This is a genomic window from Mesorhizobium sp. M1169 (assembly GCF_040318345.1).
Classification (GTDB): Bacteria; Pseudomonadota; Alphaproteobacteria; order Rhizobiales; family Rhizobiaceae; genus Mesorhizobium.
Window position 1 is genome coordinate 286660 of sequence record NZ_JAMYME010000001.1, and the last position, 115343, is coordinate 402002.

Below are 115343 nucleotides of genomic sequence, written 5' to 3' on the forward strand. Positions count from 1 at the left end.
CAGCGTGCGGGCCGGGGCCTCGCGCATGTCGTCGGTATTGGGTTTGAAGGCCAAGCCCCACAGCGCAAATGTCTTGCCTTTGAGATTGCCCTTGAAATAGCGGTCCACCTTCTCGAACAGGACCGACTTCTGCTGGTTGTTGCGCTCCTCGACGGCACGCAGCAGCTTGGCGTCGAACTTGACGGCCTCGGCGGTCTTGATCAGGGCACGCACATCCTTCGGGAAACACGAGCCGCCATAGCCGAGGCCCGGATAGATGAAGTGGTAGCCGATCCGCGGGTCGCTGCCGATGCCCTTGCGGACTTCCTCGATGTCGGCGCCCAGTTGCTCGGCCAGGTTGGCCATTTCATTCATGAAGCTGATCTTGGTCGCCAGCATGCAATTGGCCGCGTATTTGGTGAACTCGGCACTGCGCACATCCATGACGATCATCTTTTCGTGGTTGCGGTTGAACGGCGCGTAGAGCTCGCGCATCACCGCCTCGGTGTCCTCGTTGCTGGTGCCGACGATGATGCGGTCGGGCTTCATACAGTCGCTCACAGCGGACCCTTCCTTGAGGAATTCCGGATTGGAGGCGACGTCGAAAGCCAGATCCTCGCGCCCGCGCGCCTTCAGCGTTGCGGCGATCCTGGCCTTTATCCTTTCGCAGGTGCCGACGGGCACGGTCGACTTGCCGACGACGATCTTGGGCTCGTCCATCTCACGACCGATGGCCTCGGCGACGGCCAGCACATATTTGAGGTCGGCCGAACCATCCTCGCCCGGCGGCGTGCCGACGGCGATCATCTGGATCTGGCCATGCTTGATCGCCGCGGCGGCGTCGGTGGTGAACTTGATGCGGCCGGCGGCATGGTTCTCCTTGACGATGTTTTCGAGCCCAGGCTCGAAGATCGGGACATGACCCTGGTTGAGCCGCTCGACCTTTTTTGCATCGATGTCGACGCAGACCACCTGATGGCCGACTTCGGCAAGCACCGCCGCCTGTACAAGACCGACATAGCCGATTCCAAAGACAGTCAAATTCATTCGGTTTCATCCCTGTTCAAGGCTTCGGGCCTGTTCGAGCTTCGGTTTTCCGACCACCTTCGGCCCGGCCGGTTCAGATGCGCTTCTAGTTTGTGTTGCATGCCAGCGATTCGGGGAATTGGCAGGGCTGGCCAAGTGCGGTGAATGCAACACGATCCACCTGCATGGTGAGCTTGCGGCCCGGATCCGAGAACGGCCCCATCCACCCCTTCATCGTATCGCTGCCCCACAGGCTGAAATAGATCCTTTGCGAATGGGTGGGCAGCTTCGCCGGATCGGTGATCTCGTGGACAAGCTTGCCGTTGACGTACCAGCGCAGCCGGTCCTTTTCCCAGACGAAGGCGTAGTCGTTGAAGGCCTTGTCGGTGCCGCCGGCGACGTCGACCAGTTTCTCGTTCTTGCCTTTGCCGGCTATGTAGGCATTGACCTGGACCTTGGACGTGTCCTTGGTCAGCACCTCGAAGTCGATTTCATCATGCGGCTGCTTGTCGGCATCGCCGACGAAGCTGAAGAATGCCGCGTTGACGCCAGAGCCCGTGTCGGTCTTCATCCGCGCCTCGTAGGTGCCGTAGCCGAAGCGCTGCTTGGTCTGGATCTCGGCGCAGGCGAATTCGCGATCCTTCAGCTTGCGCTTCTCGAAACCGAGCGTCAGCATGCCGTCGGAAAGCCCGATCAGGCTTTTGGACCAGGTGCAGTTCTGATGCTTGCCGTTCGTCCAGCCGTCGGAAATGTACCAGCGCGCGCGACTGAGGCTGGTGAAATCATCGACAAAGGACGGCGCGGTTGGGAGATCCTGCGCGCCGGCGGGCACCAGGCCCGCAACCAGACTGCCGAGAACGACCAGCAGAAACGCACCGTCTGAACGGAGCCGCCGCAGCTTGCCTGGGATCGGGCGCGTGAACGGGGTGCCTCCGGTTGCCGGGGCGGGCGTGCTTTTAAGACCTGCGTTCATATCAAACTCACCTTGTGCTGTGCGCCCCCAAAGCGATCGTTCGAACCGTGACGAAACAACCTGATCTTGACCTCTGTCGCTCCCAAGCTCCGTGTTGTGCCTAAAACCATTGCGCCGACCCGGGTGTTCGCTCAGCCTGTGCCGGAATCGGCGGGCTTCACAAAATCGGTCCTTATGTCGGGACCGTTCTGCCGCTTCTCTTCGAAGATTTCATCCAGCGAATGACGGAGATCCTTCATCTTCTGCATCTGGCGCGACAGCGCTGCGATGCGCCGCTCGCAATTCAGGATCGACCTGGTCAGTTCGCCGACTTCGGAAGACCTGCGAGAGGAGACCGTTCCGTTCTCCATCGCCTCAACCAGAAAGGCGGCATTGGTAGCCGTTGTCCTGTAGCGGTTCTCAAGGCCGCTCTTCTCCGCCTCGACTTCGGCCGAGATCTGGTCCAGCAGCTTTGCCAACCGATCAAGGCGCGAGGTGTCGGTCTGCGTGTCGCGCGCCGGATCTCTCGACCGGAAGCGAAAGATCGAGGCCATGCAGTCAGCGCCCCATCATCGTCGAGCTGGTGAACGGCCTTAGTGCCCGTCCACATTCAAAAGACATTTCTTGCATCGTCCAGCTCCTCCGACAGGGTATGTCTCGGGCCAGTTCGGTTGGCCGTCCAAAATTGCTGCACCGCAACATAGATTGCCATTCCCTGCGCGCATAGGCAACCACCTAGATCGTAAACTCATGAATCTCGTTGAAATGGTGCGAGCCGACCGAAGGGTAAGGGAGTGGCTACCGCCATCGCACGTTGACGTGCCTAGCTTTCGTTGGCCGTGCTGGTTCCGGCCATGAGGAAGCGCAGCGGCGGCACATGCTGACGCTTCGCGGCGAGGCCGGCGCGGCGAAACAGCGCATCCAGCTTATCGGAGGCGACGCCGCGGACGACGGCTGTGAGGTTGGACGAGCCGGCCAAGGCGTAGGCCGCGGCCGGTGCCAACCCGCGCTCAGCCTTCACGTCTAAAAACTTCCGCAACCGGTATTTGTCGCGGATGTGCCGCTCGTGCCTTCTCAGCGCAGCCTTCGATGCCTCCGGCAAACTGTCGATCGCAAGCAGTGCCAGGTCGGCATCGGCCAGATGCTTCAAGTCCTGGGTCTTGTGCCGTCCGCTCAGCGAATCGGCGCGCACGATCGCGCCGTAGCCACAGGATTTGATGACCTTGAAGCGCGCGCCAAGGGCAACCGCGCGCGCATAGAGTTCATAGTCTTCACCCAGGCGCAGCTTCTCGTCGTAGCGCAGCCCATGCCGATCGAGGAAGGCGCGGCTGATCACGGGTTTGAGGAACCCCAGTTCCCCTCGTTGCACACGGCGCCTGGAGATGTTGGCGTCGATGAAACCCTCGAAATCGAGGAATTCCGGCTCGGGCGAGAACGGTGGAGCCACGATTTTCGAAACGTCGGTTGCCGCGTCATCCCTGACAAGCATGATGTTGTCTGCGGCGAAATCCCAATCGGTGCTGGCGAACAGTCTGTGAAACCTGCCTTCGAAAAAGAAATCATCAGCGTCCAGAATGCTGATGAACGGCGACCTGGAACCGGCTATCGCGGCGTTGCGTGCAAACGATGGGCCGCGATTGACGTCGAAGCGGATGACGGAAAGGCGGCCCGTGCCGTCGCCGGCCGCGTGGGCGACTTTCGCGGTATCGTCGGTAGACGCGTCGTCGACGACGACAACTTCCGCAACCTCAGGCTCGCGTAATGCCGATCCAATGGCAGCCGGGATTGTCCGCGCCGCATTGCGGGCGGCGATGATCACGCAGACCTGGAATGATGTCATGAACATGCCTCTCGATTGCAGAAGTCGTTGCGGATTTCCTCGCCCCGTCCGCTCAATGCCCCACCGCCCATTCTGAAATGCATCGGCCCAAACGCCTATGCTGCAAGTGCGAAGCAAGCATCGCCAAAATCATCGGCGCCGTCCAGTTTTTCATTTTGCTGGGTGTCATGGCCCGGTTGGGCAGGCGGCGAGCCTCAATCGGGATGGCTCCAGAAATGCGCCGCTTGGCAGAGCCGTTCCTACACGCTCCATCAGAGCGCTCAACTGGCAGAAACCAGTTGCTGATCCTCGCCGACCGGACGGCGGCGGGGCGGAGCGAGCGCGTCGAGGCCCGCAGTGTCAAGGAATTGAAAGAGCAGGAATGCCGACTGCCGGTGTCGTTGAGGCGAGCAATTCGTCAGGGGACCGGCGAGCTTAACCACAGGTCACATGGACATCGCAGACCGCGGCCAGGCCCGAAATCAGTGAAGGCCTCTCCTGGCGCTGAGTTTCTCGGCTTCGGCCGCTTCGTTCGAACTCAGCTTTCGTTCAGCGTCGCGGATTTTGTCGGCCGGGGTCGGGGCATTTCTGGCAACCATGGCAAAGACCAGCAGAAAATAACCCAGTTGGATGACTATAGCGCAGCCGATGACACGAAACAGCGTCGTACCGAGCGAGGCGCCGCCTAAATAGGACCAGACGATCACGATCGCCAGCGCAAAACACATTCCGATAATGAACTTTGGCAGTGACATACCCGATAGCCCATCAACCGGCTCGGGAAAAAATGTCGACAAGCCCACCCCGAGCACCTCCCTTAAACTCTGCGAGCTTATTTAGGTTGCCCGCTTCTGGCCGGTTGCTTCCGGCCTAGCCCAATCTGTCCATAGTCCGACAGAAACAATTTGCAACTCTATTGAGCCGCGCAATAGGCGGCAAGGGCAGCTGCGGAATAAATTTTAAACGAATCCTCGGGATCGACTCCGCCATGGTGCAACGCACACGTCGGCATCACCACTGATTGCCGGATATCGACTCGCTCCAGTATGATTCATAATATTGAATAGTATTTTATCATAACATCAGTCATTATCTTGAAATTCTAAATGACGGCAAAGCTCCACAGGAGGGTATAAAGAGCGATTCGCCTAAAATCAGCCCAAAAATTGGACTAGCTTTTCCAAAATTGCCCATAATCTGTCTCTTTTGCGACATAAATGGGAAATTTTGTGCAGGACGAGTTTATTATTTAGTCAGTTCATGACGCGACTATTACAGCCGTCTGAGAAATTGTGTGTTGCGCTGCAACATTTTTTTGGTATCGTGCGGTAAACCATCCGTTCAACGTATGGAGTTTACGCATGAGGGACGTAGCCAAGCCGGCCGATGCGGATTTTTCGCAGGCCGGCGTCGATTTTCCGCCACCGATTGGCGGCCTGCTCAAACGCAGCTTCGATATTGTCGGTTCGCTGATCGGCCTGGTCGCTCTCAGCCCGCTGTTCGTAATGATAGCGCTGCTTGTCAGGTTTTCCGATGGCGGGCCGATTTTCTATGGTCACAGCCGAATCGGCCGCGGAGGACGGATTTTTCCGTGCCTCAAGTTCCGCACCATGGTTGCAGACGGCGAGCGGGTGCTTGCTGCCTATCTCGCCGCGAATCCGGAGGCCAACGCCGAATGGATAGCGACCCGCAAGTTGAAGAACGACCCGCGGATCACGCGCGTCGGAGCGGTGCTGAGGAAGCTCAGCCTCGATGAGTTGCCGCAGATCATCAACATCCTGCAGGGGGATATGAGCCTGGTCGGGCCTCGTCCCGTGGTGCGCGATGAGCTGGAGATATATGGCAATTCGGCCGTCTATTACCTGAAATCGCGCCCCGGCCTCACCGGGCTCTGGCAGGTCAGCGGACGCAACGATGTTTCGTATGACAGCCGCGTCGCATTCGACAGGCACTATGTCGAGAACTGGTCGATGTTCGAAGACATTCGCATCATCATCAAGACCGTACCTGCGGTCTGGATGTCGCGAGGCTGCTACTGACGGCCGCTTGCTGGCCGTGCATCGAGGAGCGGCTGTCCAGAATTCGGGCCCGGAACTCAGGCCCCTAACTCAGGCATCGGCAGCTCATCGGGCGGGGCAAACCAGATCGGAAACGCTCAGTTGAAAGCAGATATAATCGATATCTTTTGCACCGGCATTCTCTCCAGACGCATGCGGCGAGTACGGCTTTTGACGACTTGCCTTACAATGGCGACCGGCCTGACCCTGTCGCTAGCCTTGCCACAGTTTGCCTTCGCCGACGACTATCGGCTTGGAGCACAGGACAAGCTGACCATCCGCGTGGCGGAATGGCAGACCGTCGAAGGCACGTTTCGTGACTGGTCGGCCATCAATGGAGAATACACGGTCGGCCCCGCTGGAACCTTGTCGGTTCCCTTCGTCGGCGAGATGCCCGCATCCGGCAAGACGACTTCGGAGATCGCCGCATCGCTCGGCGAGGCGCTGCAGCGCAAGCTCGCTCTGGCCGACAAGCCGGAGGCTTCCGTCGAAATGGCGCAGTACCGGCCATTCTACATCTCCGGCGAGGTGCAATCGCCCGGCCAGTATCCTTGTGTGCCTGGGTTGTCCGTGCTGAAAGCGATGAGCATTGCCGGCGGAGCCCGGCGGAACCCGGAGAGCGGACAGCGCTACGACCGCGACCTGATCAATGCCAAGGGCAATTTCGACGTACTACAAGACCAATTGGTCAGGCTGACCGTCAAGCGCGCCCGCATCGAAGCGGAACTGGCGGACAAGCCGACATTCGCGGTGCCGAAAGAGGTGGCCGACGATCCGAAGCTGCCCAGCATCGTTGCCGATGAGACGGCGATCCTGGCGGCCGACCAGAAGAAACTCAAGCTGCGCTTGCAGGCGCTCGACGATTTGAAGGCGCTGCTGCAGAGCGAGATCGATTCGCTGCAGAAAAAGATCGTCAACCAGCAGAAGCAGGTTGATCTGGCGAAGGAGCAGCTCAACGGCATCGGCTCGCTGGCGCAAAAGGGCCTGGTCGTCAACACGCGGGTTTTGAACTCGCAGCAAACCATCGCCGACCTCGAGGGCCAGATCCTGGATTACGAAACGGCGATTCTCACGGCCAAGCAGTCGATCAGCAAGGCCACCCAGGACGCCATCGATCTCGAGAACACCCAGAACTCCAGCCTCGCGACCGACCGGCAACAGACGGAAGCCGATCTCAACGAGGCGACGCTGAAGCTGAATATGGAAAAGGCCTTGATGTCCGAAGCCTTGTCGGGCAGCCCCATGCCGCAATTCTACGGCAACAACGAACCAGCGGCCTTGTCATTTTCCCTGGTGCGGGTGGTCGACGGCAAGACCAGCGAAATCACCGCCGATGAAGACACGCCGGTGCTGCCAGGGGACGTGATCAAGGTCAAACCGGCGCCCATGGCCATCCAGTAGCTTCTTTCCACCGGAGCAAAGCACCAACCCCGCAGGCAGCGGTCTGCGGGGTTTTTGCGTTTGGGATCTTATGGATCAGAAAACAAGGCGGCCTTCGGGCAACGAACCGCCTGGATCCGCCCGCTCTAGCCTCGCACGGCGTCCGGTTCCTCGAGATGGTTCACGGCGCTCCACCGGGAAGGAGCGACGGCCGGCACCCTCACCAGCTTGAAGTAGCTGTAGTACAGCAGGAACGATCCCATGATGTAGGGATTGAGGGTCTCGACCTCGACGAAGGATCGGATGAACAGAAGCACCATGACGCCGGCAAGAATCACGGAGTCGGCTTGCCATGTCCTGAATATCAGCGCCGAGACGTGACCCCAGAGCGTGCGCAGGATGATCAGCGAAAGCAGTGTCGCGCCGACGAAGCCGAGTTCCACCAAGGTCTCGATGTAGGTGTTGTGGAAGTGGAAGCCGCTTCGCGCGGCGATATAGAATTCGTTCCACAGCCGCTCGGCCTCGGAGAAGCCCTGCACCCAATAAGCCGCGTAGCCGACGCCGAGGATGGGCGATTGCTGCGCGGCATTCCAGCCCTGTTGCCAGAGGTAGGTTCGTCCGGTGAGCGTCGAATCCTTGCCGAAAAGGCCAAGGACAAAGTCCATCAGCCCGAGATTCAGCGCAATCACGGTGCAGGCGACCAGCCCGCCCGCACCGATTATGAAAATTACCCGGCGATGGCGGAGCGAAAGCAGCTTGCCGATGGAAAGCAGGGCGACCAGAGCGAGAACCGCGGGGGTAGATGCCATCGAAGTGGCGGAATGCGACACCACCAGCAGATAGCCCGATAGAAGGACAATCGGTACGATCAACAAACAGCTTATCCGGCCGCGCCTGAGAAAGGCCAGGTAGACAACGCAGAAATAGATGCCAAGCGATGCGACAAAGCCGATCTGGTTCTTGGAGCTGAACGCGCCGACGAAATTATACGTCCCATCGAGAACGTCGTAGGAATAGCTCGCGACCTTGAGCGAGTAGAGCAGGACGACGAAAATCCCGATCAGGGCGCCTATGGTCAAGGTCCGGACGCTGACGGTGCGCGCGGCAATGTAGGCGCAGGCGATATGGGAGCAATATTGGACGGCCGTTCTTGCCGTGGTGCCGGGAGCCGCCGACCAGAACACCGAGAAGCAGACATAGGTTGCAAAGGCCAGCGGAAGCCAGGCGCTGGAAGCGTGCCTTAATATCTTGCGGTAGTCGACCAGGATGAGCGGTAGCCAGACTGCATAGTAGGCCAGGATCATGGCCTGGCCGAAAATGGTCGAGTAGGAAAACGCCCAGATCGAGACGGCAACGGCAAAGCTGCCATAGACCGTGTTCTTGTCCGGATCGATCAACAGAGATTTTGGAATCTTCATCTCGATAGCGGTTTTCCGTCCTTGCAGCTCAATGCCGATTTCATGGGCCGCTCGTGGGCCGATTCGTCGGATCGATGGGAGCCTCGCCTGCAGGCGCTCGCATTGTGCAGTGCAATATAACCCATCCGGCGCCGCCTGTCACCCGGATGCCAACCGGGCGCGTCGTTCCAGCCGTTCTCTCCATACCGGGCGAGACGATTTGGCCAGAAGGCAGTGCCGTACAATTGACCGGTGCTGGCCCATCATAAGCTGTTCTGAGGTTGCAAGTCCGCGCTTGAACTTGTCCGCCGTTGACTTCACATTCGCCGCCAATTGGGAGGAAGACCACATGCCGATGAGTTTCGCGGGACGATTTGCCGGACGATCTGCTGTTATCACCGGCGGCGCCTCAGGCATCGGCCTGGCCGTCGCGCAAAGGATCACTGGCGAAGGCGGGCGTGTTTCGGTCTGGGATCGCGATGCCGCCCAGATCGAGCAGGCCAAGGCCATTGTTCCAGGCCTGCACAGCGTCACCTTAGACGTCGCCGACCCCATAGCGGTCGAAGCCGCCGCCGGAGAGACGATCGAAGCGCTTGGCGCGGTCGATGTCCTTGTCACCAGTGCTGCCATCACCGGGCCGAACATGACGACCTGGGAGTATTCGGTGGAGGATTGGCGCCGGGTCACCGACATCAACATCAACGGCGTCTTCTTCTGCAACAAGGCGCTGGTCCCGCATATGCTCGAACGCAATTACGGCAGGATCATCAACATCGCCTCGATTGCCGGCAAGGAAGGTAACCCGAACGCCTCGGCCTACAGCACCTCCAAGGCGGCGGTGATCGGCATGACCAAATCGCTCGGCAAGGAACTGGCCAAGACCAAAGTAACGGTGAACTGCGTCACGCCGGCGGCCGTGCGCACCGCGATCTTCCAGCAGATGAGCCAGCAACACATCGACTTCATGCTGTCCAAAATACCGATGGCGCGGTTCGGCGAGGTCGAGGAGGTGGCGGCGCTGATCTGCTGGATCGCGTCCGAGGAATGCTCGTTCACAACGGCGGCCGTCTTCGACGTCTCCGGCGGCCGGGCGACCTACTGAGGCGGGGCCGGACGCAAACCGCCCGACCGGATCGCGGCGCCTCAGTCGTGAAGCTCCCGCGAGATCGGCGGGCCGATCGAAAAGTCGCTGAATGTCACTTCGAAGCCCTCGCGCTGCGGCGAACAGCACATCATGCCGACATCGACCGTTTTCGACGGGGGGAAATAGGCAAGCCGCACCGGTTTCCAGTGCTTGTCAGATGGGTCGCGATACTGGACGCGGATCGTCTCGGCATGGCGGGTCATGCGGATCCTGACCCCGTCCGGATCGGCCGGAATGCTGGCCAGCGACCAGTCGGAGGCATCGTTGGTGACGACGACGGAAAAATACATCAGCCCGTCGGTGTATTCGATGCCGGCCTTGATCCAGTGCGTCTCGCTCAGGCGGACCATAAGCCCGGCCTGATCGTAAAGCACCTCATAGTGCCCCTTGACGGTGACTTCGGCGCTGAAATCGCCCTCGACCTCACGATAGAGGAAATGGCCATTGTCGCGCCAGAAGCCGTAGAACGTCTCGCGCCAGAAGTCGGTCTCCTCACCGGTCCGTACATGCACCGTATTGTTGCCGAAGGCGTGGTGCGGCGGCGGATTGAGCCAGGTCAGGTCCGTATTCTCAGATGCCATCGACTTGCTCGCTGCCTGGCTGGTCTGCCGCCTTTTCTTAGCCGGCAAACGTGTAAGCGGTCTTCACCGTGGTGTAGAACTCTGCGGCATAGCGGCCCTGCTCGCGCGGGCCGTAGCTCGATCCCTTGCGCCCGCCGAAAGGCACGTGGAAGTCGACGCCGGCCGTCGGCAGATTGACCATGACCATGCCGGCTTCCGAATTGCGCTTGAAGTGCGTGGCATGCTTGAGGCTCGAGGTGCAGATGCCGGACGTCAGCCCGAACGGCGTGTCGTTGGCCACCGCCAGCGCCTCGTCATAATCCTTGACGCGGATGACGTTGGCGACCGGGCCGAAAATCTCCTCGCGCGAGATGCGCATGGCGTTGGTGGTTTCGGTGAACAGCGCAGGCTGCAAATAGAAGCCGCGGGTTTCGCGATCGAGCCGCTCGCCGCCGAAGGCGAGATCGGCACCTTCCTGACGTCCGATGGCGATATAGTCCTCGTCCTGTTTGAGCTGGCTCTGGTCGACAACCGGCCCGATCTGCGTCTTGGCATCGAGAGCGTCGCCGACGACCAACTTGGCCATGCGGTCCTTGAGCGCCTCGACGAAGCGGTCGTGGATGCCGTCCGTCACCACCAGGCGGGACGACGCCGTGCAGCGCTGGCCGGTCGAGAAGTAGGCACCGTTGATGGCGCAGTCGACGGCGACGGCAAGGTCGGCATCGTCGAGCACCACAAGCGGGTTCTTGCCGCCCATTTCGAGCTGGAACTTGCGCATGTGCTCGACGCTGGCGGCGGCGACGCGCTTGCCGGTGCCGACCGAGCCGGTGAAGGTGATGGCGTTGAGGTCAGGACTGTCGAGCATCGCCTGGCCGACCACCGAACCTTTGCCCATCACCAGGTTGAGCACACCCTTGGGCAGCCCGGCGCGGTGCAGGATGTCGACAATGGTCCAGGCGCTCTCCGGAACGAGTTCCGCCGGCTTGAAGACGATGGTGTTGCCGTAGGCCAGCGCCGGAGCGATTTTCCAAGCCGGAATGGCGATCGGAAAATTCCACGGCGTGATGATGCCGACGACGCCGACCGCTTCACGGGTGATCTCGACGCCGACGCCGGGCCGCACGCTCGGCACCAGCTCGCCCGACAGGCGCAGCGTCTCGCCGGCGAAGAAGTCGAATATCTGGGCGGCGCGGACAGTCTCGCCGATGCCCTCGACCAGCGTCTTGCCTTCCTCGCGCGCCAACGCCCGGCCGATTTCATCTTTCCGCGCGGTGATCTCGTCCGACGCCTTCCTCAGCACCGCATGGCGGGCCAGCAGGCCCGATCGGGACCACGCCGGAAATGCCGCCTTCGCCGCCGCGATGGCCTGCCGGGCGTGCTCGGCGCCTCCCGATGCATATTCGCCGACCACGTCGTCGAGATTGGACGGGTTGATGTTACGGGAGCCGGCATCGCCTACCCACTCTCCATCGATGAGGTTCTTTCGAAACGGGATCATGTCGCTGTCTTCCTTGTCGTCCTTCGATCGCCGTCTATCTGGACCACCGACCGCCGCACCGCAAGGCCGAAGCCAGGCAAACTTCTCCTCCTCGACAGGCATGTGATAGGTGTCGGGGCGGGAAAGACGATTCCAGTGTGGTGCGACGCGGATCGCACGGGAGGAAAGCATCATGTCCAACAGCGCCTTGCCGCTGGTGATCAGCGCACCCGAACCGCGCACGCTCGACCTGATCTTCACGCCGGCTGCGCTGGCGAAATTTCGATCGAAATACCGCATCGTCGAAATATCGCCCGAAGCGGTGGCGGCGCTGCCGGCCGATATCCTTGCCGAGGCGCGCTATATCGTCGGCCAGCCACCTATCACGCCGGAGACGCTGGAAAGAATGAAGGCGCTGCGCTGCATCTTCAATGTCGAGAGCAACCTCATCAACAACATGCCCTACGAGACGCTGTTTTCGCGCGGCATCCATGTCGTCACCACCGGGCTGGTGTTTGCCGAACCGGTGGCCGAGCTCGGCCTTGCCATGGCGCTCAACCTCGCCCGCGGCATCGTCGACGCCGATCTCGCCTTTCGTCAGGGCAAGGAGCTGTGGGGCGGCGACGGCAACCGGACGGCACGGCTTCTTTCCGGCGCGGATGTCGGCATTATCGGCTTCGGCGATCTTGGCCGTGCGCTCAACCGGCTGCTGTCAGGCTTTCGCACGCGGACAAAAGTCTTCGACCCGTGGCTGCCGCCGTCGATCCTGATCGAAAACGGCGTCGAGCCCGCCTCTCTCGACGACGTTCTGTCGAACAGCGATTTCGTCTTCGTCGTCGCTTCCGTGACTAGCGAAAACCAGGGCTTCCTCGGCGCCGAGGCGTTTGCCAGGATGCGCAAGGGAGCCGCTTTCATCCTGCTCAGCCGAGCCGGCGTGGTCGATTTCCCGGCGCTGATGGACATCGTCCGCAGCGGCCATATCGTCGCCGCCAGCGATGTTTTTCCTGAGGAGCCGCTTGGCCAGGATCACCCGGTCCGCACATTGCCGGGGTTCCTGCGCTCCGCCCACCGGGCCGGTGCGCTCGACATCGCTTTCAAGCGGATGGGCGACATGGTGCTGGAAGACATGGACCTGGTCGACCGCGGCCTGCCGCCGATGCGTTCGAAGCGGGCCGAGCGTGAGACCGTTTCGCGAATGCGTTCGAAGCCGGTCGACAAGAATTAGGCCGTCTGCCCGACGGGTCGCACATGCTCAGATGGTGAAGGACCAAAACAGGCAGGCCAGTGTCGCTGCGGCGAAGACGACGAAGAACAGGCTTCGCAACAGGATGTTCCGGCGCAGCTCGTTGATGAAGAGATGGCATCCGACGACGGCTGCGACAAACAGGAACCGCCAGTTCAGCAGTGCCGGGAGCACATCGCGCTGACCGAAAGCAAATCTCGCGGCGAGACATCCAACGATGACCGCAAACAACAAGATGACCGTCCAGAAGATCGCATCGGCGGCATGTGTCAGGACGATGCCAGCGAGCCTGATCGGCAGAACCATCATCAGCAGTGCGCTAAAAAAATACATCGCCGCGAGCGGAATGAACGTCCCCGCATCGGCGATGTCGCTCAAGCGCTTGGCGCCGATCGCGCCATAGGGATAGCCATGCCTGGCCACCATCAGGCAGAGCGCCATCAGCAAGGCCGCCAGCGCGGCGGCAAGCGCGAATGAGGTCAGGGCTTTGCTCATGAGGCTCCCGTTCCGAGCGAATCGAAGTCAGAACGTTGGTAGCCCATGGTTTGTAAATTGCTAGTAAGCATCATGCAGCGGCACGGCAGAGTTTCTCGGTGCATTCACTCCGCAGCTTGCAGACGCCGCCCGTCGATAATGGTCTTGATCTCGGCGCGGCAAGAGCCGCAATTGGTGCCGGCGTGAAGGGCGGCGCCGATTGCCGCGACGCTGGTACAGCCGCCGCGTACCGCTTCCGCGATCTGGTTGGCACCAACCCCGAAACAGGCGCAGACGATGGCACCGCGGTCGACGCTGTTGCCGCCCGGCCGCCCGGCGACAATCGCCAGCCGCGCCTGCCGATTGGCATGGTCAGCGCCAAGTTGTTCGACTGCCCAGCCGCGCGACACCGCCACCGGGGTTGGCGCAAGATAGAGCGCGCCGACCAGCCTATTGCCTGCGAAACGGGCGAAGCGATGGTGCCCGCCGGCGATGTCGTGATAGGCGAGCGTCTCGCCTTCCATGCCTAATAGCGCGGCGGCAAACCCGGTCCAGTCGCGGCTGTCCTGCAGCGCAATTTCAAGCCGCCAGCCGGCGGGGCCGCGGGCGAGGCTCCAGTAATCGGCGTCGATCGATGCGGGCCGTTCGGCAAGCACGGCGAAGCCGAAGGCTGTGGCGGCGAACCGCTCGATGCGGGCGGCAACATTCTTCGAGGCCGGTTGGCCTGAAATCGCATCGGTCGTCGGCGCGACCAGTGCATCGACGCGCGCGCGGCCGGAGAACTGATCGGTCCAGTGCATCGGAACGAATACAGAGCCTTGGCGTTGGCGCACCGTCACCAGGGCGCGGACCAGCACCTCGCCATGGGCAGTCGAGACGCGGACGATCTCGGCATCGCCGATGCCGAAGTGCTGCGCATCCGACGGGTGGATTTCGACGAACGGTTCGGCCATGTGCTGCGACAAGCGCGGGCTCTTGCCGGTCCGCGTCATGGTGTGCCAATGGTCGCGCACGCGCCCGGTGTTGAGCACCAGCGGGAAGTCCGGGCTGGTGCGGGTTTGTGCGGCTGGGCGAATGGCAATGAAGCGTGCCTTGCCGTCGGGTGTGTAGAAATTGCCGTTGGCGAAGAAGCGGGTGCTTTTGTCCTCCGGCTGGCGCCGCGCGCGCCCCTCTGGCCTGGCGGCCACCTCCCCCTCAAGGGGGGAGATTGGCAGTTTTGCCGGCTGCGCCCACTCATCAACCTGGGAGACTGGCGATAGCCGAGCAGCAGGCTGATCTCCCCCCTTGAGGGGGAGATGGCCGGCAGGCCAGAGGGGGTCATCTGCGACGGCCTCCACCTCGGTGGGGCGACCCGGAGAGGTCGAGACTTCACCACCGACCCCACCCCGTCCCGCTTGTTTCGCTTTGCTCAACGCGCGTGCCGACCCTCCCCTCAAGGGGGAGGGTGAGGCCGGCGCTGGCCATTGGAACGGCAGAAGATCCTCATAGGCCTCTGCACCGATATCGCCATACGCGCCTATATCAAAATCGCGCGCGCCGTCATTCTCGAAGCCCGACAGCGCGGCATGCTCGGCGAAGATGTCGGCCGGCGACACATGCGAAAAAGCCTCGCCGAAGCCCATCCGCTTGGCGACTTCAGCGATGATCCACCAATCTGGCCTTGCCTCACCGGGCGTGGCCAAAAAGGCTCGCTGGCGCGAGATGCGGCGCTCCGAATTGGTGACGGTGCCATCCTTTTCGCCCCATGCGGTGGCCGGCAGCCGGACATGGGCGTGGCGGACCGTGTCGGTCTTGGCCAGCACGTCCGACACCACAACAAACGGGCAGGCCTTGATCGCCGCCTCGACGGCATCGGCGTCCGGCATCGAATCGACGGGGTTGGTGGCCATGATCCACAGCGCCTTGATGCGTCCGTCGGCCACCGCTTGGAACATCTCGACCGCTTTCAGGCCGGGTTTTTCGGCGGCGGTTGGGGCATTCCAGAAGCGCTGCACGCGTTCGCGGTGCTCGGGGTTTTCGATCTCCATGTGGGCGGCCAGCATGTTGGCCATGCCGCCGACCTCACGGCCGCCCATGGCGTTGGGCTGGCCGGTCACCGAGAACGGCCCGGCGCCGGGCTTGCCTATGCGGCCGGTGGCCAGATGGCAGTTGATGATGGCGTTGACCTTGTCGGTGCCCGCAGACGACTGGTTCACGCCTTGGCTGTAGACGGTCACCGTCTTCGCCGTCGCGGCAAACAGGCTGTAGAAGCGGGCCAGTTCGTCCTCACTGAGACCCGTGGCAGCCGCGATGCCGGCAAGATCGAGCGCCGAGGCGGCGAAAAGCGCTTGCCCGAAGCCGGTCGTGTGCGACGTGATATAGGTGCGGTCCAGCGCGTTGTGCTGGCCGAGATAGGCGAGCAGCCCGGTGAACAAAGCGACGTCGCCATCGGGCGCGATCGCCAGATGCATGTCGGCGATATCTGAGGTCATGGTGCGGCGAGGGTCGATCAGCACCACCTTCATCTCGGGCCGCTTTTCCCGGGCGGCGGCTATGCGCTGGTAGAGTACCGGATGGCACCAGGCGAGATTGGAGCCGACCAGCACGATCAGGTCGGCAAGTTCCAGATCCTCGTAATTTCCCGGAACGGTGTCCGAGCCAAAGGCGCGGCGGTGGCCGGCGACCGACGAGGCCATGCACAGGCGCGAATTGGTGTCGATATTGGCCGAGCCGATAAAGCCTTTCATCAGCTTGTTGGCGACGTAATAGTCCTCGGTCAGCAACTGGCCGGAAACATAAAAGGCGACCGAACCAGGGCCGTGTTCGGCAATGGTTTGCGAGAAGGTCGAAGCGACAAGGTCGAGCGCTTCGTCCCAGTCGGTGCGGCGACCGTGGATCTCCGGGTATAGCAACCTGCCGTCGAGATCGATGGTCTCAGCCAGCGCCGAGCCTTTGGAGCAGAGCCGGCCGAAATTCGCCGGGTGGTCCGGGTCGCCGCGAACGGTTATTTCACCGTCCGCGGCGACCTTCGCCAGCACGCCGCAACCCACCCCGCAATAGGGGCAGGTGGTCCTCACCTCGCGCGCTTCATCAATCTGCATGGTTCACGCCGCGCGGCTGGCCAGCGCTTCCAGCGCAATGAACAGCCGCTCGCCGTCGATCCGCACCGCAATGGTGCGCACCGCGCCCTCGTCCGCGCCGAGCGCCTTGCCTGTCTCCAGCGAGATCACCCAATTGTGCAAGGGACAGGTCACCGCCGTGCCATGGACGATGCCCTGGCTGAGCGGCCCACCTTTGTGCGGGCAATGGTCGTCGATGGCAAAGACCTGATCGTCGGCCGTGCGAAAGACGGCGATCTTTCCTTCCGGCGTGGCGACGCAGCGCGCGCCGCGACGCGGAATGTCCGAGAGCGTGCCGATCGATACCCAATTCATCTGGCCATTCCTCTTTTGCGCGTGTTCTTGTCCGAAAACCGCATTCCACTTTTCGGGAACACGCGCCTACTCCGCCGCCTGGGCAAAGCCGACCGAAGCCATCGGCCGGAATTCATGCTTGTCCTTGCCGGAAGCACGTTCCGACCATGGGTCGACCTGGGCGAATTTCTGCGAAAAGACGAAGCGGTCGAAATAGGCTTTGCGCTTCTCGCCATCGTCCATGATCTGACGCTTGATCTCAGCTATGCCGACGCGCTTGGCCCATTTGTAGATACGCTCAAGATAGCGACCCTGCTCGCGATACATCTGCGTCAACGCCACGATATGCTCCAGCGCCTCGTCCTCGGTCTTGACCAGGCCGAGCACTTCGGTGCCCTTGATGTCGAGACCGGCGGCGCCGGCGAAATGGATCTCGTAGCCGCTATCGACGCAGATCACGCCGACATCCTTGCAGGTCGCCTCGGCACAGTTTCGCGGACAGCCCGACACCGCCATCTTGACCTTGGCCGGGGTCCACGAGCCCCACATGAATTTTTCGATACGGATGCCCAAGCCGGTCGAATCCTGCGTGCCGAAGCGGCACCAGTCCGAGCCGACACAGGTCTTCACCGTGCGCAGTCCTTTGGCATAGGCGTGGCCGGAGACGAAGCCGGCCTGACCGAGATCGGCCCATACCGCCGGCAGGTCTTCCTTGCGGATGCCGAGCATGTCAATGCGCTGGCCGCCGGTGACCTTGACCATCGGGATCTCGAACTTGTCGACGACGTCGGCGATGGCGCGCAATTCGGCGGCGTTGGTGACGCCGCCCCACATGCGCGGCACTACCGAATAGGTGCCGTCCTTTTGGATGTTGGCGTGGACGCGCTCGTTGATGAAGCGCGACTGGTAATCGTCGGCGTATTCGTCGGGCCAGTCGCAGACGAGATAATAGTTGAGCGCCGGCCGGCATTTGGCGCAGCCGCAGGAGGTCTTCCACTCCAGTTCCTGCATGACGGCGGGAATGGTCTTCAGGCCCTTGGCCTTGATCAGCCGGCGGACCTCGTCATGGCCAAGCGCGGTGCAGCTGCACATCGGCTGGACCGCCGCGGGGTTGTATTTGTCGCCGATGGTCAGCACCATCAGCTTTTCGACCAGCCCGGTGCAGGAGCCGCAGGAGGCCGACGCCTTGGTGTGGGCGCGCACATCGTCGAGCGAGGTCAAGCCCCTGGCCGTGATCGCGCCGGTGATCTTTCCCTTGCATACGCCGTTGCAACCGCAGATTTCCGCATCATCCGGCAAGGCTGCAACGGCCGCCATAGGGTCCAGGGGGGCGCCTCCCTGGTAGGACTGGCCGAAGATGAGCGTATCGCGCATCTCGGATATGTCGGTCTGCTTCTTCTTGAGGTCGTTGAACCAGGCGCCGTCCGCCGTCTCGCCATAGAGCACAGTGCCGATGATGCGGTCGTCCTTGAGTACGAGGCGCTTGTAGACGCCGGCCGCGGCATCGCGCAGCACGATCTCCTGACGGTCATCGCCCTCGGCGAAGTCGCCGAGAGAGAACAGCTCGATGCCGGTGACCTTGAGCTTAGTCGGCGTGTCCATGTGGACGAAAGCCGCCGCCTCATTGCCGGCCAGATGGCTGGCGGCGACGCGCGCCATCTCGTAGAGCGGCGCGACCAGCCCGTAGACCTGGCCGTTGACCTCGGCGCATTCGCCGATTGCGTAGATATCGGGATCGTTGCTGCGCATGCCGGCGTCGACGACGATGCCGCGATTGACCGCAATGCCGGCTTCCTTCGCCAGCGCCGCATTCGGCCTGATGCCCACCGCCATGACGACGAGCGTTGCGGGGATGACTGTGCCGTCGGCAAGCTCCACCCGCTCGACCTTGCCGTTGCCGGTGATCGCCTGGGTGTTGGCCTTGGTGATGACCTTGATGCCGCGCTGCTCGACGGCGCGCTGCAGGAGATATCCGGCGGCCGGATCGAGCTGACGCTCCATCAGCGTCGGCATGACGTGCAGCACGGTGACGTCCATGCCCTGCGCGTTCAGACCCGCAGCCGCTTCCAGGCCGAGCAGGCCGCCGCCGATGACGACAGCCTTGGCCCGCGACTGGGCGGCAAGCATCATCGCCCGGACGTCGTCGAGATCGCGATAGGTGAGCACGCCCGGCAGGTCATGGCCTGGCACCGGAATGATAAACGGCACCGAGCCGGTGGCGATGACGAGCTTGTCGTAGGGCTCGGTCACGCCATGATCGGAGGTGACGGTCTTTGCCTGCCGGTCGATGGCGACGATCTTGTGGCCCTTGTAGAGGGTGATGCCGTGCTTGATGTACCAACCGTCGCCATGGATGATGATCTCCTCATAGGCCTTTTCTCCCGACAGAACCGGCGACAGCATGATGCGGTCGTAGTTCACGCGCGGCTCGGCGTTGAAGATGGTGACCTGGTAGCGCCCAGGCGCCTTTTCCAGGAGATGCTCCAGCATGCGCCCGGGGGCCATGCCGTTGCCGATGATGACGAGTTTCTCGGTCATGTCCTGATCCACTCCGCTCTCACTCAGCCGCGTAGGAAAGGCCTGAAGCTTCGTCAGACGCCGTGCGCTCCATCCGCCGGATGGAAAAATGCATCCAGGCAAAGCAGGTGGCGACAATGACGAAGAGCAGCATGAAGCAGCTCGACCAGACGCCGGTGAGGTCGTTGAGCACGCCGAAGGCGATTGGCAGGATAAAGCCGCCGAGCCCGCCAATCATGCCGACAACGCCGCCGACCGCGCCGACACTCTGCGGATAGTAAGCCGGGATGTGCTTGTAGACGGCGGCCTTGCCAAGGCTCATGAAGAAGCCGAGCACACAGGCAACGGCTATGAAGGCAAGCGGGCCGATCTCGAAATGGAAGGCGATCGGCCCGCTGATACCGCGCACGACGTAGTCTGCCGAGGGGAGAGACAGAACGAGAGTCGCGACGGCACTGACAGCGAAGGTGCAGTAGAGCACGGTGCGGGCGCCGATCCGGTCGGAAAGCACGCCGCCATAGGCGCGGAAAATACTTGCCGGAATTGAATAGGCCGCGCCAATCATGCCGGCGGTCGCAAGCCCGAAGCCGTAGACGCCGATCAGGTAGCGGGGCAGCCACAGCGAGAGCGCCACGAATGCACCGAAGGCGAAGAAATAATAGAAGGCGAAGCGCCAGACCTGCAGGTTCTTGAGCGGCGCGAATTCCTGCAAGAAGCTTCTCTTGGGCGCTGCCTTGCCGGCGCGGCGCTCGCGGATGACCGGATCGTCGCCAGTCGTGAACCAGAAGACGGCGGCCATGACGACTAGTGCTGCCGCCCAGATCAGCGCGACCGACTGCCAGCCCCAGGAAAGAAGCACGAACGGTGCCAGGAACTTGGTGACCGCGGCGCCGACATTGCCGACACCGAAAATGCCAAGCGCCGTACCCTGCTTGCCGGCCGGGAAGAAGCGCGAGACATAGGCGACACCGACGGCGAAGGAACCGCCGGCGAGCCCAACGCCTAATGCGGCGACCAGCATCTGCCCGTAGGTGTGCGCAAAAGCGAGCAGAAAGGTCGCGACCGCCGCCGCAAGCATGGTCGCGGTGTATACCAGCCGTCCGCCAAAACGGTCGGTCCAGACACCGAGCACCATACGCACGAGCGAGCCGGTGAGGATCGGCGTGCCGACGAGCAGGCCGAACTCCGTCTCGTTCAGCCCCAACTCCTGCTTTATGCGCACGCCGATGATTGAAAAGATCGTCCACACCGCGAAGCAGACGGTGAAGGCGATGGTGGACATGGCAAGCGCCTGCCGGGGAGCGCTGTCCTGGCTGGGCGCGGCTGGGAGATTTGCGGTCATTTTCTGGCTCCGGTTTGCGGCGTGGGAGGCACCGCCCTTGTCTGTTCGTTCGCGACTGTCAGCGGCGCAGCATCGGCGAACTGGTTGAAACCGACCTTTGCGCGGTCACTTCAAGACCCTTGTCGTCAGTCTTGGCGCCGGCGGGAAAGAGGAGGAGCGCGGCGGTGAACAGCGCCGCCGTCAGCGCGCTGGCGGCCAGAAAATCGCGGCGCGTGAAGTCCGCGAGGGACGCGCCAGTTCCGATCCGTTTCGTCATCGTCGTCTCCGGTTGGCGCCGCTTGGGACCAGCGTGTCGATTGCGTCAAAACAAAAAAGCCGCCGGCCAGGTCTTCGCGTCCGGGATTTCGGGAGCGCGTGTGGACCTGAGCGGCAGCTTTGCCTGTGGCGCCCGCCATTGGACGCCGTGTCACTTGGCCCTTGCGGACCCTACATTTTGGAAAGCAGGAAGCGTGCCAATTCGACAGCGCTCTTAATTATAGAATGAAATCAATATGAACCGCAGCCGCGCGACTTTGACCAAGCTCGGCAGCGGATCAAAGATTAGTCAAAATGCCTTGCACAGCAGCATAATATTTGTGCAATGCGGTAGATTGCCCATTGCCGATGCAGATTTGCCAATGATGATGACGAGTTTCCAATTATGGCCTTACTCCGCGGCTTCGACGAAGCGGTGGCGTTCGTAGAGGAATTTCAGCACCGCCTCGCGGCAGCGCAGGAAGGTGCGGTCGGAGGAAAGCTCAATGCGCCGACGCGGCCGGGCCAGCGGCACGGGAAGAACCTCGCCGATGGTGGCCGCCGGCCCGTTGGTCATCATCACGATGCGGTCGGACAGCAGCACCGCCTCGTCGACATCGTGAGTGATCATGATCGTCGTCGAGCCGAGCCTCGAATGGATATCCATCACCGCGTCCTGAAGATGCGCGCGGGTCAGCGCGTCGAGTGCGCCGAAGGGCTCGTCGAGCAGCAGGATCTTCGGCTCCATGGCCAGCGCCCGGGCGATGCCGACGCGCTGCTTCATGCCGCCCGAAATCTCGGCCGGACGTTTGTCCTTGGCATGCCCCATCTGCACGAGATCGAGATTGCGCATGATCCATTCATGCCGCTCGGCCCGGCTCTTTTTGCCGCCGAAGACCTTGGATACCGCGAGGCTGATGTTTTCGTAGACGGTGAGCCATGGCAGCAGGCTGTGGTTCTGGAACACCACGGCGCGTTCCGGGCCGGGGCTGTCGACCTCCTTGTCTTCGAGCAGGACGGCGCCGGCCGAGACCTTGGTCAGGCCGGCGATCAGGTTGAGCAAGGTCGACTTGCCGCAGCCGGAATGGCCGATGATCGAGACGAATTCGCCCTTGTCGATGGTCAGCCGGATGTCCTTCAGCACGTCGCTGACCTGGCTGCCGCGGGCGAAGGATTTGTCGATGTGGTCGAGTTTCAGATAGGCCGTCATCGTCCCTCTCCTCACTTTGCCGTTGTGCCGCGGGTGACGAAGACGCCGACCGCCGCGACCAGGCGGTCGAGGCAAAAGCCGGTGACGCCGATATAGGCGAGCGCGACAATGATGTCGGGCAGGCGCGACGAGTTCCACGCGTCCCAGATGAAGAAGCCGATGCCGACGCCGCCGGTCAGCATTTCGGCGGCGACGATGGCGAGCCAGGACAGGCCGATGCCGATCCGCAAGCCGGTGAAGATATAGGGCGCGGCCGCCGGCACCATGATCTTCACAAAGAACTCGAACTGGTTGAGCCGGAGGATACGGGCGACGTTGCGGTAGTCCTCGGGGATGTTGCGGACACCGACCGCGGTGTTGATGATGATGGGCCAGATCGAGGTGATGAAGATGACGAAGATCGCCGACGGGCTGGAATCGCGGAACGCCGCCAGCGACAGCGGCAGCCACGCGAGCGGCGGCACCGTGCGCAGGATCTGGAAGACCGGATCGAGACCGCGCATCGCCCAGATCGACTGGCCGACGAGCGCGCCGAGCGCGACGCCGACGATTGCTGCCAGGCCGAAGCCCATGGCGACGCGCTGCAGCGACATCAGCACCCGCCAGGCGAGTCCGATGTCCTGCGGGCCATTGTCGAAGAACGGGTGGGCGATCAGGTCATAGGCCTCGTTCCACACCTGGCTCGGCGGTGGCAGGCTGGCCGTGGGCGACGAACAGGCGACCTGCCAGACGACGAGCATAATGGTGATGACGATGACCGGCGGCACCAGCGTGCTGGCCAGCTTGGCGGCGACCGCGGCCGGGTCGAAGCGGCGCCGCGCCCTGGCGGTCAAGGCGATGACCTCGGCGGGCTTGGCCGGTGCGGGGAACGGCTTCACCTTGCGGTCCTCGATGGCTTGGATAGACATTTCTCGAAAAACTCCTTGGCGGCAGATGCAAGGCAGGCGGCGGTGCCACCGCCTGCCTTGCACCTATGTCAGGCTCAGGCCGACACCTTGATTCTCAGGCTGTCGAGATAGGCCGACGGGTTCTCCGGATCGAAGATCTTGCCGTCGAAGAAGGTTTCGGCGCCGCGCGACGTAGACGCCGGAATATCGGCCGCGGCGACACCAAGATCCTTGGCCGCCTCGCGCCACAGATCCTCACGGTTTACTTGGCCGACCAGTGCTTTGATGTCGGTGGTCGGCGCGAACTTGCCCCAGCGGATATTTTCGGCGAGGAACCAGCTGTCGTGGCTCTTGAAGGGATAGGACACGCCGCCCTTCCAGAACTTCATATAGAGGTCGGTGCCGTTGGCGACGCGGCCATTGCCGTAGTTGATGTCGCCCTTGAGGCGGCCGATGATGTCGGCAGTCGGCACGTTCATCCACTGCCGCTTGCCGATGATGGCGGCCATCTCGTCCTTGTTTTCTTTTGCCTCGCACCATTGCTGGGCTTCCATGACGGCCATCAGGATCGCCTTGGTGGCGTTCGGGTACTTGTCGATAAAGGCGGCGCGCAGGCCGAGCGCCTTTTCCGGATGGCCCTTCCACAGTTCGCCGGTGGCGGCGGCGGTGAAGCCGACGCCCTGGTGGACGAGTTGCTCGTTCCACGGCTCGCCGACACAGAACACGTCCATGTTGCCGACCTTCATGTTGGCGACCATCTGCGGCGGCGGCACGACGATGGTCGAGACGTCCTTGTCGGGATCGATGCCGCCGGCAGCCAGCCAGTAGCGCAGCCAAAGATCGTGCGTGCCGCCCGGGAAGGTCATGGCGGCCTTCACCTCCTTGCCTGCGGCCTTTTTCGCAGCGAAGGCGTCCTTCAGCTTGGAGGCGTCGAGGCCGACGCCGGTGCCGGCATATTCCTGGGCGACGGAAATGCCCTGGCAGTCGTAGTTGAGCCGCGCCACGATCGCCATCGGCAGTGGCTGCTTGTTTTGCGTCACCTTGCCGGTGTGCATCAGATAAGGCATCGGCGTCAGGATATGGGCGCCGTCAATGCCGTTGGCTTCGCCGCCGAGCACCAGATTATCGCGCGTCGCCCCCCAGGAGGCCTGCTTGAGCACCTCGACATCGGGCATGCCGAATTTCTCGAACAGGCCTTTCTCCTTGGCGATCATCAACGGTGCTGCATCAGTCAATGCGATGAAGCCGAGCTTGGCGCCGGTGACTTCCGGCGCGGCGGGCGCCGCATAGGCGCCGGAGGGCAGCAGCGCACGCGCCGCGGCCAGCGTTGCCGCGGTGGCCGCGCTGATCCTCAGGAAATCCCGGCGGCTGATCGCCGTTTGGGCGGAATGGCTATTGGTGCTTTTCGTCATCGTCATCTCCGGTTGGGCGCGGCTTGGGATCGGCGCCGTCGATTGCGTGTTCGACCAAAACAAAAAAGCCGCCGGCCAGGCCGCGCGCGTCCGTCCATCCGGGATCGCGTGTCGACCTGAGCGGCAGCTTTGCCTGTAGCGCCCGCCATTGGACGCCTATTCCGTGACCCGAGAAGAGTCTGCCTATTACAAAGCAGGAACCGTGCCAGTTTCGGAATGGATGACAAACATCAATGAGATCAACGACATGCCACAATCTTCGGCGCGCCGGCCCGCTGGGCGAGCAAGCCAAGGATTGTTCATTAGCGCAGTCGCACGCACATTTTTTGTGCAGCGCACAAGAATGCCGGGGAAATGATCAGGCTTCAGCGCGCGCCAATTTCTGGCCGGCAATGTAGGCGTCGATCTCGTCGGGATCGAATATCTGGCCATCGAAGAAGCCATCGGGACCGAGCACCAGGCTTGCCCCCGCCGAACCGACCGGAGTCGCGGCCTTCAGCGCGCCCTCGACCTTGGCATTGGCACCGGGAAGCGCCACGCCAAGCGGCTTCAACGCCGAGCGGTAGAGATCGGGGCGGTAGCAGTCGCGGGCAATAGCGAGGTTTTCCGGCGTGTGCGGGACATGCCCCCAGCGCACCATCTGCGTGTAGAACCACAGCGCATGGCTCTTCCACGGGAAGTTCGCCGCCTTGTTGAAGGGCAGAAAGAAGTCACCGACGGTGAGTTCGGCGCCGCCGCCGAGCGCCAGATGCCCGCTGAGAATCGGCATCTGCAGCGCCGGCGCAAGCCCGAGGAAGGCCGGCTGCGCCATCAGGGCCGCGAGTTCGTCACGGTTTGCCGGATCCTGGCACCAGCGCGCCGCGTGATGAAGCGCACGCAGCAGGGCTGAAAGCGCGTCCGGCTCTCTTTCCGCCCATGCCTTGCGCACGCCAACGACTTTCTCCGGGCTGGTCTTCCAGATGGCCGCCTTGACCGTGGCGATGCGGCCGGTGCCGGCGACGACCGCGACACTGTTCCAAGGTTCGCCGACGCAGTAGCCGTCGATCCTGCCGGCGGCGAGCGCGTCGGCCATGAAGGGGGGCGGCACGATGACGATCTCGATTTCACGCGACGGGTCGATGCCGCAGGCGGCGAGCCAGTAGCGCAATTCGTAATTGTGCCCGGAATGCGGATGGACGACGGCGAAGCGCAGCGGATCGCCGCCGCCATTCGCCCGTTCGCGAATCAGCGCTCGCAATGCCTTGCCGGCCCGCGCCGGATCGAGATCGGGTTGGGCGCCGTGCGCGGCCATGCCGGCCCAGACCGCGTTCGAAACCGTCACGCAATTGCCGCCGAGGCCGAGCGAGAACGGCACGACGGTATCGGAGGCGAGCGGCGTCAGCCCAAGATTGCAGGCGATCGGCATCGGCCCCAGCATGTGCGCCAGATCGAAGTGGCCGATGGCGATGCGGTCGCGGATGTTGGCCCAGGACGTTTCCCGGTTGAGGGTGAGGTCGATGCCTTCGCGCAAAGCAAAGCCGATTTCCTTCGCCGCGACAAGGATGGCGCTGTCGAAGAGCGGCATGAAGCCAGCATTGATCCGGTGCTCGGCCGCCATTCTCAACTCTCCTCGGGATCCAGAAGCCCTGCCGCCGTCACCAGGCTCTGCGCGATTTCGGCGATCTTGCGGTTCTGGTTCATGGCTGTCTTGCGCAGCAGCGTGTAGGCCGCGTCCTCCGACAGGCCGCGCGATTTCATCAGGATGCCCTTGGCGCGATCGATCACCTTGCGGCTCTCCAACTCGCTGCGGGCTTCTTCCAGTTCGCGCGCCATGCGCGAGAAGGCGTTGAAGCGGCTGATCGCCATGTCGAGGATCGGCTTGACCCGCTCCTGGCGCAGGCCGTCGACGACATAGGCCGATACCCCCGCTTCCACCGCAGCTTCGATCGAAGCCTGATCCGAGCGGTCGACGAACATGGCGATCGGCCGCTTCACCACGCGCGAAAGCTGGAACATGTTTTCGAGCATGTCGCGGTTGGGATTTTCGAGATCGATGACGATCACGTCGGGTTCGATCTCGGCGATCCGCCGCGCGATGCCGGCGACGTCGTGGATGACCGTGACCTGCTGATGCCCGGCCTCCCGCAATCCCGCTTCGATTATCGAAGCGCGGATGTGGTTTTCATCGATCACCAGAACAGTGAGGGATTTGCGGATCATGCCGCATTTTGCGCAGGCGAGACGATTGTGCAATGCGGCATGGCGAGATTCACGGAAACAAAGCCGGCGTCCAGGCGCCGCCTGAGGAATTGGACGACGGCCGGCGCGACGAACTTGACGCCGCGGGCGCCGGCACCCGCCTGATCAGTTGCCTGCAGGTCTGTCGGCGCACGGTGATCGCGTCGGGCGGAAGCGGACATCGCAAGCGAGGACTCCGGAGGTCGCGGTTGCGCCCTCAAGCCCCGCCTGGTCGACCAGATAGAAGATCGCATTGGCCTGGCCGCCCGGCATCGTCTCGCTGAACTGGATGCGGCTGTCAGGCTGGATCAGACCGAGCAGGGTCTCCGCGGCACCTCGACGCCGAGGTTGCGCAGATCGTAGCCGTTGCCGCGCCGCGCCGATTTTCTGGAGTGATAACCGCGCTCGACGCGGCGAATTCGTAACCCTACTCGGCGGCCGTCTCCGATGGCGCCTCTGCCGGCCCCGAAGGTTCGGCCTCGGCACGGGGCTTGCGCCGTGAAAACAGCGACCTGAGCGTGACGTAGAACACCGGCGTCAGGAACAGGCCGACGAAGGTGACGCCGAGCATGCCGGAGAATACCGCGGTGCCGAGCGACTGGCGCATTTCTGCGCCCGGTCCCGTTGCGATCATCAGCGGCACGACGCCGAGGATGAACGAGAAGGCGGTCATCAGGATCGGCCGCAGCCTGAGCCGGCAGGCTTCGACGGCAGCCTCGGCGGCCGACAGCCCGCGTTCCTGCGCCTGCCGCGCGAATTCGACGATCAGGATCGCGTTCTTCGCGGCAAGCCCGATCAGCACGATGAGGCCGATCTGCACGAGGATGTTGTTGTCCAGCCCTCGGAAAGACACGCCGAGCAACGCCGCGAGCACGCCGAGCGGCACCACCAGCACAATGGCGAACGGCAGCACCCAGCTTTCATATTGCGCCGCCAGCGCCAGGAACACGAACAGCACCGACAGTCCGAAGATATAGACAGCGGCATTGCCGGTGTTGCGCTCCTGATAGGCGAGCTCGGTCCATTCATAGGAGGTACCGGCCGGCAGCGTCTTTGCCGTGATCCCTTCCATCAATGCCAGCGCGTCGCCCGTGGAAACGCCGGGCGCGGCGTTGCCCTGCAGCGGCACTGAGACGTACATGTTGTAGCGCTGGACCAGCGCCGGGCCGGTGACGTCGCGGATCTCGATCAACGTGCCGAGCGGAACCAGCGCGCCGGTCGCCGAGCGCACCTTCAGTTTCAAGATGTCGGCGCGATCGAGGCGGAACGCCTGGTCGGCCTGCGCCCGCACCTGGTAGACGCGCCCGAACGCGTTGAAGTCGTTGACGTAGGCGGTGCCCAAATTGATCGACAGCGTCTCGAAGATGTTGGGGATCGGCACGTTCAGGATGCGCGCCTTGTCGCGATCGATCGCCAGGAAGAATTGCGGGCTCGACGCGGAGAAGGTGGTGAACACGCCCGTCAGCCCCGGCGTCTTGTTGGCCTTGCCGGCGATTTCGTAGGCAAGCGCCAGGATCTGCCGCATGTCGGCGCTGTTGCGCTCCTGGATCTGCAGCTTGAAGCCGCCGGCATTGCCGACGCCGCGGATCGGCGGCGGTGGCAGTGCGATAATGAAGGCTTCCTTGATGCTTTGCAGGCTGCCGAACAGATTGCCGATGACCTGGGTCGCCGACTGGCCGGCTTTCAGTCGCTCGTCAAACGGCTTGAACCTGGCGAAGATCACGCCCGCGTTGCTGGCGTTGGTGAAGGTCGCGCCGGAGAAGCCGGCGAAGGCGACAGCGTAATCGACGCCTGGCGTTTTCTGGATGATCTGCGACGCCTGCTGGATGACCGAATCGGTCCTCGACAGCGAAGCGCCGTCCGGCAACTGGACGACGACGATCGCATAGCCCTGGTCAAGCGACGGAATGAAACCGCGCGGCACCGCCTGCACCATGTAGACCGTGGCGTAGATGAGGGCCGCGAAAACGGCCAGCATGGCGGCCATCGTTATCCACGAGCCGACCAGCACGCGGATAATGCTCGAATACCAATGGGCGACCCTGTCGAAGCCGCGATTGAAGCCGTCGGCGAGCGCCCGTCCGAACCGCGCCAGGAAAAAGCGCGGCGGCGCCGCCGCGGCGTGATGCGGCTTGAACAGCAGTGCGGCCAGCGCCGGCGAAAGCGTCAGCGAATTGAATGCCGAGATCGCCGTCGACACCGCGATGGTGATAGCAAACTGCAGATAGAACTGCCCAGAAATGCCGGGGATGAAGGCTGTCGGCACGAACACGGCTATCAGCACCAGCGAGATCGCGATGACGGCCGTTCCGACTTCGTCCATGGTCAGGTGCGACGCCGGACTGGGCGCCAGCCCTCTGGCGATATTGCGCTCGACGTTTTCGACCACGACGATCGCATCGTCGACGACGATGCCGATCGCCAGAACGAGGCCGAACAGCGTCAGCATGTTGAGCGAGAAGCCGGCGGCGTAAAGTACCGCCAGCGTGCCGATCAGCGACACGGGAATCGCCACGATCGGCACGATCGCCATGCGCCACGATTGCAGGAAGACGATGATGACGATGATGACCAGCAGCATCGCCTCGAGGATCGTCTTGTAGACCTCCTGGATCGACTCGGCGACGAACTCGGTCGGATTGTAGACGATGTCGTAGCTCAACCCCTTCGGGAAGTCGCGGGAAAGCTCCTTCATCTTGTCCTGGATCTCCGCGGCTGCGGCGAGCGCATTGGTGCCCGGCCGCTGGAAGATGGCGAGCGCCACCGCCGGTTTGCCGTTGAGATAGGAGTTGGTGACGTAATCCTTGGCGCCGAGCTCGATGCGCGCCACGTCCTGGAGCGAGATCAGGCGGCCGTCGTCGGTCGATTTGACGATCACGTATCGGAAGTCGCGTGCGTCGTTGAAGCGGCCTTGCGTTGTGACCGTGTACTGGAACGCCGTGCCGGTGCTGGTCGGCGGCGCGCCGATCGAGCCGCCCGACACCTGGACATTCTGGTCGCGCAGCGCCTGCACCACATCGCCCGAGGTCATCCCCAGGGCGGACAGTTTTTCCGGATCGAGCCAGATGCGCAGCGAATATTCGCGTTCGCCGAAGATGATGAGGTCGCCGACGCCGTCTAGTCTGAGCAGTATGTCGCGCACCCGCGAGCGGGCGTAGTTCGAGACGTAGAGTTGGTCGTAGGTATTGTCGGGCGACAGCATGTGCACGACCATCATCAGGTCGGGCGAGGTCTTGGTGGTCGTGATGCCGAGGCGGCGGACTTCTTCGGGCAGGCGCGGCTCGGCGACTGACACGCGGTTCTGCACCAGCACCTGCGCCTGGTCGAGATCGGTGCCCAGCTTGAAGGTGATGGTCAGCGCCATCGCCCCGTCGCCCGACGAATAGGACGACATGTAGAGCATGCCCTCGACGCCGTTGATCTCCTGCTCGATCGGCGTTGCCACCGTCGCTGCGACCGTCTCGGCGTCTGCGCCCGGATACTGGGCGCGAACGACGATGGTCGGCGGCGCGATCTCGGGATATTGCGCGACCGGCAGCTGGGTATAAGCAATCCCGCCGAGGATCAGCAGGACGATCGAAACGACCGATGCGAAGATCGGACGGTCGACGAAGAAATGTGCGAACCTCATTGCTGCAACTCGGCGGTCTCGGCCCTGGGCGGCAACGTCACCATCTCGACCTTGACCTTGGTGCCGGGCCTGGCGTGCATCAGCCCGTTGACGATGATCGTCTCATCGCCGGTCAGGCCCTGGCGGATCACCCGGTAGCCGTCGAGAAGCGGGCCGGTGCGCACGGGCTTCGCCAACACCATCCCGGACTCATCCACCAGGAACACGATGCGGCGATCCTGATCGGCGCCGATCGCCTCGTCGGGCACCAGCACGCCGCTATGCGGCAGCGACCCCGGCACGTTGATGCGTCCGAACATGCCTGGCTGGAGAATGCCGTCGGCGTTGGGAAACCTTGCACGCACCCGCATGGTGCCGGTCGCGTTGTCGATCCGGTTCTCGGCAAAATCGAGCTTGCCTTTGAATACTGCCTCCGCGCGGTCGGCGACGCGAACCACCACCTCGAGCCCGCCGGCGCCTTCCTGCATGCTGCCGCCGCGCTCCTTCGCGTCGCGGGCGTAGCTGAAATACAGGCGCTCATCGACGTCGAAATAGAAGTCGATCGGATCGCGCGTAACGATGGTCGTCAGCAAGGTGGAATCCGGCTGCACGAGGTTGCCGACCGACACCAGCCGGCGGTCGATGCGGCCGGACAAGGGTGCCTTGATCTCGGTGAATTCCATGTTCAGTTTGGCCGTCGTCAGCGCAGCCGTCGCGCCCTGCATCTGCGCCTGCGCCGAAAGGTATTCCCGCCGGCGGTCGTCGACCGTCGCGGTTGAGATATTGCCGGTCTTGGCGAGTTCGTCGGCGCGATCCAGCTGCATCTTGGAGAATTCGAGCAGACTCTTGGCGACGTCCACTTGCGACTTGGCGGCATCATAAGCCGCCTGGTACGGACGCTGATCGATGGTGAAGAGCAGGTCGCCCTTGTTGACCAGTGCGCCGTCCTGGAAGCTGACCTTGTCCAGATAGCCGCTGACGCGCGAACGGATGGCGACCTGGTCGAGGGCTTCGAAGCGCCCGACGAACTCGTCGTCTTCGACGATTTCACGGACCACCGGCTTGGCCGCCGTCACCACGGGTAACTGTTGGTCCTGCGCAAACGCAGTGCTGCTGAAAGCCATGCCGAGCAGGAATGCCGCCAACACGGCGGCGCGGGTAAGCCAGCCGGCCGATCGACAGGGTCGCCCGCCCGCGTCGCGATGCAATTGCCCATTCTCTTGGGTGTCCATTTGCGTCCTCGCTCGCTGGACCCGGAGGTCGGTTGATCCGCTTCTACGCTCAGGCTTTTCGTCGAAATCAGAGCACTACAGTGTGTGCATGGCAACATGATCATTTTCGATGTGGGCTGAAATGTCCACCCTGTGGCTGCCCCGCCACCCGCCACTTGCGATGCAGATCCACCGGGCGGTCCGGGGATGCCATTGAGAGGGGCGGCTAGACCTGGGAACAGACCTTGGTCCCGTCGGGCTGAACGTCCGCAATCCTTCTTCAAACGTTAAAGCCGCCATTTCGCTATCGGAACCGCATCAGCCCTTACACCGCCAAACTCCCCTGCTCCGCGTCCTCTGCATTGGGATCGCCCGGCGCGGTCGCCCAGGCGAGCTCCACCAGCGTCACCGTCCGCCTTCCAACCCCGTCGAGCTGGCAGACGATCAGCCCCTGCTCCTCGATATATATCAGCAGGCGCCGGGCGCGGCGTAGCGAGTGCGAGCCGTAGGCGCGGGCGATCGCCGCGTCGCTCGGGCAGGGCCAGCCTTCCTTGGCGGCGCGGGCGATCATCATGAACACGCCTTGCATGTCCTCGGGGAGCAGCGAGGCGCGCGCCGAGACGTCCTGCCAAGCGTCATCGCCTGCCATGTCGGAGCCGAGGCCGGCGCGGGCGCGGGTCAGCATGCGGCGGAACTCCGGCAGGTCCGGCACGACCGAGGCGAGGCCCTCGATGCGGCAGCGGACCACGAACTCCTGATAAAGCACGCCGATGACCCGGAAGCCGGCATCGGGTTGCGCCAGCACGGCGCGCAGCACCCGGTCGACGCGCTCGCGGCGCTCCGCCAAATCCTCGGCGCTGATCGGCGGCTTCACCGCTTGGGGGCGGATTTCCAGCGCCGCCGATTTCGCCGCCATCAGCTGGTCGAGCAGGTCCGGCGACGACCGGCGCTGCGGCCGGACGGTTTCGGGCGGCGGGGCCGCCAGGATGATCGCGCGCGCGTCCTCCAACGCCGATTCCGGCAGCGGCATCAGGCGCGGGGTCGCGTTGCGCGGACTTGTATCGGTCGGGCCGATCCGCAAGCCCAGCGGACGGTGCGACAGCGCCGGGCCGAGCGCCATGAATTGCCCGCGCTCGAGGTCGCGAAAAGCCTCCGCCTGGCGCCGCTCCATGCCGAGCAGGTCGGCGGCGCGCGCCATGTCGATATCGAGAAAGGTCCGGCCCATGAGGAAATTGGAAGCCTCGGCGGCGACGTTCTTGGCAAGCTTGGCCAGCCGCTGGGTGGCGATGATGCCGGCCAGCCCGCGTTTGCGGCCGCGGCACATCAAATTGGTCATGGCGCCGAGCGAGAGCTTGCGCGCCTCGTCGGAAACCTCGCCGGCGACAGCCGGCGCGAACAGCTGCGCTTCGTCAACCACCACCAGCATCGGGTACCAGTGGTCGCGGGCGACCTCGAAAAGCCCGCCGAGAAAGGCGGCGGCGCGCCGCATCTGGTTCTCGGCGTCGAGCCCCTCGAGATTGAGCACCGTGGAGACGCGGTGGATGCGCGCCCGCTCGCCGGCGCTCTGCAGGCCGCGCTCGGTATGCTCCTCGGCGTCGATCACCAGGTGGCCGAAACGGTCGCCCAGCGTCACGAAGTCGCCTTCGGGGTCGATGATGGTCTGCTGCACCCAGGGCGCGCTCTGCTCCAAGAGCCGGCGCAGCAGGTGGGACTTGCCGGAGCCCGAATTGCCCTGCACCAAAAGGCGGGTCGCCAGCAGCTCCTCGAGATCCAGCGCCGCCGGGGCGCCTGCGCTCGTCTGGCCCATCTCGATCGCAACGGTCATGTCTCGACCCTCCTTGCGGAGAGGGCTTATCAATCGCATCACAGCCCGTCGAGCGCGGCATGGCCGGCGCTCCGTGTTGCGCACAGGCTGGATGTCGCGGACGATCGAGGATACGGAACGTACCGTTTCGATTCGATGAGGCTTGTCTCCTCAGGTCGAAAACCGGTACCCGCCTTTCACCGGCTGGGCCTGCCTGGCTTTCTGCGAGCCGGCGCGCGCGGCCGCTGCAAGAATGCTCTCCACCAGATCCTTGTCGCGCAGCGGTTTGCCGAGCAGCGGCACGTCGGGGGGCCGGCCGGCGATCGCGTCGGCATCGGCATATCCGGTTATCATCACCGCCGGCCAATCGGCCCGCAGATTGCGGGCGAACCGAATGACCTCCAGGCCCGAGACGAGCGGCATGGCAAAATCGGTGACGATGACATCGAAATCGTACGGCGCGCGCTCGATCATCGCCAGCGCTTCGGCACCGCCCGCGGCACAGGTAACCGCAAAGCCGTGTTGGCGAAGCGATTGCGCCGTCAGTTCCCGCAGTACGTTGCTGTCGTCGATCAGCAGGACCGATGGATAGTCCTCGCCGGCATTCACGACGCTGTCGTCGGCATCGGATTTCTCGGGGATTTCGACCGGACGCTCGATTGAACGCGGCAGCCAGAGCTGGACGGATGTTCCACTGCCGACGGTGCTTTCAATGCGAAGCGTGCCGCCCGATTGCTTGACGAAACCATGCACCGTGCTCAGACCGAGGCCAGTGCCCTTGCCGACCGGTTTTGTGGTGAAGAACGGTTCGACGACCTTGGCGAGAATGTCAGCCGGTATGCCCGACCCGGTGTCCTTGACGGTGACCACGACATAGTCGCCCGCCGAAATATCCTCGGCTGCACGGCCTAGCGTTCGATTTTGCGCCTCCACGATTATCGTGCCGCCGGACGGCATGGCATCGCGCGCGTTGAAGACCAGGTTCATCAGCGCGAGCTCCAGCTGGCTGGCATCGACATGCGCCGGCCACACAGTGTCGTCGACAAGCCAATCGAAACGGATCAGGCCGCCCAGGACCGGGGCCACCAACCCGTTCATTGTATCGCCGAGCGCGGCGAGGCGCACGGCCTGCGGCCTCAGCGTCTGGCGGCGCGAGAACGCAAGCATGCGGTTGACGAGCTCGGCGCCTTGTTTTGCCGACCGGCGTGTCAGTTCCAGAACCTGCCTGGTCTGTCCATCGAACTCGGCGTGGCGCTCGAGCAATCCCAATCCGCTGAGAATTGCGGCAAGCAGATTGTTGAAATCATGCGCCAGCCCGCCGGTAAGCTTGCCGATCGCGTCGAGGCGCTGCGATTGCAGCAGCTGGTTCTCAAGCTCGCGCCGCTCGGTAACGTCCAGCAACGTGCCGAGGATCTCAGGCTCTTTGCCGTCGGAGCCATTCGACACGACGCCCTGGTCGAGAAAAATTCGGTAATTGCCGTCGGCGCATTGCCAGCGGAATTCGCAGGTGTAGGAGCCGGTGGCCTTGGCTGCGAGCAGGACCTCCCTCACTCTCGGCAGATCGTCGGGATGAACCCGGCTCAGGCCGAAGCCCGGATCGGCGATCAGCCGTTCGGCAGGAAAGCCGGTCAGGCGTTCGACCCCTTCGGTGACAAAGCTGGCGCCGAACGGCGGCTCCGCCGCCCTTGCGTGGAAGCAGACCGGAAGAGAGCTCAAAATGGCATGCTGCCGCTCCTGGGCGCTGCGCAGGGCTCGCTCGGCCTCGAGCTTTTCCTTCTGCGCCTGCAGTGCCTGGGCCAGCAGCCGTTGCTCGGCAGCCGCCTTTTGCTGGATTTCCAGCGTCTTCTCATGAAGTTCGACGAACACGGCGACCTTGGAACGCAGCATGGCCGGGTCGAAAGGCTTGAACACGTAATCGACCGCGCCGGCGTCGTAGCCGCGCAGCATGTGCGCGTCTTCCTTGTTGATGGCGGTGAGAAAAATTATCGGCGTTCGCCTGGATTGCTCACGCTGGCGGATCAATCCCGCGGTCTCGTAGCCATCCAGCCGGGGCATCAGCACATCCAGCAGGATGACTGCGAAATCCTCCTTCAGCAGTGCGCGCAACGCCTCTTCGCCCGACTGCACGCAGACGACTTCACCGATAGGGGCCAGAACCTCGCCGATCGCCAGCAGATTGCGCTCGTCGTCATCCACGGCCAGGATGCGCGCCTTTGCCGGCCCTGCTGCCGGCGCCATAATCTCCAGCTTCCTTGCTCCGTTTCTCGACAGTTTCTGCATCGAGCGGCCGTCAGTTCACTGCCATGAGCGTCTTTTCCGGACCATGAACACGGGATCGCGAACGGCCGATCCAGACACGCAGCAATGCCAGCAGCAGATCAAGGTCGACAGGCTTGGCGATGTAGTCGGAGGCGCCGGCGTCGAGGCACTTCTGCCGGTCGCCCTTCATTGCCTTGGCTGTGACCGAGATCAACGGGATATGGGCGATCGCCGGCATGCTGCGGATCTGCCGCATCGTCTCGTAGCCATCCATTTCCGGCATCATGATATCGATCAGTGCCGCATCGATGTCCGGGCTCTGCTCCAGAAGCGCGATACCTTCCCGGCCACGCTCCGCATGCAGCACCTGGATGTCATAGGTCTCGAGAACGCTGGTGAGTGAATAGATGTTGCGGATGTCGTCGTCGACGATGAGGACCTTTGCGCCGGCGAGGTCGAACTTGTCCGGCTGTTCGGCTGCCGCACTATTGTTGTCGTGGCCCCGCCCCGGGAGCGTCGCGGATATCAGGAGAGCCAGCTGCGCGAAATTCTCCGCCCGGGGAACGTCCGCCAATGCCGGATGCAAGGCAAGCGACTGTTGCAGCGCTTCCGGATGAGGCGCAAAGAACAGCAGCCGCGACACCGACTGTCCGAACAGGACGGCAATCTCATCCAGCATCTGGGCGTTGTCCTTGGCCGAGCGGCCAAAGCCGAGCACAACGGCATCATAGCCGGCGATGCCGATATCGTCCGCATTCGCGGCGACGCGGCCGATCGCCATGACCGAGGTGACGCCGTCGCGAATCGCGTCGATCAGCGAAAGGCGGCGCTCGGGATCGGGATCGGCAATCAGGACGCGGCGCTGGACGCGGAGCTTTCTGGAATGAATGTCGTGGAAGACCTTCATCAGTTCGTCCGACGATACGGGCTTGGTTGAAATGCTGGATGCACCCTTGCGGGCAAGCACCTCGATGTCTTCGGCGCCCGAGATGACATGAACGGGAATGTCCTTGGTTTTCGGGTCATGGCGAAGCAGATCGAACAACACCCAGCCGTCGATATCCGATAGTCCGAGATCGAGCGTAATCGCGTCGGGAACCAGCTTGCGTGCCAAAGCCAGCGTGCCGGAGCCCGCGGTCGACAGGACGCCTTTCAGCCCGGCCGAACGTGCAAGGCCGAGCAGCAAACCGCCGAAGGTCGGATCGTCCTCGACGATCAGCACGACCCGATCTTCCGACGAGATCGTGTCGCGGTCATCGAGCAATTCGGAGGACGGCGGGCTCGGCTGCGCCGTCGTCGCGGCCACCTCCATCGCCGGCAGCAACGCCGCTTGCGGGGCCAAGGCCATCCGGGGTCCGTCGAATGGAATGACCAGAGTGAACGTCGAACCCTTGCCCGGCGTGCTCTCGACCCGCAATTCGCCGCCGAGCAGCCGGGCAATCTCCCGGCTGATCGAGAGCCCAAGCCCAGTGCCGCCATATTTGCGGCTTGTTGTGCCGTCGGCCTGCTGGAAGGCTTCGAAGATCAGCTTCTGCTTGTCCTGCGGAATACCGATGCCGGTATCGCTGACGACGATCGCGAGCGCCTCCATCGGTTGCGCCGAACCGTTGTGACGGCCCGCCTTTTCGGCCCGGAAATTCAAGCGGACCTCGCCTTGCGAGGTGAACTTGAACGCGTTCGACAAAAGGTTGAGCACGATTTGCTGCAATCGCTTCTCGTCGGTGCGGACGGTCTCCGGAAGCTCGGGATCGACGTTGATGGTGAAGCCAAGCCCCTTGTCGGTCGCCAGCTGCCGGAAGGTTCGCTCCATGTGCTGGCGAAGATGCACCACCGGCATGTCGTTGATGTCGATCGAGACGGTGCCCGATTCGATCTTCGACAGGTCGAGGATGTCGTTGATCAGGCTCAAAAGGTCGGTGCCGGCCGAATTGATGGTGCGCGCGAACTCGACCTGCTTGTCGTTGAGATTGCCCTGCTGGTTGGTTGCGAGCAGGTTTGAAAGGATGAGCAGCGAGTTCAGCGGCGTGCGCAGTTCGTGGCTCATATTGGCGAGGAATTCCGACTTGTATTTCGAGGTAAGCGCCAGCTGCTCGGCCTTCTCCTCCAGCGCCCGCCGCGCCATCTCGATTTCCAGGTTCTTGTTCTCCACCTGCTTCTTTTCGTTCTCGAGCAGCTGCGCCTTTTCCTGCAGCTCCTCGTTGGTGGCGTGCAGCTCCTCCTGCTTCTTGGTCAGTTCGGTCTGACGCGCCTGCAATTCCGAGGTCAGCAGCTGCGACTGCTTGAGCAGGCCTTCGGTGCGCATGGTGGCGGCGATGGTGTTGAGAACGATGCCGACGGATTCCATCAGCTGGTTGAGGAACGACTGGTGCGTGTCGCGGAATTCGCTGAACGAGGCGAGTTCGATGACGGCCTTCACCTCGTCCTCGAACAGAGCCGGAAGAATGATCACGTTCGCCGGCGCGGCATTGCCAAGGCCGGAGGTAACGCGCAGGAAATTCGGCGGCACATTGTCCAGCATGATGGCGCGCTTGTCGGCGGCACTCTGCCCGACAAGCCCTTCACGCAGATCGAGGCGTTGCTTGATTTCCGCCTTGCTTTCGGCGCCATAGGAGGCGGCGAGCTCCAGATAGAATTCATCCTCGTCGCGGTTGGTCACATAGAACACGCCATATTGCGCATTCACCAGCGGGGCGAGTTCGGACATGATGAGGCGCGAGACCGTGGCCAGGTCACGCTCGCCCTGCAGCATGCGCGAGAAGCGGGCGAGATTGGTCTTCAGCCAGTCCTGCTCGGCATTCTTCAGCGTCTGGTCCTTCAGATTGCGGATCATCTCGTTGATGTTGTCTTTCAGCGCCGCCACCTCGCCGGAGGCCTGGACGCTGATCGAGCGGGTCAGATCGCCCTTGGTCACCGCCGTCGACACCTCGGCGATGGCGCGCACCTGGGTGGTCAGGTTGGCCGCGAGCTGATTGACGTTGTCGGTCAGGTCGCGCCAAAGGCCGGCAGCGCCGGGCACCCGGGCCTGGCCGCCGAGCTTGCCTTCGATGCCCACTTCGCGGGCGACGTTGGTCACCTGGTCGGCGAAGGTCGCCAGCGTCTCGATCATGCCGTTGATGGTGTCGGCGAGCGAGGCGATCTCGCCCTTGGCATCGACCGTCAGCTTGCGCTTGAGATTGCCTTGCGCGACCGCGGTCACGACATCGGCGATGCCGCGCACCTGGTTGGTCAGGTTCGTCGCCATCAGATTGACGTTGTCGGTCAGGTCCTTCCAGGTGCCGGCGACGCCCTCGACCCGCGCCTGGCCGCCGAGCTTGCCCTCGGTGCCGACCTCGCGGGCGACACGCGTCACTTCGCCGGCAAAGGAGTTCAGCTGGTCGACCATGGTGTTGATCGTCGATTTCAGCTCCAGGATCTCGCCCTTGACGTCGACGGTGATCTTCTTCGACAGGTCGCCGCGCGCCACAGCGGTGGTCACCTCGGCGATGTTGCGGACCTGGCCGGTCAGGTTCTCGGCCATCGAATTCACATTGTCGGTCAGATCCTTCCAGGTGCCGGCAACGCCGCGCACCTGCGCCTGGCCGCCGAGCTTGCCTTCGGTGCCGACCTCGCGCGCCACGCGCGTCACCTCCGAGGCAAAGGAATTCAGCTGGTCGACCATCGTATTGATGGTGTCCTTCAGCTCGAGGATCTCGCCGCGCACATCGACGGTGATCTTCTTCGACAGGTCGCCCAGCGCCACTGCCGTCGTCACCTCGGCGATGTTGCGCACCTGGCCGGTCAGATTGGCGGCCATCGCATTGACGTTGTCGGTCAGGTCTTTCCAGGTACCGGCAACACCGCGCACCTGCGCCTGGCCGCCGAGCTTGCCGTCCGAACCGACTTCGCGCGCCACGCGCGTCACCTCGGAGGCGAAGGAATTCAGCTGGTCGACCATCGTATTGATGACGTCCTTGATCTGCAGGATCTCGCCCAATGCATCGACGGTGATCTTCTGGGTCAGGTCGCCGGTCGCAATCGCGGTTGCTACCTTGGAGACGTCGCGTAATTGCACGGTCAGATTGCCGGCCATGGCATTGACGTTGTCGGTCAAATCTTTCCAGGTGCCGCCGACGCCCTCGACATGCGCCTGACCGCCGAGCTTGCCCTCCGACCCCACTTCGCGCGCCACACGCGTCACTTCCGAGGCGAAGGAATTGAGCTGATCGACCATCGTGTTGACGGTGTCCTTGAGCTCGAGGATTTCGCCCTTGACGTCGACGGTGATCTTCTTCGACAGGTCGCCGCGGGCAACGGCGGTCGTCACCTCGGCGATGTTGCGGACCTGGCCGGTCAGGTTGGCGGCCATCAGGTTGACGTTATCGGTCAGGTCCTTCCAGGTGCCGCCGACGCCCTTCACCTCGGCCTGGCCGCCGAGCTTGCCTTCGGTTCCGACCTCGCGCGCCACACGCGTCACTTCCGAGGCGAAGGAATTGAGCTGGTCGACCATCGTGTTGATGGTGTCCTTGAGCTCGAGGATTTCGCCCTGCACGGCGACGGTGATCTTCTTCGACAAGTCGCCCGAAGCGACCGCAGTCGTCACCTCGGCGATGTTGCGGACCTGGCCGGTCAGGTTCTCGGCCATCGAATTGACGTTGTCGGTCAAGTCCTTCCAGGTGCCGGCGACGCCGCGCACCTGAGCCTGGCCGCCGAGCTTGCCCTCGGTGCCGACCTCGCGGGCGACACGCGTCACTTCGCCGGCAAATGAGTTCAGCTGGTCGACCATGGTGTTGATGGTCGATTTCAGTTCGAGGATCTCGCCCTTGACGTCGACCGTGATTTTCTTCGACAGGTCGCCAAGCGCCACGGCCGTGGTCACCTCGGCGATATTGCGCACCTGGCCTGTCAGATTTTCGGCCATCAGGTTCACGTTGTCGGTCAGGTCCTTCCAGGTGCCGCCGACACCTTCGACGCGCGCCTGACCGCCGAGCTTGCCTTCTGTACCGACTTCGCGCGCGACGCGCGTCACTTCCGAGGCGAAGGAATTGAGCTGGTCGACCATCGTGTTGATGGTGTTCTTGAGTTCGAGGATTTCGCCTTTCACATCGACGGTAATCTTCTTCGACAGGTCGCCGGAAGCGACGGCGGTCGTCACCTCGGCGATGTTGCGCACCTGCCCGGTCAGGTTCGTCGCCATGGCGTTGACGTTGTCGGTCAGGTCCTTCCAGGTTCCGGCCACACCTTTCACGCGAGCCTGGCCGCCCAGCTTGCCTTCGGTGCCGACCTCGCGCGCCACGCGCGTCACTTCCGAGGCGAAGGAGGCCAGTTGCCCGACCATGGTGTTGACGATCTTGCCGATGCGCAGAAACTCGCCGCGCAGCTGCCGGCCGTCGATTTCGACCATCATCGTCTGCGACAGGTCACCCTTGGCCACCGCGCCGATGACGCGCGCCACTTCGGCCGTCGGCTGAACCATGTCCTCGATCAGATCGTTGACGGAACGGACGCTCGATTCCCAACTGCCGGTGGCGTTGCGGACACGGCCGCGTTCGCCGATCCGGCCATCCTTGCCGACGACCTTGCTGAGGCGTTCGAACTCGCGCGTGACCTGATCGTTGAGTTCTACGATTTCGTTGAAGGTGTCGGCGATCTCGGAATCAAGGCCGGCGTAGACATTGTCGATACGAACGGAGAAATCACCGCTCCGAAAAGCCTTCAGCGCGTTCAGTATTTGACGACGGTCCAATTGCCTTGTGGATGCAAGCACGCTCACAGCGCCCCTCCCAGCTCACGGATTTCTTGAATGTCCTGGTGAAACTGTCCCCTGCGGCCGACACAACTCCCCGCAAGCGCAAGAACGCGGCATGCTCGATTTGGTTCCAGACGAAATTGCCGCTATGCGGCAGGAATTTCGCAGCCGCATTCACGAAACGACGAGCAACAAAGATCCATAATGATTGTATCGATCAATATTTCTGCCCAACGGAACATCTCGAAAAAACTCTCGTTGGTATAGATCGCGATCCAGCGATGCAACTCGATGGAGACACTAAGATGATGAAAATTCTCTCTGCATCCCTACTTGCTATCGGCCTGGCCACATCTGCCATGGCACAATCCATGGGCTCCGGGACCGGTAGCGCCGATGGCAATACCGGCGTCAACACAGGCACTTCCGGCGGCAACACCGGGACCGGCAGCGCAACTACCCCGAACACGATCGATCCGAACGCAACGAACGCCACCACGCCGCAGACAAACGGTATGGAGGACCGCTGTAAGGATACGGCGAGCAGCGATACCGACAACAATACCCCCAGCGGCGCCATGACGTCGGATATGCAGAACTGCAACAAGTAACGGAGTTTTGCCCAGCGGTCATTTCAGCCCGCGGCCTGGTCCAGACCGGTGCTCGCGGTTCAAACCACAGCCAGAAATATGCACAGACCGGGCACGGGCTCATTACTTCTGAATGGATCGGCGAGCCCAAGCCGGGCGGCCGATTAACTAGTCTCAGCTAGGTTCTGCGATAGGCGGCGGCCAGCCCGGACGGGCGGGGCGGCCGTTCTGCTGATTTTCGCGGAGAGAACTGGTGGAGCCAATCGGAATCGAACCGACGACCTCTTGAATGCCATTCAAGCGCTCTCCCAACTGAGCTATGGCCCCACTCCGGCAGTTCACCGGCGCCGTTTCCGGCGAAGAGATCCGGCGCGGGTTCTAGACCGCGCCGTTAGTGAAGGCGGCTTCTAACCCCGCCTTCAGTCAATATCAAGCCTTCAAGAACCGCTTTTTCTAGGCAGCGCCGCGAAAGCCGGCGAATGCGGTTCGCTCAGACCTCGTCGTCGTCTTCGCCGACGCCGATCATGTCGGCAACGTCGTCGTCTTCTTCCTCCTCGTCGGCGAGGAACGTGTCATCCTCGTCATCGCCAAGGTCGACGTCGTCCTCGTCGTCGCCGAGATCGGGAAGCTCGTCGGTCTTCGCGTCCTCGTCCGCCTCTTCGAGCGAGACGACCTCGACGCCCTCTTCCTCCTCGGCGTCCACTTCCTTCTCGGCAACTTCCTCTTCCTCCTCGAGGGCGGCGATCTTGCCTTCTTCGAAATAGGAGCGCGGATAGCTCTTGCCCGTGTAAGGCGAGACGATCGGGTCCTTGTTCAAGTCATAGAATTTTCGACCTGTCTCCGGGTCGATGCGTTTGGTGCCAAGTTCGGGTTTTGCCACAGCAAGCCTCGTCGATGAAAGTTTGGTCCCCTTAACCAGAGTTTACGGCGCTGTCAAAGCGAAAAGCCGGCGTCCCAAAAAGCTTGAATTCGAAGGCCTTCATACCAAGGGGATGACCATTTCGGCACGCCATGATAGGAGACCCCGCAAACCAGCAGAAAATGGCCGGCCGCCGGCGTTTCCAGGAAAGAACCATGTCGCACACTGCCGCCCCGAAGCAGGCCACCGCCCGCAAATCATCTGGCCTTTCAGGCGCGGCACGGGTGCCGGGCGACAAGTCGATCTCGCACCGCTCGTTCATGTTCGGTGGCCTGGCCTCCGGCGAAACCCGCATCACCGGGCTGCTGGAAGGCGAGGATGTGATGCGTACGGGCGCTGCCATGAAGGCCATGGGCGCCCATATCGAGAAGCATGGCGCTGAGTGGGTGATCCGCGGTACCGGCAACGGCGCGCTGCTGCAGCCGGAAGGCCCGCTCGATTTCGGCAATGCCGGCACCGGCTCACGCCTCACCATGGGCCTGGTCGGCACCTATGACATGGAAACCACCTTCATCGGCGACGCCTCGCTGTCCGGCCGGCCGATGGGCCGGGTGCTCGAGCCGCTCCGCCAGATGGGCGTGCAGGTGCTGAAGGCGACGCCCGGCGACCGCATGCCGATCACGCTGCACGGGCCCAAGCACGCCGCTCCGATCACCTACCGCGTGCCGATGGCATCGGCACAGGTCAAGTCGGCGGTGCTGCTGGCTGGGCTGAACACGCCGGGCATCACCACCGTCATCGAGCCGGTTATGACGCGCGACCACACCGAAAAGATGCTCAAGGGGTTCGGCGCCAATCTGTCGGTCGAGACCGACGAGCGCGGCGTGCGCCACATTTTCATCGAAGGCCAGGCCAAGCTCACGGGGCAGACGATCGCAGTGCCTGGCGACCCCTCCTCGGCCGGCTTCCCGCTGGTGGCGGCGCTGATCGTGCCCGGCTCGGACATTACAATCGAAAACGTGCTGATGAACCCGACCCGCACCGGACTTCTGTTGACGCTGCAGGAAATGGGCGCGCGCATCGACATAATCGACCCGCGCAACGAAGGCGGCGAGGATGTCGCCGATCTGCGCGTGCGCTATTCCGAGCTGAAGGGCGTCACCGTGCCGCCCGAACGGGCGCCGACCATGATCGACGAGTATCCGGTGCTTGCCGTGGCGGCGAGCTTCGCCGAGGGCGAAACGCTGATGCTCGGGCTGGAAGAGCTGCGCGTGAAGGAATCCGACCGGCTGTCGGCGGTCGCCAACGGGCTGAAGCTCAACGGCGTCGACTGCACCGAGGGCGAGGCCTCGCTTGTCGTGCGCGGAAAACCCGGCGGCAAGGGCCTCGGCCAGCATCCCAACGGACAGGGCACCATCGTCCAGACCCATCTCGACCACCGCATCGCCATGAGCTTTCTGGTGATGGGGCTGGCGACGGAAAAACCGGTGACCATCGACGATCAGGCGATGATCGCAACGAGTTTTCCGGAGTTTATGGGGCTGATGAAGGGGCTTGGGGCGGAGATCGAGTAGCTTGATGGCAATCAATAGCCTTGGGGGTTGGGGCCAAACTGGAACGTCGGCGGGACAGCGCCCCCCTCTGTCCTGCCGGACATCTCCCCCACAAGGAGGGAGATTGGCAGCTTCGGCGCTCCGCTCAATCCTGCGACGTAGACAATTGGCGAAAGCCGCGATGGCCGCCGATCTCCCCCCGAGTGGGGGAGATGTCCGGCAGGACAGAGGGGGGCGCGAAGGATCGCCACGCCTATCTGGATCATTGCGCTTTTCGATTCCGGTGGGCGGCCAATGACCCCAACCTTCACCATCGCCATCGACGGCCCTGCCGGCGCCGGCAAAGGCACCCTCGCCCGACGGCTCGCCGACCATTACCGGCTGAACCTGCTCGATACCGGCCTTACCTATCGCGCGGTGGCGCATGCGCTGCTCCGGCTCGGCCTGCCGCTCGACAATGTTTCGGCCGCTGAAACCGCGGCCCGGCAGGTCGATCTGGCAAAGCTCGACCGCGCAGTGCTTTCGGCACACGCCGTTGGCGAGGCGGCTTCGAAAGTGGCAGTGATCCCGTCGGTGCGGCGCATCCTGGTCGAGAAACAGCGCGACTTCGCAAGAACACCGCCTGGCGCGGTGCTCGACGGCCGCGACATCGGCACCGTCGTCTGTCCCGATGCCGACGTAAAACTCTATGTCACGGCAAGTGCCGAGGTGCGGGCAAAGCGGCGGCTGGATGAAATCGAGAGCATCGGCGGCACTGCCAATTTCGACGAAATCCTTGCCGATATCGTGCGCCGCGACGAGCGCGATATGGGCCGCATGGACTCACCCTTGAAGCCGGCCGCCGATGCGCACTTGCTCGACACGTCGGAAATGGCTATAGAAGCCGCGTTTCTGGCAGCTCGGGCGATCATCGACGATGTCCTGGCCAAGAGAAACGAAGCCTGAGCCGGGTTTTCCTGCCGCCGCCGATTGCCGGCGACAAAAAGAATTCCCATATCGGGCATGAACCAGCCTGTCAGCATTCTTCATGCGCCGGAATTGCCGCTCAAGGGCGGCCAAGGGCTTTTGCCCGGAACGCCGGCAGGCCAACGCAACGCTAACCCACGGCGCCCGCCCCGCGACAGATTGCGGGGCATTCCAGGAGAAACTATGTCAGTTGCAAATCCCACTCGCGATGATTTCGCGAGCCTGCTCGAAGAATCATTTTCCGCCGGCCATTCCGGCGAAGGCCAGGTCGTCAAGGGCATCATCACCGCCATTGAGAAGGACATGGCCATCATCGACGTCGGCCTCAAGGTCGAAGGCCGCGTGCCGCTGAAGGAATTCGGCGTCAAGGGCAAGGACACGACGCTCAAGGTCGGCGACACGGTCGAGGTCTATGTCGAGCGTATCGAGAACGCGCTTGGCGAAGCCATGCTGTCGCGCGAAAAGGCCCGCCGCGAAGAGAGCTGGGTCCGTCTCGAAGAGAAGTTCACCAAGGGCGAACGCGTCGAAGGCGTCATCTTCAACCAGGTCAAGGGCGGCTTCACCGTCGACCTCGACGGTGCCGTGGCCTTCCTGCCGCGCAGCCAGGTCGATATCCGCCCGATCCGCGACGTCTCGCCGCTGATGCACAACCCGCAGCCCTTCGAGATCCTCAAGATGGATCGCCGCCGCGGCAACATCGTGGTGTCGCGCCGCACCGTGCTTGAGGAAAGCCGCGCCGAACAGCGTTCGGAAATCGTGCAGAATCTCGAAGAAGGCCAGGTGGTCGAAGGCGTCGTCAAGAACATCACCGACTATGGTGCGTTCGTCGACCTCGGCGGCATCGACGGCCTGCTGCACGTCACCGACATGGCATGGCGCCGCGTCAACCATCCGACCGAAATCCTCAATATCGGCCAGACGGTCAAGGTGCAGATCATCCGCATTAACCAGGAAACCCACCGCATCTCGCTCGGCATGAAGCAGCTCGAGAGCGATCCGTGGTCCGAGATCGGCACCAAGTTCCCGATCGGCAAGAAGATCAAGGGTACCGTCACCAACATCACCGACTACGGCGCATTCGTCGAGCTGGAGCCGGGCATCGAAGGCCTCATCCACGTTTCGGAAATGTCGTGGACCAAGAAGAACGTGCATCCCGGCAAGATCCTGTCGACAACGCAGGAAGTCGACGTGGTGGTGCTCGAAGTCGATCCGGCCAAGCGCCGCATCTCGCTCGGCCTCAAGCAGACGCTGGAGAACCCGTGGGAAGCCTTCGCGCGCAGCCATCCGGTCGGAAGCCAGGTTGAGGGCGAGGTCAAGAACAAGACCGAGTTCGGCCTGTTCATCGGCCTCGAAGGCGACGTCGACGGCATGGTCCACCTTTCCGACCTCGACTGGACCCGTCCGGGCGAGCAGGTGATCGAGGAGTACAATCGCGGCGACATGGTCAAGGCGCAGGTGCTCGACGTCGACATAGACAAGGAGCGCATCTCGCTCGGCATCAAGCAGCTGGCCAAGGACACGGTCGGCGAAGCAGCGACGTCAGGCGAACTGCGCAAGAACGCAGTCGTCACCTGCGAGGTTATCGGCGTGAAGGATGGCGGTCTGGAAGTGCGGCTGGTCGACAGCGGCATCGAGACCTTCATCAAGCGCTCCGACCTCAGCCGTGACCGCGACGAGCAGCGCCCCGAGCGCTTCACCGTCGGCCAGAAAGTCGACGCCCGCGTCATCGCCTTCGACAAGAAGACCCGCAAGCTGCAGGTCTCGATCAAGGCGCTGGAAATCGCCGAAGAGAAGGAAGCGGTCGCTCAGTACGGCTCAACCGATTCCGGCGCTTCGCTGGGCGATATTTTGGGTGCCGCGCTGAAGAAGCAGGGCAGCTAAGCCAACACCGCGCCTCGCGCGGGTTATAAAACGAAACAAAAAGCCCCGCCGGAACGATCCGGCGGGGCTTTTGCTTGTGACCCTTTGCTTGCGAACGGACCGCAGGCTCAGGCCCGGCCGTAGAGTGGCACCAGCGTGCCGCTGATCGCCATGTTGGCCGGCGAGGCAAGGTAGGCAATGGCCTCGGCCGCCGCTTCAAGGCTGACCCATCTGCTGAAATCTGCGTTCGGCATGTCAGCCCGGTTGGCCGGCGTGTCGAGCGTCGAAGGCGCCACGGCGTTGACCAGGATGCCGTTGCCCTTCAGCTCTTCGGCTATCGCCACGGTCATCGCGGCGACTGCCGCCTTGGCGGCGGCGTAGGCCACCTTGCCGGAGCCGCGCCGCGGATCGAGCCCGGCTCGCGCGGTGACATTGACGATGCGGCCCGGCACGGAAGATCCCAGCATCGAGCGTATCGCCGCGCGGCAGCACAGAAAGGTGGTGCGGGCATTGGTGTCCATCATCTCGGCGAAGGAGGCGGGTTCGATCTTCTCGACCGGCGCCGCGGTGAAGCCGCCGGCAAGATGCACCGATGCCCATAAATCTGGAACGCTGGCATAGAAGGCGTCGACCTTGGCAGGGTCGGCAAGGTCGACATTGTGCGCCAGCCTGACGCGGTCATGCGCCGGAAAGGGAAAATGCGCAGGCGCGGCAGCGTGGGCATTGGGCACATGGCAGATCGCGCCCTGCTCCAGCAGTTTTCCTACGACCGCGCCGCCAAGGGCACCGGTGCCGCCGGTCACCACGATATGTCTGCCGTCCAGTGTTTCCGTCATATTCGACCGCTCCGTCATTGCGCGCCGCCGATGCGGAAGGTCGCGCCTTTCGCGCGATCACTCAACCGAAATCTCGATGACGTAAGGTCGTGCAGTCGCCCGCGCGCGCCCAAGCGCGTCCGCCAAGCCGCCGGTGCCGGAAATCCGCTCGGCGGCAATGCCGTAGGCTTCGGCCAATTTGCAGAAATCCGGCGGTGCCGGGGAGACGCCGACCGGCTCGACGCCGACGTCGAGCATCGAGGTTTCGATCTCGCGGTAGCCACGATTGTTCCAGACGGCGAAGATCACCGGCGCCGCCGCGTCGAGCGCGGCGCCCAGTTCCGGCAGGGTGAACTGGAAGCCGCCGTCGCCGGTGAGGCAAACGACCGGCGCCTCAGGCCTGGCAAGGACGGCACCGATCGCCGCCGGCGGGCCATAGCCAAGCGCGCCGAAGCCGGTGGCGGCGTTGAACCAGCCGCCCGGCCGGTCGTGATCGTAATAGAGGTTGGCGGCGTAGACCGGCTGGGTCGAATCGCCGACGATGATCGCGCCAGGCAGCGCATCGCGGATCGTCTCGACGGCGCGCAGTTGCGCCTGCATAGCCGGGCCGATCTCGGCAAAGGCCGCTTGCCGCGTCGCGGCGGCGCGAGCGGCGCCGTCGACCGATTGCGCCTGGCCCGTGCCGAGTTCGGCACGCAGCGCCTCGAGCGCTGCACCGCAATCGGCCTGGATCGAAATCCGAGCCGGCCGGCGGGCAAGCTGGTCGGCGCCGATGTCGATGCGGATCAGATTGGCAGGCAGGACAAAACCGCCGTCGCCATAGCCATCATAGTCGGTCGGACCGAATTCGGTGCCAGCGGCAATGACCAGGTCGGCGCCGGCCATCAGCGCACGCACCGCCTTCAGGCTGGGGCTGGCCGGCACGCCAAGCGGATGGCGATAGAGCAGGCCGCGCGCATTGGCAGTCTGGACGACCGGCGCTCCCAACCTCTCGGCCAGGCGCTGCAACGGCGCTTCGGCAGCTTTGGCGCCGCCGCCGGCAAGGATAAGCGGCCGGCGGGCAGACGCGCATAGCCTTGCCGCCTCGGCAATCGCCGCTACATCCGGCTCGGGCGGCGCTGAATTCCGCAGCAGCGGCACGATGCCGTTGGCCGGCATGGTCATGACATCGGTCGGGATCTCAATATGCACGGGACCCGGACGCGAGGATGAAAACAGCGCAAAGGCGCGGGCGAGCACGCCGGGCAGTTCGCCGGCCTCGGTGACACGGTGCGAAAACAGCGCCACCTTCTCCATCATGCCGCGCTGGTCCGGCAGTTCATGCAGATGGCCAAGGCCTTTGCCCAGCGTCGGTGTGGCGTTGACGCCCGAGATTACCAGCATCGGCACCGAATCGGCGCGCGCCTGGCCCATGGCGGTGATGGTGTTGGTCAGCCCCGGCCCGGTGATGACGAAGGCGATACCCGGCCTGCCGCTGGCGCGCGCATAGCCGTCAGCCATGAAGCCGGCGCCCTGCTCGTGGCGCGGCGTGACGTGACGGATCTTCGATCGCGCAAGCCCGCGATAGAGCTCGACCGTGTGTACGCCGGGAATGCCGAAGACGGTGTCGACGCCGTGCGCTTCGAGCAAGGTGATGAGCGCTTCGCCGATGGTCGTCATTGTCTTAACACCGGGCGCGTGAGGCAGGTAGGGCCGCCCTCGCAGGCAATGCACAGCGCATCGGCCTCGAATGTCGAGACCGTACAGCCGGCGGCTTGCATGGCAGCCGCCGTCTTCGGAAAACCGGCAACGGCGATAACCTGGCGCGGCGCGGTCGGCAGCACGTTGAGGCTGAGCCCATTCGAGGCGAAGAATTCGTCGGCGTCGCCCTCGACCAGCCGAATGGCGCGTTCGCGCAGCATCTGGTGGAAGGCGACCGGCAGGAGGGGCGCATAGACCAGCGCCAGATCGTCTGCGAGCGGGCTGATCACCGACATCAGGTGCAGGCAGGCCTCCTCGCCCTGCCAGAGCGGCAGGTCGAAGCCATAGACCTGGATGCCCTTGGGTGAAAGCAGGTTGGAGAGCTGCTGGATGCCGTGCTGATTGGTGCGCACGCCGCGGCCGATGGCCAGCGTGTTTGCATCCACCCACACGCAGTCGCCGCCCTCGACCTGGCCGGGAGCCTCGATTCGGCCGAGGACGGGGATGCCCATGCGCCCATAGGCTGCCTCGTGGAGGCTGGGCTCGGGCCGGCGCAGCGCCTTGCCCATGGCAAGGATGACCGCGCCATGATCGGTCATCAGCGAGGGATCGTGGGTAAAAACCGAATCGGCAAGCCCGTCGTCGGCGTCACTCAGCCATTCGATTTCGGCGCCTGAGGCCGAAATCAGCCTGGCCAGCGCATCATGCTGGACCGCCGCTTTTTGCGGATTGAAGCCGGGGCCATAGTGCCACTCCAGCGCTTCGGCCCGACGCATGGCGCCGGTAGCGGAGCGCATCAGCACGCGCTGCAGCGTCCCGGCCATCGACTGCGACCCGTATGCTTTGCCCACTAAATTCTCCTGAAACGCGCCCCTCCTGCCAATAGCCACTCGGCAGGCGGTGATCAATGGTCCAAAAAACTGCGGTTGACGGAGACAAGCGGAACGGTCCATCTTGAGAATCGGAACGCTGTCCAGTGACGGGTAATGGGTAAAAAATTCCAGCAAGGACTGCCTCGGCTGCTCCGCGGGGCACCGCGACGATGACAGCGCCGGCCACTGCCCTGAAGCATACGGCGCAGAACGGCGCTGCCGAAGCCATCCACGTCGAGAACCTGCACAAGAATTTCGGCAAGCTGCATGTATTGAAGGGCGTTTCGCTGTCGGCGCGCGATGGCGAGGTGATCGCCATCATTGGCGGCAGCGGCTCGGGCAAATCGACGCTGCTGCGCTGCATCAACTGCCTGGAGAACCCGACCAGCGGCATTATCCGGGTCAATGGCGAAGAGATAAAGCTGAAGGCCGACAGCTACGGCCACACCGTGCCCGCAGACCGCAAGCAGATCGAACGCATCCGCTCCAAGCTTGGCATGGTCTTCCAGAACTTCAATCTGTGGAGCCACATGACGTTGATCGAGAACGTCATCGAGGTTCCCGTGCATGTGCTCGGCGTCAAGCGCGATGTGGCGATCGGCGAGGCGGAAAAATTGCTCGCCCGCGTTGGCTTGGCCGAAAAACGCGACGTCTATCCTGCCTATCTGTCGGGCGGCCAACAGCAGCGCGCCGCGATCGCCAGGGCGCTGGCCATCAATCCGCGCGTCATGCTGTTCGATGAGCCGACTTCGGCGCTCGACCCGGAACTCGTCGGCGAGGTGCTGAAGGTGATCGGCGACCTGGCGCGCGAAGGCCGCACCATGGTGCTGGTCACCCATGAGATGAAGTTTGCCCGCGAGGTCGCGACGCACGTCGTTTACCTCCATAACGGGCTGGTCGAGGAAGAAGGGCCGCCGGAACAGATCTTCGGCGCACCAAAATCCGAAAGGCTGAAGCAGTTCATCCGCAACATCAGTTAAACTGCGGGCGGACGAAAACCGGGAACAACAACAAAACTGGGAGTCATGACGATGAAGATTATTCTCAAGACCTTTGCCGCAGCGCTGCTGGTTGGCGTTGCCGCCATGGGCGTGGCCAAGGCCGATCCGGTCAAGATCGGTGTCGCTGCCGAGCCCTATCCGCCGTTCACCTCGCCGGATGCTTCCGGCAAATGGGTCGGTTGGGAAATCGAATTCATCGACGCTGTCTGCGCCGAAGAGAAGCTCGACTGCGTCATCACGCCGGTCGCCTGGGACGGCATCATCCCGGCGTTGACGACCAAGAAGATCGACGTCATCGCCAGCTCGATGTCGATCACCGACGAACGCAAGAAGACGATCGACTTCTCCGACAAATATTACAACACCCCGACTGCGATCATCGGGCCGAAGGACCAGAAGTTCGGCTCGACACCGGAGGACCTCAAGGGCAAGATCATCGGCGTCCAGGTCTCGACCGTACACGCCGACTACGCCAAGAAGCACTTCGCCGACGCGGCGGAAATCAAGGAATACCAGACCCAGGACGAGGCCAACCAGGATCTTGCCGCCGGCCGGGTCGACGCGGTGCAGGCCGATTCCATCGCCCTCGACGCCTTCCTGAAATCGGACCAGGGCAAGCAATGCTGCGATCTGAAAGGCATGGTCGCGCCGGATCTGGCCATTCTCGGGCCCGGCGTCGGCGCCGGCGTCCGCAAGGAAGACACCGAGTTGAAGGAAAAGATCAACGCCGGTATCAAGGCCATCCGCGCCAACGGCAAATATGACGAGATTTCGAAGAAGTACTTCGACTTTGATATTTACGGCTCCGACACGCAGTCGAACTGACGGCCTCATCCATGAGCGATTAACCACGCGGCCCCGATAGAGCCGCGTGGTTGGTCGAAATCCATCGACGCGAGCTTCCGCGGCGGAAATCGCCGGCGGTTTTAGCGCCAGCAATTCGAGGGCGACGCTGATCGACGCATTTGTTCCGGCTTGGGCCGCCTCTGCCATCGCGCTTCTCTCGCCCGTGCCGCCGGGCTGGGGTGGAACGCTCATCGTCGGGCTGCTCCATACGATCGAGATTGCGGTCGGCGCCACCTGTCTCGGCCTTTTGATCGGCATCGGCGGCGCCTCCGGCAAGCTGTATGGTGGTCCGGTGGTGCGCGATCTCCTGGCAGTCTATACGACCGTCGTGCGCGCCGTGCCGGAGCTGGTGCTGATCCTTCTGCTCTATTACGCCGGCACCGACCTGATCAATCAGATGCTGACGGCAACGGGCTATCAGCGTATGGACATTAGCGGGCTGTCGGCCGGCATTGCCGTGCTCGGCTTCGTCCAGGGCGCCTATTCGACCGAGGTGATCCGCGGCGCGATCCTCGCCATTCCGCAGGGCCAGATCGAAGCCGCGCGCGCCTATGGCATGTCTCCCGGCCTGCTGCTGCGGCGCATCACGCTGCCGGCGATGCTGCCCTTCGCCATACCCGGCCTTGCCAATCTCTGGCTGATCGCCACCAAGGACACAGCCCTGCTGGCGGTCGTCGGCTTTTTCGAGCTGACATTGGCGACACGGCAGGCGGCCGGCGTGACCAAAGCCTATCTGACATTCTTTATCGCCGCCGGCGCGATCTACCTTCTGTTGACGCTGGTTTCGAACCTGATCATCGGCCGCATCGAGACATGGGCCCGCCGCGGCATGCCGTCGCTCAAGGAGGCCCGGTGATGGCTGGCCCGGCGATGACTGGCGAAGCGGCCGTCGAGATAGCCGCACGCGCTTCGCTGTGGCTGAAGCCGCATCGTATCGCGCTGATCCTGATCGCGCTGGGGCTGGTTTTGGCGGCGGCCGTCTTCATGCGCTGGGACTGGCTGCCGAAATATTACGGGATGGGATTGCTCGGCATCTGGCGCGCGCTGTGGATTCTTGCCGTCACCTGCACGCTGGGCTTCCTGCTCGCCATGCCGCTCGGACTGGCACAAGCCGCAGGCTCTTTCTGGTTCGCGGCGCCCGCCAAGGCCTTCTGCACGGTCATCAGGGGAACGCCGCTGCTGCTGCAGCTCTGGTTGCTCTATTACGGGCTGGGCTCGCTGTTTCCACAATATCCATGGATTCGCGAGTCCTGGATGTGGCCCTATCTGAGGCAGGCATGGCCCTATGGCGTGCTCGGGCTGACGCTGTCCTTCGCCGGCTATGAGGGCGAGGTGATGCGAGGCGCTTTTGCCGGCGTACCGAAAGGCCAATTGGAAGCCGCCCGCGCCTTCGGCATGAGCCGCTGGAGGATTTTCCGGCGAATCTGGCTGCCGCAGGCCTTCTACCGCGCGCTGCCGACACTGACGGGCGAAATCGTGCTGCAGCTGAAATCGACGCCGCTGGTGGCGACCATCAGCGTGATCGACATATTCGCCGTCTCTTCAAAGGTGCGTCAGGATACCTACCTCACCTATGAACCCTTGCTGCTCCTGGCGTTGATCTATATGGCGATCACCGGCATCCTCGTCTTCACCCTGGGCAAGATCGAGGCGCGGATTCCGAACAAGATCGGTTAGCGAATAGGGAGTAGTGAATAGCGAATAGTTTTGCTGATTTCCCTACTCGCTACTCCCTATTCGCTACTCGCTGAAATTTCAGGGCAGCTACGATGCAACTCAGTCTCGACCAGGCGACAGGGCTGTGCCGGATGGCCGCACTTGGCGCTGGCGCCAACGAAGAGGCGGCGCAGTCGCTGGCTGCCTCGATCGTCGCGGCCGAGGCGGAAGGACTGTCGACCGTTGGGCTGTCGCACTTCATCGATTATCTCGAAGCGCTGGAAGCCGGCCGCATCGACGGCAACGCCGATCCGGTGATCACCAGGCCGGCGCTCGCGGTCTATCTCTCCGATGCGCGCGGCGGACTGGCGCATACCGGTTTCGACCGCACGATCGATGAACTCGCCAAGGCGGCGCGGCTGTTCGGCGTCGCGATTTTTTCGCAGAAGAATGCCTATACGTGCGGCGCGCTCGGCTATTTCACCGGAAGGCTGGCCACGCAGGGATTGGTGTCGTTCGCCGCCACCAACGGCCCGGCCGTGCTTGCCGGCTCGGGCTCGGTCAAGCCGGTCTACTGCACCAACCCGATGTCCTTTGCGGCACCCGCCGCGGACGGGGCGGCGCTGGTCATCGACCAATCGTCGAGCGCCACCGCCTTCGTCAACATCCGCAAGGCGGCCGAGGACGGCAAGAAGATACCCGAAGGCTGGGCACTGGATGCGAGCGGCAATCCGACCACGGACCCGGCAGCTGCAATGAAGGGCGCCATGCTTGCCTTCGGCGGCCAGCGCGGCGCCAACATCGCGCTGATGGTCGAGGTGCTGGCTGCGGGCCTGTCGGGCGCCAACTGGTCGCTCGATGCGCCATGGTTCAGCGGCGGGCCGGACAGTCCGGGGACCGGCCTGTTCGTGCTTGCCGTCGAGCCCAAGCTGCTCGATCCGGACTTCGAAAAGCGGATGAAGGATCAACTCGACCGGCTGCGGCGGCGCTATGGCGTGCATGTGCCGGGGCGTGCCCGCGCCGAGGCCGCGGAGAAGGCGGCGGCGCGCGGCATAAGCGCGCCGAAAGCCGTGGTGCAGCGCATTTCCGAATTCGCCGCCCGCTATTCGTCCTGAAGAAATTCGTTTGTCCGATGAGCGGCTGAGAACGCCTGCCGATCCGGCAGCGCGAGCCTACTTCCCGCAATAATGATCGTTGATGACGTTCGCCGCATTCGCGTCCGGCCCTACCCTGTTGTAGGAGCAGGGTTCGGCGGCCGTCGTGAACAGGTGGTTGTCATAGTAGCGCGGGCCACCGAACAGAATGTCGATGATGTTGCCGTTGGCCGGAACGTAGCGTTCGGGTTGAGCTTGGTGGTGATGCCGGTTTGCCGCGAATGCCGAGGCACCAATGCTGCAGCCTGTTGCGAAAGCCAGAGCGAAGATCGCAACGCGTTTTGTCGTCATCGCCAATATCCTCCATTCGGAATCAAACCATACATCCTAAAATCGCCGGCCGGAACAAAGGTTCCTGTCCCGAATGGAGTTACCCTAAAGCCCGGCGTCGGCGGGTTTTCTGCCGTTTCCAACGGATACTGGAAATCATGCTTCAACAATGCCGGGCGACCGATGGTCACCCTTTGCCTTTGGCGCGAAACCGACTATGAAACGGCTTCAAACCAAACCATCTGGATAGCCCGCCGGAGCCAGCCATGACCGAAATCCTGCAGACCCCAAAGCTCGTCGTCGTGTTCGGCGGCTCCGGCTTTGTCGGTCGTCATGTCGTGCGGGCGCTGGCCAAGCGCGGCTACCGCATCCGGGTTGCCTGCCGTCGGCCCGATCTCGCCGGCCACCTGCAGCCGCTCGGCAATGTCGGGCAGATCCAGCCGGTGCAGGCCAATGTCCGGGTGCGCTGGTCGGTCGACCGCGCCGTGCAAGGCGCGGACCATGTCGTCAATCTGGTTGCGATCGCGCATGAGGCCGGCCGGCAGAAATTCACTGCCGTCCACGAATTCGGCGCGCGCGCTGTCGCTGAAGCGGCGCGCGCCGTCGGCGCCGGCCTCACCCACATCTCGGCTCTGGGAGCGGATCTCCACGCGCAATCGGACTACGCGCGTACCAAGGCGCTCGGCGAAAAGGCCGTTCTGGAGACGGTCCAAGACGCCGTGATCTTGCGGCCATCGATCAATTTCGGGCCGGAGGACGGTTTCTTCAACCGCTTTGCCAACATGGCCCGCTTTTCCCCGGTGCTGCCGCTGATCGGCGGCGGGCAGACGAGATTCCAGCCGGTCTATGTCGGCGACGTCGCCGAAGCGGTGGCGCATTCGGTCGACGGCAAGGTCCAGGGCGGCCGGATATATGAACTCGGCGGGCCGCAAGTGCTTACCTTCAAGGAATGCATGCAACAGCTGCTTATCATCATCGAACGCAAGCGGTTTTTGCTGCCCGTGCCATGGTGGCTGGCGAACCTCCAGGCATCAATTCTCGGGCTGTTGCCCAATCCGTTGTTGACCAAGGACCAGGTCCTGCTGTTGCGCCAGCACAATGTCGTGTCGGAAGCCGCCGTCAAGGACAACAGGACGCTCGCCGGCCTCGGGATCCAGCCACGGTCGATCGGAACCATCCTGCCCAGCTATCTCTGGCGCTACCGCGCCGCCGGCCAGTTCCAACGCAAGTCCGCCGCATAATACGAACGGACGTCCGGTTGCCTACGAGGCGCGCCGGGTGACCTGCATCGGCAGGCCGCCTTGCGGCTGCGTCGTCAGCTTCTGCACCGGCCAGGGGCGGGTTTCCGCGGTGGCGTCGAAACGGTAGCGCGACAGCATGATCGCCAACGCGATGATTGCCTCCTGCATGGCGAAGCTGGCGCCGATGCAGACGCGGGGGCCGGCGCCGAACGGCAAATACTGGAAACGATCGATCTTTTCGCGGTTTCCCGGATGGAAGCGTTCCGGCATGAAAGCGTCCGGCCGGTCCCACAATTTCCGATGGCGGTGGACGACCCACGGCATCACCAGCACCGCGGCACGTCGCGGTATGTAGAGGCCGTTCCAGGTTTCGGGCTCGATCGGTTCGCGGTTGATCGACGGCGCCGGCGGATAGAGCCTGAGCGCCTCGTCGAAGGCGGCGCGGGTGAGCGGCATGGCGTCGAGCCATTTCGTCGGATCGGGCTCACGCGCCAACACCGCATCGATCTCGTGCTCGATCTTTTCGCGCTCCCACGGCGCTTCGGCAAGGCAGTAGAGCGTCCAGCCGAGCGCCCTGGCCGTAGTCTCGTGGCCGGCACCGATGAAGGTGATGATGTTGTCCTCGACCTCGGCCCGGGTCAGCCCGCCCGGTCCCTCCGCCTTCAACAGCAGCGTGAGAAAATCCTGCGGCACGGTGTCCGGAGCGCGCCTCAGCCGCGCCTCGCGCATCTGCACCGTGTCGGTGACGATCTTGCGGAAGTAGGCCATGGTCTTGCGGCCGCGGATGCGGGTCAGGCGCGGCAGCCAGTCGGGCGCACGCAAAAGGTCGAGCGGATCGACCCGGCCCATCGTCTCGAACAGGCGGTCGATCTCCTTGGCGAAGCTGCCGGGCTCGCCCGATATCTCGCCCGAAAACAGTGTCTCGGCCAGGATGTCGAAGGTGAGCAGCGTCATGTCATGGGCGATATCCGACGTGCCACCTTGCTCGTAACGGGTGACGAATTCGAGCGTGCGTTTCAGCATCGGCTCGGCGAAGCCGAAGATGTGGCGCGGCGTGAACACCGGCGCCATCGCCTTGCGCGAACGCCGCCACACTTCGCCCTCGGCGGTCAGCAGCCCGTCGCGCAAGATCGGCCGCAGGATCAACTGGCGCACCGTGGCCATCTTGTAGTTCTTGGCGTTGTCGACAAGCACATGGCGGATGAGGCCGGGATCGTTGGCGATGACCAGCGGTCCCCCGACGCCGTTCACCGAAATCCAGGGCTCGTTGTAGGTCGCCTCACCCCACAGTTCGAGCGGATTGCGGTAGACGATGCGGATCATCTCCAGCGTTGAAGGCGGCGCGGTGCGCGGCTTCGGCGCCGGCGGGACGAAGGGGACGGGCTGACTGTCCATGGCTTGCTCCGCTGACACCTCAATGTAGTGACGGGCAAGGCAGGCGTCCATGTGACCGGACGACAAGGCGAAGCATCCGCTCTCTGGAATGTGACCGGGGCACCGGAAAGTGCCTGCTTGCTGTGTCGGGCTGCGTGTCTTAGGTGGCAGCACCACAGATGCCACTAACCGGCGGGAGCCTGCCTTGAAGCACCAGTTGAACGTCATCATCGGCAGCACGCGGCCGGGCCGCGCCGGGCCGGTTTTCGCAAATTGGCTGGAGAGCTTTGCGCGCGAGCACGGGAAATTCGAGCCGGTGCTCACCGACATCGCCGCCTTCAACTTGCCGGTGCTGGACGAGCCGCATCATCCGAGACTCGCCAAATACGAAAACAGCCACACGAAAGCGTGGTCGAAGGCAATCGACGCCGCCGACGCATTCGTCTTCGTAGCGCCGGAATACAATTATTTCGCCGCCCCCGCGATCGTCAACGCGGTCGACTACCTGCTCAGGGAATGGCGATACAAGCCGGCCGCCATCCTCAGCTACGGCGGTGTCTCCGGCGGCCTGCGAGCGGCGCAGGCGATCAAACCGCTGCTGACCTCCGTCGGCGTCATGCCGATTCCCGAAGGCGTGGCGCTGCCGATGTACCAGAAGCTGCTCGACGAGACCGGCGCCTTCTTCCCCAGCGAGCAGGTGCTCGGCGGGGCCAGGATCATGCTGGACGAGCTGTTCCGCTGGAGCGAAGCGCTGACGCCGATGCGGGTCGGCTGACAACGCGAACGGCCCAGCTTGCCGATGCCGTAACTTGCTCATGCCATAAAGAGATGGAATGCTCCGGCAAATGACCGAGCCGGGCGGTTCGATTTGCGTCTTCTGTTTGCCTTGCTGCTGATCCTCTCGACGGCCTCCGCTGCCGTGGCGGAGCGGCGCGTTGCGCTGGTCATGGCCGAGAACGACTATCGGCTGATCCGGCCGCTCGCCAATCCCGTCAATGACGGTGAGGTCATGGAAACGGTGCTGAGGAAGCTTGGTTTCGTGGTCTTCCTCGAAACCAACCGCGACCTGCGGCGCATGCGCCGGGCCCTCGACGATTTCCGCGAGGATGCCAAAGGCGCCGACGTGGTACTGGTGTTCTTCTCCGGCCACGGCGTCGAGATAGCCGGCGAGAATCGGCTCCTGCCGGTCGATGCAGACGCGTCGTCGCTCGCTACGCTGGAAAGGACCAGCCTGCCGCTGGAGGAGATCCGCGCGACCGTCGCCGCCACCAGCAAGGTCGGACTGATCGTGCTCGATGCCTGCCGCAGCGATCCGTTTGCGGCTACGGGCGGCGAAGGCCGCGGCGCAACGGCGCTGGTAAAAGAGGTCAGCGACAAGGTCCGGCCGGGTCTTGGCCGCATCGGGCGGGCAGAAAACATTCTGTTTGCTTTCTCGGCGGCGCCCGGCGAGACCGCCGCGGATGGGACCGGCCAGAATTCGCCGTTCACCGCGGCGTTGACGAAATATCTCGGCACCGAAGGTCTCGAGATCCGCTCCGTGCTGACGCTCGTGCAGCAGGAGGTCTACGACCTCTCGCGCGGTAAGCAATTGCCCTATGTCGAGAGCGGCCTGCCGCAGCTGTTCTTTGCCGCCTCGGCCAAGGAGAAATTGCCGGAACGCGAACGCCTGTTGCTGGCCATGGCCGAGGTGACGCCTCAGATGCGCGGCGAAGTGGAGAAGATCGCCAGCGACGCCGACATGCCGCTGGCACCGCTCTATGGCGCGTTGATCAGTTCCGATGCCGGCCACCTCTCCGCGGACAGTCTGAACGCCAGGCTGCGTGAGGCAGCCGACGCCTTCGTCAAGGTGCGGAGCGAAATGCAGACGCTTGGATCCGACGATCTCAGAGTGTCGGCGTTGCGCCGGCAGGCCGAAGAGCAGCTTTCGCTGGGAGCGTTCGATGCGGCGCGGAAAAAGCTCGCCGAGGCAGCCGAGATCGACAGTGTCTCTCGCAACGCTTTGAAGGCCAATTTCGTCAGCCGCACGCTCTCCGAGGCCGCAACGCGCTATTTGTCCGGCGGGGCGGCGCGCGCCGACCTCGACTACGCCACAGCCATCAAGGACTATGAGTCCGTGCTCGCGCTTTATGACGAAGCCGGACAGGTGGTGCTGTCGCTCGACGACGCCGACCGCTTGATCCGCACGCTGGACGAGCTCGGCAAGCTGTATACCACGGTCGGCAATATCGATGCGGCTGGCCGTGCCTTCGAGGCGCTGCAAGCCGATCTCGAGCGGCGGTCGCATCATGAAACCGATCTCAACGTGAAGCGCGACTTCGCCGTCAGCCACGTCAAGCTCGGCAACGTGCGGATGGCGCAAGGCAATCTGCCGTCAGCGCTGCAGAATTATGAGACCGCCAAGACCATTCTGCAGGGCCTGACCGAGGCAGAACCGGACAATCTGGAGTGGTTCGGCGACCTCGCCATGGCCGACGACAAGATCGGCAACGTATTGGCGACGCAAGGCGATCTGGCCGGCGCCGCAGAGGTCTACCAGGAAAGCCTGTCGATCAAGAAACAGCTCGCCGCCGGAGAGCCGGACCGTGCCGAACTGCAGCGCGACCTGACCATCACCTACGATGAGATCGGTCACCTTGCCCATATCGCAGGCCAACTGGACAACGCACAGGCGGCCTATGAAGAGAGCCTGAAGGTGCGGCTGGCGCTGGCGGCGGACAAACCGGGAGACGCCGACCGGCAGCGTGACGTCTCGGTCAGCCACGATACGATAGGCGACCTGCTGCGCGAACGCGGCGACGCCGCCGGGGCGCTGGCGGCCTACAAGGAAGGTCTGGCGATCGTCAAGCAACTGGCGAAACGCGATCCGGACGACACCGAGTTGAAGCGCGACCTGTCGGTCGGCAACGCCAAGATCGGCAATGCGCTGAGCGACCAGCAGAATTGGCCGGCGGCACTTTCGGCTTATCGTGAGGCACTTTCGCAGGCCAGCGCGCTCGCCGCCGGCGACCCGAACAACACCGAATGGCAGCGTGACCTGTCCGTGTGCATCGAGAAAGTCGCCGGCATCCTGGCGATACAGGGCGACCACAAAGGCGCGCTGAAAGCCTATCTGGACAGCTACGCGATTGCGCAGAGGCTGGCCAAGCTCGATCCCGCCAATTCCGACTGGCAGCGGGACTTGTCGATAACGCTGTCCGAAGTCGCCACGCTGCGCCTCAGGCAGCGCGACGTCAGGGGCGCCCGGCAAGCCCTTCAGGACAGCCTGGCCATTCGCGAGAAACTTGCCCGGTCCGATCCGGACAACGCCACCTGGCAGCGCGACCTGGTGGTCGCCTATATCGACTACGCCCAAGTCGCAAAGGACCCGAAGGCTGTGCTTTCCAAGGCGCTCGACATGACGCTCGAGCTCGACCGGAGCGGGCGGTTGGCACCGCGCCACAAGTTCATGATCAAGTTTTTACGTGAGCGGCTGGCCAGGATCGAAGCCAGGCGCCGATAGCCTGCTCACGCGATGGTCATTCCGTTCCGAAATGCCTGCAAACCTTGGAAAAACCGCCTTTTGCGCCTATATCTACGACATTAGAAATGCGCGATTCGAAGCCGATTTTTCGCGCTCTGCACACGGCATCAATCAGACAGGTTTTCATGAGCGACCAGACCGACATCGCCAACGGCGTTGAAGCCGAATACGGCGCCGATTCCATCAAGGTTTTGAAGGGCTTGGATGCCGTTCGCAAGCGGCCGGGCATGTATATCGGCGATACCGACGACGGCTCGGGCCTGCACCACATGGTCTATGAGGTGGTCGACAACGCCATCGACGAAGCACTGGCCGGCCATGCCGACCTGGTGACGGTGACGCTCAATCCGGACGGATCGGTGACGGTCATCGACAATGGCCGCGGCATTCCGACCGATATCCACACCGGCGAAGGCATTTCAGCGGCCGAAGTGATCATGACGCAGCTGCATGCCGGCGGCAAGTTCGACCAGAACTCCTACAAGGTCTCAGGCGGCCTGCACGGCGTCGGCGTGTCGGTCGTCAACGCCCTGTCGGCCTGGCTGAAACTGAAGATCCGCCGCAACGGCCAGATCTACGAGATGAGTTTCACGCATGGCAATGCCGACGCGCCGCTGCGCATCACCGGCAGTTATGAACAAGACAAGGTCCCCGGCACCTATGAAGGGCGCAGCGGCAGCGAAATCACGTTTTTGCCGTCGTCCGAGACTTTCACCATGGTCGAATTCGACTACGGTACGCTGGAGCATCGGCTGCGCGAGCTCGCCTTCCTGAACTCCGGCGTGCGCATCGTTTTGACCGATGCCCGCCATGCCGACATCGTGCGCCATGAACTGCACTACGATGGCGGGCTGGAAGAGTTCGTCCGATATCTCGACCGGACGAAGAAGCCGTTGCTCGACAAGCCGATCTCGATCCGCGCCGAGCGCGACGGCATCACGGTTGAAGTCGCCATGTGGTGGAATGACAGCTACCACGAGAACGTGCTGGCCTTCACCAACAACATCCCGCAACGCGACGGCGGCACGCATCTGGCAGGCTTCCGCGGTGCGCTGACGCGCCAGATAACCGGCTATGGCGACTCCTCGGGCCTGACCAAGAAGGAAAAAGTGGCGCTGATCGGCGATGATTGCCGCGAAGGGCTGACCGCGGTGCTGTCGGTCAAGGTTCCCGACCCGAAATTCTCCTCGCAGACCAAGGACAAGCTGGTGTCGTCCGAGGTCCGCCCGGTGGTCGAAGGGCTTGTCAACGAAGCGCTCGGCACCTGGCTCGAGGAGCACCCGACCGAGGGCAAGGCGGTCATCGAGAAGGTCATCCAGGCCGCTGCCGCGCGCGAAGCCGCGCGCAAGGCACGCGACATCACCCGCAAGAGTTCGCTCGGCGTCACCTCGCTGCCCGGCAAGCTGGCCGATTGCCAGGAGCGCGATCCGGCGAAATCCGAGATCTTTATCGTCGAGGGCGACAGCGCCGGCGGCTCGGCCAAGGGCGGCCGTTCGCGCCAGAACCAGGCCATTCTTCCGCTGCGCGGCAAGATCCTCAATGTCGAGCGCGCCCGCTTCGACCGCATGCTCGGCTCCGACATGATCGGCACGCTGATCACCGCGCTCGGCACCTCGATCGGCAAGGACGAGTTCAACGCCGACAAGCTGCGCTACCACAAGATCATCCTGATGACCGACGCCGATGTCGACGGCGCCCACATCCGCACCTTGCTGCTGACCTTCTTCTTCCGGCAGATGCCGGAACTGATCGAACGCGGGCATCTCTACATCGCGCAGCCGCCGCTCTACAAGGTGACGCGCGGGAAGAGCTCGCAATACATCAAGGACGAAGCCGCCTTCGAGGAATTCCTGATCGGCTCCGGGCTGGAAGAAGCGTCGCTTGCGCTCAGCACAGGCGAGGTGCGGGCTGGACAGGACCTGCGCAGCGCCATCGACGACGCCTTGGCTGTCCGCCAGCTCATCAACGGATTGCACACGCGCTATAACAGAGGCGTGGTCGAGCAGGCAGCGATTGCCGGCGCGCTCAACCCGGAGATCTTCACCGACCTCCGCCGCGCCAGCGAAACGGCCGAGCGTGTTGCCCGTCGTCTCGACATTATCGCCGAGGACACCGAGCGCGGCTGGATCGGCCGCATGTCGACCTCGAACGAGGGCATTGGCGGCTATGTCTTCGAGCGAACGGTGCGCAGCGTCAAGGAGTTCGCGCATCTCGACCTGGCATTGATCAATTCCGCCGACGCACGCCAGCTCGACCGCTATGCGCCGCGCCTGGCGGAAATCTACGGCGAGCCGCCGGTGCTGCGCCGCAAGGATGTCTCGGAAACCATTTCGGGGCCGCTGGCACTGCTCAATGCCGTGTTTGCCACCGGCCGCAAGGGCCTGACCATGCAGCGCTACAAGGGCCTTGGCGAAATGAACGCCGAGCAGCTCTGGGAAACGACGCTCGACCCGAATGTGCGCTCGCTGTTACAGGTCAAGGTCAATGACGCGACTGATGCGGACAGCTTGTTTTCACGGCTGATGGGCGACGAGGTCGAGCCAAGGCGCGAATTCATCCAGGAAAACGCGCTGTCGGTTGCCAATCTGGACATCTGAGCCGCCGTCCAGATACCCAGCCAGCAGGCATGAAGTGTATTGGTGCGCCTTGGCGCACCAATACGACTGCTGCAACGCAACAAAGATCACCAGGACCGCCGGAACGGAAAGGCTTTCAAGGCATTGTAGTTGATCACAATCGCCGCAGGAGGCATCCATGGGACGTGGCATTTTGCTCTGGCTTCTCGGAGTCCCAATTCCGATCATTATTCTGATCATGCTGTTCGCACGGTAGGGAGGCTTCGATGCAGTCCACCGTAACAGCTGTCGACGTTTCCGCCCCGACGGAATCCGCTTCCACTGCTGTCAGCTGGGGGCCAATCGTCGCCGGCGCCTTTGCTGCGTCAACGCTTACCTTCATCTTGATGCTGCTCGGCTCCGGGCTTGGGCTGAGCATGGTGTCGCCATGGTCCGGCTCGGGTGCGTCAGTCACCACTTTCGCCGTTTCCACCGCCGTCTGGCTGATCGTCGTGCAGTGGCTGTCGTCGGCCCTGGGCGGCTACCTCGCCGGACGCCTGCGCACCAAATGGGTCGGCATCCACACCGATGAAGTCTTCTTCCGCGATACCGCTCACGGCTTCCTGGCCTGGGCGCTGGCGACGCTGCTCGTCGCCGGCGTGCTCGGCACGGCGCTTTCGGCCGCGATAGGTACCGGTGTCCAGGCTGCTTCGACTGTGGCATCGGGCGCGGCAATGGGCGCTTCGGCAGGTGCTGCTGCAAACGCGGGTAGCGCCTCGACTGACAACGCCACATGGTATTTCGTCGATACGCTGTTCCGCCCGGCCGATCCGGCAAGGCTCGCTGCCGCCAATCCGGAGAGCGACGCTGCGGCAACGGCGCAGGCATCGCGCATTCTAGTCGCGAGTGCCGCAGCAGGCGAAATATCGGCCGACGACAAGACCTATCTGTCGCGGCTGGTGGCCGCCCGCACAGGCCTGTCCGAAGCGGATGCCACCGCTCGCGTCGATACGGTAATCGCCAGAGCGCAGGACGCCAAGGTCAAGGCCCAGCAGGCGGCCGACACCGCCAGAAAGGCAGGCGCCACCTTCTCGCTGATTGGCGCGCTGTCGCTGGTCGTCGGGGCCTTCATTGCCAGCGCGGCTGCAGCACTTGGCGGCAGGCAGCGCGACGACGAGGAAGCGATTTTCCTGACCAATCGTTGATCGGTGACTAAGCGAACTCGGTCCGCTTCGGGAAGATTACGCCCGAAGGGGACCTTGCTTTGAACTGCCGCCGCGCATTGCTTGCCGCCTACAGCTCAGCTTCCAGTTTGCGGCCGAGATCGACCGCATCGCGCAGCACGGCAAGGTGCGAGCGCGGCTGTACGCCGGCCAGCGCGTCGACCTCGACGCCGCTCGCCGTCAGCGACCAGTAGAGCCTGTGCGTGAAGACGCGGCCGCCCGAGCCGCGCAGCTCGACCTGGATGTTTTCCACGCCGGGACCAAAATTTTCCGTCATCCGCCCTGAAATCGGGTCGCCGGTCAGCCAGCCATTGCCCCTGTCGAAAATATTGGTCCAGCGTGTCGCGGCAAACACCGCGCCATGATGCACTGCCCGCTGCGGCTTGCCGGAATGGCTGCGCCCTTCCTGGTAGAGCATGGTCCCGCCCGCCGCTCTGTCGGCGATCGGCGGGCATGCTGAAAACAGGCGCTCGGCGATGCCGCGCCTGAATTCGGCGAGGTTGTAGGTCACCAGAAACTCGCTGTGGGTCAGCGGACTGCCGAGCGTGACGAAATCGCTGATCTTCCACGGCAGCGGATGATCGGCGTCGCCGACGCGAAGCTGCCGGTAGAGCTCCCATTGGCTGCGCCGGAATGCGGGGAGGTCATCGAGGCTGTCGGGCCAAGCGGAGGCATCGGCGACCAGCGTCGCCTTGTCGACGGCGTGGATCGCCTTCAGCCTCGCTTTGTCGCGAATGGCTTCCAACTTTCTAGGCCTGAAATCGGCCCACAATATCTGCAACAGATCATAGGCGATGATCGACCCGAGGCTGTGCGAGACCAGCACGATGCGGTCATAGGCATCGTCCATCATGAGACGCTTCAGCAGCTTGAGGCCACGCTCGCGGACCAGCGCCCGCTTCTCGACCGTTGCCGCTTCGGCCCGCACATAGGCGGCGACGTCGCCGAAATAGGGCAAGCCAAACTGGTCCACCGACCAGATGACGAACGACGCCAGAACCGTGACAAGCACACCCGTCGTCCAGGAGATGTAGCCTTGCCAGGTCGACGTTGCGAGCGCCAGCGCCGCGCCCAGGACCACGAGGGTGGCCAAAAGCGTGACGACATAGAGTTTGAGCACATCGCGCGGAATATCGGCCGGCTTGCGCCAGAGCAGGGTCGTCACCCAGGCAGCAAGGCGGCTTCGGGTCGTGCCCTGGGTGATGTCGGCCCAGTAAAGCTCGTAGAAATCGGTGCGGCGGCCATCGACATCATAGGGCGTGGTGATCCGGCGGAGTTCGTGCGAATTGGTCCGGCTGTCGGGCGTGATCCAGCTCTGGTTGATCTTCGCACCCATCGGGTCGGCCGGATCGGGGACATGGGCATAGAACGGTGCACGGGCCGGATCGTGGCTCCATACGGCCTGGACAAACTCCCTCAACGTGTCCATGGGCCGCTGCTCGCCCATGCCGTGCACGACCACTACCGCCTGGCTGCGCTTGCGTGGCGCCTTCTCTGCTGCGGTCAGATCGGCGGCCGGCAATGCAGCAGAACCAGGGTCGGGCACCAGCACCTCCACGATGACGCCGTTAGCAAGACGACGGGTCGGCATCGTAGCTTCAGAACCGGTAGCAGCCAAGAAAAAGCCCGGTGCGGAGCCGGGCTGTATTCGACGATCGGCAGTGAGTTGGCAGCGACGCCGTTTCAGTGATCCATCGCTTTGACGATCTCCTCGGTCATCTTCTTGGCGTCGCCGAGCAGCATCATGGTGCCGTCCTTGTAGAACAGCGTGTTGTCGATGCCGGCATAGCCGGAGCCGAGCGAGCGCTTGACGAACAGGCAGGTGCGGGCCTTGTCGACATCGAGGATCGGCATGCCGTAGATCGGTGACGACTTGTCGTCACGGGCCGAGGGATTGGTGACGTCGTTGGCGCCGATGACATAGGCGACGTCGGCCTGCGCGAACTCAGAGTTGACGTCCTCCAGCTCGAACACTTCGTCATAAGGCACGTTGGCTTCGGCCAAGAGCACGTTCATGTGGCCGGGCATGCGGCCGGCAACCGGGTGGATGGCGTATTTGACGTCGACGCCGTTGGCCTTGAGCTTGTCGGCCATCTCGCGCAGCGCGTGCTGCGCCTGGGCGACGGCCATGCCGTAGCCCGGCACGATGATGACCTTTTGCGCATTCATCATCAGATAGGCGGCATCCTCGGCCGAGCCCTGCTTGACCGTGCGCTCGATGCCGTCGTTGGCAATGGCTGATGTCTCGCCGCCGAAGCCGCCGAGGATGACCGAGATGAAGCTCCGGTTCATGCCTTTGCACATGATGTAAGACAGGATGGCGCCCGACGAGCCGACCAGCGCGCCGGTGATGATCAGCGCCAGATTGCCGAGCGTGAAGCCCAGGGCGGCCGCGGCCCAGCCCGAATAGGAATTCAGCATCGACACGACCACCGGCATATCGGCGCCACCGATCGGGATGATGAGAAGCACACCCAGCACCAGCGAGGCGGCAACGATCAGCCAGAACACCACCTTGGACTCGGTGGTGACGAGCAGCACGATCAGCACGATCAGCGCAATGCACAGGGCCGCGTTGATGAAGTGGCGGCCACCGATCATGATCGGCTTGCCCGACATGCGGCCGTCAAGCTTCAAGAAGGCGATGACCGAGCCGGTGAAGGTGATGGCACCTATGGCAACGCCGAGGCTCATCTCGATCAGTGCCTGGGCATGAATATCGGCGACGGTGCCGATGCCGAAGCTTTCCGGTGCATAGATGGCGGCGGCCGCCACCATGACCGCGGCAAGACCGACCAGCGAGTGGAAGGCGGCGACCAGCTGCGGCATCGAGGTCATGGCAATGCGCCGTGCCGTGACCGCACCGGCCGAGCCGCCTATCAGCAGCCCGAGCACTATGAGGCCGAAGCGCCCGGCCGAAGGGGTCGCCAGCGCCAGCGTCGTGGCGATGGCGATGCCCATGCCGATCATACCGTACATGTTGCCCTGGCGGCTGGTGGTCGGATGCGACAGGCCGCGCAATGCGAGGATGAACAGGATGCCGGAGACCAGATAGAGAAAGGAGGCGAAGTTGGCGTTCATAGCGGCCTACTTTTCCTTCTTCTTGTACATGGCCAGCATGCGCTGGGTGACGAGGAAGCCGCCGAAGATGTTGACCGATACCAGCATCAGCGCAACGAAGCCGAAGCCGGTGGCAAGCCCTGAGGCCGAGATGCCGACGGCCAGCAGCGCGCCGACGACGATGACGGAGGAAATGGCGTTGGTGACCGCCATCAGCGGCGTGTGCAGTGCTGGTGTGACGGACCACACGACGTAGTAGCCGACGAAGATCGCCAGGACAAAGATGGCGAAGCGAAAGACGAAGGGATCGATGGCACCGCCGGACAGCGCGTGAGCGGCGTCACCCACCGCCTCGGTGCCGGGCGCGGCCGCCAGGTTCTGCACCGCGAGCCGCACGGCAGCTGTCGCCTGGTCGAGCTGGTCGAGGGCTTTCTGCAGCGTCTGATCCATCACGCGATCCCTCCGGTGGTCTTAGGCTTCCTCGCAGCGGCCGTTTTCTTCGCAGCCGGCTTCGCCGAAGCCTCGGCAACCATCGTCCTGGCCGGAATGGCCGGTGGCTCGACATATTGGCCCTTTGGCGGCTCCTGCTCAGCCTTTGCGAAAGCCGGATGCACGATCTTGCCAGCATCGGTCAGCATCGTCGCCTTGACCAGTTCGTCATCGTGATTGATGGCAAGCGTCTTCGCCGCCTTGTCGACCAGCGTCTCGAGGAAGGCATAGAGGTTCCTGGCATAGAGAAGCGAAGCGGAGGCGGCGACGCGACCGGGAACATTGAGATGGCCGACGATCTTTACCCCGTTGGCGGTGGTCACCACCTTGCCGGCTTCGGCGCCCTCGACATTGCCGCCGCGCTCGACCGCGAGGTCGACGATCACCGAGCCGGGTTTCATCGAGGCGACCATCGCCGCCGAGACCAGCTTCGGCGCCGGACGGCCGGGGATCAGCGCCGTGGTGATGACGATGTCCTGCTTGGCGATGTGCTCGGCGGTCAGCGCCGCCTGCTTGGCCTGGTATTCCTTCGACATTTCCTTGGCGTAGCCGCCGGCCGTCTCGGCCGCCTTGAACTCCTCGTCCTCGACGGCCAGGAATTTTGCGCCGAGCGAGGCGACCTGCTCCTTGGCGGCCGGGCGCACGTCGGTGGCGGTGACCACGGCGCCGAGGCGGCGCGCGGTGGCGATGGCCTGCAGACCGGCGACGCCGACGCCCATGACGAACGCCTTCGCTGCCGGTACGGTGCCGGCCGCCGTCATCATCATCGGTAACGCCCGGTCATATTCGGCAGCCGCGTCGATCACCGCCTGATAGCCGGCGAGGTTGGCCTGGCTGGATAGAACGTCCATCGACTGGGCGCGGGTGATGCGCGGCATGAACTCCATGGAGAAGGCAGTAACACCGGCCCTGGCAAGGGCTGCGACGGCAGCGTCGTTGCCGTAGGGATCCATGATCGCGATGACAGCGGCGCCGGACTTATAGCCCTTCAGCTCGGCGTCCGTGGGGCGGCGCACCTTCAGCACCACATCGGCCCTGGCTGCATCGCCGGCCTTGCCGATCGCGGCGCCCACCCGGGCGAACTCCTCGTCGGGAATGCGCGACGCTGTGCCGGCGCCGGTTTCGACAATCACGTCGAAACCCAGTGCCGCCAGCCGCTTCACCGTGTCGGGGGAGGCCCCGACGCGCGGCTCGTTTGCGTCGAGCTCACGAGGGATGAAAACCGTCTGTCCCACCGCATGATCCTTTCGGCCGGAACCCTGTTACCGCAAGACATCGACCGACCCCGGCGGCGCCTTCGACAAAGGTTGGAGGAGTTATCGGAGAATAAAGGCGCCGATGGCCAGGATCAGCACGAATAGGATAGTCCCCGAGAAGAAGCCGCCCACAAAGAAGCCGAACGCCATGGCAAGAAGCACGGCGGCGCAAAATAGCGACCCATATTTGGCCAGCATCACAAAGCCGGCATAGGTGCGGTCGTGCTCGGCATAGTCCATCTTCGCGCCTAGTTCGACAGGACCGGTCGGCGTGTGTTCAGCCATTGGAATACCCCTTCGAAGACATCTTTCAGGCACATAGCGAAAAGCCGCGTTAAGGGCAATGGCGCTATTGCCGCATCGCCGCAGCCAACAATCTCAAGCAAAACTTGAAATCGCTGCGCGGAGCGCGGCGATACCAATCACAATGGATGGCAGGTCCGCTATTGCCGATGTCGTTAGCCGGCGAGATGCGGGAACAGGCCGAGCAGGCCGACAACGATCAGATAAAGGGCGACGATATAGTTGAGCAGCCGCGGCATCACCAGGATCAGCACGCCTGCAATCAGCGAGATAAGCGGGGTAAGGGCGAGCGTGGAAATGGTCATATCGGTTCCTTTGATCGGATCGCTATCGAAGCGATGCTTGGCGGATGCCGGCCATGCCGACCTATCACCAGCACCCTTGCCCAGAACGCCGAAGCAACCGGAAGGCTCCATGGGCTCGTTCAGGCGGCTTCGCGAAAATACTTGGCGGTGGGCAGGATGGTCAGCGGCGCGAGTTCGCCGGCACCGGGCGTATCGAACAACATGCGCTGCTCCATTGGCGTCGAACGGAAGAACGGAAAGCGAGCGTAGGTTTCATTCTTGATCGCCAGGACATCGGCTTGATAAAGCAGCGCGAAACAGTTGATCACGCCGGCATAGGGCCGCGCATCGCCAATCGGTCGCGCCCGATAGATGCGCTTGTAGAAAGCCGCATGGTCCTCGCGGATCATGGATATGCAATAAGGCGCGCCGAAATGGAAGCAAGCCATGCCCGCAAGGCGCAGCGTCACATACGGGATCTGCGGGTAAAGCCGTGACCATTCGGCGTCCACGGCAAAACGGCTCGGGTCGATAAAGACTTCGCCGGCCGCCAGACGCGGCATCAACAAGTCCTTGTAGACGCTGAGCGCTGGTGATGTGGCGTTATCAGCGGACACGTTATGCAGGCGCATTGTGCTGACCAGCCGCCCCTCGATATAGATTCCGAACGTATGGCAATTGGGCAGTTCGTCAAACTCGTCATGGACCTGACGAGACGCATTCTCGGGCACCAGATCGTTCATCCGATAGGAATTGTAGCGCAGCCTGTAAATGTTTTCGAAGTCCTCGCCGCTTTCACAGCGTCGGTACTCCGTCCGGTCAAGCAGCGCATAAACATGTTGCGCGAAGCTGGACATGGTCTCGGACGCATCTTTCCCACCAGCGCCCGCCGCATGGCCGAGCGAACTCAACTGGGCACACATGAACTCTATTCCCCGCGATTACCGCCACCAGCCGACACTACGGACGGGTCATGAGATGTAAAGATGAAAATAAATAGGAGCTCGTTTACCGCTCGTTAAGGTTAACAATTAATAAAATTATACTAAAATACGCGGGTTTTCAGCGCGAAGTCAGCGCCGCGGCGCCTTCCTTGCCGTCTGGATGTCCTTGGCAAAGGGCCAGACGGTGCTCGACATCGTCTCGATGCCGGACGCGCTGAGTGCCGACCCGAACAGAAAGCCCTGGACCAGGTCCGGCTTGACCTGCAATGCCAGGATCTTGAGCTGTTCGAAGGTCTCGACACCTTCGACGGTAACCGAAAGTCCCAGCGGCCGTGACAGGTTGACGATGCCCTTGAGCAATTCGAGCGACCGGCTGTTCTGAGTGACATCCATCAGGAACGAGCGGTCGATCTTGATTTTGTCGAGCGGCAGTTTGTGGAGATAGCTGAGGCTCGAATACCCGGTACCGAAATCGTCGAGCGCAATGCGCACGCCGAGCCGCTTCAACTCCTCGATATATTGGCGTGTCAGCGACTTGTCGTCGAGCAGCGCCGTCTCGGTGACCTCGATCTCCAGACGTCCGGCGGAGAGACCGGATTCAGCCAGCGCGTCGCGAACCTTCTGGATGACATCACGGTTGCGGAAATCCTTGGCCGAGAGATTGACCGACACGCTGGTCTGGGCCGGCCATTTGGCGCATTCCGTGCAGGCAGCATGCAGGACGAAGGTGCTGATGTCGGAAATAATCCCCATTTCCTCCGCCAGCGGAATAAAGATAGCGGGGGAAATCGGCCCGAGATCGGGATGATCCCAGCGGCACAGCGCTTCGCAACTGGCGATACGCATCGTGCTCATCGCCACGATCGGCTGATAGACCACCCGCAATTCGTTGTTTTCCACGGCGCTGCGCAGGTCCGCCTTCATCAGCTGACGGCTGCGGAAGGCAGCATCCATGGAGGCCTCGAACAGCCGCCAACCGTTCTTGCCAAGCTCCTTGGCCTTGTAGAGTGCAAGGTCGGCTTTGACGATCATGGCGTCGACGTCGGTATCCTTGACCCGCGACAGCACCGCGCCGCCGCTGGCCTGGATGCGTAATCCGTGGCCGGCGACATCGACCTCGCCCTGTAGATTGACAAAGATCTCATCAACCTGGCCGGTCAGGTGGCTTTCATCCTCGATGCGCTCGAAGAAGATCATGAACTCGTCGCCGCCGAAGCGGCTGACGGTGATGCCTGGCCCAGCGACTGCCGCCAGCCGCTCGGCAACGGCGTAGATCAATCCGTCGCCGACCGGATGGCCGAGCGTGTCGTTGACGCTCTTGAAATCATCGAGATCGAGCACCACCAGCCCGCAGAGACGCTCGGGATCCCCTGAGGCCATGGCTTCCACCACCAACTCGTGGAAGTAGGCGCGGTTGGGCAGGCCGGTGAGACTGTCGTAGCGCGCCATGAAGCGGATCTTGTCTTCCGCCTCGACCCGGGCGGTCACATCCTCGAAAGTGACGACGCCCAGTTCCTGGCTGCCTTCGCGCGCCGAAAATTCATAGTGCTGGCCGTTGGTGAGCGAGACCAGGACCTTGCGGTCGCGGCCCTCGCGCAACGCACGCGTCAGCTGGGCTTCGATGTAACGGCAATCTTTCGGCGCCAGCATGCCGCCTGCAGCGCCGCGCATCAGCAGACCGTGGATCGAGCGGCCTAGCAGCGCATCGGCCGATTTGAGCGACATCAGGTGCGCGGCTTCGGCATTGGCCACCGCCACCCGGCCGTCGGGACCAAGCATGACAAGGCCATGCGACATGGTGTTGAGCGCGCGGTTGAAACGCTGCGCGATGCGGTTCGCCTTCTTTTCCTCCGACAGGGCGGTAAACAGGACTTCGCGGACGATGTCGGCGAACCGCTTGATCGCAAACAGAAAAGGGGCCGACATCAGACCGAGGATGATGTGGTAGATATCGCCGCGCAGGATAAAGCCAAGCGATATGGGCCATGTGGTGGTTATGATAAAAATCATGACCATGCGCGGCGACCCATAATTGCGGCCGGCAATTGACGTGACCGATGCCAGAGTGACGCAGACAGAGGCTATTTCGGCATAGTTGTCGTGGCTGTCATTTGCCAGATAGATACTGACGAAACAGAACGCGCCAAGCATGAAACCATGCATCGAACCGAAAATTATGTAATCGTTTTCGCGATCATGGGCTTCTTCCCACGTCGTCGGGGAAGGAAGTCGCCCGTATTTTCGGATGTTGCGAAGGCGCAGAGTACCGACAATGATGAGCCCAGCGGCAACTAGAAGATACGCCAAGTCCATGGTCTTCCAATAGACCAGAATGACGAGGAGTGTCTGCGCAACAAGGCCGATCGACAGCGTGAACCCGTCGCGAAACAGCGTTTCCACGAACGGAATGTAAACGTCGACCGGAATCTCGTTTTTTCGTCTCAGATTCACGCCTGGATCCCAACCCTGGGGAACCCAGCAGTGTCACATTGGCCTTAAGAAAGGTTTAGAGCGGCGTTTCGAGCCCTGCCGGCATCCATTGGTGACGCCGCGGAAGCAGGGAAACTACAGTTCAGGTAAACAAGGTGTATCACAGCGCTGAATTATTCGGCGGCTTGAAGTTGCGGCCGCAGCGGCGCCGTCGAGAGGCGGTCGAGCAGACGCTGGCGTTCGCCGGCGGCTTTTTCGGCACTGGCCTGCTTGACGTGGCCAAAGCCGCGGATGAGCGCCGGTACCGAAACAAGCGCGGCAGCAACCTCGATCTTGCCCGGCGCCAGCGCGCCGGCGACAAGTTCCAGGTCGGCTTCATAGAGGGCAAGAAGCTGCCGCTCCATACGCCTCTCGGCGCTGTAGCCGAACAGGTCGAAAGCGGTGCCGCGCAGGCCCTTCATCGCCGCCAGCAGGCGGAACCCGTTCATCATCCACGGGCCAAAGCTCGATTTCTTCGGCTTCCCGTCACTGCCGCGCCTGCCCATGATCGGCGGTGCGAGATGGAATTCAAGCTTGCCGTAGCTCTGGAACTGCTTTGCGAGCTCTGCGGCAAAGGAGCCGTCCGTATAAAGCCGCGCCACCTCGTATTCGTCCTTGATCGCCATCAGCTTGAACAGGTTCTTTGCGGCAGCCTCGGTCACCACGGTCGACCCGGGCACAGCATTGGTTTCGGCCTTGCGCAGCGCCGCCAGTCTGTCGGCATAGCGCTTGCCATAGGCGGCGTTCTGGTAGGCGGTCAGGAAGCCGACGCGGCGAGCAATGATATCGTCCAGCGTCTCGGCAATGGCGACATGCTGCGTGGCCTTGCCCGGCTGGGCGAGAAGGCTGCGGACGAAATCCGGCTGGTGGGCGGCGCGGCGGCCCCAGCGAAATGCCGCGACATTCATCGCTACCGCCTCGCCGTTGAGCTCGATCGCCTTCTCGACCGCCTCCGCCGACAGCGGCAAGCCGCCATGCTGGAAGGCGAATCCGAGCATGAACATGTTGGCACCAAGCGAGCTGCCGAACAGGGCAGTGGCGGTGCGGGTAGCGTCGAAGAAATGCGTCCTGTCGTCGCCCGCGGCCGTTCTTATCGCCTTCTTCAGCCGCTCGACGGGCAGCGAGAAATCGGCCGAACGGGCGAACTCGCCCGGCATGATCTCGGCAGTGTTGGCGAGGAAGATGGTATGGCCTTCGCGCACCGCGGCCAACACCTTCTTGGCACCTGAAACGACGAGATCGCAGCCGAGCACGAGATCGGCCTTGCCGGCCGATACCCGAATGGCGTGGATGTCGTCCGGCGTGCGGGCGATGCGGACATGGGTGAACACAGAGCCGCCCTTCTGGGCGAGGCCGGCCATGTCGATCATGCCGCAGCCCTTGCCTTCCAGGTGCGCGGCCATGCCGAGCACCGCGCCTATTGTGACGACGCCGGTGCCGCCGACACCGTCGATGATCGCCGCCCAGCCTTGTTCACCGAGCGTAAATTGCGCCGGCGCCGGCACCCCCGCGAGCGGGTCGGCCGCGCCGGCTATGCCTTCGGCTTTCCTGATTTTGGCGCCGTGGACAGTGACGAAGGAGGGGCAGAAACCGTTGACGCAAGAGAAGTCCTTGTTGCAGCTCGACTGGTCGATCTTGCGCTTGCGGCCGAATTCGGTCTCGACCGGCTGGATCGAGACGCAATTCGACTGCACGCCGCAATCGCCGCAGCCTTCGCAGACCAGCTCGTTGATGAAGATACGCTTGTCCGGATCGGGGAACGTGCCGCGCTTGCGGCGGCGACGCTTCTCGGCGGCGCAGGTCTGGTCGTAGAGCAGCACCGAGACGCCTTTGACCGAACGCAACTCGCGCTGGACGAGATCGAGGTCGTCGCGGTGATGGATGGTGGCGCCGGCGGGAAATTCCACCTTGCCGGTATATTTGTCCGGCTCGTCGGTGACGATGGCGATGCGCTCCACGCCCTCGGCGCGCACCTGTCTTGCGATCATGTCCACCGTCAGGCCGCCCTCGTGCGGCTGCCCGCCGGTCATCGCGACGGCGTCATTGTAGAGGATCTTGTAGGTGATGTTGGCGTCGGTCGACAGCGCGAAGCGTATCGCCAGCACACCCGAGTGGTTGTAAGTGCCATCGCCCAGATTCTGGAAGATGTGCTCGCGCTTCGAGAACGGCGCCTGGCCGACCCACTGCGCGCCCTCACCGCCCATGGCGGTGAAGCCGACGGTGTTGCGGTCCATCCACAGCGCCATGAAATGACAGCCGATTCCGGCGGCGGCGAGCGAGCCGTCCGGCACCTTGGTCGAGGAATTGTGTGGGCAGCCGGAGCAGAAGAAGGGCGTGCGCGAGGCGATATCTGACGTGTCGGCCAGCATCGCCTGGAACTGGCGCAATTTCGCAACCCGCGCGGCGATTTCTTCCGACGGGCCGATCGTTCGCAAAATCCTCTCGCCGAGCGCGATGGCAATATCGTTGGGGTCGAGCGCGCCCTTGGCCGGGAACAGCCAGTCGCCGGTCTCGTCCTTCTTGCCGACGATGACCGGCTGCGTCGCGGTGCCGTAAAGGTTCTCGCGCAGTTGCACCTCGATCAGCGAGCGTTTCTCCTCGACGACGACGATGGTATCGAGGCCGCGAGCAAAGTCGGCGATGTGTTGCAGGTCGAGCGGCCACGGGCAGCCGACCTTGAACAGCCTGATACCGATACGACTGGCGGCCGCTTCGTCGACGCCGATATCCTCCAGCGCCTGGCGAACATCGAGATAACTCTTGCCGATGGTGACGATGCCAAGCTTGGCGCTGGTGCCGCCCGAATAGACGATCCGATTCAGCCCATTGGCGTGGATGAACGCAGAAGCGGCGGCGCGCTTGTATTCATGCAACCGCTCCTCCTGGCCGAGCATGTCGATCTCGTTACGGATGTTGAGGCCGCCGGGCGGCATGTCGAAGTCCGGAATGACGATATCTAGCCGGTCAAGCGCGGCATCGACCGAGGCTGTCGATTCGATGTTGTCCTTGACGCATTTGATCGCCGCCCAGGTGCCGGCAAAACGCGACATGGCAAAGCCGTAAAGGCCGTAGTCGATGATCTCCTGGACGCCGGCCGGATTAAGGATCGGCACCATGGTGTCGACGAACAGGAACTCGGTGGCATGCGCGTTGGTCGAGGATTCGGCCATGTGGTCGTCGCCCATCAGAGCCAGCACGCCGCCATGTTTCGACGACCCGGCGAGATTGGCGTGGCGGAACACGTCGCCGGAGCGGTCGACGCCCGGACCCTTGCCGTACCAGACCGAAAAAACGCCGTCATGGGTACCCTCGCCCAGCAATTCGGCCTGCTGCGAGCCCCAGCAGGCGGTGGCGGCGAGCTCCTCGTTGAGACCGGGCTGGAAGACGATGTCCGACTGCGCGAGCTGGTTCCTGGCCTTCCACAGCTGCATGTCGAGGCCGCCGAGCGGCGAGCCGCGATAGCCGGAGACGAAACCGGCGGTGTTCAGGCCAGCCCGGCGGTCGCGCTCGCGCTGCATCAGAAGCATGCGGATGACTGCCTGGGCACCCGACAGGAAGATGCGCTCCTTTGCCAGGTCGAACTTGTCGTCGAGCGCGACATTGTGCAGCGTCATCAGGCATTTCCTGTGCGGAGGCCGCGCCTGGAGGTGCGCGGCCAACGTCGGAGTCGAGTGCCCACAGTCTTTCTTCCCTTGCCGGGGAGGTCAAACAAAATCGAAGGTGCCAGGCGGTCCGCAACAAACGATCCGTGCGCGGCCGTGTGGCGCCACGAAACGCCTGTCGGGGAGGATGGCCGAGCATGAAAAATTCCGGCGGCGGTCAGTGCCGCTGGTGATGCATCATGCAGCCTTTGGGCAACTGGGCTTCGGTTCACCGGGCAGCTTGCCGTCGACATGGCCGGCCAGGTCCTTGTTGAGCTCGTAGACTGGCCCGACCACCAGAGGCCGGTCGGGCAGGACCGATTGGTCGAGTGAGGACGTCAGAGTGGTCGCGAAACTCTGCAGCAACTTGCCGCTGGAATCCTCGATGCGGATCGACACCGCATAGGGCTTGTCCTTGACAACGCAGGTAAGCGGCGGGCTGGTGAGCGTCACATGCGGCAGCTTCGGCCATATTTTCTGGGTGACGATGATCGGATCACCGCCGGCCGGGTTCTGGAAGGAGACCACAGCGACCTGCCCCTCACCCACCGGCCGCAGCGGATTGAGAGTGATGACATAGGTGGCGATACCCAGCCGGTAGTTGAACTCGAACAGCTTCCCGGAAATGGCGAACAACTGGTCCTTGCCGGAATCACGGCAGGCGCCGAGCGCGGCCGCCGCGAACAACGCCGCGACGACAATCATCGCGCGTGAGAATCTTCTAGACATTGGTGACCTCCCTGGCCGCGGTCCGGCGGCGATAGTGTCGGTTTGCCTTCTGGCGGTTGCCGCACACCGCCATGTCGCACCAGAGGCGGCTGGAATTCCGGCTTTTGTCGACAAACAGCCAGCTGCAGTTGGGACATATCCTCAGCCTGGCGATGGTGTCGCTACGCAGCAGCGACAGCGCCGAGACCGCAAGCGCGGCCTCGAAGGCAATCGGCGTCGCCGGATCACCGAACGGTTTTCCAGGCGTGCCGATTTCGGTGCGGCTATGAGCGAGGCCATCGGCGCAGGCTTCCAAGAACTTCGGCATATCGCCGGTCGCGATCGCACCTTTCGATACCGCGCCGCGAAACAGCCGATCGGTCGTCTCCCGGATCGACAGCACCACCGGTGCGATCTTTTCAGGCGCCGGCGCTACGAGCCGCCTGCCACCGAGCTCGGCGGCGCGAAAGGCACTCGCGGCTTCGGCAAAGCGGGCGATCTCGGCCGGATCGTCGAAACGGTCGAAAGTTTTCTCCGGATCGTTCCGCAAAACGACGGTGTTCGCCGTATCGAGCGCCAGCATGCCACCGGTAAAGCGGTGCGGAGTCCAGGATACTGTCATATGGCGAATCTAACTGATAACTCGCGTTTGACAAGTTAGATTCCGGGTGCAACGCTCGTCACTGAGGCGATCGCCGTACTGAGAATATCGTTCGTCCCAAACCTCTGCCCCGATTGCGGGGCATGCATAGAGGGTCTTGCATGCTCTATTTCTTCCAGCAGGTTCTGAACGGGCTGCATTCGGGCGCGCTCTACGCATTGCTTGCATTCGGCTACGTGCTGACCAACGGCATCCTGCACCGTACCAATCTTGCCTATGGCGCGCTGTTCGCCTTTTGCGGGCATACGATGATCCTCGCTGCGGCGTTCGGCTATCAGGCGCTGTGGTTGACGCTGTTTGCATCGGTCGCGCTCGGCGTAGCTGCGGCATTCCTTTATGCGGCGCTGCTCAGCCATGTCCTGTCGCGAAGTATCTTCGAACCGCTGGCCGACCGCTCGCCCAACGCCATCGTGGTGACGACGCTCGGCATATTGCTGGTCTTGTCGGAAGCCAGCCGCATCGCCGCCGATACCCATGACCTATGGTTGCCGCCAATGCTGGCCCAGACCATCGTCTTCGCGCAGAATGCCAGCTTCAAGGCGACGTTGACGCTGATCCAATTGCTCGATTGCGCCGCCGTACTGGCGGCCATAGCGCTGGCTGCTTGGGGCTTCGCAGATTCGAGCTTCGGCCGGAGCTGGCGCGCCGTATCCGACGATCCCAAGGCGGCTGCGATGTGCGGCGTCGATGTCCGTGCGGTGTTTCGGCGTGCGGTGCTTTTCGGCGGCCTTTGCGCGGCACTGGCCGGCGTGCTCGCCGCCTTCTACTACGGCAACATCAGCTTCGGCACAGGGTTGGTCTACGGGTTGAAAATCCTGTTCGTCACCGCAGTGGGCGGCTATCTTTCGCCTTTGCGGGCGGCACTGGGCGCCGCCGCTTTCGGCATGGCCGAATCGCTATGGGCCGGCTATTTTCCGCTCGAATGGCGGGACGGCTGGATGTACCTGTTCCTCGTCGCCATGCTTGTGCTGATCGGCGCCGGCCGCGACCAACAGAAGATCGCCTGAGCCGCACCCGACTTTGCTTGGGTGAAAGCGCCGCATGTCCTTGGACATGCAAAGGACGCGGCAGCATTTTGCCGCCCGTCATCTCACAACTGTGTTTATGCGGGCTGTCCCGTGTTGACCCGCCGGACCACGCACTGCATACCGTTGGTCCACAGCGACACGACGGACAGGGAACCGCCGCGCTCTGACACAAGGGAGGAATGCATGGCAGGGCTTCTCGCTCTTTCCAGAACCATTGACCGTTTGAACGAATTCATCGGCAAATGGGTTTCGTGGCTGATCCTGCTGGCGATCCTGGTAAGCGCCGCCAACGCCGTCATCCGCAAGGTGTTCGACATGTCCTCGAACGCCTGGCTGGAATTGCAATGGTATCTGTTCGGCGCCGCCTTCATGCTGGCCGCCGCCTACACGCTGAAGCAGAACGACCATATCCGCATCGATATCGTCTACGGCATGTTCTCGCGCCGCGTGCAGCACTGGATCGACCTTTTCGGTCACGTCTTCTTCCTGATGCCGTTCGTGACGTTGATGGTGGTCTATTTCGTTCCCTATGTGTCGCTGTCGTATCGCAGCGGGGAGATGTCGAACAATTCCGGCGGGCTGATCATCTGGCCGGCGAAGGCGATTTTGCTGGTCGGCTTTTTTCTGCTCGCGCTGCAGGGCATTTCCGAAATCATCAAGAAAATCGCCATCATGCGCGGTCAGATGGACGATCCCACTCCGTTCATATCGGTGCATGAGCAGGCCGAGCTCGAAGCCAAGGCGCTCGTCGAAGAGGTGCGCTCGTGATCGAGTTCATCGCCCAGAACATGGCGCCGATCATGTTCGCCTCGCTGGTCGTCTTCCTGCTGATCGGCTATCCCGTCGCCTTCTCGCTCGCCGCCAACGGCCTGATGTTCTTCTTCATCGGCGTGCTTCTGTCGCCCTATTCGGGCGGCTCGATCAATCTCGCCTGGCCGTTGCTGCACGCGTTGCCGGATAATTTCTACGGCAGCCGGGTGATGTCGAACGATACGCTACTGGCGATCCCGTTCTTCACCTTCATGGGCATCGTGCTCGAACGATCCGGCATGGCCGAAGACCTGCTCGACACGATCGGCCAGCTGTTCGGACCGGTCCGTGGTGGCCTTGCCTATGCCGTGATTTTCGTCGGCGCGCTGCTTGCCGCGACGACCGGCGTGGTGGCGGCTTCCGTCATTGCCATGGGTCTGATTTCGCTGCCGATCATGCTGCGCTACGGCTACGACCGGCGGCTGGCATCCGGCGTCATTGCCGCGTCCGGGACGCTCGCCCAGATCATCCCGCCGTCACTGGTGCTGATCGTCCTGGCCGACCAGCTCGGCCGCTCGGTCGGCGATATGTACAAGGGGGCGCTGATCCCCGGGCTCATTTTGACCGGCATCTACATGCTCTACATCCTGCTCATGTCGATCTTTCGGCCGAAGTCGATGCCGGCACTGCCGCTTGAGGCCCGCACGCTCGGCCACGGTGTGCTGTCGCTGCTGGCGGCGCTGCTGGCGGCGGTGGTTGTTTCCTATGCGGCGTATCGCTACCTCGCACCGAACCATGGCGGCAACGCCGATATCCTCGGCGCCACTACTGGCGTCATCTTCATCTATGTCGTGGCGATCGTCGACCAGCGCCTGAAGATCAACCTGATGTCCAGACTGGCACAGCAGGTGATCATCGTGCTGATCCCGCCGCTGGCGCTGATCTTCCTGGTGCTGGGCACCATCTTCCTTGGCATCGCCACGCCGACGGAAGGCGGCGCCATGGGCGCCGTCGGCGCGCTTGCAATGGCGGCGGTGAAGGGGCGGCTGTCGCTCGACGTGGTCAAGCAGGCGCTGGCCTCGACGACCAGGCTGTCGTCCTTCGTTCTGTTCATCCTGATCGGCGCGCGGGTGTTCTCGCTGACCTTTTACGGCGTCAATGGCCACATCTGGGTCGAGCACCTGTTGACGTCGCTGCCGGGCGGTGAAGTCGGTTTCCTGATTGGCGTCAACATCCTCGTCTTCGTGCTCGCCTTCTTCCTCGACTTTTTCGAGCTTGCCTTCATCATCGTGCCGCTTTTGGCGCCAGCGGCTGACAAACTCGGCATCGACCTGATCTGGTTTGGCGTGCTTTTGGGCGTCAACATGCAGACCTCCTTCATGCATCCGCCCTTCGGCTTCGCGCTGTTTTATCTGCGCTCGGTCGCCGCGCGCGTGCCCTATCTCGACCGACTCACCGGCAAGCAGATCGCGCCCGTCACCACAGGGCAGATCTATTGGGGCGCAGTGCCCTTCGTCTGCATCCAGGTGATCATGATCGGCCTGACCATCGCGTTCCCGCAGATGGTGATGCACTACAAAGGCATTGTCGTCGATCCTGGCACCATCAACTACCAGGTGCCGGAAACGCCTGGCATCGGCTTGTCGCCACTTGGCACGCCGCCGGCCAACGGCGGCACTGCCCCGGCCTCACCTTCCCCACCGGATTTGTCGCAGCCGCCGAGCTTCGACGAAAAGCCGCCCGCGAAACCGGCGGCGCCGGCAATCGATCTGTCGCAACCACCGAGTTTCAACTGAGGAAGGCCCGGCAGCCATGAAGGCGGTTCGGTTGGAGCGAGTGGGCAGCCTCGCCGTGTGCGAGGTCGAGAAACCGACCGCCGGGCCGAACGATCTGCTGGTGCGCATCGAGGCGTGCGGCGTCTGCGGCACCGACAGGCATCTTTTCCATGGTGAATTCCCGTGCACGCCGCCGGTGACGCTCGGGCATGAATTCTCCGGCATCGTCGAGGCGGTCGGACCTGCCGTATCCGGCTTTTCCGTCGGCGACCGCGTCACCGGCGATCCCAACATTGCCTGTGGCCGATGCGAGCATTGTCAGGCCGGCCGGGTCAATCTCTGCGGCAATCTACGCGCCATCGGCATCCATCGCGATGGCGGCTTTGCCGAATATCTTGTCCTGCCCCAGAAACAGGCCTTCGTCTTGCCAGGCGATCTGAAGCCTACGCATGGTGCTTTCTGCGAGCCGCTCGGCTGCTGCCTGCATGGCGTGGACCTTGCCGCGATCAAACCAGGCTCGTCGGTCGCGGTGATCGGCGGCGGCGTGATCGGCCTGCTCACCGTTCAACTGGCAAAGCTCGCCGGTGCGACGACCATTATCTTGTCGACCCGTCAGGCCTCGCGGCGGGCTCTTGCCGAGCAATTTGGCGCAACGGCGACGCTCGATCCCAGCGCCTTCGATGTCATCGATGCGATCGTCGGCCGGTCGGGTTTGATGCCGGGCGGCGTCGACGTGGTGTTCGAATGCGCCGGCGTGAAAGACACTGTTGAGCAGGCGATGCGGCTGGCCAAAGCGGGCGGCACCGTCGTCGTCGTCGGCGTGATGCCGCAAGGCATGAAAGTGGCGTTCGAACCGTTCGATCTGCTGTTCCGTGAGTTGAAGGTCCTGGGTTCCTTCCTCAACCCCTTTACCCATCGCCGGGCCGCCAATCTTATCGCCTCGGGGACGATCGAAGTAGATCGGCTGATATCACGACAGGTCAGCCTCGACGAGGCGGTGGCGATCATTGCCAACCCGCCGGCGCCAGGCGAGGTCAAGGTCGTGGTGGTGCCCGACTGATCGCAAATGAATGCGCTACGGCGCCAGTGTTCCGAAAGGAACCCTGGCGCCGCGAAGCAACAGGATCAGAGCTTGCTGTTGCGCTGCTGGACCATCATGAAGGTGTCATAGTTGTACTCGGCCACCTGCGCCCAGAGATAATGCTCCTTGCGGAACGCCTTGATCGAATCCCAGATCTTCTTGAACGGCGCGTTCGAGGCTTCCATCTCGGCATAGACTTCGTTGGCCTTTTCGAAACAGGCGGCCATGATCTCCTGGCTGAACGGGCTCAACTTGGCACCGCCGGCAACCAGCCGCTTCACCGCCGCCGGGTTGAGGTAGTCGTATTTCTGCAGCATGTTCGCATCGGCCGCCTGGGCGGCAGTGTGCACCAGCGACTTGTAAGCCGGCGAAAGTTCGTCGTATTTCGCCTTGTTGAACATCAGATGGACGGTCGGTCCACCTTCCCACCAGCCGGGATAGTAGTAATAGGGCGCAACCTTATAGAAGCCGAGCTTCTCGTCGTCGTAAGGGCCGACCCATTCGGCGGCGTCGATCGTGCCTTTTTCCAACGCCGGATAAATGTCGCCACCGGCGATCTGCTGCGGAACCACCCCGAGCCTTTGCACCACTTTGCCGGCAAAACCACCGATACGCATCTTGAGGCCGGAAAGGTCGGCGACCGTTTTGATCTCCTTGCGGAACCAGCCACCCATCTGCACGCCGGTATTGCCGCCCGGCAGCCCGAACAGACCTTGCGTCGCCAGGAACTCGTTGAACAGATCGATGCCGCCGCCATGATAGTGCCAGGCGTTGATGCCGCGCGCGTTGAGCGAAAACGGAACCGCCGCTCCCAGCGCCCACGTCGGGTCCTTGCCCCAGTAATAGTATGCCACGGTATGGCAGGCCTCGACCGTGCCGGCTGTGGTGGCATCGGCGGCCTGCAGGCCGGGAACGAGTTCGCCGGAGGCGAAGACCTGGACCTGGAAGTTGCCGTCGGTCGCCTCCGACAGCATCTTGGAAAACACTTCGGCGCCGCCATAGATCGTATCGAGCGACTTCGGGAAGGACGACGCCAGTCGCCAGGTCACTTTCGGATTGGACTGGGCGATGGCCGGCGCAGCAAGTGTCGCGGCAGCGGCCGCAGCGCCGAAACCGGTGGTGCCGGCCTTGCGGATGAACGAACGACGATCCATGAAGTTCCTCCCTTTTGGATCCACTGACCGACATTCGGGACACTTCGGCGCCCGGATCGGCTTCGAGCCGACAATACACAGGCAAGGAGTCGAGTCCAGCACGGCAGCCCGGTTTGAGTGGCGCATTTCGGGGAAATTCACGGCGTTGGGGCAGATCTTGCAACTATAGTCTAAGGTCGATTAACTGGCCTACGCGACACGCCGAAACTTGCCATGGAAATGCGCCTTCGGATCGCCTATTTTGCAGGCAGATAATTCGTTGCACCCGATGGGATCCGGACCAAATGCACCAGCCGCTCGTCGCCGTATCGACCGATGTCCGCCAGTTCGACAATTACACCTGGCATGCCGCGCCACAGCAATATCTCGAAGCGGCGCTTTCGGGTGCAGGCGTGTTCCCGCTGCTGGTACCGTCCTTCGGCGACCGGCTCGACTTCGACGAACTGCTTTCCGCCGTCGACGGCGTCATGGTCACCGGCTCCAAATCGAACGTTCATCCCTCGCTCTATGGCGGTGACGCCAGCGAAGCCAATGGTCCTTACGACTCCGCCCGCGACGCGACGACGTTGCCGCTGATCCGCCGGGCGGTGGAGCGCGGGGTGCCATTGCTCGCCATCTGCCGCGGCATCCAGGAGATGAATGTGGCGCTGGGTGGCACGCTGGCCACTGAAATCCAGGAACGCGCCGGTTCGCTCGATCATCGTGCGCCGGCAAGCGACAATCAGGACGAACGCTTCGCCATCCGCCAGAGCGTGGCGATAAAACCCGGCAGCTGCCTGGCCGGGGTCTTCGGCGCCGGCGATATCATGGTCAATTCGGTGCATCGCCAGGCCATCGACCGGCTTGGCCCAAAGCTGCAGGTCGAAGCGGTCGCCGCCGACGGCACTGTCGAGGCGGTTTCGGTGCGCGATGCACGGGCTTTCGCTGTCGGCGTCCAGTGGCATCCCGAATACTGGGTCAAATCGGACAGTATCTCGGTAAAGATATTTCGCGCATTCGGCGATGCGGTGCGCCTGCATCAGGCGGCGAAATCGGGTGTGCGCGCAGCCGCGGAATAGTCCTGCCGCGCTCGCTAGTTGCCGGCTGACGCCAGCGTCAGCAGCGGCAGCGCCGGCGCGTAGGATTCGTAACCATCGCCGTCGGCGACTGAGAACATGACGATCGGATCGGTGCCGTTGGCGCTGAAGGTGACCGTGCCGTCATCCTGCTCTCGCCAGAACTTCGCCTGCTCGACGCCGGGCAACACCCGGCGGCAATTTGCTGCGACCGTCAACAGCGACAGGCCTTGCGAAATCTCGGCGCCGCGGCTGACCGCACAAGACCCCTCGTTGCCATGGGCTACCAGCCTGTAGTTGCCGGATGAAAGCGGTGACTCACTGGCCGCACGGCTTTCACCGCTACCGGCGTAAAACAGCTGGGCGCTGCCGAACAGCACAGCGACTGCCATCAATGCAGGAAGCGTCTTCATCCTGGTTCTCCGCGCATTTCAAGCGCGCCGGTTCGAAGAGATCAGGGAGGCGCGCTTCATCTTGCTGTCATGTCCTGTCAGGCGGACATACACTGCGAGGGGACCAGAATGATTCCGAAGGGTTAAGCTGAAGTTAATAGATATGGCAGCCCGCTTACGGCCATGCCTTGACATTTGCCGTCTCCGGCACCGGCGTCAGCGCCTTGCGCTGCGAAAACCACGAGACCAGATTGTCGACGCAAAGGTCGGCCATGGCGCGGCGCGTATGCTCGGACGCCGAGCCGACATGCGGCAAAAGCGAGGTGTTGGGCGCGGCAAGCAACGCCGCTGGCACATTCGGCTCGTCGGCAAAGACGTCTAGCCCGGCAGCGGCGATGCTGCCGCTGGCAAGTGCGGCGGCAAGGGCTGGTTCGTCGACCGTGCTGCCCCGGCCGATATTGACGAAGACGCCGTTCGGCCCAAGAGCCGAGAGAATTTCGGCATTGACGGCCTTTTCCGTCGAGGCCCCGCCGGGCGCCACCGAGATCAGCGTGTCGACCGCCTCGGCGAGACCTTTCAGCGTCGGGTGATAGTCATAGGACAGGCCTTCGACGCGGCGCCGGTTGTGATAGGCAATGGGCAGCCCAAAAGCGTCGAGCCGGCGGGCAATGGCGAGGCCTATGCGGCCCATGCCAAAGATACCGACATGGCGACCGCGCAAAGTCAGCCGGCTCAGCGGATAGTTGCCGTTGCGCAGCCAGCTTCCGTCGCGCAGCCAGGCCTCGGCGCGCGGCAGTTCGCGGACGGCATTGATCAACAGGCCGAGCGCCGTATCGGCGACCTCTTCGGTCAGCACATCCGGTGTGTTGGTGACCATGATGCCGCGCCGTGCGGCGTGGCGGACATCGACCGAATCATAGCCGACGCCGAAATTGGCGATAATCTCGAGCTTTGGCAGCGCGTCCATCAACGCGGCGCTTATGCCGCCAAAGGCGGCTATGCCGCGCACCGTATGACGCATCTCGTCGGTGACCAGCGACGGATCGGCGCGTTCGATCCGGACGCGGCTGAACGCCCCGTCGATGCGGCCGACCGCATGGTCGTTGAACTGGCCCGGCACCAGAATGGTAACAGCTTGCTGTTCGGTTTTTGTCATGCACGTTCCACCGGTTTGCCGGTCGACTGGCGCACATGCAGTTCCGGCTTGATCAGTTCCTGCGACGGCCGCACCGTCTGTCCGTTGAGTTTGTCGAGCAGCGCGCTGGCGGCGCGGCGGCCAACCTCGCGCTGGCCGTTCCACACGGTAGTCAGCGCCGGCGTGGCGATCGCCGCTTCCTCGAGGTCGTCATAGCCGGTAACCGAGATGTCGATGCCCGGCACCAGCCCGGCGCGGGCAATGCCATTCATCAGGCCGATGGCGACGAGGTCGTTCCAGCAGCAGGCCGCGGTCGGCCTGTCCTTCAGCGCCAGGAACTGCCCGGCCGCCTCGAAGCCGGCCTGCTTGGTGCGCGGGCCGGGGATGCGCCAGGACGGCCTGACCTCAAGCCCTGCCGCCTCCATGGCGTTGACATATCCCTGATAGCGGTCGCGGCCGGTCGACGTCTGGTCGGTACCGCCGATCATGGCGATGCGCTTGTGGCCAAGCGAGATCAGATGGTTGGTGGCAAGCCCGGTGCCATAGGCGTCGTCGCCGCGAAACACCGGCACGTCGGCACCTTCGACGGTGCGTGCAATCAGCACTGCCGGGAGACCGTTCTCCTCGGCCAAGATTATGTCTTCGGGCGGCGTGCCGATGGCCGGCGACATGATGACCCCGTCAGCGCCGAGCTGCAGAAGCGTGTCGATGAAAGTGCGTTGTTTCTCGAGCTGGTCGTAGTGGTTCGACAGGATGAAGGTTTGCCGGCTGCGGTCGAGCTCGCTCTCTATCGAACGCAATATCTCGGCAAAGAACGGGTTCATGATGTCGTGGACGACGACGCCGACTATGCCCGAGCGCGAGGTGCGCAGGCTGGCGGCGCGGCGGTTGTAGATATAGCCGATGGCGCGTGCATGTTCCTTGATGCGATCGCGGGTGCCGCCGGCGACCAGCGGGCTGTCGCGCAAGGCCAGCGAGACCGTGGCCGTGGACACGCCGAGCGCATCCGCGATGGTCGAAAGCTTGATCTTCTGTGCCAGCGCCCTGCGCTCCCGAAGCAATTTAAACTGTTTAAAGGCCGGCTCTTATGCCATCGATCCCGCGCAAATCAAAGTTTTTTTGCCAGCGCTTCCGCCTCCGCGTCCAGCGTCGCGCGGTTGCGCAAGCGAAGCCGGTGCTCGCGGTGAACGATGTAGAGGCCGCTGGCGACGATGACTGTGGCACCGACCAGCGTCCAGCGATCGGGAAACTGGTTGAAGACGATCAGGCCGGAGATGATCATCCAGATCATCTGCGAATAGGGATAGGGAGCCAGGGCCGTGGTGGTGGCAAGGCGATAGGCCTGCACAAGAAGCCAATGACCGATGGCGCCGAAGACGCCAAGCATCAGCAATATGAACCAGTGCCAGCCATCCTGCGGCAGCGAAGGCGAAAACGGCAGTGTCGGCAGCAGCAGCACGGCCGGCGCCAGCGCCGAAAACAGGATCAGGCTTTCCGAGGTTTCCGTAGCCGACATGCGGCGCGTCATAATGACGTAGAAACTGTTCGATAGCATCGAGCCGAGCGCAAAGAGATGGCCGACGCCAAAAACGCCGACGCCCGGCCGGGTGATGATGAGGACGCCGACAAAGCCGCTCATGATGGCCAGCCAGCGCCGCCAGCCAGCCCATTCGCCGAGCAACGGACCGGCAAGCGCGGTGATCACCATCGGGCCGAAGAAGTAGATCGAGGTGGTTTCCGCCAGTTGCAGCGTCCGCAGCGCCAGAATGTTGAACATCGTCGATCCGAACAGGAGCAGACCGCGCGTGATGTGCGCCGGCAGGTTGGCGGGACGAAAGCGCAGCGGCTCGCGCCATCCGCGCAGAAAGACGCCGACGATCAGCACATGGACCGCGAAGCGGGTCCAGGCGACAATCAGCGCCGAGACGCCGGCCAGGACAAGGTACTTGCTGCTGGTGTCGAGGAAGGTGAAAAACACATAGACGGAAAGCATGCACAGGATCGCCGCCGGCGATGTCGCGCTTTCGTCATGTCTTGGGGGAGCATTCAATTTCAGGCCGGACGGGAAGCAAGGCGGTCCCTCACCAATGCGGTAATTGTCGCCTGCGGGCAAGCCAAAACAGGCTGGCACAACGACAGCCGCCGACAGGCTCAGTTTGTTTCCCAGTGGCCGACCTAGTGGCCGACGACTCAGGCGTGCATGCGGGCGCCCTTGGTGATCTTGTCGACGAGCTTCTTTTCGGCGCGAAGCGCGATGCCGACCACCTTGGCATCCTCCGGCGCAAATTCGGCAAAGACGGCGCGGTTGGCCAGATCATACCCGGTCGAAAACATTTCCTCGACATAGAGCGAAACCGTCACACCACGCTCCAGCGCCCGCCTCTGGATCGCGACGAGCGTCTGGCCGTCCGCCGAAAGCACGATGACCGGCTGGATCGACAGCGGGTTGTAGATATTGCCGGCGCGATCACGGTAGGGGTCGCCGATAATGTCGGGAAATTGCGCGACGATGCCGCTGGTCAGAAAGGCGGTGACATTGAGCTTTTGCCAGACGGGAAGATCATCCTTGAGGACGATTGCAAATTTCGTATCGAACATGCGACAGTTTCCAATCCGAAAAGGGGGCCAATCCGAGGCTGCGAGTGAAGTTATGGCGCACGATCTAGACCGGGAAGCCTTTCAGGGTCTTGGACGTTTGTGCGTGGATGCAGCCGAGAACTGCATCGTACCGGCACCGGGTGCTGCCGGGATGGAACGCATCGAGGCCCGGTTCCACGGCAATGCCTTCGATCTCCATCGCCACGACACCTATGCGATCGGGGTGACGCTTTATGGCGTGCAGCGCTTCCGCTATCGCGGCCAAATGCACAAGAGCTTGCCCGGCCAGATAATTATCCTTCATCCCGACGAACTGCACGATGGCGGTGCCGGCACCGAAGACGGCTTGCGATACAGAATGCTCTATTTGGAGCCGTCCCTGATGCTCGATTGTCTCGGCGGCGGATCACTGCCATTCGTCGGGAATGCCGTGGTGACAGACCGCGATCTCCGCGCGACGCTGCTTTCGGCGCTCGGGCCGCTGGATCAGGAACTGGACGAGCTGTTTGTCGTCGATTTCATGACGCAGCTTATGCAAAGCCTGGCCCGGCACGCCGGTCAGCCGGCGAAACCGGTAGCGAAAACGGCGTGGCGCGCCGCCAGCCTGGCGCGCGACTATCTGGAGGAAAATGTCGCGCGGATTGTACGTTCGGATGAATTGGAGGCGATAACCGGATTGGACCGTTATGCCCTTTCGCGGCATTTCCGCGCCACCTTCTCCACCAGCCCGCACCGGTTCCTGGTGATGCGCCGGCTTCAGCGGGCCCGTCGGATGATCGAAGCCGACGAGCCGCTGGCGCAAATCGCCATCGCAGCCGGCTTCAGTGATCAAAGCCATTTCAATCGGCATTTCAAGAAGGCGTTCGGTGTCACACCGGGACGTTGGTCGGCACTGACGCGGCGGCCGTCAGCGGCGAACGCGTGAGCTATTCAAGCATCTTGTCTTCGATATCCAGTTCGTCATCCGGGAGCACCATTTCGCCGTTCGACAGGTTCGCCTCGACGCGGGCAAGCAGCTTGAACAGCGCTTTCTGGTCCTTCTTGTCGAGACCCTTCAATGCCTGCTTTTCGGTCTTCTTCACCGACTTCTCGATGGCGTGGATGATTTCGCGGCCGGTGTCGGTGAGGAAAATATGCGCCTGGCGGGCATCGGCGGACGAGGCCCGCTTCTCCAGAAAGCCCTGCGCCTGCAGCCGGTTGATGGTCTTGGTGATGGTTGGCGGACGCACGCCGAGGCGGCCGGCAAGGTTGCCGGGCGTCTGCCCGTCCTCGCGGTCGAGCGCCAGCATGATCTGGTCCTGACCGGCATAGAAACCATGCGCCAGAAGCCGGGCGGCGAGCGCCGTGCGCGCCAGCCGCGCCGCCGAATGCAGCCGGCTCATTGTTGCAGTCTTGTCCGCCTTGGCCATGCTCATCCCTCCTCGGCCGAACCGGAGCGGACAGCATAGAAGCAGGCCGCCGATTGGCAATGACGATCGAAAACATTCCGGCCCGGAAAATAGCTTTGCCGGCAAGCTTCGCGGTGTTCGCCGTGGCTAATGCCAGATGTTTATTTCAGTTAGATGACAAACGACTTTCCGCAATGGCTGGATGGGGACGTGACGAGGTGTTCTCAACCGGCTTTCACCGCGACCACCATCAACGCCTGATAGGCGTCCGCCATTTCCCGCAGCGCTGCCTGCGACAGCGGCCCGGCCTGCCGCGCAATGCCGTCCCGCGCGTTCGATGTATCGCGTTTGCCGGGGCGATCTTTATAGGGCGCGACGGTGGCGAATATCTGCTCGCTGAGGCTGTCGGGGAAGAACATCTGGCCGGTCATCACCGAGCGGTCGTCGGGGAAGATCTTGAAATGGATGTGGGTGGTGCGGCCGCGATACCAGCCGGGATAGATGGTGGCGAAAGAAGCGATGCCGCTTTCATCGGTTCTCTGCCAGCCGCGGAGAAAGCTCTGGCCGGACGTGTCGATATCCTGCCCGTCGCCCTGTCCGGGATATCCGGAATAGGCGCCCTGGGCATCGCAATGCCAGATATCGACGCGGGCGCCGGGAAGCGGCCGGCAGGCGGCGTCGACGATTTGCAGCCGCACATTGAGGGCGATGCCCTTCTTGCCCTCGGTGATGTCGGCGCGTTCGAGCTTCGGGTCGAAATAGAACGGCCCTTTTGTGACCTCGGGCGTGATGGTGCAGACACCAGCACCGGCTTCAAACAAAGCAAGCCCGGCATAGGGCGAAACCTTCCCGGCCCTTGCACCGGCGGGCAGGAATATGCCGCCAGCGGTAACCGCAACGAGACCGAGCGCCTGCCGACGGCTCAGTGGAAAGGACTTGTCGGACATCTGGCGCCTCTTCAACGCGAACAGCTCCGTAAATGACCCCCGCCTGTTCAGGGCCCGCTGTCAGGCGGCGCCAATGAAAGTTCGGCAATGTGAGGAAAGTTCGGCAATACCAGCCCCTCTTTGGCCCACCGGTTTGCCTCGTGCAAAAGCCGAGCACACATCCTATATGGAGCCGACAATCCCTATTCGAGGCACAATATGAGCGACGCACAGACGCAGATCCCCGTAACCGTCCTCACCGGCTATCTCGGCGCCGGCAAGACGACACTGCTCAACCGCATCCTTTCGGAAAACCATGGCAAGCGCTACGCCGTCATCGTCAATGAATTCGGCGAGATCGGCATCGACAACGAGCTGATCGTGGAATCCGACGAGGAAATCTACGAGATGAACAATGGCTGCGTCTGCTGCACCGTGCGCGGCGACCTGATCCGCGTCGTCGAAGGCCTGATGCGCAGGCCTGGCCGCTTCGACGCCATAGTGGTTGAGACCACAGGCCTCGCCGATCCCGTGCCGGTGGCGCAGACCTTCTTCATGGACGACGACGTGCGTTCGAAGACCAGGCTCGATGCGGTGGTGGCGCTGGTCGACGCCAAGCACTTGCCGCTGCGCCTCAAGGATTCCCGCGAGGCCGAGGACCAGATCGCCTTTGCCGATGTCGTCGTGCTCAACAAGACCGATCTGGTCACCCCCGAAGAGCTGAGCAAGGTGGAGGCGACGATCCGCGCCATAAACCCGGCGGCACGAATCCATCGCACCACACGCGCCAGCGTGGCGCTGTCCGAGGTGCTCGATCGCGGTGCGTTCGACCTGTCCCGGGCGCTGGAGAATGATCCGCACTTCCTCGAGGCGCATGACGATCACGACCATCATGATCATGATCATGACCACCATCACCATGATCACGACGGCCATGATCACCACGATCATGACGGGCATCATCATGCGCACCCTTCCGACATCCATGACGTGACTGTGCAGTCGGTGTCGCTGCGCGGCGGCGAGATGGACCCGAAAAAGTTCTTCCCGTGGATCGAGAAGGTCACCCAAATGGAAGGCCCGAACATCCTGCGGCTGAAAGGGATCATTGCGCTGAAAGGCGATGACGAGCGCTATGTCATCCAGGGTGTGCACATGATCATCGAGGGCGACCACCAGCGCGCCTGGAGGGACGACGAGAAGCACGAGAGCCGGCTGGTGTTCATCGGCCGCGAACTCGACGCCGAGCGACTGAAGACAAGCTTCGAGGCCTGCCAGGCCGCTTGATTTCCGGACTTTATAGCGCTAGCGCTGCCCCTTCTCTCCTTCTCCCCTTGTGGGAGAAGGTGGCCGAGCGAAAGCTCGGTCGGATGAGGGGTGTTCCAGCTTGGCAAGGACGGCACTCCGTCCAGCACCCCTCATCCGTCTTGGCGCTGCGCGCCAATCCACCTTCTCCCACAAGGGGAGAAGGCGGAGCCTCGCCGACAGCCCGGCGGGGTTAGATGACAAGCAGAAATCTCGAACGGAATGATCTCTCATGCCGACAGTCGCCCCGCTCGATCTCGAAGGCCACTGCCTCGCCGCCGTGTTTCTCGGCGACGTGCCGCATTTTGCGCTGGCCGACGGCACAATCCATCGGCTCGACCACGGCCACAAGACGGTGCAGGCCAATGACGGAATGCTCGCCGCCTTCCATGATGCGGCAAACGACCGACTGATCACCGGTGGTGAGGACGGCAGGATCTTTGCCGTGACCCCAGGCGGCAATACAACGGAATTGGCGACCGCAGGCAAAAAATGGATAACCAGCGTCGCCGCCGGGCCGCAAGGCGCTGTTGCCTATGCTTCGGGCAAGATTGCCTATGTGCGTTTTGCCGACGGCAAGACCAGGGAATTCTCGCATCCGCGCTCGGTCGAGGGGCTGGCCTTCTCGCCCAAAGGCATGCGCTTCGGCGTTGCCCGCTACAATGGCGCGACGCTGCACTTCCCGGCTGCCGACGGCAAGCCGGTCGAGCTCGAATGGGCCGGCGCCCACACCGGCATCACCTTCTCGCCGGACGGCGGCTTCGTCGTCACCTCCATGCAGGAAAACGCGCTGCATGGCTGGAAGCTCGCCGACGGCAAGCACATGCGCATGTCCGGCTACCCCGGCAAGGTGAAAAGCCTGTCGTGGAGCGCCAAGGGCAAATGGCTGGCGAGTTCCGGCGCACCGGCGGCGATCGTCTGGCCGTTTTCGGGCAAGGACGGGCCGATGGGCAAGGCGCCGCTGGAACTCGGCACGCGCGGCAATGCGATGGTCACCTCCGTCGCCTGTCACCCGAGCCAGGACGTCGTTGCTATCGGCTATGATGACGGGATGGTGATGGCGGTGCGCTTCGCCGACGCCAAGGAAGTGCTGTTGCGCCGGCCCGGCAAGGGCGCCGTCACTTCGATGATGTGGGACAAGGAAGAGCGCCGCGTCGCCTTTGGCAGCGCTGCTGGCGACTGCGGCGTCATCGATATTTCGGCGTAGCCTGTTACTTACTCGGCTCCGCAAGATACTTTGCCGGTCAATTCAGCCTGCTTGCCGTCCTTTTCGGCCTCGGCCGTTCCATCATAGATTGAGAGCAAATAGCGGCCGTCATAGACGCCTTCGTCGCTGGCCTTGGTCAGGATCGCCAGTTCGACGTAGCCGTAGGCGTTTTCGACCTGCCGTTCGTGGTAGACGAGCAGCCGCAATTCCTTGTTGTCGAGCCAATATTGCGTGAGGTTCTGATCCTCGAACACCGTCTTGCGCAGACTGTCGGCAGCCGGCCTGCCCAGAATCTCGAGCTCGCCGCTAAAATTGAAGGTCGGCCCGCCCATGCCTCTGGTGACCCCGGCACCGATCTGAAATTTGACGGCTGCATCCTCGGCGGAACACCAGATGCCGCCGGACGCCAGAGCCGCACCAACCGACGACAGCAGCGTTGTTGCGCAGACGGTCGCCCGCACCATCTTATGCCCTCCAGCCGAAGTACCATTGGCGCCCGAAGGCGGCTCGCGGTCAAGCGCCTGTTTTCATTCAAATGACCGCTGACCCAACACAGGGCAGCCGCCCGGCCAATTGCGGTAGCGGCCGCCGATTGTCTAATGTGCGACTGAGAGGGCCGCCATGAACGTCATGAACCATGCAAAGACTTCCATCGGCGGCATCGGCCCGGCCCGGATCGCCGAGTTGCGCGCGACCGAGGCAGAAGTCTTCTGCCGGGCGCGGCCGAAATCGATGGCGAAAATCGGCAATGGCCTGCCCGGCTTCTTCGGCGGCGTGCCGATGCATTGGATGAACGACTGGCCGACGCCGTTCCCGATCCTTGTCGATAGTGCCAGGGGCGCCATCATCAGAGATATCGACGGCAACCGGCTCGACGATTTCTGCCTTGGCGACACCGGTACGATGTTCGGTCATTCGCCGCCGCCGGTCGCACGCGCCATCCGCAGGCAGGCCGGACGCGGCCTGACCTACATGCTGCCTGCCGAGAACGCGCTCGCCATCGGGCCGCTGCTGCAGCAGCGTTTCGGCTTGCCGTTCTGGCAGATCGCGACGACGGCGACCGACGCCAACCGCTTCGCGCTGCGGGTTGCCCGCGCCGTTACCGGCCGGGAGAAGATACTGGTCTTCAACGGCTGCTATCATGGCTCGGTCGACGAGACGATGGTGCGGCTGGTCGCCGGGAAAGCGGTGAATCGACCGGGACTGGCCGGCGAGTTCCGCGACCTGACGCGGGCGACTGATGTCGTCGAGTTCAACGATCTGCCGGCGCTCGACGCGGCACTCCGGGGCAACGATGTCGCCTGCGTCATCGCCGAGCCGGTGCTGACCAATTCCTGCATGGTGCTGCCCGAAGCCGGCTTTCATGATGGCTTGCGGCGTCTCACCCGTGCGACCGGCACGCTGCTTCTAATCGACGAGACGCATACAATCTCGACCGGTCCCGGCGGCTATACAAGCAAATACGGGCTGGAGCCGGACCTGTTCGTGCTAGGCAAGCCGATTGCCGGCGGCGTACCGGCGAGCGTCTGGGGCATGAGCGAAGACGTTGCGGCCCGCTATGCCGCTTATATCAGCCGGAAAGAGCCCGGCTACTCCGGCATGGGGACAACGCTGTCGGCCAATCCGCTGCAATTCGCAGCGATGCGCGCCACGCTCGAATACGTCATGACCGACGAGAACTACAGCCATATGGACAATCTGGCGCGGCGGCTCGACGCCGGGCTGACCGCCGTCATCGATCGCTATCGTCTGCCCTGGCATGTTGCTCGCGTCGGTGCCCGTGTCGAGTTCATCTGCGCGCCGGGCCCGCTGAGGAACGGCGGCGAAGCGGAGGCTGCGCACGTGCCGGAGATCGAGGCGGCAATCCATGTCGCGCTGGTCAATCGCGGCGTGCTGATCGCACCCTTCCACAACATGATGCTGATCTCTCCTGCGACCAGCGCCGCCCAGGTGAACCGGCTGATCACTGCCTTCGGCGCGGTTGCGGCAAAGCTTACGGCGTGAGACAAGCTTGCGGCATGAAACAAGCGCCCAAGCAAAGTTTGAACCTGGTCACGGCATCCCCTTCGGGCTCGACGCCCGCCGAGGCGCAGGCCTTTCTCGACGCTCATCCCGAGATCGAAGCGTTCGACATCGTGCTGACCGACGCCAATGGCGTCGGGCGCGGCAAGATCGTGCGCCGGCATGAGTTGATGAGCATCTTCGAGGGGGGCCGGCACATGCCGATCTCGATCCTCGGCCTCGACATCACCGGCGAGGATGTTCACGAGACCGGGCTGATCTGGACGACGGGCGACGGCGACCTGCGGGCGTGGCCGATCCCCGGCACACTGGTGCCGCTGTTCGGCACCCAGCCGCCGCGCGGTCAGGTGCTGATGGCGATGTACCATCTCGATGGCCAGCCGATGTCGTCCGACCCGCGGCTGGCACTCGCCCGCCAGGTAGACATCCTCGCGGCCCAGGGCCTGCATCCGGCCGGCGCCTTCGAGCTCGAATTCTTCCTGCTCGCCAACGAGCGCGACGCCGAAGGCAAGGTGCAGCCGGCGCACGCGGTGCTTGACGGACGCCGCTCGGCCAAGACTGAGGTCTATTCCGTCGACCATCTGCACGGCATGGAGCCGCTGTTTTCCGACATCTACGCCGCAGCCAAGGTGCAAGGCATCCCGGCCGAGACGGTCATCTCGGAATATGCGCCCGGCCAGTACGAGCTGACGCTCAACTACCGCAAGGATGTGATGCGGGCGGCCGACGATCTCGTCATGCTCAAGCGACTGGTGCGGGCGCAGGCGCGCCGTCATGGTGTCACCGCTTGCTTCATGGCCAAGCCGATCGAGAAATATGCCGGCTCGGGCATGCATTTTCACGTCTCGCTGCTAGACGATGCCGGCAAGAATGTCTTTGCCGAAACCGGCGGCGAAAGCTGGTCGCTGCCGCTGCTGCGCGGCCTCGGCGGACTGATCCAGACGATGGCGGAATCGATGCTGGTCTTCGCGCCGCACGCCAATTCATGGCGGCGCTTCGTCTCGCAATCCTATGCGCCGGTGGCGCCGACCTGGGGCGTCAACAACCGTTCGGTGGCACTGCGTGTGCCGGCCGGCGATGCCAGGAACCGCCGCATCGAGCACCGGCCATCGGGCGTCGACGCGAATCCTTACCTGGTGGCGGCAACGGTGCTGGCCGGTGTCGTCAAAGGCCTCGACGAAGGCCTCGATCCCGGTCCCGAAACCACCGGCAATGGCTACGAATCAGCCGTCACGCGCACGACGATGCCGGTCGACTGGCGTGCCGCGATCGAGGCGGCAAGGGCGTCGACCTTCCTCAAGGGCGCATTGGGCGAAGACCTGCACCGGACGTTCGTGGCGATCAAGCAGTCGGAATATCTGCGCGTGGCGCGCACGGTCAGCGAACTGGATTATCACCTCTATCTGCACGAGGTGTAGGGCATCACATCGTCGGCCATCCGCCGGTGAAGCCCATGCGGAATAATTTCAGCGGAACCTTCGGCGGGCTTTGCTCATTGCGTGTCTGATTGATTGCAGGAGCGAGCAAGGCCGCCTTAGTCATGATCGCCAGGATGCAGACAACCCCGACGCCGCACCATGCCAAAGTGCAGGCAAGACGCTTGCCTGCAAGCAAGTCTCCGGAAACGACAGAAATCGACGCCAGGACGATTCCTGAACTGCGTGAAACGGCCAAGATCTGCCGCCGCTGTCCGCTATGGCACGACGCCACGCAGACCGTGTTCGGTGAAGGCCCTGATAAAGCCAAGGTGATCTTCGTCGGCGAACAGCCGGGCGACCAGGAGGACCTGGCGGGCAAGCCCTTCGTCGGTCCGGCGGGCAAGGTGTTCGACGCGATCCTGGACGATGCCGGCGTCGATCGGCTGAAAGTCTACGTCACCAACGCAGTCAAGCATTTCAAGTTCGAGCCGCGCGGCAAGCGGCGCATCCACTCCAAGCCGAACGCCGGCGAGGTGCAGGCTTGTCGCTGGTGGCTCGACAAGGAAATCGATCTGATCAAGCCCAATCTGGCGGTGGCGCTCGGCGCAACGGCGGCGCAGGCGCTGCTCGGCAAGGTGGTGCCGATCATGAAGATGCGCGGGGCCGTCGTGGAGCGTGACGATGGCTTGCGTGTCTTCGTCACCATCCACCCGTCCTTCATCCTGCGCATTCGCGAGCCGGCGGACAGGCAGGCAGAACGCGACCGGTTCCTGCAGGATATGAGAGCGGTGAAAAAGCTGATGGCCGCCTGAGCTATTTGATCAATATCGCCCTGAGATCGTTGACGTTTGTGCCGGTCGGACCGGGTACGAAAAGGTCATCTACGGCATTGAATGCCGTCCAGGCGTTGTTGCCGGCAAGCATGGCCTTGGCATCGATGCCCGCCTTATGCATCCGCGACACTGTCGAGCCGTCGGCGAAGGCGCCGGCATTGTCTTCCGAACCGTCTATGCCGTCGGTGTCGGCGGCCAGTGCGTGGACGCCCGCCAGGCCGCTGATCCCAATGGCGAAGGCGAGCAGGAATTCCGAGTTGCGGCCGCCTTTGCCTTTCGCGCGCAAGGTCACGGTCGTCTCGCCGCCCGACAGGATCAGCACCGGTTTTGCGAATGGCCGGTTGCGCGTCGCCACTTCGCGCGCGATTGCAGCGTGGACGCCGCCGACCTCACGCGCCTCGCCCTCGATGGAATCGGAGAGAATGACCGCTTCGATACCTTGGTACCTGGCTTCGGCCGCAGCCGCTTCCAGCGATACGCCGGCCGAGGCGATCAGATGTACCTCGTTGCGCGAAAAACGCGGATCATCGACGCGCGGTGCATCGGCGGCCGGCGAATTGATGTGCGCCATCACTGAAGCCGGTAGTTTCATGTCATAGGCGGCGATCGACGCTAATGCATCTTCGCGGCTGCCGGAATCGGGAACAGTCGGGCCGGAAGCGACCAGCGCCGGATTATCGCCCGGAATGTCGGAGACCACCAGCGACACCACCTTGGCTGGATAGGCAGCGGCTGCCAGCCTGCCGCCCTTGATCGTGGAAAGGTGTTTGCGGATGGTGTTCATCGCGGCGATCGGCGCGCTGGAGGCGAGCAGCGCCTCGTTGACGGCGATCTCATCGGCCAGCGTCAGACCTTCGGCAGGTGACGGCAGCAGCGCCGAGCCGCCGCCCGAAATGAGCGCCACGACGAGGTCGTCCGCAGTCAGTCCCTGGATCTTTTCGAGCAGCCGCCGGGAAGCTTCGAGCCCCGCGCCATCCGGCACCGGATGCGCCGCCTCGATGATCTCGATGCGCCGGCAGGCCGCGCCATAGCCGTAGCGGGTGACGACCAGCCCTTCGATCGGCCGGTCCCACACTTTCTCGAAAGCCGCCGCCATCTGCGCCGAGCCTTTTCCTGCACCGATGACGATGGTCCGGCCCTTCGGCCTTGCCGGCAAATGATCCTTGATCGTCCTCTGGGGATCCGCGGCGGCAACGGCGGCGTTGAAGATCGAAATGAGAAAGGACTTGGGATCGAGCGCGGTCATACTGAGGTACCACGGACGCTGTGCGAGCTTCTGCGGCGTTTGCGCTGCCCCTCACCGTTACCCTCTCCCCGCAGAGAGACGGCAAGAGGGGATCGCCAGCGTTGGAGCGTTTCCCTTGTCCCCGTCACTACGCGGGGAGAAGGTGCCGGCAGGCGGATGAGGGGCAGCGCCAACGTCACGATGTTGCTTCCGGCGGCAGGACCAACTCCTGGCTATCGACGCCCAAGTAGCTACACAGCGTATCGACGACCACTCCGTGGTCCTCGCGCTCCGGTAGACCGGAGACGGCGATCACGCCGATGACGCCAGCGCCCTTGACAGTGATGGGAAAGCCGCCACCGGCCAGCACATAGTCGGCAACGTCCAGCCCTTCGCCGGGCTTGAAGCTGCGGTCGGGGCGCTGCTGCTCCAGCACAATGCGGTAGGTGCTTTTCAGGAACCGCCGCACGACGTTGATCTTGCGCCGCGCCCAGTCCGGATTGGAGGCGTTCGAGCCGGGCATTGCCGCATAGAACAGCGGCCGGTCGAAAGTTCTGATATCGACGATGATTGGCAGGTTTTCCTTTTGAGCCCGGTCGCGCATCGCCGAGCCGATCTCGAAAGCGACGGCTTCGTCGAAGGCCGAAAAGACAAGCGTGGCTTCCTGTTTCTTGATCAGAGCGATGTCGTCCGCAACGGCCATGTCGTTCCCCTGTCGATCTCGCCTGTTGCTTTGGCGGATGGCTGCCGCCCGGTCAAGCCGGCCGCATACGACGGCTAAACCGCTATATCCGCCTTGGCCGCCCGGCCGGCGACATAGACCTCGCGCACGGCGCGGTCATCGCCGAGCGTCTGCAGCAGAAACAATTCCTCGGCGAGCGTGTCCGCCGTCTCCACCCGCAGCCGCATCGCCGGCGTGGCGCGGGCGTCGAGCACGATGATATCGGCGTCGCTGCCTTCCTCCAGGGTGCCGATCTTTTCCGCAAGCGACAGCGCCTCGGCATTGCCGCGGGTCAGCTGCCAGAAGGACTGGAACGGATTGAGCTTCTCGCCGTTCAGCGCGATCACCTTGTAGCCCTCGTCCATGGTGCGCAGCATCGAATAGTTGGTGCCACCGCCGACATCGGTGGCGGCGGCGATGCGAAGCGGCTTCTCGCGGCGGCTATAGCGCTGATAATCGAACAGGCCCGAGCCGAGAAACAGGTTGGAGGTCGGGCAGAACACCGCCACCGAGCCGCTATCCGAAAGCACATCCGCCTCGCGTTCCGACAGGTGGATGCAATGGCCGAACAGGCTTCTGCGCCCGAGCAGCCCATAGTGTTCGTAGATGTCGGTGTAGTCCCGCGTCTGCGGGTACAATTGCTGCGTGAAGGCGATCTCGGCGTGGTTTTCCGACAGATGCGTCTGCATGTGCAGATCAGGATATTCGCGGCAGAGCGCGCCCGCCATCTCCAATTGCTCGGGCGACGAGGTGATGGCGAAGCGCGGCGTGATGGCATAGTGCTGGCGCCCCTTGCCGTGCCACTCATCGATCAACGCCTTGCTGTCGTCATAGCCCGATTGCGGCGTGTCGAGCACGCCGTCCGGCGCGTTGCGGTCCATCATCACCTTGCCGGCGATGTTGAGCATGTTGCGGTCGTGCGACTCGGCAAAGAACGCTTCGGCAGATTCCTTGTGTACCGAGCAATAGGCCGCCACTGTCGTGGTGCCGTGGCGCAACACTTCATCCAGGAACAGCCTGGCGATACGGCGGCCATGCTGGGCGTTCTGGAATTTGGTCTCTTCCGGAAAAGTGTAGGTGTTCAGCCAGTCGAGCAGTTCGGCGCCGAAGGAAGCGATGACCTGCATCTGCGGAAAATGTGCATGCGCATCGATGAACCCGGGCAGCAGCAGATGTGGCCTGTGGTCGATTTTTTTTGTTCCCTCGCCCGCCTTTTTCTCGACCTCGGTATAGGCGCCAGCGGCAACGATCCTTCCGTCGCGCATCAGCAGGCCGCCATCTTGCTCGTAGCGCCAGGCGGAATGGTCGTCGATAGTTTCTGGCCAGCGCAAAAACGACAGCGTGCGGCCGCGCAGGAGCGTGCTGGTCATGCTATTTCCCCGCGCCTTCGAACCAGGCTACCAGCAGTGCCCGTTCCTTGTCGGTGATCTGGGTGACGTTGGCGGGCGGCATGGCGTGGCTGCGTCCGGCCTGCAGGTAGATCTCGCCGGCGTGCTCGGCGATGCCGGCATCGGTGTCGAGCATCACGCCCTTCGGTGCGTGGTAAATGCCCGCGTAGGACGGCTCCGCCGCATGGCACATCGAACAGCGGCCAAGCACCGTATCGCGCACGGCAGGGAAATGCGCCGAGGCAACGTAGACCTGTGCCGCCGAGGACGTTTTGACCTCGCCGGTCAGCAGCTTCGGTGCCGTCGACAGCCAGATGATGACGACGAACAGGACGGCGGCCGCCAGCCAGGTCCAGGTAGGATTGCCTTTGCGCGCATGCCTGGTGTTGAAATAGTGCCGGATCAGCACGCCGATGATGAACACCAGCGAGGCGATGACCCAGTTGAACTCTGTCCCGAACGCCAGCGGATAATGGTTCGACAGCATCAGGAACAAAACCGGCAGCGTCAGGTAATTGTTGTGCAGCGAGCGCTGCTTGGCGATCTTGCCGTATTTCGGATCAGGCTTACGGCCGGCGATCAGGTCGACGACGACGATCTTCTGGTTGGGGATGATGACCATGAAAACGTTGGCCGACATGATAGTCGCGGTAATGGCGCCGAGATGCAGGAAGGCGGCGCGGCCGGTGAACAGGTGGGTCAGTCCCCAGGCCATGAATACCAGCACCCCATACAGCACCAGCATCAGGCCGGTGTCGCTGTTGCCGAGCGGCGAACGGCACAAGAGATCGTAGACCACCCAGCCGACGCCGATGGTCGCCAGCGACAGCAAGATGCCTGTAGGCACCGACATGGCAAGGACATTCGGATCGATCAGGAACAGGTCCGCCCCGGCATAGTAGACGACGCACAGCATGGCGAAGCCCGACAGCCAGGTGGCGTAGGATTCCCACTTGAACCAGGTCAGATGCTCGGGCATCTCAGCCGGCGCCACCAGATATTTCTGCACATGGTAAAAGCCGCCGCCATGCACCTGCCATTCCTCGCCGAAGGCTCCGGCAGGCATGCCCGGACGCTGGCGCAGCCCGAGATCGAGCGCGACGAAATAAAAGGACGATCCAATCCAGGCGATACCGGTGACGACGTGCAGCCAGCGCACGGCGAAACTCAGCCAATCCCAAAAAATCGCGAAATCCATCATGAAAAAATCGTCCCTGCCGATCCACTGACTTTACGGACTGGAGCGCAAACGGAAAGGGCCGAGCTGCACGATGACTTTCAAAAAAAATTGGAAAATACTAGGCTGATCATACGCAGCCACATGAGAGCCACGGAAGCCGCATGGCCTATCTCGACAACATCGCCGTTTTCGTCCGCGTCGTCGAGCTCGGCAATTTGTCGGCGGCTGGGCGCGACATGCGCATTTCGCCCGCGGTCGCCTCTAACCGGATCAAGGAGCTCGAGAAGCACCTGGGCGTCAGGCTGTTCAACCGCACGACGCGACAATTGATGCCGACCGAGCACGGCACGGTGTTCTACTCTGGCGCCAAGCAGGTGCTGGAGGCGGTCACCGAGGCGGAAGCGGCGGTCAGCGCGCTATCCGGCCAGCCGCGCGGCACCATAAAGGTGACAGCGCCGCTCGGCCTCGGGCGGCGGCTGGTAGCATCCGGAATCCCGGATTTCCACGACAGGTACCCAGATATCGAGGTGCGGCTCCGGCTTTCCGATCACAATGTCGATATCATGAAGGAAGGCATCGACGTTGCGTTCCGGCTGGGCATCATCGAGGATTCCAGCCTCAGGATGCGCGGCATCATGGACTGCGAACGCGTGCTGGTAGCGGCTCCGCAATATCTGGACGTGCGCGGCGAGCCGACCGAGCCGCAGGAGTTGATCGGCAAGAAACACGATTGCCTGATGCTGCGCTATTCCGGCGCGCGCGAATATGTCTGGACGCTGCAGACGCCGAATGGGCCGCAAAAGTTCGAGGTGCACGGCCCCTACGATACTGATGATGGCGACGTGCTGACCGGCTGGGCGCTGTCCGGCCGCGGTATCATCAACAAGCCGCGCTTCGAGGTCGAGCCGTTTATCCGCGACCAGCGGCTGAAGGTGATCCTGAGCAATACGCCGCCGACGCCGGTGCAGTTCGCCGCCGTCTACCCGCACAAGAAGCTGCAGGATCCGAAGGTGCGGCTGCTGCTCGATTTCATGGCCGAGCGCTGCCAGCGGCTGATCAGGGATATTCTGGCCGGCAAATGATCGCTGGCTGGCCGGTTGCTTTCCGTCCAGCCGGCGAGATAATTCTCAAGGAATCTCGCTCAACGGGGAAAAGCGATGGCCAACGGCGCCACAATGTGTCTCGCCGTTTCACTGTCTCCGGAAGCCGCTCCTTCCCATCCGCCCGACGCCGGCCCGGACTTCAGTCTGCTGACGCGGTTCGTGCAAGAAGCCGAAGCGGCCGGTCTGGATATGGTGTTGCTCGGCGATTCCGCGCCGGTTGCAGGCGGGCTGAACCGGCAAATGCGCTTCGAAGCAACGACCTTGGTGGCGGCCCTGGCGACGGTGACAAGCAGGATCGGCCTCGTCGCTGCCGCGTCGACGGTCGCCCACCAGCCCTATAATCTCGCGCGCCGTTTCGCCTCGCTCGATATCATCAGCCATGGCCGCACCGGCTGGAACACGAGCATGATGCCCGACCCGCGCGAGGCCGCCAATTTCAGCCGGCCGGAAGGGTTTTCCTGCGACGATTTCCGCCTGCGCGCCGATGAATTCATCGGCATCGTGCAAGGCTTGTGGAAAGGCTGGGACGCAGACGCGCTGCTGTTCGACAAAGTTGGCGGCCGCTTCTTCGATCCCGAGAAGATGCACCTTCTCGACCACAAGCGCGAATACTTTTCCGTGCGCGGGCCGCTCAACGTGGCGCGGTCGCCGCAGGACACGCCGGTGCTGGTCATGTCCGGCCTGTCCGAGCCCGCCATGTATATCGCCGCCCGCACCGCCGATGTCGTCCTGCTGGATGAGCCATCGATCGAGCCGGCGAAGGCTGGCGATCTGAAGCGCCGTGCGCTTGCCTTCGGGCGCAGGCCGGAGGCGCTGAAAGTGCTGATGAACGTTACCGGCAGCGCCGAAATAACCGCCGCGCCGGACCTGTTTGCGGACAGCCTCGAAGAGTGCTTTCGCTCGAAAGCCTGCGACGGCTTCAATATCGCCATGCCGTTCACATCGGCGCTCGACGATTTCGTCGGTCTCGTGCTGCCGGAGCTTCGCCGCCGCGGCCTTGTCCAGTCCGGCTACAGCGCGGCGACACTGCGCGCCCATCTCGGGCTTGCAGGGGAGGATCGGCAATGAGCGCCGGTCGAGGCCAGATGAAGCTCGGCGCCTTCCTGTGGGCGACAGGCCACCACATCGCCGCCTGGCGCCATCCGCAGGCGCATGTCACGGCCGGCATCGACATCGATCATTACATCCAGCTGGCGCGGACGGCGGAAGCGGCAAAGTTCGACATGATCTTCTGCGAGGACGCCGCCGGCGTGCGCGAGGCCAATGTCAACATCGCCAGCCAAACGTCGCGCTCGATCGGCTTCGAGCCGATCAGCCTGCTTGCCGCGCTCGCCGTCCAGACGGCGCGCATCGGCCTCGTCTCCACGGCGTCGACGAGCTATAACGAGCCTTACGGGCTGGCGCGAACCTTCCTGTCGCTCGACCATCTGAGCGGCGGCCGTGCCGGCTGGAACCTTGTCACTTCCGCCAGCCAGATCGAGGCCGCCAATTTCGGCTCGACCGGTCTGCGCCCGCATGCCGACCGCTATGAACGGGCGCGCGAATTCGCTGCCGTGGTCGCTGGCCTTTGGCAAGGCCAGGGCGGACACGAAGGCAGAAGCTTTTCGGTGCGCGACCCGCTTGATCTGCCGCGCTCGCCACAAGGTGCGCCGGTCATGGTTCAGGCGGGAGCGTCGGACGAAGGCCGCGATCTCGCCGCCCGGACCGCCGATGTGGTGTTCACTGCGGCGCAGACATTCGAGGAGGGGAAGGCCTTCTACGACGACCTCAGGGGACGGCTGGCGGCCTATGGGCGCGAGCCGGACGACCTCAAGATCATGCCTGGCGTCGCGCCGGTCGTCGCGGCAAGCGAAGCGGAAGCCCGGGCAAAACATGATGAACTGCAGGAGCTGATACCGGACGATGTCGGTGTCGCGCTGCTTTCCAGCTATCTCAGCATACCCGATCTCGCGCGCTATCCCATCGACGGACCGCTGCCCGAGCTGCCGGCCAGCGAAGGCATGCAGAGCCGGCAGGCGCTCGTCATCGAGCAATCACGCCGCGATAAGCTGTCCATTCGCCAGCTTGCCCGTCATTTCGCCGGCGCGCGCGGCCATTGGCGCGTCGTCGGAACGCCCGCCCAGATCGCCGACGAGCTCGAGGCACGCTTCGAGGGCGGCGCCGCAGACGGTTTCAACGTCATGCCATCCTATTTTCCCGGCCAACTCGATGCCTTTGCCACACTAGTCGTGCCGGAGCTACAGCGGCGCGGGCTGTTCCGTACGGATTATGAAGGCAGCACGCTGCGCGACCATCTGGGCTTGAAAAGGCCGGCGTAAACGACGAGCGGAACGAAAGTCGGAGATCGCCGTTTTGGGATGCTGTGCCGCGCGGCGATGAGGGCGTCTGCGCGCATGTTCGATTGACCTTCCACAAACTTCGCCCTCTTCAAACCAAGCGGACGCAACCGCCACAGGAGCCGATCATGGATGCCATCGCCACCCGCAACGACCTGCAATCCAATGCCAAGAAAGAGTGTATCGATCTTCTCAATGCCCGCCTCGCTGACGCCATCGATCTGGCCTTGATCACCAAGCAGGCGCACTGGAACGTTAAGGGACCGCAATTCATCGCCATCCACGAGATGCTCGACACGTTCCGCGAGGAGCTCGACGGCCATGTCGACACCATTGCCGAGCGCGCCGTACAGCTCGGCGGGACGGCGCTCGGCACATCGCAAGAGGTGTCGAAGGCGACTATGCTCGAGGCCTATCCGACCGACATCCACAAGACCCGGGATCATCTGGCGGCGCTGATCGACCGCTATGCCGCAACCGCCAAGCGGGCACGCGCGGCGATCGACGAGGCGGCCGGCGCGGGCGATGCCGACACCGCCGACATCTTCACCGCCTATTCACGCTCGCTCGACAAATTGCTGTGGTTCCTTGAGGCGCACACGCAGGAGAAGGAATAGCCAAAACGTCAGCCAGCCATCGCCTTGCGGTGAGGGGCTTTGGACTGAGCGAACGGTGCCGCCGCATGGCCGGCCAACGCTGTCATAATCTCGGCTACGGCGAGTGCGGCGATCACCTGCGGGCGCTTGTCCTTAACGGCATCGCCGCCGATCGGCGAGACGAGGTGGGCAAATTCCGCCTCGCTTCCGTCCGCCGATTTCAGGAACCAGTTCCAGAAGGTCGCCTTCTTGGTCCTGGAGCCGATCATGCCGACATAGGCGGCATCCCGGCGTTTCAGAGCCTCGGCGACGATCAGGAAGTCCAGCGCGTGGTCATGTGTAAGGACGACGAAGGCGGATCCAGCCGGGGCTTCGCGCACCATCGCCTCAGGCATCGGCGTCAGCTTGGTTTCGACCGCTTCCGGCATGCCTTTGAGCGCCTCGGCTCGCGTCTCGACAACGACGACATGCACCGGCAGCAAGGCCATCGCGGAGGCCAGCGCTTGGCCGACATGGCCGCCGCCGAGGATGTAGACATGCGGTCGCTGCGCTTCCTCGGTTTCCGCCGCCGCAACCAGCTTGGCTTCAAGCGCAGGGTCGACTAGCTGGATCAGGAGCTCGACCCTGCCGCCGCAGCACTGCCCGATGTCCGGGCCGAGCGCGATGTCGAGGGTGGCGCGGATATCCCTCCCCGTTGAGGGGAGGGTGGCGGCGAAGCCGCCGGGTGGGGTCGCCGCGGCAGTGCTCGACGCGCTGGCGGTACCTTCTGAGACGACCCCCTCTGGCCGCTCCGCGGCCATCTCCCCCTCAAGGGGGGAGAAAAGCATCTGTCGCGCTTTGTCGATCGCCATGTATTCGAGCTGGCCGCCGCCGATCGTACCGAAAGTGGCCGATCCTGAGACGAGCATGAAGGCACCCGTCTCGCGCGGCGTCGAACCTTTTGTCCGGGCCACCTCAACGAAGGCGACCCGGCCGGCGCCGGCAAGAAAGGCTTTCAGGCTCTGCACTTTCGCGTTCATCATTTGCGTTCCCTATCGGGAAATATAGAGTTTTTCGGCCTGAATTGCACGTTTTCCGGGATTCAAGTGCCGGTTTTGGCTTCGCGCTTCAGCCGTTCGATCGCCATCAGCACACGCTCCGGCGTGGCCGGCGGGTCGAGGCGCGGGCAGATCTTGTGGCTGGCAACGCTCGCCACTGCGTCCGACAGCGCATGCAGCACCGACATTGCGAGCGGAAAGGGCGGCTCGCCGACCGCCTTGGAGCGGTACACCGTCGGCTCGCCTGCTTGCGCCCAGTCGGCCAAAGTCACATTAAAAATCTTCGGCCGGTCCGACGCGAGCGGGATCTTGTAGGTCGATGGCGCATGGGTGCGCAGCCGCCCCTTGTCGTCCCACCACAGTTCCTCCGTTGTCAGCCAGCCCATGCCCTGGATGAACCCGCCCTCGATCTGGCCGAGGTCGATGGCGCGGTTCAGCGAGCGGCCGGTTTCGTGCAGGATGTCGGTGCGCTCGACGATATATTCGCCGGTCAGCGTGTCGACAGACACTTCCGAGCACGCGGCGCCGTAAGCGAAATAGTAGAAGGGATGGCCCTCGCCCTTGTCGCGGTCCCAATGGATTTTCGGCGTCTTGTAGAAACCCGCCGCCGAAAGCTGGATGCGCGCCATATAAGCCTGCCTGACGAGATCGGCGAAGGCGATCTCCTGGTTGCCGATGCGCACGCGGTTGGGCAGGAACAGCACCTGGTCGCGCGGCACCTGGTATCTCTCGACGGCAAAATTGGTCAACCGGTCCTTGATCTGGCGGGCGGCATTCTGCGCCGCCATGCCGTTGAGGTCGGAGCCGGAAGACGCGGCGGTGGCCGAGGTATTCGGCACCTTGCCGGTCGTCGTCGCGGTGATCTTGACCTGATCGAGGTCGATCTGGAACTCTTCCGCCACAACCTGCGCCACCTTGACATAGAGGCCCTGCCCCATCTCGGTGCCGCCGTGGTTCAGATGCACCGAACCATCGGTATAGACATGCACCAGCGCGCCGGCCTGGTTGTAATGGGTGGCGGTGAACGAGATGCCGAACTTGACCGGCGTCAGCGCCAGTCCGCGCTTGATGAAGCGGCTGTTGGCATTGAAAGCATCGATGGTGCGGCGGCGCCTCGCATAGTCGGAACTCGCCTCCAGCTCGGCGACGATGCGGTGGATGATGTTGTCCTCGACCGTCTGGTGGTAGGGAGTGATGTTGCGGTCGCTGGTGCCGTAGAAATTCTTCTTGCGGATTTCGAGCGGGTCCTTGCCGACGGCAAACGCGACTTCGTCGATGACGCGCTCGGCGCCGACCATGCCTTGCGGGCCGCCGAAGCCGCGAAAGGCGGTGTTCGATACCGTATTGGTGTAGAGCGGCGCCGATTGCGCGTGCACCGCCGGCCAGAAATAGGTGTTGTCGCAATGGAACAGCGCGCGGTCAGTGACCGGGCCGGAGAGGTCGGCCGAGAAGCCGCAGCGCGCCGCGAACATGAAATCTACGCCCAGAATATTGCCTTCGTCGTCGAAGCCGACCTCGTAGTCGACGAGGAAATCGTGGCGTTTGCCGGTGGCGATCATGTCGTCGTCGCGGTCAGGCCGGATTTTCACGGCCCGATGATGTTTCTTCGCGGCGATAGCGGCCAATGCCGCAAACTGATTGCCTTGCGTTTCCTTACCGCCGAAAGCGCCGCCCATCCGGCGGATTTCCACCGTCACCGCATGGCTCGGCACACCCAGCGCATGGCTGACCATGTGCTGGATTTCGCTCGGGTGCTGGGTCGAGGAATAGATGGTGACGTCGTGGTCCTCGCCGGGGATGGCCAAGGCGATATGACCTTCGAGATAGAAATGCTCCTGGCCGCCTATGCGCATTTTTCCCTTCAGCCGGCGCGGCGCCGCATTGATCGCAGCCGCTGCATCACCGCGCCTCAGCGTCAGCGGCGGCGTGACCAGCTTATCTTTCCGGGGATCGAGCTCACCGACATCGGCGACGAACGGCAATTCCTTGTATTCGACCTTGGCCAGCCTCGTTGCACGGCGCGCCTGCTCGCGGGTTTCGGCAATGACGCAGAAGATCGGTTGGCCAAAGAATTGCACCTTGCCGTCGGCCAGCACCGGCTCGTCGTGACGGCCGGTCGGCGAAATGTCGTTCTCGCCTGGCACGTCGCTCGCCGTCAGCACGTCGATGACGCCGGGTGCGGCGCGCACCGCCGACAGGTCCATGCTGGTGATGGTGGCATGCGTCGCCGTCGAAAGCCCAAGGCAGCCGTGCAGCGTGCCGGCCGGTTCCGGCATGTCGTCGATATAGACGGCCGTGCCACTGACATGCTTGTGCGCGGAATCATGGCGCTGGTCGGTGGCGACGCCGCCGGCGATTTTTTGCGCCTTCAGGTTGGGGGTGGCGTGCTTGTTCATCATGCCGCCTCGTGCCGTGATACCTGGATCGGCGCCCGGGTGCCGGTGGTTTCGGCAAAGAAGCGCAGCAGCAGGTTGCGTGCCGCCAGCGCCCGGTATTCGGCGCTTGCCCGCATGTCGGTCAGCGGCGTGAAATCGCCGGCGTACGCGGCCATCGCCGCCTCGACCGTCGCTTCCGTCCAGGGCTTGCCAAGCAATGCCTTTTCGACGCCAAAGGCTCGCTTCGGCGTTGCCGCCATGCCGCCATAGGCGATGCGCACATCCGCCACCGTGTCATGCTCGGCGAGCTTCAGGAAAAACGCGCCTAGCGCTGCTGTGATGTCTTCGTCGCGGCGCTTGGTGATCTTGTAGACGGCAAATTTCGTCTCGCTACCTGGCACCGGAACATGCACGGCCTCGACGAATTCGCCGGGCTGCCGGTCCTGCTTGCCATAGGCGATGAAAAACTCCTCTAGCGGGATCGTTCGACACTTGTCGCCGCGGCGCAGCGTCAGGCGGGCACCGAGTGCGATCAGCGGCGGCGGCGTGTCGCCGATCGGCGAACCGTTGGCGATATTGCCGCCGATGGTGCCCATGTTGCGCACCTGATCGCCGCCGATGCGGTCGAACAGCGGGCCGAGCGCCGGGATGCGTTTCGCCAGTGTCGAGAAGGCTTCGCTATAGGTGACACCGGCGCCGATCGAGACGACGCCCTTGTCCTCGGAAATCCCGCACAGACCATCGAGATTGCCGATGAAAACCGCCGGCGCAATATCGCGCATGTGCTTGGTCACCCAAAGGCCGACATCGGTCGAACCCGCGACGATAGTGGCGCCCGGCTCCTTGACGAGTACGCTGGCCAGATCGTCGGCATTGGCCGGCACGATCAGCCGCTTGTTGCCGGAGCCGATCTCGATGCGCGAACCGTCCTTCATCGCTTCGAGCTTGGCCGTGACTGCCTTGCGCTCCGCCGCCAACGGATCCTTTGCCGCCGTGCCGTAGCTGGAGATGGCGCGCGCCGCGCGCATGATCGCCTCGTATCCGGTGCAGCGGCAGAGATTGCCTTGCAGCGCCTTTTCGATGGCGGCGTCCGACGGCTCCGGCGCCCGCATCCACAGAGCATAAAGCGACATGACGAAACCCGGTGTGCAGAAGCCGCATTGCGAGCCGTGGAAATCGACCATGGCCTGCTGCACGGGATGCAGTTTTCCTGCGTCGCCGCGCAGATGCTCGACGGTCACGACATGCGTGCCGTCTAGCGAGCCAAGGAAGCGGATGCAGGCATTGACGCTTTCATAGACCAGTGTTCCACCGGAGAGCCTGCCGACCAGCACCGTGCAGGCGCCACAGTCGCCCTCGGCGCAACCTTCCTTGGTGCCGCGCAGCGAGCGGTCGAGCCGCAGCCAGTCGAGCAGGGTCTGGTCGGGTGCAATCGTGCCGAGCGCGACGTCCTCGCCATTGAGGATGAAGCGGATTTCGTTGCGTGTCTTGATCCCTGCCATCTCAGCTTCCCCGGTAGGTCGAATAGCCGTACGGCGACAGAAGCAGCGGCACATGATAGTGCATCGGCTCGGCCATACCGAAGCGGATCGGCACATGGTCGAGGAAGGCCGGTTCCGCCAGTTTTGTCCCTTGCCCGCGCAGATAATCGCCGGCCGCAAAGACCAGCTCGTATTCGCCGGTGCGGAATTCCGCGCCGGCAAGCAGCGGAGCATCGCAACGGCCGTCATGATTGGTGACGACCGTTTTCAGATGCGTCCGGGCCTGACCGTCAAGATGATAGAGCTCGATCGACAGACCGGCCGCCGGTTTGCCGGCCGCAGTGTCGAGGACGTGGGTCGTCAGGCGCCCGCCTTCGGCTTTCGACGTTTCCGCCACTGGCTGCTCCATTCCCTGAACGGTCGAACACTATTCATGAATTGTGCGCCAATTAAAGGCGATGCATAAGTCCCGGTCGAGCGGAGCGCGACAAAAACACTTTCAAAAATTTCGGGGGAATGCGCAGGCACTCCTTTCGACTATCCTGATCACAATTTCCGGCAGGAGCGAGAATGCGTTACGAACGAGACATGCGCGGCTACGGAGCCAATCCGCCGGATCCGAAATGGCCCGGCGGGGCGCATGTCGCGGTGCAGTTCGTCGTCAATTACGAAGAGGGCGGCGAGAATTGCGTCCTCCACGGCGACAAGGCTTCGGAGGCTTTCCTGTCGGAGATCGTCGGCGCCGCGCCCTGGCCCGGCCAGCGCCACTGGAACATGGAATCGATCTACGAATACGGCGCCCGTTCCGGCTTCTGGCGATTGCTGCGCCTGTTCAGCGAGGCACAGGTGCCGATCACCTGCTATGGCGTCGCCACGGCCCTGGCGCGTTCGCCCGACCAGGTTGCGGCGATGCAGGAGGCCGGCTGGGAGATCGCCTCGCACGGGCTGAAATGGATCGACTACCGCGACCATACCCCGGAAGACGAGCGCCGCGACATGGAAGCGGCGATCCGGCTGCATTATGAGGTCACAGGCGCGCGGCCGACCGGCTGGTACACCGGGCGCACCTCGATCAACACGGTGCGGCTGGCGGCGGAAGAGGGCGGCTTCGACTATGTGTCGGACACCTATGACGACGAACTGCCCTACTGGTTCGAGCATGTGGCACAGGACGGGTCGGCGAAGCCGCAGCTGGTCATCCCCTATACGCTCGACGCCAACGATATGCGCTTTGCCACGCCGCAAGGCTTCAACTCGGGCGACCAGTTCTTTGCCTATCTCAGGGATAGTTTCGATACGCTCTATGCCGAGGGCAAGGCAGGACGGCCGCGCATGATGAACATCGGCCTGCACTGCCGCCTCGTCGGCCGGCCGGGCCGGGTCGCGGCACTGAAGCGCTTCATCGACTACGTCAAATCACACGACAAGGTCTGGCTGGCACGGCGCATCGACATCGCAAAACATTGGCAGGAGACGCATCCGTTCCGGTTGCCGGCGCTGCGCCCGTCGAAAATGGAATTCGAGGCCTTCGTCCATACATTTGGCGGCGTGTTCGAGCATTCGCCGTGGATTGCCGAGCGCGCTTATGAGCTGGAGCTCGGCCCGGCGCATGACAGTGCCGGCGGCCTGCACAATGCGCTCTGCCGTGTGTTTCGCGCGGCCAGCGAGGCCGAGCGGTTTGCCGTGCTCAATGCCCACCCCGATCTTGCCGGAAAACTGGCACAGGCCAAGCGGCTGACGGCGGAATCGTCGAGGGAACAGGCTTCGGCAGGGCTCGACGCGTTGACCGAGAAGGAGCGCGAGCTGTTCGCAAAACTCAATGCCGCCTACGTCACCAGTTTCGGTTTCCCCTTCATTATTGCGGTGAAAGAAAAGACCAAGGCGGAGATCCTGGCCGAGTTCGAGGCGCGTATCGGCAACAGCCACGACGTCGAATTCGAAACCGCCTGCAGACAGGTCGAGTGCATCGCGCTGCTTCGTCTCAAGGACATGCTTCCGCAATAGGCTTCGGCTGCCGCCATGGGCCCTGGCTTCCGCAACAGGCTTGAATTTATGGATATGATGAAAATGGCCGAGCGAACCTATTATGCGCCGCAGGGCGGACATCCCGGCCAGAGCGAATTGCTGACCGGCCGCGCTGTGTTCACACAGGCCTATGCCGTCATCCCCAAGGGCGTGATGCAGGACATCGTCACCAGCGCCTTGCCGTTCTGGGATGGGACACGCGTCTGGGTGCTGTCGCGGCCGCTGTCGGGTTTTGCCGAGACGTTTTCGCAATATATCGTCGAGCTCGCGCCCGGCGGCGGCAGCGACCGCCCTGAGCTTGACGCCGCCGCCGAAGGTGCCCTGTTCGTGGTCGAAGGCGAGCTAAGCGTTTCGCTTGCCGACAAGAAACATAGCTTAAGGCCGGGCGGCTTTGCCTACCTGCCGCCGGCGAGCGGGTGGACGGTGCGCAATGAAAGCGGTGCCGCCGTCCGCTTTCACTGGATCCGCAAGACTTATGACGCAGTCGACGGCATCGACCAGCCGCAAGCGTTCTTCGCCAACGAACAGGACATCGCGCCGTCGCCAATGCCGGGTACCGAAGGCCGATGGGCGACCACGCGCTTCGTCGATCCGGCCGACATGCGCCACGACATGCATGTCACCATCGTCA

95 protein-coding genes and 1 tRNA gene (2 of these 96 only partly in view) are annotated in these 115343 nt (G+C 63.1%); 35 read left to right on the forward strand and 61 right to left on the reverse strand.

Going from position 1 to position 115343, the window contains the following annotated elements; genetic code table 11:
• The 5 genes from NKH41_RS01280 to NKH41_RS01300 form a co-directional block, all read right to left on the reverse strand.
• On the reverse strand, positions 1-1026 hold the 5' portion of the coding sequence (locus NKH41_RS01280; RefSeq protein ID WP_352469923.1) for a UDP-glucose dehydrogenase family protein. It extends 306 nt beyond the left edge of the window; 1026 of the gene's 1332 nt are visible here — the first part of the coding sequence; its start codon is at positions 1024-1026; the stop codon falls past the left edge of the window.
• An 85-nt stretch (positions 1027-1111) separates the two neighbouring features.
• Entirely contained in the window at positions 1112-1978 is an 867-nt protein-coding gene (exoK, locus tag NKH41_RS01285; RefSeq protein ID WP_352769067.1) for an endo-1,3-1,4-beta-glycanase ExoK, read from the reverse strand.
• A 131-nt stretch (positions 1979-2109) separates the two neighbouring features.
• The gene (locus tag NKH41_RS01290) at positions 2110-2511 is read right to left on the reverse strand and encodes a hypothetical protein (RefSeq protein ID WP_352469921.1); all 402 of its coding nucleotides are present in this window, start codon (positions 2509-2511) and stop codon (positions 2110-2112) included.
• A 269-nt stretch (positions 2512-2780) separates the two neighbouring features.
• A complete protein-coding gene (locus tag NKH41_RS01295; RefSeq protein ID WP_352769065.1) occupies positions 2781-3803 on the reverse strand; it encodes a glycosyltransferase family 2 protein in 1023 nt (340 codons plus the stop codon).
• 455 nt (positions 3804-4258) lie between these two features.
• Positions 4259-4579, reverse strand: coding sequence for an exopolysaccharide production repressor protein (locus NKH41_RS01300; RefSeq protein ID WP_352469919.1), 321 nt, complete (start codon positions 4577-4579; stop codon positions 4259-4261).
• 558 nt (positions 4580-5137) lie between these two features.
• On the opposite strand from NKH41_RS01300, the gene NKH41_RS01305 reads away from it, so the two are divergent.
• Positions 5138-5815, forward strand: coding sequence for a sugar transferase (locus tag NKH41_RS01305; protein ID WP_352448447.1), 678 nt, complete (start codon positions 5138-5140; stop codon positions 5813-5815).
• Positions 5816-6022: 207 nt separating this feature from the next.
• On the forward strand, positions 6023-7234 hold the full coding sequence (locus tag NKH41_RS01310) for a polysaccharide biosynthesis/export family protein (protein ID WP_352448673.1): 1212 nt from the start codon (positions 6023-6025) through the stop codon (positions 7232-7234).
• 125 nt (positions 7235-7359) lie between these two features.
• On the opposite strand, the gene NKH41_RS01315 is transcribed toward NKH41_RS01310, so the two are convergent.
• Positions 7360-8631 (reverse strand): O-antigen ligase family protein, encoded by a 1272-nt coding sequence (locus NKH41_RS01315; RefSeq protein WP_352448446.1) that lies wholly within the window; start codon positions 8629-8631, stop codon positions 7360-7362.
• Between the two features lie 328 nt (positions 8632-8959).
• Here NKH41_RS01315 and NKH41_RS01320 point away from each other — a divergent pair, with 328 nt between their 5' ends.
• A complete protein-coding gene (locus NKH41_RS01320) occupies positions 8960-9712 on the forward strand; it encodes an SDR family NAD(P)-dependent oxidoreductase (protein ID WP_352448445.1) in 753 nt (250 codons plus the stop codon).
• Positions 9713-9753: 41 nt separating this feature from the next.
• On the opposite strand, the gene NKH41_RS01325 is transcribed toward NKH41_RS01320, so the two are convergent.
• Both NKH41_RS01325 and NKH41_RS01330 read right to left on the reverse strand, forming a co-directional pair.
• On the reverse strand, positions 9754-10335 hold the full coding sequence (locus NKH41_RS01325; protein ID WP_352448444.1) for a DUF1349 domain-containing protein: 582 nt from the start codon (positions 10333-10335) through the stop codon (positions 9754-9756).
• Positions 10336-10372: 37 nt separating this feature from the next.
• Positions 10373-11809 carry an aldehyde dehydrogenase family protein gene (locus NKH41_RS01330; protein WP_352454833.1) on the reverse strand — a complete coding sequence of 479 codons (1437 nt, stop codon included), beginning with the start codon at positions 11807-11809 and terminating at the stop codon, positions 10373-10375.
• A 175-nt stretch (positions 11810-11984) separates the two neighbouring features.
• Here NKH41_RS01330 and NKH41_RS01335 point away from each other — a divergent pair, with 175 nt between their 5' ends.
• Complete coding sequence (locus NKH41_RS01335) at positions 11985-13016, forward strand: hydroxyacid dehydrogenase (RefSeq protein WP_352769062.1); 1032 nt, start codon at positions 11985-11987, stop codon at positions 13014-13016.
• Between the two features lie 27 nt (positions 13017-13043).
• Here the strand turns inward: NKH41_RS01335 and NKH41_RS01340 are convergent, their stop codons facing one another.
• The 17 genes from NKH41_RS01340 to NKH41_RS01420 all read right to left on the reverse strand — a co-directional run bounded on the left by NKH41_RS01340 (position 13044) and on the right by NKH41_RS01420 (position 41346).
• The gene (locus NKH41_RS01340; RefSeq protein ID WP_352454703.1) at positions 13044-13529 is read right to left on the reverse strand and encodes a hypothetical protein; all 486 of its coding nucleotides are present in this window, start codon (positions 13527-13529) and stop codon (positions 13044-13046) included.
• Positions 13530-13633: 104 nt separating this feature from the next.
• Positions 13634-16588, reverse strand: coding sequence for a nitrate reductase (locus NKH41_RS01345; RefSeq protein ID WP_352769059.1), 2955 nt, complete (start codon positions 16586-16588; stop codon positions 13634-13636).
• A gap of 3 nt (positions 16589-16591) precedes the next feature.
• A complete protein-coding gene (gene nirD, locus NKH41_RS01350) occupies positions 16592-16921 on the reverse strand; it encodes a nitrite reductase small subunit NirD (RefSeq protein ID WP_023676297.1) in 330 nt (109 codons plus the stop codon).
• Positions 16922-16987: 66 nt separating this feature from the next.
• Positions 16988-19438: a nitrite reductase large subunit NirB gene (gene nirB, locus NKH41_RS01355; RefSeq protein ID WP_023676296.1), complete on the reverse strand. Its 2451-nt coding sequence runs from the start codon at positions 19436-19438 to the stop codon at positions 16988-16990.
• Positions 19439-19457: 19 nt separating this feature from the next.
• Positions 19458-20759: an MFS transporter gene (locus NKH41_RS01360; RefSeq protein ID WP_352448438.1), complete on the reverse strand. Its 1302-nt coding sequence runs from the start codon at positions 20757-20759 to the stop codon at positions 19458-19460.
• A gap of 58 nt (positions 20760-20817) precedes the next feature.
• Positions 20818-21015, reverse strand: coding sequence for a twin-arginine translocation signal domain-containing protein (locus NKH41_RS01365; protein WP_352769056.1), 198 nt, complete (start codon positions 21013-21015; stop codon positions 20818-20820).
• 390 nt (positions 21016-21405) lie between these two features.
• Positions 21406-22203, reverse strand: coding sequence for an ABC transporter ATP-binding protein (locus NKH41_RS01370; protein ID WP_352769054.1), 798 nt, complete (start codon positions 22201-22203; stop codon positions 21406-21408).
• 11 nt (positions 22204-22214) lie between these two features.
• Entirely contained in the window at positions 22215-23111 is an 897-nt protein-coding gene (gene ntrB / locus NKH41_RS01375) for a nitrate ABC transporter permease (RefSeq protein ID WP_352469907.1), read from the reverse strand.
• A gap of 74 nt (positions 23112-23185) precedes the next feature.
• Entirely contained in the window at positions 23186-24502 is a 1317-nt protein-coding gene (locus NKH41_RS01380) for a CmpA/NrtA family ABC transporter substrate-binding protein (RefSeq protein ID WP_352769052.1), read from the reverse strand.
• A gap of 358 nt (positions 24503-24860) precedes the next feature.
• A complete protein-coding gene (locus NKH41_RS01385; protein ID WP_352769050.1) occupies positions 24861-26099 on the reverse strand; it encodes a CmpA/NrtA family ABC transporter substrate-binding protein in 1239 nt (412 codons plus the stop codon).
• Positions 26100-26101: 2 nt separating this feature from the next.
• On the reverse strand, positions 26102-26701 hold the full coding sequence (locus NKH41_RS01390) for an ANTAR domain-containing response regulator (protein WP_023676288.1): 600 nt from the start codon (positions 26699-26701) through the stop codon (positions 26102-26104).
• Entirely contained in the window at positions 26698-26901 is a 204-nt protein-coding gene (locus tag NKH41_RS01395; RefSeq protein ID WP_352540392.1) for a hypothetical protein, read from the reverse strand. The genes NKH41_RS01390 and NKH41_RS01395 overlap by 4 nt, the downstream gene beginning before the upstream one ends.
• A gap of 245 nt (positions 26902-27146) precedes the next feature.
• Entirely contained in the window at positions 27147-30350 is a 3204-nt protein-coding gene (locus NKH41_RS01400) for an efflux RND transporter permease subunit (protein ID WP_352540391.1), read from the reverse strand.
• Positions 30347-31453 (reverse strand): efflux RND transporter periplasmic adaptor subunit, encoded by a 1107-nt coding sequence (locus NKH41_RS01405; protein ID WP_352777383.1) that lies wholly within the window; start codon positions 31451-31453, stop codon positions 30347-30349. Before NKH41_RS01405 ends, NKH41_RS01400 begins: the two co-directional genes overlap by 4 nt.
• Positions 31454-31865: 412 nt before the next feature.
• Positions 31866-33365 carry a helicase HerA domain-containing protein gene (locus NKH41_RS01410; RefSeq protein WP_352777249.1) on the reverse strand — a complete coding sequence of 500 codons (1500 nt, stop codon included), beginning with the start codon at positions 33363-33365 and terminating at the stop codon, positions 31866-31868.
• A 150-nt stretch (positions 33366-33515) separates the two neighbouring features.
• Positions 33516-35582, reverse strand: coding sequence for a PAS domain-containing hybrid sensor histidine kinase/response regulator (locus tag NKH41_RS01415; RefSeq protein ID WP_352931944.1), 2067 nt, complete (start codon positions 35580-35582; stop codon positions 33516-33518).
• Between the two features lie 52 nt (positions 35583-35634).
• Positions 35635-41346 carry a HAMP domain-containing protein gene (locus tag NKH41_RS01420; RefSeq protein ID WP_352769246.1) on the reverse strand — a complete coding sequence of 1904 codons (5712 nt, stop codon included), beginning with the start codon at positions 41344-41346 and terminating at the stop codon, positions 35635-35637.
• A gap of 44 nt (positions 41347-41390) precedes the next feature.
• Here NKH41_RS01420 and NKH41_RS01425 point away from each other — a divergent pair, with 44 nt between their 5' ends.
• A complete protein-coding gene (locus NKH41_RS01425) occupies positions 41391-41939 on the forward strand; it encodes a hypothetical protein (RefSeq protein ID WP_352767277.1) in 549 nt (182 codons plus the stop codon).
• A gap of 230 nt (positions 41940-42169) precedes the next feature.
• Here the strand turns inward: NKH41_RS01425 and NKH41_RS01430 are convergent.
• Positions 42170-42245 (reverse strand) — tRNA-Ala (locus NKH41_RS01430).
• Positions 42246-42408: 163 nt separating this feature from the next.
• The gene (locus tag NKH41_RS01435; protein WP_352769041.1) at positions 42409-42798 is read right to left on the reverse strand and encodes a TIGR02300 family protein; all 390 of its coding nucleotides are present in this window, start codon (positions 42796-42798) and stop codon (positions 42409-42411) included.
• Between the two features lie 194 nt (positions 42799-42992).
• Between NKH41_RS01435 and aroA the strand changes: the two genes are divergently transcribed.
• From aroA to rpsA, 3 genes are all read left to right on the forward strand, one after another.
• On the forward strand, positions 42993-44351 hold the full coding sequence (gene aroA, locus NKH41_RS01440) for a 3-phosphoshikimate 1-carboxyvinyltransferase (RefSeq protein ID WP_352769039.1): 1359 nt from the start codon (positions 42993-42995) through the stop codon (positions 44349-44351).
• Between the two features lie 273 nt (positions 44352-44624).
• Positions 44625-45275 carry a (d)CMP kinase gene (gene cmk / locus NKH41_RS01445; RefSeq protein ID WP_352681469.1) on the forward strand — a complete coding sequence of 217 codons (651 nt, stop codon included), beginning with the start codon at positions 44625-44627 and terminating at the stop codon, positions 45273-45275.
• Between the two features lie 204 nt (positions 45276-45479).
• Positions 45480-47177 (forward strand): 30S ribosomal protein S1, encoded by a 1698-nt coding sequence (gene rpsA / locus NKH41_RS01450; protein ID WP_023676278.1) that lies wholly within the window; start codon positions 45480-45482, stop codon positions 47175-47177.
• A gap of 107 nt (positions 47178-47284) precedes the next feature.
• Here rpsA and NKH41_RS01455 read toward each other — a convergent pair whose 3' ends face one another.
• Genes NKH41_RS01455 through NKH41_RS01465 form a run of 3 tightly spaced genes read right to left on the reverse strand, consistent with a single transcriptional unit; the run spans position 47285 to position 50475 of the window.
• On the reverse strand, positions 47285-47992 hold the full coding sequence (locus tag NKH41_RS01455; protein WP_023676277.1) for an SDR family NAD(P)-dependent oxidoreductase: 708 nt from the start codon (positions 47990-47992) through the stop codon (positions 47285-47287).
• Positions 47993-48049: 57 nt separating this feature from the next.
• Entirely contained in the window at positions 48050-49630 is a 1581-nt protein-coding gene (locus NKH41_RS01460) for a 5-guanidino-2-oxopentanoate decarboxylase (protein ID WP_352769037.1), read from the reverse strand.
• Positions 49627-50475 (reverse strand): dimethylarginine dimethylaminohydrolase family protein, encoded by an 849-nt coding sequence (locus NKH41_RS01465; protein WP_352769243.1) that lies wholly within the window; start codon positions 50473-50475, stop codon positions 49627-49629. Before NKH41_RS01465 ends, NKH41_RS01460 begins: the two co-directional genes overlap by 4 nt.
• A gap of 218 nt (positions 50476-50693) precedes the next feature.
• On the opposite strand from NKH41_RS01465, the gene NKH41_RS01470 reads away from it, so the two are divergent.
• The 5 genes from NKH41_RS01470 (at position 50694) to NKH41_RS01490 (ending at position 55141) form a co-directional block, all read left to right on the forward strand.
• Complete coding sequence (locus NKH41_RS01470) at positions 50694-51503, forward strand: ABC transporter ATP-binding protein (protein WP_023676274.1); 810 nt, start codon at positions 50694-50696, stop codon at positions 51501-51503.
• 51 nt (positions 51504-51554) lie between these two features.
• Entirely contained in the window at positions 51555-52349 is a 795-nt protein-coding gene (locus tag NKH41_RS01475) for a transporter substrate-binding domain-containing protein (RefSeq protein WP_352469896.1), read from the forward strand.
• 211 nt (positions 52350-52560) lie between these two features.
• Entirely contained in the window at positions 52561-53226 is a 666-nt protein-coding gene (locus tag NKH41_RS01480) for an ABC transporter permease (RefSeq protein ID WP_352769241.1), read from the forward strand.
• A 14-nt stretch (positions 53227-53240) separates the two neighbouring features.
• On the forward strand, positions 53241-54047 hold the full coding sequence (locus tag NKH41_RS01485; RefSeq protein WP_352470176.1) for an ABC transporter permease: 807 nt from the start codon (positions 53241-53243) through the stop codon (positions 54045-54047).
• Positions 54048-54139: 92 nt separating this feature from the next.
• Complete coding sequence (locus NKH41_RS01490; RefSeq protein ID WP_352769034.1) at positions 54140-55141, forward strand: Ldh family oxidoreductase; 1002 nt, start codon at positions 54140-54142, stop codon at positions 55139-55141.
• Between the two features lie 57 nt (positions 55142-55198).
• Here NKH41_RS01490 and NKH41_RS01495 read toward each other — a convergent pair whose 3' ends face one another.
• Positions 55199-55471 carry a hypothetical protein gene (locus NKH41_RS01495; RefSeq protein WP_352454720.1) on the reverse strand — a complete coding sequence of 91 codons (273 nt, stop codon included), beginning with the start codon at positions 55469-55471 and terminating at the stop codon, positions 55199-55201.
• Between the two features lie 245 nt (positions 55472-55716).
• Between NKH41_RS01495 and NKH41_RS01500 the strand changes: the two genes are divergently transcribed.
• On the forward strand, positions 55717-56691 hold the full coding sequence (locus tag NKH41_RS01500) for a complex I NDUFA9 subunit family protein (protein WP_352681475.1): 975 nt from the start codon (positions 55717-55719) through the stop codon (positions 56689-56691).
• A 21-nt stretch (positions 56692-56712) separates the two neighbouring features.
• Here NKH41_RS01500 and NKH41_RS01505 read toward each other — a convergent pair whose 3' ends face one another.
• Complete coding sequence (locus tag NKH41_RS01505; RefSeq protein ID WP_352469893.1) at positions 56713-58086, reverse strand: cytochrome P450; 1374 nt, start codon at positions 58084-58086, stop codon at positions 56713-56715.
• A gap of 184 nt (positions 58087-58270) precedes the next feature.
• Here NKH41_RS01505 and NKH41_RS01510 point away from each other — a divergent pair, with 184 nt between their 5' ends.
• From NKH41_RS01510 to NKH41_RS01525, 4 genes are all read left to right on the forward strand, one after another.
• On the forward strand, positions 58271-58840 hold the full coding sequence (locus NKH41_RS01510) for an NADPH-dependent FMN reductase (protein ID WP_352769032.1): 570 nt from the start codon (positions 58271-58273) through the stop codon (positions 58838-58840).
• A gap of 93 nt (positions 58841-58933) precedes the next feature.
• Entirely contained in the window at positions 58934-61564 is a 2631-nt protein-coding gene (locus tag NKH41_RS01515) for a caspase family protein (protein WP_352769029.1), read from the forward strand.
• A gap of 146 nt (positions 61565-61710) precedes the next feature.
• Positions 61711-64182 (forward strand): DNA topoisomerase (ATP-hydrolyzing) subunit B, encoded by a 2472-nt coding sequence (gene gyrB / locus NKH41_RS01520; protein WP_352769026.1) that lies wholly within the window; start codon positions 61711-61713, stop codon positions 64180-64182.
• Positions 64183-64427: 245 nt separating this feature from the next.
• A complete protein-coding gene (locus tag NKH41_RS01525; RefSeq protein WP_352454725.1) occupies positions 64428-65345 on the forward strand; it encodes a hypothetical protein in 918 nt (305 codons plus the stop codon).
• A gap of 88 nt (positions 65346-65433) precedes the next feature.
• On the opposite strand, the gene NKH41_RS01530 is transcribed toward NKH41_RS01525, so the two are convergent.
• The 11 genes from NKH41_RS01530 to NKH41_RS01580 form a co-directional block, all read right to left on the reverse strand.
• Positions 65434-66954: a hypothetical protein gene (locus NKH41_RS01530; RefSeq protein ID WP_352769023.1), complete on the reverse strand. Its 1521-nt coding sequence runs from the start codon at positions 66952-66954 to the stop codon at positions 65434-65436.
• A gap of 92 nt (positions 66955-67046) precedes the next feature.
• Complete coding sequence (locus tag NKH41_RS01535) at positions 67047-68444, reverse strand: NAD(P)(+) transhydrogenase (Re/Si-specific) subunit beta (RefSeq protein WP_352769020.1); 1398 nt, start codon at positions 68442-68444, stop codon at positions 67047-67049.
• A gap of 6 nt (positions 68445-68450) precedes the next feature.
• Positions 68451-68873: an NAD(P) transhydrogenase subunit alpha part 2 gene (locus NKH41_RS01540; RefSeq protein WP_502893749.1), complete on the reverse strand. Its 423-nt coding sequence runs from the start codon at positions 68871-68873 to the stop codon at positions 68451-68453.
• Positions 68873-70147: a Re/Si-specific NAD(P)(+) transhydrogenase subunit alpha gene (locus NKH41_RS01545; protein WP_352769018.1), complete on the reverse strand. Its 1275-nt coding sequence runs from the start codon at positions 70145-70147 to the stop codon at positions 68873-68875. The genes NKH41_RS01540 and NKH41_RS01545 overlap by 1 nt, the downstream gene beginning before the upstream one ends.
• Before the next feature lie 81 nt (positions 70148-70228).
• Entirely contained in the window at positions 70229-70453 is a 225-nt protein-coding gene (locus NKH41_RS01550) for an aa3-type cytochrome c oxidase subunit IV (RefSeq protein ID WP_023676259.1), read from the reverse strand.
• A gap of 173 nt (positions 70454-70626) precedes the next feature.
• Positions 70627-70776, reverse strand: a complete 150-nt coding sequence (locus NKH41_RS01555) for a DUF3096 domain-containing protein (protein ID WP_013528205.1) — start codon at positions 70774-70776, stop codon at positions 70627-70629.
• A gap of 119 nt (positions 70777-70895) precedes the next feature.
• The gene (locus NKH41_RS01560) at positions 70896-71678 is read right to left on the reverse strand and encodes an N-acyl amino acid synthase FeeM domain-containing protein (protein ID WP_352469883.1); all 783 of its coding nucleotides are present in this window, start codon (positions 71676-71678) and stop codon (positions 70896-70898) included.
• Between the two features lie 150 nt (positions 71679-71828).
• Positions 71829-74150: a putative bifunctional diguanylate cyclase/phosphodiesterase gene (locus NKH41_RS01565; protein WP_352769015.1), complete on the reverse strand. Its 2322-nt coding sequence runs from the start codon at positions 74148-74150 to the stop codon at positions 71829-71831.
• 152 nt (positions 74151-74302) lie between these two features.
• On the reverse strand, positions 74303-77782 hold the full coding sequence (locus NKH41_RS01570) for an indolepyruvate ferredoxin oxidoreductase family protein (protein WP_352769012.1): 3480 nt from the start codon (positions 77780-77782) through the stop codon (positions 74303-74305).
• A 225-nt stretch (positions 77783-78007) separates the two neighbouring features.
• Positions 78008-78538, reverse strand: coding sequence for a hypothetical protein (locus NKH41_RS01575; protein WP_352452209.1), 531 nt, complete (start codon positions 78536-78538; stop codon positions 78008-78010).
• Positions 78531-79139, reverse strand: a complete 609-nt coding sequence (locus tag NKH41_RS01580; RefSeq protein ID WP_352469881.1) for a CGNR zinc finger domain-containing protein — start codon at positions 79137-79139, stop codon at positions 78531-78533. Before NKH41_RS01580 ends, NKH41_RS01575 begins: the two co-directional genes overlap by 8 nt.
• Positions 79140-79279: 140 nt before the next feature.
• On the opposite strand from NKH41_RS01580, the gene NKH41_RS01585 reads away from it, so the two are divergent.
• The 4 genes from NKH41_RS01585 to NKH41_RS01600 all read left to right on the forward strand — a co-directional run bounded on the left by NKH41_RS01585 (position 79280) and on the right by NKH41_RS01600 (position 83791).
• A complete protein-coding gene (locus NKH41_RS01585) occupies positions 79280-80185 on the forward strand; it encodes a branched-chain amino acid ABC transporter permease (RefSeq protein ID WP_352769009.1) in 906 nt (301 codons plus the stop codon).
• 204 nt (positions 80186-80389) lie between these two features.
• On the forward strand, positions 80390-80974 hold the full coding sequence (locus tag NKH41_RS01590; RefSeq protein ID WP_023676252.1) for a TRAP transporter small permease subunit: 585 nt from the start codon (positions 80390-80392) through the stop codon (positions 80972-80974).
• Positions 80974-82752, forward strand: coding sequence for a TRAP transporter large permease (locus tag NKH41_RS01595; protein ID WP_352769239.1), 1779 nt, complete (start codon positions 80974-80976; stop codon positions 82750-82752). The genes NKH41_RS01590 and NKH41_RS01595 overlap by 1 nt, the downstream gene beginning before the upstream one ends.
• A gap of 16 nt (positions 82753-82768) precedes the next feature.
• Positions 82769-83791, forward strand: a complete 1023-nt coding sequence (locus NKH41_RS01600; RefSeq protein WP_352769007.1) for a zinc-dependent alcohol dehydrogenase family protein — start codon at positions 82769-82771, stop codon at positions 83789-83791.
• Between the two features lie 65 nt (positions 83792-83856).
• Here the strand turns inward: NKH41_RS01600 and NKH41_RS01605 are convergent, their stop codons facing one another.
• On the reverse strand, positions 83857-84966 hold the full coding sequence (locus NKH41_RS01605; protein ID WP_352469878.1) for a TRAP transporter substrate-binding protein: 1110 nt from the start codon (positions 84964-84966) through the stop codon (positions 83857-83859).
• A gap of 284 nt (positions 84967-85250) precedes the next feature.
• Between NKH41_RS01605 and NKH41_RS01610 the strand changes: the two genes are divergently transcribed.
• Entirely contained in the window at positions 85251-86024 is a 774-nt protein-coding gene (locus NKH41_RS01610; protein WP_352540375.1) for a gamma-glutamyl-gamma-aminobutyrate hydrolase family protein, read from the forward strand.
• Positions 86025-86038: 14 nt separating this feature from the next.
• On the opposite strand, the gene NKH41_RS01615 is transcribed toward NKH41_RS01610, so the two are convergent.
• The 5 genes from NKH41_RS01615 to NKH41_RS01635 form a co-directional block, all read right to left on the reverse strand.
• Positions 86039-86434 carry a hypothetical protein gene (locus NKH41_RS01615; protein ID WP_352469876.1) on the reverse strand — a complete coding sequence of 132 codons (396 nt, stop codon included), beginning with the start codon at positions 86432-86434 and terminating at the stop codon, positions 86039-86041.
• 154 nt (positions 86435-86588) lie between these two features.
• Positions 86589-87569: a 2-hydroxyacid dehydrogenase gene (locus tag NKH41_RS01620; protein WP_352767317.1), complete on the reverse strand. Its 981-nt coding sequence runs from the start codon at positions 87567-87569 to the stop codon at positions 86589-86591.
• Positions 87566-88588: a LacI family DNA-binding transcriptional regulator gene (locus NKH41_RS01625; RefSeq protein WP_352540495.1), complete on the reverse strand. Its 1023-nt coding sequence runs from the start codon at positions 88586-88588 to the stop codon at positions 87566-87568. The genes NKH41_RS01620 and NKH41_RS01625 overlap by 4 nt, the downstream gene beginning before the upstream one ends.
• A gap of 68 nt (positions 88589-88656) precedes the next feature.
• Entirely contained in the window at positions 88657-89541 is an 885-nt protein-coding gene (locus NKH41_RS01630) for a DMT family transporter (protein WP_352767319.1), read from the reverse strand.
• Between the two features lie 197 nt (positions 89542-89738).
• Complete coding sequence (locus NKH41_RS01635) at positions 89739-90146, reverse strand: DUF2000 family protein (protein WP_352540372.1); 408 nt, start codon at positions 90144-90146, stop codon at positions 89739-89741.
• Positions 90147-90198: 52 nt separating this feature from the next.
• On the opposite strand from NKH41_RS01635, the gene NKH41_RS01640 reads away from it, so the two are divergent.
• Positions 90199-91071 carry an AraC family transcriptional regulator gene (locus NKH41_RS01640; protein WP_352540371.1) on the forward strand — a complete coding sequence of 291 codons (873 nt, stop codon included), beginning with the start codon at positions 90199-90201 and terminating at the stop codon, positions 91069-91071.
• Position 91072: 1 nt separating this feature from the next.
• Here NKH41_RS01640 and NKH41_RS01645 read toward each other — a convergent pair whose 3' ends face one another.
• Together NKH41_RS01645 and NKH41_RS01650 are read right to left on the reverse strand one after the other, a co-directional pair.
• Positions 91073-91555: a MarR family winged helix-turn-helix transcriptional regulator gene (locus tag NKH41_RS01645; protein WP_254816029.1), complete on the reverse strand. Its 483-nt coding sequence runs from the start codon at positions 91553-91555 to the stop codon at positions 91073-91075.
• A gap of 203 nt (positions 91556-91758) precedes the next feature.
• Complete coding sequence (locus tag NKH41_RS01650) at positions 91759-92481, reverse strand: intradiol ring-cleavage dioxygenase (RefSeq protein ID WP_352769000.1); 723 nt, start codon at positions 92479-92481, stop codon at positions 91759-91761.
• Positions 92482-92679: 198 nt separating this feature from the next.
• Here NKH41_RS01650 and NKH41_RS01655 point away from each other — a divergent pair, with 198 nt between their 5' ends.
• Both NKH41_RS01655 and NKH41_RS01660 read left to right on the forward strand, forming a co-directional pair.
• Positions 92680-93747, forward strand: coding sequence for a CobW family GTP-binding protein (locus NKH41_RS01655; RefSeq protein WP_352768997.1), 1068 nt, complete (start codon positions 92680-92682; stop codon positions 93745-93747).
• A 250-nt stretch (positions 93748-93997) separates the two neighbouring features.
• Positions 93998-94972, forward strand: coding sequence for a WD40 repeat domain-containing protein (locus NKH41_RS01660; RefSeq protein ID WP_352540368.1), 975 nt, complete (start codon positions 93998-94000; stop codon positions 94970-94972).
• Between the two features lie 8 nt (positions 94973-94980).
• On the opposite strand, the gene NKH41_RS01665 is transcribed toward NKH41_RS01660, so the two are convergent.
• Entirely contained in the window at positions 94981-95436 is a 456-nt protein-coding gene (locus NKH41_RS01665; protein WP_352540367.1) for a hypothetical protein, read from the reverse strand.
• A 157-nt stretch (positions 95437-95593) separates the two neighbouring features.
• Here NKH41_RS01665 and NKH41_RS01670 point away from each other — a divergent pair, with 157 nt between their 5' ends.
• Complete coding sequence (locus NKH41_RS01670; RefSeq protein WP_352768994.1) at positions 95594-96976, forward strand: aspartate aminotransferase family protein; 1383 nt, start codon at positions 95594-95596, stop codon at positions 96974-96976.
• Positions 96977-96990: 14 nt separating this feature from the next.
• On the forward strand, positions 96991-98412 hold the full coding sequence (locus NKH41_RS01675) for a glutamine synthetase family protein (protein ID WP_352469866.1): 1422 nt from the start codon (positions 96991-96993) through the stop codon (positions 98410-98412).
• Between the two features lie 4 nt (positions 98413-98416).
• Here NKH41_RS01675 and NKH41_RS01680 read toward each other — a convergent pair whose 3' ends face one another.
• Positions 98417-98608 carry a hypothetical protein gene (locus NKH41_RS01680; RefSeq protein WP_352769264.1) on the reverse strand — a complete coding sequence of 64 codons (192 nt, stop codon included), beginning with the start codon at positions 98606-98608 and terminating at the stop codon, positions 98417-98419.
• Between NKH41_RS01680 and NKH41_RS01685 the strand changes: the two genes are divergently transcribed.
• Positions 98547-99224 carry a UdgX family uracil-DNA binding protein gene (locus NKH41_RS01685; RefSeq protein WP_352768992.1) on the forward strand — a complete coding sequence of 226 codons (678 nt, stop codon included), beginning with the start codon at positions 98547-98549 and terminating at the stop codon, positions 99222-99224. The genes NKH41_RS01680 and NKH41_RS01685 overlap by 62 nt on opposite strands.
• Position 99225: 1 nt before the next feature.
• On the opposite strand, the gene NKH41_RS01690 is transcribed toward NKH41_RS01685, so the two are convergent.
• The 4 genes from NKH41_RS01690 to NKH41_RS01705 all read right to left on the reverse strand — a co-directional run bounded on the left by NKH41_RS01690 (position 99226) and on the right by NKH41_RS01705 (position 103780).
• The gene (locus NKH41_RS01690; RefSeq protein ID WP_352469865.1) at positions 99226-100491 is read right to left on the reverse strand and encodes a glycerate kinase type-2 family protein; all 1266 of its coding nucleotides are present in this window, start codon (positions 100489-100491) and stop codon (positions 99226-99228) included.
• Positions 100492-100666: 175 nt separating this feature from the next.
• On the reverse strand, positions 100667-101173 hold the full coding sequence (locus NKH41_RS01695) for a heme-degrading domain-containing protein (protein WP_352768989.1): 507 nt from the start codon (positions 101171-101173) through the stop codon (positions 100667-100669).
• Between the two features lie 74 nt (positions 101174-101247).
• Positions 101248-102561: a guanine deaminase gene (gene guaD, locus NKH41_RS01700; protein WP_352768987.1), complete on the reverse strand. Its 1314-nt coding sequence runs from the start codon at positions 102559-102561 to the stop codon at positions 101248-101250.
• Between the two features lies 1 nt (position 102562).
• Positions 102563-103780, reverse strand: a complete 1218-nt coding sequence (locus tag NKH41_RS01705; RefSeq protein ID WP_352768985.1) for a urate hydroxylase PuuD — start codon at positions 103778-103780, stop codon at positions 102563-102565.
• 140 nt (positions 103781-103920) lie between these two features.
• Between NKH41_RS01705 and NKH41_RS01710 the strand changes: the two genes are divergently transcribed.
• The 4 genes from NKH41_RS01710 to dps all read left to right on the forward strand — a co-directional run bounded on the left by NKH41_RS01710 (position 103921) and on the right by dps (position 107815).
• Positions 103921-104841 (forward strand): LysR family transcriptional regulator, encoded by a 921-nt coding sequence (locus NKH41_RS01710; RefSeq protein ID WP_352452229.1) that lies wholly within the window; start codon positions 103921-103923, stop codon positions 104839-104841.
• Positions 104842-104916: 75 nt separating this feature from the next.
• Complete coding sequence (locus tag NKH41_RS01715) at positions 104917-105930, forward strand: LLM class flavin-dependent oxidoreductase (protein WP_352768983.1); 1014 nt, start codon at positions 104917-104919, stop codon at positions 105928-105930.
• Positions 105927-107180, forward strand: coding sequence for an LLM class flavin-dependent oxidoreductase (locus tag NKH41_RS01720; protein WP_352767337.1), 1254 nt, complete (start codon positions 105927-105929; stop codon positions 107178-107180). The genes NKH41_RS01715 and NKH41_RS01720 overlap by 4 nt, the downstream gene beginning before the upstream one ends.
• Before the next feature lie 146 nt (positions 107181-107326).
• Positions 107327-107815, forward strand: coding sequence for a DNA starvation/stationary phase protection protein Dps (gene dps / locus NKH41_RS01725; RefSeq protein ID WP_352469859.1), 489 nt, complete (start codon positions 107327-107329; stop codon positions 107813-107815).
• An 8-nt stretch (positions 107816-107823) separates the two neighbouring features.
• Here the strand turns inward: dps and xdhC are convergent, their stop codons facing one another.
• The 4 genes from xdhC to uraH all read right to left on the reverse strand — a co-directional run bounded on the left by xdhC (position 107824) and on the right by uraH (position 113084).
• The gene (gene xdhC, locus NKH41_RS01730) at positions 107824-108813 is read right to left on the reverse strand and encodes a xanthine dehydrogenase accessory protein XdhC (RefSeq protein ID WP_352769236.1); all 990 of its coding nucleotides are present in this window, start codon (positions 108811-108813) and stop codon (positions 107824-107826) included.
• Between the two features lie 62 nt (positions 108814-108875).
• Positions 108876-111227, reverse strand: a complete 2352-nt coding sequence (xdhB, locus tag NKH41_RS01735; RefSeq protein WP_352767441.1) for a xanthine dehydrogenase molybdopterin binding subunit — start codon at positions 111225-111227, stop codon at positions 108876-108878.
• Entirely contained in the window at positions 111227-112708 is a 1482-nt protein-coding gene (gene xdhA / locus NKH41_RS01740; protein WP_352768979.1) for a xanthine dehydrogenase small subunit, read from the reverse strand. The genes xdhB and xdhA overlap by 1 nt, the downstream gene beginning before the upstream one ends.
• A 1-nt stretch (position 112709) precedes the next feature.
• A complete protein-coding gene (uraH, locus tag NKH41_RS01745) occupies positions 112710-113084 on the reverse strand; it encodes a hydroxyisourate hydrolase (RefSeq protein ID WP_352469857.1) in 375 nt (124 codons plus the stop codon).
• Between the two features lie 173 nt (positions 113085-113257).
• Between uraH and puuE the strand changes: the two genes are divergently transcribed.
• Positions 113258-114691 carry an allantoinase PuuE gene (gene puuE / locus NKH41_RS01750; protein WP_352768976.1) on the forward strand — a complete coding sequence of 478 codons (1434 nt, stop codon included), beginning with the start codon at positions 113258-113260 and terminating at the stop codon, positions 114689-114691.
• 63 nt (positions 114692-114754) lie between these two features.
• On the forward strand, positions 114755-115343 hold the 5' portion of the coding sequence (locus NKH41_RS01755) for a bifunctional allantoicase/(S)-ureidoglycine aminohydrolase (protein WP_502895675.1). 260 nt of this gene lie beyond the right edge of the window; only the first 589 of its 849 coding nucleotides appear in the window; it begins with the start codon at positions 114755-114757; its stop codon lies off the right edge, out of view.

Bases quoted from the DNA above. Each gene is read 5' to 3' on its own strand.
- NKH41_RS01470 (WP_023676274.1), top strand. From the start codon at position 50,694: ATGACAGCGCCGGCCACTGCCCTGAAGCATACGGCGCAGAACGGCGCT.
- cmk (WP_352681469.1), top strand. From the start codon at position 44,625: ATGACCCCAACCTTCACCATCGCCATCGACGGCCCTGCCGGCGCCGGC.
- NKH41_RS01365 (WP_352769056.1), bottom strand. From the start codon at position 21,015: ATGACGAAACGGATCGGAACTGGCGCGTCCCTCGCGGACTTCACGCGC.
- xdhB (WP_352767441.1), bottom strand. From the start codon at position 111,227: ATGAACAAGCACGCCACCCCCAACCTGAAGGCGCAAAAAATCGCCGGC.
- exoK (WP_352769067.1), bottom strand. From the start codon at position 1,978: ATGAACGCAGGTCTTAAAAGCACGCCCGCCCCGGCAACCGGAGGCACC.
- ntrB (WP_352469907.1), bottom strand. From the start codon at position 23,111: ATGTCTATCCAAGCCATCGAGGACCGCAAGGTGAAGCCGTTCCCCGCA.
- gyrB (WP_352769026.1), top strand. From the start codon at position 61,711: ATGAGCGACCAGACCGACATCGCCAACGGCGTTGAAGCCGAATACGGC.
- NKH41_RS01325 (WP_352448444.1), bottom strand. From the start codon at position 10,335: ATGGCATCTGAGAATACGGACCTGACCTGGCTCAATCCGCCGCCGCAC.
- NKH41_RS01580 (WP_352469881.1), bottom strand. From the start codon at position 79,139: ATGACAGTATCCTGGACTCCGCACCGCTTTACCGGTGGCATGCTGGCG.
- NKH41_RS01600 (WP_352769007.1), top strand. From the start codon at position 82,769: ATGAAGGCGGTTCGGTTGGAGCGAGTGGGCAGCCTCGCCGTGTGCGAG.
- NKH41_RS01360 (WP_352448438.1), bottom strand. From the start codon at position 20,759: ATGACCGCAAATCTCCCAGCCGCGCCCAGCCAGGACAGCGCTCCCCGG.
- NKH41_RS01505 (WP_352469893.1), bottom strand. From the start codon at position 58,086: ATGGACAGTCAGCCCGTCCCCTTCGTCCCGCCGGCGCCGAAGCCGCGC.
- NKH41_RS01530 (WP_352769023.1), bottom strand. From the start codon at position 66,954: ATGCCGACCCGTCGTCTTGCTAACGGCGTCATCGTGGAGGTGCTGGTG.
- NKH41_RS01315 (WP_352448446.1), bottom strand. From the start codon at position 8,631: ATGAAGATTCCAAAATCTCTGTTGATCGATCCGGACAAGAACACGGTC.
- NKH41_RS01290 (WP_352469921.1), bottom strand. From the start codon at position 2,511: ATGGCCTCGATCTTTCGCTTCCGGTCGAGAGATCCGGCGCGCGACACG.
- NKH41_RS01340 (WP_352454703.1), bottom strand. From the start codon at position 13,529: ATGAGCAAAGCCCTGACCTCATTCGCGCTTGCCGCCGCGCTGGCGGCC.
- NKH41_RS01485 (WP_352470176.1), top strand. From the start codon at position 53,241: ATGACTGGCGAAGCGGCCGTCGAGATAGCCGCACGCGCTTCGCTGTGG.
- NKH41_RS01460 (WP_352769037.1), bottom strand. From the start codon at position 49,630: ATGACGACCATCGGCGAAGCGCTCATCACCTTGCTCGAAGCGCACGGC.
- NKH41_RS01715 (WP_352768983.1), top strand. From the start codon at position 104,917: ATGGCCAACGGCGCCACAATGTGTCTCGCCGTTTCACTGTCTCCGGAA.
- NKH41_RS01335 (WP_352769062.1), top strand. From the start codon at position 11,985: ATGTCCAACAGCGCCTTGCCGCTGGTGATCAGCGCACCCGAACCGCGC.
- NKH41_RS01320 (WP_352448445.1), top strand. From the start codon at position 8,960: ATGCCGATGAGTTTCGCGGGACGATTTGCCGGACGATCTGCTGTTATC.
- NKH41_RS01295 (WP_352769065.1), bottom strand. From the start codon at position 3,803: ATGTTCATGACATCATTCCAGGTCTGCGTGATCATCGCCGCCCGCAAT.
- NKH41_RS01495 (WP_352454720.1), bottom strand. From the start codon at position 55,471: ATGACGACAAAACGCGTTGCGATCTTCGCTCTGGCTTTCGCAACAGGC.
- NKH41_RS01310 (WP_352448673.1), top strand. From the start codon at position 6,023: ATGGCGACCGGCCTGACCCTGTCGCTAGCCTTGCCACAGTTTGCCTTC.
- NKH41_RS01635 (WP_352540372.1), bottom strand. From the start codon at position 90,146: ATGTTCGATACGAAATTTGCAATCGTCCTCAAGGATGATCTTCCCGTC.
- NKH41_RS01705 (WP_352768985.1), bottom strand. From the start codon at position 103,780: ATGATGGATTTCGCGATTTTTTGGGATTGGCTGAGTTTCGCCGTGCGC.
- nirD (WP_023676297.1), bottom strand. From the start codon at position 16,921: ATGAATTGGGTATCGATCGGCACGCTCTCGGACATTCCGCGTCGCGGC.
- NKH41_RS01660 (WP_352540368.1), top strand. From the start codon at position 93,998: ATGCCGACAGTCGCCCCGCTCGATCTCGAAGGCCACTGCCTCGCCGCC.
- NKH41_RS01500 (WP_352681475.1), top strand. From the start codon at position 55,717: ATGACCGAAATCCTGCAGACCCCAAAGCTCGTCGTCGTGTTCGGCGGC.
- NKH41_RS01475 (WP_352469896.1), top strand. From the start codon at position 51,555: ATGAAGATTATTCTCAAGACCTTTGCCGCAGCGCTGCTGGTTGGCGTT.
- NKH41_RS01405 (WP_352777383.1), bottom strand. From the start codon at position 31,453: ATGGCTTTCAGCAGCACTGCGTTTGCGCAGGACCAACAGTTACCCGTG.
- xdhC (WP_352769236.1), bottom strand. From the start codon at position 108,813: ATGAACGCGAAAGTGCAGAGCCTGAAAGCCTTTCTTGCCGGCGCCGGC.
- NKH41_RS01415 (WP_352931944.1), bottom strand. From the start codon at position 35,582: ATGGCGCCGGCAGCAGGGCCGGCAAAGGCGCGCATCCTGGCCGTGGAT.
- NKH41_RS01570 (WP_352769012.1), bottom strand. From the start codon at position 77,782: ATGACGCTGCACAATGTCGCGCTCGACGACAAGTTCGACCTGGCAAAG.
- NKH41_RS01640 (WP_352540371.1), top strand. From the start codon at position 90,199: ATGGCGCACGATCTAGACCGGGAAGCCTTTCAGGGTCTTGGACGTTTG.
- NKH41_RS01455 (WP_023676277.1), bottom strand. From the start codon at position 47,992: ATGACGGAAACACTGGACGGCAGACATATCGTGGTGACCGGCGGCACC.
- NKH41_RS01305 (WP_352448447.1), top strand. From the start codon at position 5,138: ATGAGGGACGTAGCCAAGCCGGCCGATGCGGATTTTTCGCAGGCCGGC.
- dps (WP_352469859.1), top strand. From the start codon at position 107,327: ATGGATGCCATCGCCACCCGCAACGACCTGCAATCCAATGCCAAGAAA.
- NKH41_RS01345 (WP_352769059.1), bottom strand. From the start codon at position 16,588: ATGCAGATTGATGAAGCGCGCGAGGTGAGGACCACCTGCCCCTATTGC.
- NKH41_RS01650 (WP_352769000.1), bottom strand. From the start codon at position 92,481: ATGTCCGACAAGTCCTTTCCACTGAGCCGTCGGCAGGCGCTCGGTCTC.
- nirB (WP_023676296.1), bottom strand. From the start codon at position 19,438: ATGACCGAGAAACTCGTCATCATCGGCAACGGCATGGCCCCCGGGCGC.
- NKH41_RS01400 (WP_352540391.1), bottom strand. From the start codon at position 30,350: ATGAGGTTCGCACATTTCTTCGTCGACCGTCCGATCTTCGCATCGGTC.
- NKH41_RS01380 (WP_352769052.1), bottom strand. From the start codon at position 24,502: ATGACGAAAAGCACCAATAGCCATTCCGCCCAAACGGCGATCAGCCGC.
- aroA (WP_352769039.1), top strand. From the start codon at position 42,993: ATGTCGCACACTGCCGCCCCGAAGCAGGCCACCGCCCGCAAATCATCT.
- NKH41_RS01540 (WP_502893749.1), bottom strand. From the start codon at position 68,873: ATGGATCAGACGCTGCAGAAAGCCCTCGACCAGCTCGACCAGGCGACA.
- NKH41_RS01695 (WP_352768989.1), bottom strand. From the start codon at position 101,173: ATGGCCGTTGCGGACGACATCGCTCTGATCAAGAAACAGGAAGCCACG.
- NKH41_RS01535 (WP_352769020.1), bottom strand. From the start codon at position 68,444: ATGAACGCCAACTTCGCCTCCTTTCTCTATCTGGTCTCCGGCATCCTG.
- NKH41_RS01620 (WP_352767317.1), bottom strand. From the start codon at position 87,569: ATGACAAAAACCGAACAGCAAGCTGTTACCATTCTGGTGCCGGGCCAG.
- NKH41_RS01655 (WP_352768997.1), top strand. From the start codon at position 92,680: ATGAGCGACGCACAGACGCAGATCCCCGTAACCGTCCTCACCGGCTAT.
- NKH41_RS01490 (WP_352769034.1), top strand. From the start codon at position 54,140: ATGCAACTCAGTCTCGACCAGGCGACAGGGCTGTGCCGGATGGCCGCA.
- NKH41_RS01630 (WP_352767319.1), bottom strand. From the start codon at position 89,541: ATGCTTTCCGTCTATGTGTTTTTCACCTTCCTCGACACCAGCAGCAAG.
- rpsA (WP_023676278.1), top strand. From the start codon at position 45,480: ATGTCAGTTGCAAATCCCACTCGCGATGATTTCGCGAGCCTGCTCGAA.
- NKH41_RS01675 (WP_352469866.1), top strand. From the start codon at position 96,991: ATGAAACAAGCGCCCAAGCAAAGTTTGAACCTGGTCACGGCATCCCCT.
- NKH41_RS01670 (WP_352768994.1), top strand. From the start codon at position 95,594: ATGAACGTCATGAACCATGCAAAGACTTCCATCGGCGGCATCGGCCCG.
- NKH41_RS01605 (WP_352469878.1), bottom strand. From the start codon at position 84,966: ATGGATCGTCGTTCGTTCATCCGCAAGGCCGGCACCACCGGTTTCGGC.
- NKH41_RS01560 (WP_352469883.1), bottom strand. From the start codon at position 71,678: ATGTGTGCCCAGTTGAGTTCGCTCGGCCATGCGGCGGGCGCTGGTGGG.
- NKH41_RS01395 (WP_352540392.1), bottom strand. From the start codon at position 26,901: ATGTCCGCTTCCGCCCGACGCGATCACCGTGCGCCGACAGACCTGCAG.
- NKH41_RS01410 (WP_352777249.1), bottom strand. From the start codon at position 33,365: ATGACCGTTGCGATCGAGATGGGCCAGACGAGCGCAGGCGCCCCGGCG.
- NKH41_RS01555 (WP_013528205.1), bottom strand. From the start codon at position 70,776: ATGACCATTTCCACGCTCGCCCTTACCCCGCTTATCTCGCTGATTGCA.
- NKH41_RS01685 (WP_352768992.1), top strand. From the start codon at position 98,547: ATGCAGACAACCCCGACGCCGCACCATGCCAAAGTGCAGGCAAGACGC.
- NKH41_RS01645 (WP_254816029.1), bottom strand. From the start codon at position 91,555: ATGGCCAAGGCGGACAAGACTGCAACAATGAGCCGGCTGCATTCGGCG.
- xdhA (WP_352768979.1), bottom strand. From the start codon at position 112,708: ATGGCAGGGATCAAGACACGCAACGAAATCCGCTTCATCCTCAATGGC.
- NKH41_RS01690 (WP_352469865.1), bottom strand. From the start codon at position 100,491: ATGACCGCGCTCGATCCCAAGTCCTTTCTCATTTCGATCTTCAACGCC.
- NKH41_RS01615 (WP_352469876.1), bottom strand. From the start codon at position 86,434: ATGAAGACGCTTCCTGCATTGATGGCAGTCGCTGTGCTGTTCGGCAGC.
- NKH41_RS01465 (WP_352769243.1), bottom strand. From the start codon at position 50,475: ATGGCCGGGACGCTGCAGCGCGTGCTGATGCGCTCCGCTACCGGCGCC.
- NKH41_RS01720 (WP_352767337.1), top strand. From the start codon at position 105,927: ATGAGCGCCGGTCGAGGCCAGATGAAGCTCGGCGCCTTCCTGTGGGCG.
- NKH41_RS01575 (WP_352452209.1), bottom strand. From the start codon at position 78,538: ATGTCTAGAAGATTCTCACGCGCGATGATTGTCGTCGCGGCGTTGTTC.
- NKH41_RS01665 (WP_352540367.1), bottom strand. From the start codon at position 95,436: ATGGTGCGGGCGACCGTCTGCGCAACAACGCTGCTGTCGTCGGTTGGT.
- NKH41_RS01590 (WP_023676252.1), top strand. From the start codon at position 80,390: ATGGCAGGGCTTCTCGCTCTTTCCAGAACCATTGACCGTTTGAACGAA.
- NKH41_RS01370 (WP_352769054.1), bottom strand. From the start codon at position 22,203: ATGACGGCCTATCTGAAACTCGACCACATCGACAAATCCTTCGCCCGC.
- NKH41_RS01710 (WP_352452229.1), top strand. From the start codon at position 103,921: ATGGCCTATCTCGACAACATCGCCGTTTTCGTCCGCGTCGTCGAGCTC.
- NKH41_RS01525 (WP_352454725.1), top strand. From the start codon at position 64,428: ATGCAGTCCACCGTAACAGCTGTCGACGTTTCCGCCCCGACGGAATCC.
- NKH41_RS01550 (WP_023676259.1), bottom strand. From the start codon at position 70,453: ATGGCTGAACACACGCCGACCGGTCCTGTCGAACTAGGCGCGAAGATG.
- NKH41_RS01390 (WP_023676288.1), bottom strand. From the start codon at position 26,701: ATGATCCGCAAATCCCTCACTGTTCTGGTGATCGATGAAAACCACATC.
- guaD (WP_352768987.1), bottom strand. From the start codon at position 102,561: ATGACCAGCACGCTCCTGCGCGGCCGCACGCTGTCGTTTTTGCGCTGG.
- NKH41_RS01385 (WP_352769050.1), bottom strand. From the start codon at position 26,099: ATGGCGGCCGAGCACCGGATCAATGCTGGCTTCATGCCGCTCTTCGAC.
- puuE (WP_352768976.1), top strand. From the start codon at position 113,258: ATGCGTTACGAACGAGACATGCGCGGCTACGGAGCCAATCCGCCGGAT.
- NKH41_RS01585 (WP_352769009.1), top strand. From the start codon at position 79,280: ATGCTCTATTTCTTCCAGCAGGTTCTGAACGGGCTGCATTCGGGCGCG.
- NKH41_RS01610 (WP_352540375.1), top strand. From the start codon at position 85,251: ATGCACCAGCCGCTCGTCGCCGTATCGACCGATGTCCGCCAGTTCGAC.